The organism is Mesorhizobium sp. CO1-1-7 (genome assembly GCF_020164885.1).
Lineage (GTDB): Bacteria > Pseudomonadota > Alphaproteobacteria > Rhizobiales > Rhizobiaceae > Mesorhizobium > Mesorhizobium australicum.
Genome location: NZ_JAIUHA010000016.1, coordinates 1 through 87487, shown reverse-complemented (window position 1 = coordinate 87487; position 87487 = coordinate 1). Strand labels below are relative to the sequence as shown.

Here is an 87487-nt window from a genome sequence, read left to right as displayed (position 1 = left end):
GCCGGTCCTCCGGCGGACAAGAAAACTGTCACCCATGCTATCGGTCCATTCTGTTACCTATCTATCCGGTTCGGACACCGGCACCTTCTCCCCGTATAGTGACGGGGAGAAGGGATCTGGTCGCTACGCCGGCGCCCCTTTGCACCGTTGGCGATTGGCGAAATCGGCGATGACAGCGCCCCTCTCCCCGTCCCTATACGGGGAGAGGATGCCGGCAGGCAGGTGAGGGGCGGCGCAGACATCTCAGTATCAGCAAATTCCTGCGGTACCCAGATCCGGTGAACGCATCGCGTTTTCCTGTGGACCTCCGCCGCCGTTGAAAACGTCGCGGTTGGCGGACCTGATGTCTGCGCTTATGGTCGCCGCTCTTTTCGACGAGAGTGGGAAGACATGGCATCCGACATCAAGCGCATCGCAGGCATCATCGCGGCCGAAATCAAGGCGCGGCCGGAACAGGCGGCCGCGGCGATCGGACTGCTCGATGAGGGGGCGACGGTGCCGTTCGTGGCACGCTACCGCAAGGAAGTGACCGGCGGGCTGGATGACACGCAATTGCGCGACCTTGCCGAGCGTCTTGTGTATCTGCGCGAGCTCGACGCGCGCCGCGACACCATCCTGGGCTCGATCCGCGAGCAGGGCAAGCTGACGCAAGAGCTTGAAACCAAGATCGCGGGCGCCGCGACCAAGGCGGAGCTAGAGGACATATACCTGCCCTACAAGCCGAAGCGCCGCACCAAGGCCGAGATCGCCCGCGAGCGTGGATTGGGGCCGCTGGCCGAAGCCATTCTCAACAACCGTGCGCTGGTGCCCGCGGAAGTCGCGCTCGCCTATGTCACCGGCGAGGTGGCCGATGCGAAGGCGGCGCTCGAGGGCGCGCGCGACATCCTGTCGGAGCAATTCGCCGAAAATGCCGATCTGGTCGGCAAGCTGCGCAGCTACATGAAGGAACGCGCCTTCCTGCGCGCCAGGGTGGTCGACGGCAAGCAGGAGGCCGGCGCGAAATTCTCGGACTATTTCGACCATGTTGAACGTTGGGCGACCGTGCCAAGCCACCGCGCGCTCGCCATGCTGCGCGGCCGCAACGAGGAGGTGCTGTCGCTCGACATCGATGTGGATGCCGATGACAGCTCGCCGGTGAAGCCGGTCGAGCGGATGATCGCCAACGCCTACGCCATCGGTGCCAGCCTGCCAGGCGACCGCTGGCTGATGGAGGTCGCCGGCTGGACCTGGCGCATCAAACTGTCGCTGCACCTGACGCTCGACCTGATGCGCGACCTGCGCGAGCGGGCCGAGGAAGAAGCGATCCATGTCTTTGCCCGCAACCTCAAGGATCTGCTGCTGGCGGCTCCCGCCGGCTCGCGGCCGACGATGGGGCTCGATCCCGGCATCCGCACCGGCGTCAAGGTGGCGGTGGTCGATGGCACCGGCAAGCTGCTGGCGACGACGACGGTCTATCCGTTTCCGCCGAGGAACGATGTGCGTGGCACGCAGGCCGAACTTGCGGCGCTTATCCGCCAGCACAAGGTCGAGCTGATCTCGATCGGCAACGGCACCGGCAGCCGCGAGACGGAGAAGCTGGTCGCCGACATGCTGTCCGACATGCCTTCGGACAGCGGCCCGAAGCCGCTCAAGGTGATCGTCAGCGAGGCGGGAGCGTCGGTCTATTCGGCCTCGGCGACGGCTGCCGCCGAGTTCCCCGGCCTCGACGTGTCGCTGCGCGGCGCGGTGTCGATCGCGCGACGGCTGCAGGATCCGCTGGCCGAACTGGTCAAGATCGAGCCGAAATCCATCGGCGTCGGCCAGTATCAGCACGATGTCGACCAGTACCGGCTCGGCCGCTCGCTGGAAGCGGTGGTGGAGGACGCCGTCAACGCGGTCGGCGTCGACCTCAACACCGCCTCGGCGCCGTTGCTGGCGCGGGTTTCAGGCCTCGGCGCGTCGCTCGCCGATGCAATCGTCGCGCATCGCGATGCGACCGGCCCGTTCGCCAGCCGCAAGGATCTGCTGAAGGTGGCGCGGCTTGGACCGCGCGCGTTCGAGCAGTCCGCCGGCTTCCTGCGCATCGCCAATGGCAGCGAGCCGCTCGATGCCTCGTCGGTGCATCCGGAGGCCTATGGCGTGGCCAAGAAGATCGTCGCCGCCTGCGGCCGCGACGTGCGTTCGCTTTTGGGCGACAGTGCCGCGCTCAAGGCGCTCGACCCGCGCGTCTTCGTCGACGAGCGTTTCGGCTTGCCCACGGTGCGCGACATTCTGGCGGAGCTGGAGAAGCCCGGCCGCGATCCGCGTCCCGGCTTCAAGACGGCGACCTTCGCCGATGGCATCGACGACATCAAGGATCTGAAGCCCGGCATGCTGCTGGAAGGGACCGTAACCAATGTCGCCGCTTTCGGCGCCTTCGTCGATATAGGCGTGCACCAGGACGGGCTGGTGCATGTCTCGCAGCTCGCCGACCGCTTCATCAAGGACGCGCATGAGGTGGTCAAGGCCGGCGACGTGGTCAAGGTGCGCGTCGTCGATGTCGACATCAAGCGCAAGCGTATCGCGCTCTCCATGCGTAAAGATGCCGGCGGGGGCGGTGCATCGAAGGGCGGGCCGCGCGACAATGGCGGCGGCAGGCCGGCGCCACGCGGGCCTACGCCGCAACGCCAGCCGGAGCGGCCGGCACAGCAAGGTGCGTTCGGCGCCGCGCTGGCGGACGCGCTGAAGCGAAAGTAGCTACCACGCCAGAACAGCCGGCTCCTTCTCAAGCTGGCCGAGCAGCCAGTCCCGGAAACTGGCAACCGGCGGATAGCCGCGCTTGTCGTGAGGAATGACAAGGTAATAGGCGCTGCGGCTCTGCATCGGCTGGCCAGGCGCGGGCACAAGTTGGCCGCGCTGCAGTTCGCCCTCGATGAGGATCTGCGGCAAGAGCGCCACGCCGAGGCCCGCCATGCAAGCCTGGGCGGCGGTGGCGAACTGCTCGAATTGCATGCCAGGCCCGGTCGGCGCGCTCAGGCCCTGATGCTCGAACCATTCGCTCCAGGCGCCGGGACGCGTCGTCATGTGCAGCAGCGGCAAGCGGCCGATGTCGGCCGGCGTGGCGATGGCGCGGCCGGCGAGGAAGTCGGGCGACACCACCGGCGCCACCGTCTCGCGCACCAGAAGTGTCGAGTCGGCGTCCGGCCAGTCCGGCAGGCCGTAGTGGATGGCGGCATCCAACCGTTCGCGGGCGAAGTCGAAGCGCCCGACGCGGGTGACGAAATTGATGGTGATGTCGGGATTGTTCTCGACGAAATCGGGGATCATCGGCATCAGCCAACGCGTACCGAAAGTCGGCAGAATGGCAAGATTCAAGATCCCACTATGCCGATTGCTCATCAATCCAAGGGCTGCGTCACGCAACTGGCCAAGCGCCGAGCGTACCGCTTCGGCGTAGATTTCACCTGCCGTGGAGAGCCTTACATTGCGGCTGTCGCGTTCAAACAGCCGGCGGCCGAACTGATCTTCCAAAAGCCTGACCTGGCGGCTGACCGCGCCCTGGGTCAGGTCCAATTCCTGGGCGGCGGCGGTGAAGGAGCCAAGCCGCGCCACGGCCTCGAAGGCGGCAAGGGCGCTGATATTGGGCAAAAGGCGGCGCTGGACACTCATGATCCATTCGTAACGCTCATTGATCCGCGAAGCAATTTCGTTTGATTTTTTCAGGCCACGAGCCGATAAGCCGGGCTTCACCTGTTTCAAGGATCGAGAAGCCATGGCCGACAAGAATGCATTCGTGTGGGACGACCCGTTCCTGATCGAGGACCAGCTTTCGGAAGACGAGCGCATGGTGCGCGATGGCGCTGCCGCCTTTGCCGCCGACAAGCTCGCGCCGCGTATCGAGGAAGCCTATCTCAACGAGACCTTCGACACGGCGATCTTCCGCGAGATGGGCGAGGCCGGCCTGCTCGGCATCAACATTCCGGAGGAGTTCGGTGGCCTCGCCGCCAGCTATGTCACCTACGGGCTGGTGGCACGCGAAGTCGAACGCGTCGATTCCGGCTATCGCTCGATGATGTCGGTGCAGTCGTCGCTGGTGATGTACCCGATCCATGCCTATGGCTCGGACGAACAGCGCAGGAAATATCTGCCCAAGCTCGCCAGCGGCGAATGGATCGGCTGCTTCGGTCTGACCGAGCCGGATGCCGGCTCCGACCCCGGCGGCATGAAGACCCGCGCCGAAAAGACCGCCAGCGGCTACAAGCTCTCCGGCTCCAAGATGTGGATTTCCAACGCGCCGGTCGCCGACGTGTTCGTCGTATGGGCCAAGTTGAAGGGCGAGAACGGCAAGGACGAGATCCGCGGTTTCGTGCTGGAGAAAGGCATGAAGGGGCTATCGGCGCCGAAGATCGGCGGCAAGCTGTCGCTGCGCGCTTCGATCACCGGCGAAGTGGTGATGGAAGGCGTCGAGGTCGGCGAGGACGCGCTGCTGCCCAACGCCAAGGGCCTCGGTGGACCCTTCGGCTGCCTCAACCGGGCCCGCTACGGCATCTCCTGGGGTTCGATGGGAGCGGCGGAAGATTGCTGGCATCGCGCTCGCCAGTATGGCTTGGACCGCAAGCAGTTCGGCAAGCCGCTGGCCGGCACGCAGCTCTACCAGAAGAAGCTCGCCGACATGCAGACCGAGATCGCTCTGGGATTGCAGGCTTCGTTGCGCGTCGGGCGCCTGCTCGATGCAGGCAAGATGGCGCCGGAAATGATCTCGATCGTCAAGCGCAACAATTGCGGCAAGGCGCTCGACATCGCCCGCCAGGCCCGCGACATGCATGGCGGCAACGGCATCCAGATCGGCTATCACGTCATGCGCCACGCGCAGAACCTGGAAACCGTCAACACCTACGAAGGCACCCATGACGTGCACGCGCTGATCCTGGGACGGGCGCAAACGGGGATACAGGCCTTCTTTTGATCCTCGGCTTCGTCATCCTAGGGCGGAGCAGTCGCGAAGCGACGTCGCGGAGACCCTAGGATCCATGCCGCGACACGGAAGCGCTGCTGCGCTGAAGGATGTGTGCACGGCCGAATCGCAACAGAATGACCTCATTCTGCGCCGCTGGTATTCTTCGATCAATGTAACGGCATGGATCCTAGGGTCTGCGCCGCGTCGCTTCGCTCCTTGCTTCGCCCTAGGATGACGACGGGAGAGGCGCTTCCACCAATCATCAGTGCTGGAGACGGTAGCGAGCAACCAGTCGAACCAGATGATATTGTCCGTTCGATAGCCGTTTAATTTAGGTGCACCGCAACATCCCCTTGGAGAATGGCGGCCAGATGTGTCAGGGTTCGGCTGATGAAACGCCGATCTCCGGGGCCCCATGGCAATTCTGGCAGCCGTCTACCACCTGACCCACTATAAATACGACCGGCCGGTGGTTCTCGGGCCCCAAATCATCAGGCTGCAGCCGGCACCGCATTCCCGCACCAAGGTGTTGAGCCATTCGCTCAAGGTCGAGCCGGCGAACCACTTCGTCAATCTGCAGCAGGATCCTTACGGCAACTTCCTCGCCCGTTTCGTCTTTCCGGAGCCGGTGACGGAGCTGAAGATCGAGGTCGACCTCGTCGCCGACATGACCGTCTACAATCCGTTCGACTTCTTCGTCGAACCGTCGGCCGAGGCGTTCCCGTTCGACTATCCCGAGGAGATCCGTGACGACCTCGCCATCTACCGCACGCCGGAGCCGGCCGGGCCGCTGCTCCAGGCGTTTCTGAAAACCGTCGACCGCGGCGCGCCCAACACGGTCAATTTCCTCGTCGATCTCAATGCCCGCCTGCAGCGCGAGATCGCCTATATCGTGCGCATGGAAACCGGTGTCTTCTCGCCGGAGGAAACGCTGGCAGCGGCCAAGGGCTCCTGCCGCGATTCAAGCTGGCTCCTGGTGCAGATCCTGCGCAATCTTGGCATCGCCGCGCGCTTCGTCTCGGGCTACCTGATCCAGCTCAAGCCCGATCTTGTCGCGCTGGATGGGCCGGCCGGCACAGCGGTCGATTTCACAGACCTGCACGCCTGGTGCGAGGTCTATCTTCCTGGCGCCGGCTGGATCGGCTTCGATCCGACCTCGGGCCTGCTCACCGGCGAGAGCCATGTTCCGCTGGCCGCCACACCGCATTTCCGCAATGCGGCGCCTATTTCCGGCATGGCGAGCTTTGCCAATGTCGAGTTCGGCTTCGAGATGCGGGTCGACCGTATCGCCGAGCATCCGCGCATCACCAAGCCGTTCTCGGATGAGAGCTGGCAGGCGCTCGATGCGCTCGGCAACAAGGTCGATGCCGCGCTCGCGGCCGGCGATGTGCGGCTGACCATGGGCGGCGAGCCGACCTTCGTGTCGATCGACGATTTCGAGGCCGCCGAATGGAACACCGCCGCCGTTGGGCCAACCAAGCGCGAAAAAGCCGATGCGTTGATCCGCAGGCTGCGCGAGCGTTTCGCGCCCGGCGGTTTTCTCCACTACGGCCAAGGCAAGTGGTATCCCGGTGAAAGCCTGCCACGCTGGACGTTTTCGCTCTTTTGGCGCGCCGACGGCGAGCCGGTGTGGAGCGACCCGTCGCTGATCGCGCGGGAAGGTAGTTCGGCTGATATCGGCCCGAAACAAGCCGAAAGCCTGCTGACGGCGATCGCCGGCGAACTCGGCATCGACACGTCCATGGTCAGCGAAGCCTATGAGGATCCGGCCGAATGGCTGCTCAAGGAAGGCAAGCTGCCCGACAATGTCGACCCGTCGAATTCGAAACTCGAAGATCCGGAGGAACGCAGCCGCATGGCGCGTGTCTTCGAACGCGGGCTGACCAAGCCGTCCGGATATGTGCTGCCGGTGCAACGCTGGAACAGCCAGGCCTCCGATCCGCGCTGGCGCTCGGAGAAATGGAAGACGCGGCGCGGCCGGCTGTTCCTGGTCCCGGGCGATTCCCCGGTCGGCTATCGTCTCCCACTGGGCACGCTGCCCTATGTGCCGCCGGCGCAATTCCCCTACATCGTGCCCGTCGATCCGTCGCTGCCGCGTGGCCCTTTGCCCGTGCGCGAAGCGATCTTGCCAGCGGCCGCTCCTGCGGAACTCGAAGGCGCCGACGAAATGGCCCGTCGCCAGCAGGCAGCCTCGTTCACGGCGACGACCGGCCAGCAGGAGCGCGTCGAGCAGGAGATCACCGAGATCGGCGGCGCGGTGCGCACGGCACTGTCGGTCGAACCGCGTGACGGCAGGCTGTGCGTGTTCATGCCGCCGGTCGAGGCGCTCGAGGATTATCTCGAACTCGTCGCCGCCGCCGAGAACGCGGCAAAGGCAATTGGCCTTCCCGTGCACATCGAGGGCTACGGTCCGCCGCATGACCCGCGCCTCAACGTCATCCGCGTGGCACCCGATCCCGGCGTCATCGAGGTCAACATCCACCCTGCCTCGAACTGGCAGGACTGCGTGGCGACAACGACGGCGATCTACGACGAGGCGCGGCAGGCGCGGCTTGGCGCCGACAAGTTCATGATCGACGGCCGCCACACCGGCACCGGAGGCGGCAACCATGTCGTGGTCGGCGGCGCCACGCCCAATGACAGCCCATTCCTGCGCCGGCCCGACCTGCTGAAGAGCCTGGTGCTGCAATGGCAGCGGCATCCCTCGCTGTCCTATCTGTTCTCCGGCCTGTTCATCGGCCCGACCAGCCAGGCGCCGCGCTTCGACGAGGCGCGCCACGACTCTCTTTACGAGCTTGAAATCGCGATGGCGCAGGTGCCGCATCCCGACCAGGGTGCCGCACCCTTGCCGTGGCTGGTCGACCGGTTGTTCCGCAACCTGTTGACCGACGTCACCGGCAATACGCATCGCTCGGAAATCTGCATCGACAAGCTGTTTTCCCCGGATGGTCCGACTGGCCGGCTTGGCCTTGTCGAATTCCGCGGATTCGAGATGCCGCCCAATGCGCGCATGTCTCTGGCGCAGCAATTGCTGGTGCGGGCCATCATCGCCCGCGCGTGGAAGAACCCGCTCGACGGGCGCTTCGCGCGCTGGGGCACCTCGCTGCATGATCGCTTCATGCTGCCGCACCATGTCTGGGCGGACTTTCTCGACGTGCTCGACGACCTCAAGCTCAATGGTTTCGAATTCCGGCCCGAATGGTTCGATGCCCAGCTCGAATTCCGCTTTCCCTTCTGCGGTGAGGTGCAGCATGCCGGGATCAAGCTGGAGCTCAGGCAAGCGCTGGAACCATGGCATGTCATGGGCGAGCAGGGCGCGATCGGCGGCACCGTGCGCTTCGTCGATTCCTCGGTCGAACGGCTGCAGGTCAGGACCGAAGGCCTCAATCCGGAGCGTCATGCGATCGTCTGCAACGGCCGCATCGTGCCGATGAGGGTTACCGACAACAGAGAGGTCGCGGTGGCCGGCGTGCGCTTCAAGGCCTGGCAGCCGGCCTCGGGCCTGCATCCGGCGCTGCCGGTCAACACGCCGCTGGTGTTCGACATCTATGACCGCTGGTCCGGCCGGGCAATCGGTGGCTGCGTCTACCATGTCGCGCATCCCGGCGGGCGCAGCTACGACACTTTCCCCGTCAACGGCAACGAGGCGGAGGCACGGCGGCTCGCCCGCTTCGAACCGCGCGGCCACACACCCTCGGGCTATGTGTTGCGCGAGGAACAGCCGGCGGAAGATTTCCCGATGACCCTTGACCTCAGGCGTCCACCAAGACTGTGATCTGACATGGCAAAGGGGAATCACAAAAGGGTGCGCGGCAAGCCGCAGGCCCATAGCCTGCTGGAGCACTACCAGCCGATCGACGGCGTCGTCGACGAGATGGTCGACGCGTCAGGCAATCCCCGTCCGGTCTGGAAGCATTTTGTCGAAGCGCTCGACGACCTCGGGGCCGAAAAGCTCGGCCAGCGCTTCGCCCGCGCCGATCAGTATCTGCGCGATGCCGGTGTCTATTACCGCGTCTACGACAAGGCGGGCGCCAACGAGCGCGAATGGCCGCTGGCGCATATTCCCTTGCTCATCGAGGACAGCGAGTGGCAGGCGGTCAGCGCCGGCCTGGTGCAGCGCGCCGAACTGTTCGAGGAAATTGTTGCCGATATCCACGGGCCGAACCGGCTGGTCGAAAAAGGCATCCTGCCGGCAGGACTGATCGCGGCGAGCCCTGAATATTTGCGGCCCGTGGTCGGCACCAGGCCGGCCGGAGGGCATTTCCTGCACTTCTGCGCCTTCGAACTCGGCCGCGGTCCGGACGGCCGCTGGTGGGTGCTGGGCGACCGCACCCAGGCGCCTTCGGGCGCCGGCTTCGCGCTGGAAAACCGGGTCGCCACCACGCGCGCTTTGTCCGACATCTATGGCGAGATGCATGTGCACCGGCTCGCCGGCTTCTTCCGCCGCTTTCGCGATGCGCTGATCGGCATGGCAAAGGAGAGCGACGGCCGCGTCGCCATCCTGACGCCGGGGCCACTCAACGAGACCTATTACGAACACGCCTATATCGCCCGCTACCTCGGCATCATGCTGCTCGAAGGCGAGGACCTGACCGTTTCCGGCGGCAGGCTGATGGTGCGGACCGTGTCCGGCCTGATGCCCATCAGCGTGCTGTGGCGGCGGCTCGATGCCGCCTTCGCCGATCCGCTCGAGCTGCGCCCGGATTCGCAGATCGGTACGCCGGGGCTGGTCGAGGCGATCCGGCAAGGCACGGTGTCCACCGTCAATGCGCTGGGCTCGGGCCTGATGGAGACGCGCGCGCTGCTCGCCTTTCTGCCCAAGATCGCGCGCGAATTGTGGGGCGAGGAGCTGCTTTTGCCCAGTGTGGCGACATGGTGGTGCGGGCAGGAGACGGAGCGCGCCCATGTGCTCGCCAATATCGACCGCATGGTGGTCGGCCCGGCGCTGTCGACAAGACTTGCCTTCGAAGATGACGGACAGACGAAGCTCGGCTCGGCGCTGTCGGTCGGGGAGCGGGCGGAACTGGTGGCGCGCATCGAACGCGACGGCGAGGCCTTCGTCGGCCAGGAGGCGGTGACGCTTTCGACGACGCCGGTCTATGTCGGCGGCTGGCTGGAACCGCGGCCGGCGAGCCTGCGCGTCTATCTGGCGCGTACGCCCGAGGGCTGGACGGTGATGCCGGGCGGGTTTGCGCGCGTCGGCCTATCGCTCGACCCGACGGCGATCGCCATGCAGCGCGGCGGCCAGGCGGCTGATGTCTGGGTGGTCAGCGACAGACCCGTGGAGCGCGAGACGCTGCTGCCGCAGGAGAGCGACAGCTTCAACCGGACGAGGCCCGGTAGCCTGCCCAGCCGCGCGGCGGAAAACCTGACCTGGCTCGGCCGCTACATCGAACGCTCGGAAGACACGGTGCGTATCCTGCGCGCCTATCACGTGCGGCTCGCCGAAACGTCCGATCCGGACATGCCGCTGCTGGCCGATATCAGGGATTATCTCGAACCGTTCGGCATCGATGTCGAAACGGCGATCCCGCCAGGGCTGATCGGCACGCTCGACAGCGCGGTGTACAGCGCCGGCCAGATCCGCGATCGTTTCTCGCCGGATGGCTGGCTGGCGCTCAAGGATTTGTCAAAAACGATCCATCAGTTCGCCACCACCGTGGCGCCCGGCGACGATGCGACGCGGGCCATGACCGTGATCCTGCGCAAGCTTGCCGGATTCTCGGGCCTTTTGCATGAGAACATGTACCGCTTCGCTGGCTGGCGTTTCCTCGAGATCGGCCGGCGGCTGGAGCGCGGCATCCAGATCGCCAGCACGCTGGCCCGACTGACCAGCAGCAAGGCGCCGGACGGGGCGCTGGACATGATGCTGGAGATCGGCGACAGCGTGATGACCCATCGACGGCAATATCCGGTGCAGGCCGGCCGGCGCACGGTGATCGATCTCCTGGCGCTCGATCCGCTCAATCCACGCTCCATCCTGTTCCAGCTCGAGAGGCTGAAAGCAGAGATAGGGCTGTTGCCGGCGACCGGCGGCGAGGGGCACATGTCGGCGGCGGCCAAGGAGATCCTGCAGCTCAACACGTCCATCGCCATCAAGGAGCCGGCAGACATGACGGTGAGGGCGTTGAACGATCTCGCGGGCGAAATAGGCGGGCTCTACAGCAGCCTCGCCAAAGCCTATTTCGGCTAGAAAGAGATGGCCATGCTGTACGACATCAGGCTTCTGCTCCACTACGACTATGCTGCCGCTGCTGGCGGCGGACGCCATCAGGTGCGCGTGCTGCCGTCGACCATTGACGGTGTGCAGCGTGTCATCGCCGCTTCGCTTTCTTTTTCACCGGCACCCAACGAACGGTCGGATTTTTCCGATTTCTTCGGCAACAATGTCACTTCGATCGCGTTTCGCGACGCCCATGACACGCTCGACATCAGGATGAGCGCGCGTGTGTCGGTGGCGCGGCCCGAGCCGGGGCTCGACGTGTCGCCCGATCTCGGCCGCCTTCGACAGGAGCTGGCCGCCGTGCGGTCGCTTGCGCCTGCCTCGCCGCACCATTTCCTGGCCGCCAGCAGCCATGCGGGCATTGATGCCGCGATCACCGCATTCGCGCGAGACAGCATCGGAAACTCGGCCGCAGGGACGGCGATGAACCTGTGCAATCGCATCCATCGCGATTTCACATACGATGACGAGGCGACCACGGTGCGGACCCGGGCCAGCGACGCCTTCCAGCTGAAGCGGGGCGTCTGTCAGGATTTCTCCCACATCATGATCGCCGGCTTACGCGGGCTTGGCATTCCGGCCGGCTATGTCAGCGGCTTCCTGCGCACCATTCCGCCCAAAGGCAAGCCCCGGCTGGAAGGCGCGGATGCCATGCATGCCTGGGTCAAGGTCTGGTGCGGGCGTGATGCCGGCTGGCAGGAGTTCGATCCGACCAATGGCATGCGGGCCTCCAACGACCATATCACCGTTGGTTACGGGCGCGACTATTCGGATGTGGCGCCCATCGTCGGCGTGCTGAAGACGACTGGCGGACAGGTCGGCGACCAGGCGGTCGACGTCATCCCGGTCGTGCTCGAAAAGGCGTGAAACGGGGCGCACTAACTTGCCGGCGCCGCGAGTTCTCACAAGGATGGGGCAGACTTCTCAAACATCGATGCGGTCACTAGAGCAGCTCACCGGTTCACGGAAAAGGCGAGCCGATCCAAGTCTTTGATTTCGCGCAATTCCGGACGGAAAAGCGCCGTTTCACACTTTTCCTGTAAGTGCTTAGTCTGTATTCGCTTGGAGGGAGAATAGTCTTAGGCTGCCGCGCACAGGCATGAGGTTTGTCATTGAAAGCTGTCAGCGTCGTCATACCCGCCTACAATGCGGCGGCAACGATCGCTAAAACGCTGGCCTCGCTTGGCGGAGAGGCCGGGTTTATCGGCGAGGTCCTGCTGGTCGACGATCAATCGACCGATGGCACAGCCGATGCAGCCCGGCAGGCCGCGGCGCAATCATCCCTGCCTTTGCGTGTGCTGCCCGCCAGTTGCCGCGACGCCGGCGGCGCCCGCAACCTGGCGCTCGACGAGGCAGCCCATCCGTGGGTCTACCTGATCGACGCCGACGACCTGCACCTTCAGGGCGGCTTAAGCTCCTTGCTGTCGCAGGCGCAAACCCAGCCCAAGGCCGACATGATCGTCGGTGCCTTCCGGCGCAGGGTGAACGGCCAGGATCGGCAGATTAAGGTGCCAAACGGCTACACCGCAGCCTGCCTCACCAACGCCTCCGCCTACGTGAAGGGGGATATACGCTCGGTGGCGGTGGGCAGCGTGCTGGCTTCCCGGCGTCTCATCGGCGAGACCCGGTTCCCCGTCGGGCTCGCCTTCGACGAGGACACGCTGTTCTGGGCGCGGCTGATGAGCAAGGCGTCGCTGGTCATGGTTCAGCGCCCCGTCATGATCTACGAAGTTTCAGCGGAGCGTTCGGACGATCGCTTCACGGTCAACCCGGTGCGGCGCTTCCTGGACTGGCGCCGGGAGCTGCGTACGCTCACCGATTGCGGCATCCCGATTTCGGCACTGAAAGCCAGGGAGGGCCTCGTCGCGCTCAAGATCGCCCGTGTCCATTATGCGCGGGGCGACCTGGACATGGCCACGCGCTTTCTCGCAATAGCCTCAGTGGCGCCGAAGCGGCGCTCTGAAGCTTGGCGATGCCTGCGCTACAAATTCAAGCTCGCGGCGCGGCGCCGGCTGTCCCTTCCGCCGACACAGATGCAGCGCGCATTGTAGGCCTGACCGACGCCACCGGGATTGCCTTCTTTTCAGACGGGGTGTGGAACCAGCGGTCAGCCCGCAGCTTATCTACGGATATTTCGCGTGGAGCTTACATGCTGCAGAGAACCGGATCGTCGCGGAGCCGATTGGCCGACGGTGATAGCGTACCCAAGAATGGAGCACAGATTTCCGCCAGGGATGCCGCGCTGACCTATGTCAGCGATGCCGAGCCTGGCATCCGCCGGCTGAAGGCAGGCAAGGGATTCGCTTACAAGGCACCGGACGGGAAAGCGGTCTCCGATGCCGACAGAGCGCGCATCGCGGCGATCGTCATACCGCCGGCCTGGACCGATGTCTGGATTTCGCCCGATCCGAACGGGCATATCCAGGCGACCGGGAGGGATCAGCGGGGGCGCAAGCAGTATCGCTATCATCCGCAATGGGCCGAGGAGCGCGACGGCGCCAAATATTCGAGCCTCGTGGCTTTCGCCGAAAGCCTGCCGGACCTTCGGCGCAGGATCGACAGCGACCTGCGTCGTCACGGCCTGCCGCTCGAACGCGTCGCCGCCGCGGTGGTCTGGCTGCTCGACAACACGATGATCCGCGTCGGCAATGCAGCCTATGCTCGCGACAACAAGAGCTTCGGCCTGACGACTTTGCGGGACCGGCATGTCGATATCAAGGGATCGAGCCTGCGCTTCGCCTTCAAGGGCAAGTCCGGCAAGGAATGGAAATTGAAGCTGGTTGACCGCCGGATCGCGGGGATCGTTCGGGGCGCGCAGGACCTGCCGGGCCAGAAACTGTTCCAGTATCTCGACGAGGACGGCAACAGACGCCCTGTCCGCTCCGACGACGTGAACCACTATATCCGCGAAGCGGTCGGCGATGCGTTCAGTTCGAAGCACTTCCGCACATGGGGCGGCACCATCCACGCCGCGTCGCTGTTTGCACAGACGGAATTGCCTGAAAGCCAGGCACAGCAAAAACGGGTGATGAACAACGTCATCGACAAGGTGGCCGAACGGCTGGGCAATACGCGCGCGGTCTGCCGCCAATGCTATATCCATCCGCAGGTCTTCAAGGCTTGGAGCGAAGGACGACTGCTTGCCGAAATGGCGGAAGCCAACAAGCGCAAGCGATCCATCGAAGGCCTCGATGAGGAGGAAGCGCTCGTGTTGAGATGGTTGAAGACGCAGGAGGACCGATCGGCGGCAATCGGCGGCCGCTGAATCCGCGGCGTCTCGATTTTTTTATCGACGCCATGTCGGCATCGGCCCTACTGTTTCGTCCTTTGCTACAGAAAGGACCGTCCATGCTCTACGCCATCCTCTGCTACGCCTCCGAAGATGTCGTCTGTTCCTGGAGCAAGGAACAGGACGACAAGGTCATGGCCGACCTGCTCGGCGTTCAGGAGAAGTATGCCAACGCCGGCCGGCTTGGGCCCGTGGCGCGGCTTTTGCCGACGACGGCGGCAACGACGCTGCGGAAAGTGAAAGGTGAATCGCTGGTCATCGACGGGCCGTTCGCCGAGACCAAGGAACAGTTCCTCGGTTTCTACACGCTCGATTGCGCCGACCTCGACGAGGCCGTCGAGTTCGCCCGTGAGCTCTCCGAGGTCAACCCAAGCGGCGGTTCCTACGAAATCCGCCCGGTATCGGTGTTCCATCCGACCAGGGTTCCGGCATGACCGAACTCGCCTGGATAAGCTCCGCGATCAGCGCTGCCCGCCCACAGGCTATGGGCGCGCTGCTGCGCTATTTCCGCGATCTCGACACGGCGGAGGAAGCTTTCCAGGACGCCTGCCTCAAGGCGCTGAAGAACTGGCCGCAAAACGGGCCGCCTCGCGATCCGGCGGCCTGGTTGATCTTTGTCGGCCGCAACAGCGGCATCGACGCGGTGCGCAAGCGTGCCAAGCAGGCGCCGATGCCGGAAGAGGACCAGGTTTCCGATCTGGAGGACGCCGAAAGCGACATCGCCGAGCGGCTGGACGGAGCGCATTACCGCGACGACATATTGCGGCTGCTGTTCATCTGCTGTCACCCTGATTTGCCCGCAACGCAGCAGATCGCGGTGGCGCTGCGCGTCGTCTCCGGCCTCACCGTCAAGCAGATCGCGCGCGCCTTCCTGGTCGGCGAGAGCGCGATGGAGCAGCGCATCACCCGCGCCAAGGCGCGCATCGCGGACGCTGGCGTGCCGTTCGAGACGCCGGGCGCGGTCGAGCGCTCCGAGCGGCTCGCTGCGGTCGCGTCCATGGTCTACCTGATCTTCAACGAGGGCTATTCGACCAACAGCGGCGAGGCGCCGGCTCGCGCGCCCTTGTGCGAGGAAGCGATCCGGCTTGCCCGGCTGCTGCTGCGGCTGTTCCAGACCGAGCCGGAGATCATGGGGCTGACGGCGCTGCTTCTGCTGCAGCACGCACGCGCACCGGCACGTTTTGACGATGATGGCGAGATCGTGCTGCTCGAGGACCAGGATCGAAGCCTGTGGAGCCGCAAGATGATCGACGAAGGGCTGGCGCTCGTCGACAAGGCGCTGCGCCATCGCAAGCCAGGTCCCTATCAAGTCCAGGCGGCGATCGCAGCGCTCCACGCGCGGGCCGAGAAAGCCGAGGACACCGACTGGGTGGAGATCGACCTGCTCTATGGCCTGCTCGAGCAGATGCAGCCGTCGCCGGTCATCACGCTCAACCGTGCGGTCGCGGTCGCCAAGGTGCGCGGACCGGAAGCGGCGCTGGCGATGATCGAGCCGCTCGAGCCGAGGCTTTCGGGCTATTTCCATTTCTTCGGCCTCAAGGGCGGGCTGTTGATGCAACTCGACCGGGGCGAGGAGGCACGCATTGCCTTCGACCGCGCCATCGCGCTCGCCAATACGGCGGCGGAAGCTGCCCATATCCGCATGCATATCGACCGTCTGATCAAGGACGGCGCCGTACGCACGCCGGCGAAAAAGGCAAACTGAGCCCCTGCGCCCGGTCGGCCCGAGCATCGCCTGGCTCAATCGTGCAGCCCGGGCTTGGACCATGCCGGGGTGGCGATTTTCCCCTGAAACAGGTAATGGCACGCCATGACAGCCGCTTCCAGCCGCGACGGCGCCGGGAAGGCATGGCAGGCGTTGGCCCGCGCCCTACGAGCGGCGGGATTCTGAAAGGGACAGAAATGACGATAGCGAAGGAAACGGCCGAGCTTCTGGCGAAACTGGGCGTGGCCAAGGAGGCGCTTGACGGCGGCGACCTGATCGTGCGCAGTCCGGTGACGGGTGAGCGGATCGCGGCGCTGAAGACGATCTCGCCGGCCGACGCGGCAAAGACCATCGATGCAGCCCACAAGGCGTTCCAGTCCTGGCGGCTGGTGCCGGGTCCCAAGCGCGGCGAACTGGTGCGGCTGCTGGGCGAGGAACTGCGTACGCACAAGACCGAGCTTGGCCGGCTGGTGTCGATCGAGGTCGGCAAGATCCCGTCCGAAGGGCTCGGCGAAGTGCAGGAGATGATCGACATCTGCGATTTCGCCGTTGGTCTGTCCCGGCAATTGTACGGCCTGACCATCGCCACCGAGCGTCCGGGCCACCGCATGATGGAAACCTGGCATCCGCTTGGCGTCGTCGGTGTCATCTCCGCATTCAACTTCCCGGTCGCGGTGTGGTCGTGGAACGCAGCACTTGCGCTGGTTTGCGGCGATGCAGTGGTATGGAAGCCGTCGGAGAAAACGCCACTGACCGCGCTTGCCTGCGAGGCGATCTTCAAGCGTGCGGTCAAGCGCTTCGGCACCGACGCACCGCAAGGACTGGCACCGGTTCTGATCGGCGACCGTGCGGTCGGCGAGATCCTGGTCGACCATCCCAGGGTGCCGCTGGTTTCGGCCACCGGTTCGACTCGCATGGGCCGGGATGTCGGTCCGCGCCTGGCCAAGCGTTTCGCCCGCGCCGTGCTGGAACTGGGCGGCAACAATGCCGGCATCGTCTGCCCGACGGCCGATCTCGACATGGCGCTGCGCGCCATCGCCTTCGGCGCCATGGGCACCGCTGGCCAGCGCTGCACGACGCTGCGCCGCCTGTTCGTCCATGACAGCGTCTACGACGCCTTGGTGCCGCGGCTGAAGAAGGCTTATCAGAGCGTCTCGGTCGGCAATCCGCTGGAGACCTCGTCACTGGTCGGTCCGCTGATCGACAAGGCCGCCTTTGACGCCATGCAGAAGGCGCTGACGGAAGCGGCCGCGCATGGCGGCAAGGTGACTGGCGGCAGCCGGGTCGAGAATGGTCATCCCGATGCCTATTATGTGCACCCGGCACTGGTCGAAATGCCGAAGCAGGTTGCACCGGTGACGGAAGAGACCTTCGCGCCGATCCTCTATGTGATGAAGTATTCCGATTTCGACGCCGTGCTCGACGAGCACAATGCGGTCGGCGCCGGCCTGTCGTCGTCGATCTTCACCCGCGACTTGCAGGAATCCGAGCGCTTCCTCGGTGTCGACGGTTCGGACTGCGGCATCGCCAACGTCAATATCGGGACTTCCGGCGCGGAGATCGGGGGCGCTTTCGGTGGCGAAAAGGAAACCGGCGGCGGCCGCGAGAGCGGCTCCGATGCGTGGAAAGCGTATATGCGGCGCGCCACCAACACGGTGAATTATTCCAAGGCGCTGCCACTCGCCCAGGGCGTCTCGTTCGACATCGATTGAGAACGCCGGCCCGGTTCGGGTGTCGTTGCACACCCGAACCGTTTGCGACCGGAGGTTGATTGCCGAGTGCAGTTATGCTATCATCTTTCGCATGGTGCCGACATGCGCCGACGACCCGCCGCAAGGCGGGTTTTTTATTTCACGGTTCTTGTGTTTGGCTGGTTGTTGCCAACAGGCAGGTGACGCCGGCGACGCGGTTAAACCGCTCCAAGGCATGTCGCGGCGAATAGGATTCGCCCGACCTGCTGTAAGCCTCTGATTTATGCAGGTCGTTGTCCCGGAGCCGGGTGCCATCCATTAAGTCCCTGTTTTGACGCGATTCCGGGCGGAAACACACCCTTCCTGGAAGTGCTCTGGAAGCGGCCAAAAAGCACGCGCAGGTTGACAACCTTCCGGTTGCTGCAACATCCTGCCGATCTTTGACTCGGAGGTAGTTATGACTGTTTCGATCAACCGCCGCACCTTTTCCATGGGCACAGGAGCTTTGGCTTTGGCCGCCGCCGGCCTTTCGCCAGCGCACGCGCAGCAGGCTTTTTTCCGCATCGGCACGGGTGGAACGTCCGGCACTTACTATCCGGTGGGTGGCCTGATCGCCAACGCCATCTCGGCAACGGGGCCGGCCGGCGTCGAAGGCCTGGTCGCCACCGCCACGTCCTCCAACGGGTCGGTCGCCAACATCAGCGCCATCCAGTCGGGTGCATCCGAATCAGGGTTTACGCAATCCGATGTCGCCTACTGGGCATATTCGGGCACTGGCCTCTATGAGGGCAAGCCCAAGGCCGATGACCTGCGCCTCATCGCGACGCTCTATCCCGAAACGATCCATCTGGTCGCCCGAGCGGATGCTGGCATCAAGACGGTGGCGGACCTGAAGGGCAAGCGCGTTTCCCTCGACGAGCCGGGCTCAGGGACCATTGTCGACGCGCGCCTCGTGCTCGGCGCATACGGGCTGACGGAGAAAGATGTGCAGCCCGAATACCTCAAGCCCGGTCCGGCCGGCGAGCGGCTCCAGGATGGCGCCATGGACGCCTATTTCTTCGTCGGCGGCTATCCGACCGGCGCCATCGTCGAACTTGCCAGCACCAACAACATCACCCTGGTTCCAATCACCGGCCCCGAAGCCGACAAGCTCCTGTCCGAGCAGAAGTTCTTCTCCGCCGACACTGTGCCGGAAGGCACCTACAAGAACGTCGGCGAGACCAAGACCATATCCGTCGCCGCGCAATGGGTGACCAGCGCCAAGCAGACCGACGACCTCGTCTACAAGATCGTCAAATCGCTTTACAGCGACGCGACCCAGAAGGCGCTGCAGGCCGGCCATGCCAAGGGCAAGCTGATCACGCTCCAGAACGCGGTCACCAGCGCGGGCATTCCGTTTCATCCCGGTGCGGAGAAATTCTACAAGGAAGTCGGCGCCCTGAAGTAGGAGCTACCAGCGCGTAGGACCGATGGACGACAGCGAGGCGGGAGGCGTGCTTTCCGCCTCTTTTGCCTGGAAACTCAGGACACGGAACCGGCCATGAGCGACGATGACAAAATCACGCTTTCCGCGATGGAGTTCGATGAGGAGAAAGCTCGCGAACTGGAGGAGAAATTCGACTCCGAAATCCGATTCCGGCCATTGACCCAGGCCGCGGGCTGGCTGGTCGGCTTCCTCCTGGTGGCGTTGTCGCTGTTTCACTACTACACCGCCGGCTTCGGATTGCTGCAGGAGATGCTGCACCGAGGCATCCATCTGTCGATGGTGCTGGCGCTGATCTTCCTCGTCTTCCCGCTGGTGAAGAAGGGTTACGACCAGCCCGCGCAATCCAGCTTCCTGCGGCCGCTTGGCATACCGCTTTTCGACTGGGTGCTGGCGCTCGCCGCCGTGGTGGCCGTGCTGCACGTGCCGATGATCCCGCTCGACGATCTTGCCTTCCGCGTCGGCAACCCCACGACGCTCGATGTGGTGTTGGGCGTTATCCTGATCCTGCTCCTCCTGGAAGCGACGCGCCGCTCCGTCGGCATCCCGCTGCCGATCATCGCGTGCATCTTCATGGCCTACGCACTGTTTGGGCGGTACATGCCGAGCATTCTGGTGCACCCCGGCGCGTCCGTTTCCCAGCTTGTCGATCACCTCTATCTGACGACGCAGGGAATCTACGGCATCGCGCTCGGCGTCGTCGCCACCTACGTCTTCCATTTCGTGCTGTTCGGCGTCTTCGCAACCCGCATAGGCCTCGGCCAGCTCTTCCTCGACTGTGCCGCCTGGGTCGCCGGCCGCTACGCCGGCGGTCCCGCCAAGGTATCGATCTTCGGCTCGGCATTGTTCGGCATGATCTCCGGCTCGTCGGTCGCCAACACCGTCACCGTCGGCTCGCTGACCATCCCGGCGATGATCAAGCTCGGCTACAAGAAACATTTCGCCGCGGCGGTGGAGGCGGCGTCCTCGACCGGCGGTCAGGTCACGCCGCCGATCATGGGCGCGGCCGCCTTCCTGATGATCGAATTCCTCGAACTGCCCTACACGACCATCATTCTGGCCGCCATCGTGCCTGCCTTCATGCATTTCTTCGGCGTGTTCATGCAGGTGCATTTCGAGGCCAAGCGCACCGGCCTCCGAGGGCTCAGGCCGGACGAGATGCCCGACGTCGTCGAGGCGCTGAAGCGGGACTGGCCGACGATCATCCCGCTCGTCGTCCTCATCGGCGTCCTGCTCTCGGGCTACACGCCCTACATGGCCGCCTTCTGGGGCATCACGCTCTGCATCGCCGTCGGCTTGCTAAATCCGCGCCGTCGCATGTCGGTTGCCGACATCGTAGTATGCCTGCGCGACGGCGCCAAATATGCGCTCGCCGTCGGTGCCGCGGCCGCCACCGTCGGCATCGTCGTCGGCGTCGTCACCCTGACCGGCGTCGGCTTCAAGCTATCCTACATCGTCACCTCGACGGCGGGCCAGTTGTCGCTCCTGTTCGGCACCTTCATCCCCGAGTCGATCTTCTCGGCCCAGAGCCTGACGCTGCTGTTCACCCTGCTCATGACCGGCGTGGTCTGCATCCTGATGGGCTGCGGCATCCCGACGACGGCCAATTACATCATCATGGTGACCATCGCGGCACCCGCGCTGGTCATGCTGGGCACCGAACCGATCGTCGCCCACTTCTTCGTCTTCTATTACGGCCTGCTGGCCGACATCACGCCACCGGTGGCGCTGGCCGCCTATGCGGCGGCCGGCATGGCGGGGGCGGACCCGTTCAAGACAGGCAACACCGCCTTCCGGTTAGGGTTGGGCAAGGCGCTGGTTCCTTTCGTGTTCGTCTTCTCGCCGTCCCTGCTGCTGGTGACAAAGGACTTCACCTGGCCGAATTTCTTCCTGGCCTTTGGCGGCTGCGTGCTTGGTATCACCTGCCTCGGGGCCGCCCTGTCGCGCTATCTGCTGGTGCGAACGCGCCCATGGGAGAACGTGCTCTTGGTATTTGCCGCCCTGCTGCTGGTGGCGCCCGAGCTCTATTCCTCGCTGCTCGGCCTGGCGCTCGTCGTTCCCGTCGTGCTGCGCCATTGGAGCGCACGTCATACCGAAGAGGCGCAACCAGTCTGACCAGCGCCGCTCCCGCGCGATCGACGCTTCAAATAGGCCTGCATCAGCTTCACAAGTTGGGAGGTGGCGGGACTCGGCGGTCGGTGGAAAAACACGCTGCAAAGGCGCTGTCGACGACGGCCAGCTTGGCGGCCTGGACGATCATGTATTCCTCGTAGAATCCGTGCGACACCCACATCACCGAATTGCCGCGCTGACCAAGCCAGCCAATGCTACCGAGTTCCTCCGCCGTGCGCAGTTTACGGCTGAGATGGGTCCGCGACAGCTTGAGCCATTTGGCGAAGTCGCCGATCGAAACCACGCCGGTCGGAATTCGCTCCAGCCCGGCATGGTCGGGGTTGATGCCGGACATCAGCCAGTCCATGACGATGCCGCCATTGTTGAGCCAGATGAACAGGGAAAAGGTCTGGTTGGGTTCGCGCACCGGCTTTGAGGCAAGCAAGCCGTCAGCCACCAGGGGCTGCAGCGTGGCGAGCATGTCTGGCCGCTCGAGGAACCTGGCCAGCCGGTTGCCGCCATCGATATGGTCGAGCGTGCGCAGATGGGCTGTTACCCAGCCGGTGAATCGCTCAATCGTCGCCGCCGTCGGTTGCAGGGGATGCGTACGGCCGTCCCCACCCGCCACATACTCGGCGATGTTGTAGTGCAGCATCTCCTTGATGAAGGCGTCCGCCGTGTTGCGGCTGGCCACCGCGTTCTTGTGCACGACCTCGATGAAACGCGACACGGTCAGGTCCTTGCGGCGGTCGTCGGGGTCGCGCCTGAAGTGCATGGCAAGGCCGACATGACCCAATAGCCAGCGTTGCTGCGTGGCAAAGATGGAAGCCAGCCGCGGGCTTTCCTCATAGATGCGGATCAGGGACCGCGACTGTTCCTGAACGTAGCGGTGCAAGGCTGGATGGCCGGCTATGTCTTGCAGATTCAGCGATGATCTCCCGATGCCTTGAATCAACTCGCATGGCGAGATTGCGTTCCCCATTTTCCAGTCTTCGACATCTGTGTCCAGACGTACCAACGAAGAACAGGGCCAGCCAAGACACAGATCCGCGGCAACGGTCATGCGTCTCATTTCGCTGACTGCTTGCTGTGGCTTTAGAACCCTTCCCGTAATCGTTAGCCGAATAGCGAGATCCAGCCGCAGCGTGGCGCAACGGCCGTCAAGGGCCTCACGCCCTACGAATTCATTTGTAAAGCGTGGACCACTCAGCCGAACGTTTCACACTCAATCCGCTCCACCAGATGCCGGGACTAAACACCTAGGTGGGACCGACGCCTTTCACTCGGCCGCCTGTACCCGACCGGTTGTTATGATGGCGCGAATCTCCGACCGGCAGGAACCGCAATTGGTACCTGCCTTCAGCGTGGCGCCGATGGCTTCGACACTGTTGCAGCCGGCCGCCACGGCCGCGGTAATCTGGTTCACCCCGATGTTGAAACAGGAACAGACGGTCGCGCCGGCATCGGGCCGCTCGGCACCGGCACGGCCGGCGACGATCCTGAAGCGTTCGCGCTGGCTGGCGTGGACCTCGCCGAGCTGCTCGGCGGCCCAGCCGCGCGACACCGCGACCGGACCGGGTGCGATGAACAAGGCACCCGCCAGATGCTCGCCTTGGAAGGCGGCGATGCGGTGCTGGCCGGCCTCGCGGTCGTGATAGGCGAGCATTTCGGCATCCGCGGCATCGAAGAGAGAGCCGGCGAAGGCCGTCCAGTCGATATCGTCATTGGCAAAGGCCAGTTCGACCCGCCAGCCGCCCCGGCATCTGGCGGTCGCCCAGTAGTCGGCGGCCATCGTCACGGGCCTTTTGCGTGTCACGGCAAAGCCAAAGGCCCCAGCGGTGAATTTCTCGATGCGGGCGGCGACATGCTTTAGCGCCGGCTGCCCCGACACGGGATCGGCAAGCGACGCTGTCAGCGTGTCGAGCCGGCCCCTGGCGGCGAACTGGTCGGTCCAGTGCATCGGGGCGAACAGGCTGCCCGGGCGCTGGCGCGTTGTCACCAGCACGCGGACCAGCACTTCGCCGCGCGGAGTCGAAACGCGCGCGATGTCGGCGTCGCCAATGCCGTGGCGTTGTGCATCCTCGGGATGGATTTCGACGAAGGGCTCGGCGATGTGCTGGGACAGGCGCGGGCTTTTGCCGGTACGCGTCATGGTGTGCCAATGGTCGCGGATCCGGCCGGTGTTGAGGACGAGCGGGAAGGCGGCGGTGATGCGGGTCTCGACGGTTGGGCGCAGAGCGATGAAGCGGGCCTTGCGGTCGGGCGTGTAGAAGTTGCCGTCGGCGAAGAAACGGGTTGGTTGGCGTTCAATCGAAGTGGCCCCCTCTGGCCGAGTTCCAGCCTGAGCACCCCCTTCTGATTGAAGCTGAGCTTGAGCACCCCCCTCTGGCCTGCCGGCAGGCCAGAGGGGGGGGCCTGGGCTCGGTGCCGGCCAATGGAACGGAGCCAATCCTTCGTAGTCCTCAACATCGATCGCAGCATAAGCGCTGATGTCGAAATCCCGCTCGCCATCATTTTCGAACCCCGACAGCGCGGCGTGCTCGGCAAAGATCCCCGCCGGGCTCTTATGCGCGAACGCCTCGCCAAAGCCCATCCGCCTTGCCACTTCCGCAATGATCCACCAGTCGGGCCGCGCCTCGCCGGGGGCGGCCAAAAACGGCCGCTGGCGCGAGATGCGGCGCTCGGAATTGGTGACGGTGCCGTCCTTCTCGCCCCAGGCCGTGGCCGGCAGCCGGACATGGGCGTGGCGGACCGTGTCGGTCTCGGCCAGCACGTCCGACACCACGACGAAGGGGCAGGCCTTGATCGACGCCTCGACTGCCCCTGCATCCGGCATGGAATCGACCGGGTTGGTGGCCATGATCCACAACGCCTTGATGCGCCCATCGGCCACCGCCTTGAACATCTCGACCGCCTTGAGACCGGGCTCCCCGGCAATCGCCGGCGCCTTCCAGAAGCGCTGCACGCGTTCGCAATGCCCGGGGTTTTCGATCTCCATGTGGGCGGCGAGCATGTTGGCCATGCCGCCGACCTCGCGGCCGCCCATGGCGTTGGGCTGGCCGGTGACCGAGAAAGGGCCGGCGCCCGCTTTTCCGATGCGGCCGGTGGCGAGATGGCAGTTGATGATGGCGTTGACCTTGTCGGTGCCCTGGGACGACTGGTTGACGCCCTGGCTGTAGACGGTGACGGTCTTTTCCGTCCTGGCGAACAGGCTGTAGAAACGGCTAAGTTCGTCCTCGCTGAGGCCCGTGGCGGCAGCGACGCCGGCAAGGTCCAGCGTCGAGGCGGCGAACAGGGCTTGTCCGAATCCGGCCGTATGCGCCGTGATATAGGCACGGTCGAGCGCATTGTGCTGGCCGAGCCAGGCGAGCAGGCCGGTGAACAGGGCGACGTCGCCATCCGGCGCGATCGCCAGATGCATGTCTGCGATGTCTGATGTCATGGTACGGCGCGGATCGACCAGCACGATCTTCATCTCGGGCCGCTTTTCCCGGGCAGCCGCGATGCGCTGATAGAGCACGGGATGGCACCAGGCGAGATTGGAGCCGACCAGCACGATCAGGTCGGCCAGCTCCAGATCCTCGTAGGTTCCCGGCACAGTGTCCGAACCAAACGCGCGGCGATGGCCGGCAACCGACGAAGCCATGCAGAGCCGCGAATTGGTGTCGATGTTGGCCGAGCCAATGAACCCCTTCATCAGCTTGTTGGCGAGATAATAATCCTCGGTCAGCAACTGGCCGGAGACGTAGAAGGCGACCGCGTCGGGGCCATGTTCGGCGATGGTGTGCTGGAAGGTCGAGGCGACGACGTCGAGCGCCTCGTTCCAGCCGGCGGGGCGGTCGTGGATTTGCGGATGGAGCAGCCGGCCGTCGAGGTCGATCGTCTCGGCCAGTGCGGAGCCCTTGGAACAGAGCCGGCCGAAATTCGCGGGATGATCGGGATCGCCGCGGACAGATACCTGCCCGTCCGCGGTGATCTTCGCCAGCACGCCGCAGCCGACCCCGCAATAGGGGCAGGTGGTCCTCACCTCGCGCGCTGCGTCAATCTCCATGGTTCAGGCCGCGCGGCTGGCCAGCGCTTCCAGCGCGACGAACAGGTGCTCGCCCTCCCGCTTCACGGGAATCGTGCGCACGGCGCCTTCGTCGGCGCCAAGCGCCTTACCCGTCTCCAGCGAGATCACCCAATTGTGCAAGGGGCAGGTCACCGCCGCGCCATGGACAATGCCCTGGCTCAGCGGTCCGCCCCTGTGCGGGCAATGGTCGTCAATAGCGAAAACCTGATCCTCGGCGGTGCGAAAGACAGCGATCTTGCCTTGCGGGGTGGCGACACAGCGCGCGCCACGGCGGGGAATGTCGGAGAGGGTGCCGATCGATGTCCAGGTCATAGGTGTGCCTTTGCTTGATAGGATTGCGCCAAGGCGCCCCCCTCTGTCCTGCCGGACATCTCCCCCGCAAGGGGGGAGATTGGCAGCTTGAGCGCAGGCGCATTTTCTTCAGCGCTGGAGATTGGCGAAAGCAGATATGACATCCGATCTCCCCCCTTGCGGGGGAGATGGCCGGTAGGCCAGAGGGGGGTGCCTCGCGCAAACATCTCCATCACTCCGCCGCCTGCGCAAATCCTACCGAAGCCATCGGCCGGAATTCGTGCTTGTCCTTGCCGGACACGCGCTCGGACCATGGATCGACCTGGGCGAACTTCTGCGAAAAGATGAAGCGGTCGTAATAGGCCTTGCGCTTCTCGCCATCGTCCATGATCTGGCGCTTGATCTCGGCGATGCCGATGCGCTTGGCCCATTTGTAGATGCGTTCGAGATAGCGGCCCTGCTCGCGATACATCTGTGTCAGCGCCACGATATGCTCCAACGCCTCGTCCTCGGTCCTGACCAGGCCGAGCACTTCCGTGCCCTTGATGTCGAGCCCGGCGGCGCCGGCGAAATGGATCTCGTAACCGCTATCGACGCAGATGACGCCGACGTCCTTGCAGGTCGCCTCGGCGCAATTCCTCGGGCAGCCCGACACCGCCATCTTGACCTTGGCCGGCGTCCACGAGCCCCACATGAACTTCTCGATGCGGATGCCGAGACCTGTCGAATCCTGCGTGCCGAAGCGGCACCAGTCCGAGCCGACGCAGGTCTTCACCGTGCGCAGGCCCTTGGCATAGGCATGGCCCGAAACGAAGCCGGCCTGGCCGAGATCGGCCCACACCGCCGGCAGGTCCTCCTTGCGGATGCCCAGCATGTCGATGCGCTGGCCGCCGGTGACCTTGACCATCGGAATCTCGAATTTGTCGACGACGTCGGCGATGGCGCGCAGTTCGGCCGCATTGGTGACGCCGCCCCACATGCGCGGCACCACCGAATAGGTGCCGTCCTTCTGGATGTTGGCGTGGACGCGCTCGTTGATGAAGCGCGACTGGTAGTCGTCGGCATACTCGTCCGGCCAGTCGCAGACGAGGTAGTAGTTAAGGGCCGGCCGGCATTTGGCGCAGCCGCAGGAGGTCTTCCACTCCAGCTCCTGCATGACCGCCGGAATGGTCTTCAGTCCCTTGGCCTTGATCAGCCTGCGCACGTCGTCATGGCCGAAAACGGTGCAGGAGCACATGGGCTGCACGGCGGCCGGGTTGTAGGTGTCGCCAAGGGTCAGCACCATCAGCTTTTCGACCAGCCCGGTGCAGGAGCCGCAAGACGCCGACGCCTTGGTGTGGGCGCGCACGTCGTCGAGCGAAGTCAGGCCCTTGCCCGTGATCGCGCCCGTGATCTTGCCCTTGCAGACGCCGTTGCAGCCGCAGATTTCCGCATCATCCGGCAAGGCTGCAACGGCCGCCATAGGGTCCAGCGGGGCACCCCCCTGGTAGGACTGGCCGAAGATCAACGTATCGCGCATCTGCGATATGTCGGTCTGTTTCTTCTTCAGGTCGTTGAACCAGGCGCCGTCCGATGTCTCGCCATAGAGCACGGTGCCGATGATGCGGTCATCCCTGAGCACCAGCCGCTTGTAGACGCCGGCCGAGGCGTCGCGCAGCACGATCTCCTGGCGGTCGTCGCCATCGGCGAAGTCGCCGAGCGAGAAGAGGTCGATGCCGGTGACTTTCAGCTTGGTCGGCGTGTCCATGTGGACGAAGGCGGCGGTCTCGTCGCCGGCAAGCTGATGAGCGGCGACACGCGCCATCTCATAGAGCGGCGCCACCAGCCCGTAGACCATGCCGCCCACCTCGGCGCATTCGCCGAGTGCGTAGATATCCGGGTCGTTGCTGCGCATCCCGGCATCGACGACGATGCCTCTGTTGACGGCAATGCCTGCATCCTTGGCCAGTGCCGCGTTCGGCCGGATGCCTACCGCCATGACGACCAGCGTCGCCGGGATGATTGTGCCGTCGGCGAGTTCCACCCGCTCGACCTTGCCATTGCCGGTGATTGCCTGCGTGTTGGCCTTGGTGACGACCTTGATGCCGCGCTGCTCCACCGCGCGCTGCAGGAGGTAGCCGGCGGCCGGATCGAGCTGGCGCTCCATCAGCGTCGGCATGACGTGCAGCACGGTGACATCCATGCCTTGCGCGTTGAGGCCGGCCGCCGCCTCCAATCCGAGCAGGCCGCCGCCGATGACGACGGCCTTGGCGCGCGACTGGGCGGCGAGCATCATCGCCTGAACGTCGTCGAGATCGCGGTAGGTCAGCACGCCCGGCAGATTGTGGCCGGGCACCGGGATGATGAACGGCACCGAGCCGGTGGCGATGACAAGCTTGTCGTAAGGCTCGGTGACGCCGTGGTCGGAGGTGACGGTCTTCGCTTGCCGGTCGATGGCCATGATCTTGTGGCCCTTGTAGAGGGTGATGTCATTGGCGATGTACCAGCCGTCGCCATGGATGATGATTTCCTCATAGGCCTTCTCGCCGGAGAGCACCGGCGACAGCATGATGCGGTCGTAATTGACCCTGGGCTCGGCGTTGAAGATGGTGACCGCGTAGCGGCCTGGCGCCTGTTCCAGCAGATGCTCCAGCATGCGCCCGGGCGCCATGCCATTGCCGATGATGACGAGTTTTTCGGTCATGGCGTTACTCCGCGGCTTCGACGAAGCGGTGGCGTTCGTAGAGAAACTTCAGCACCGCCTCGCGGCAACGCAGGAATGTCCGGTCGGAGGCAAGTTCGATGCGTCGGCGCGGCCGCGCCAGCGGCACGGGCAGCACCTCGCCGACGGTCGCCGCCGGGCCGTTGGTCATCATGACGATGCGGTCGGACAGCAGCACCGCCTCGTCGACGTCATGCGTGATCATAATCGTCGTCGAACCGAGCCTGGAATGGATGTCCATCACAGCGTCCTGCAGATGGGCGCGGGTCAAGGCGTCGAGCGCGCCGAACGGCTCGTCGAGCAGCAGGATCTTGGGTTCCATGGCAAGCGCCCTGGCAATGCCGACGCGCTGTTTCATGCCGCCGGAGATTTCGGCCGGCCGCTTGTCGCTCGCATGCGCCATCTGCACGAGGTCGAGATTGCGCATGATCCAGTCATGCCGCTCGGCCTTGCTCTTCGAGCGGCCGAAGACTTTCGACACCGCCAGATTGATGTTCTCGTAGACGGTCAGCCACGGCAGCAGCGAGTGGTTCTGGAACACAACGGCGCGCTCGGGGCCGGGGCTGTCGACCTCCTTGTCCTCCAGCAACACCGCGCCGGCGGAAACCTTGGTCAAGCCGGCGATCAGGTTGAGCAAGGTCGACTTGCCGCAACCGGAATGGCCGATGATGGAGACGAATTCGCCCTTGTCGATGGTCAGCCGGATGTCCCTCAGCACATCGCTTACCTGGCTGCCACGAGCGAAGGATTTGTCGATATGGTCGAGCTTGAGATAGGCGGTCATGGCGCTCTCCTCACTTTGCCGTCGTGCCGCGGGTGACAAAGGCGCCGACCGCCGCGACCAGGCGGTCGAGGCAGAAGCCGGTGACGCCGATATAGGCGAGCGCGACGATGATGTCGGGCAGCCGTGACGAATTCCACGCGTCCCAGATGAAGAAGCCGATGCCGACGCCGCCGGTCAGCATTTCGGCCGCGACGATGGCGAGCCAGGACAGGCCGATGCCGATGCGCAGGCCGGTGAAGATGTAAGGCGCAGCGGCCGGCACCATGATCTTGACGAAGAATTCGAGCTGGTTCAGCCGCAGGATGCGGGCGACATTGCGATAGTCCTGCGGGATGTTGCGCACGCCGACGGCGGTGTTGATGATGACCGGCCAGATCGAAGTGATGAAGATCACGAACAGAGCCGACGGGTTGGAGTCGCGGAAGGCGGCGAGCGACAGCGGCAGCCAGGCGAGCGGCGGCACGGTGCGCAGGATCTGGAACACTGGATCGAGGCCGCGCATCGCCCAGATCGACTGGCCGACCAGCGCGCCGAGCGCCACACCGACGACCGCCGCCATGCCGAAGCCGATGGCGACGCGCTGCAGCGAGATCAGCACCCGCCAGGCAAGACCGATATCCTGCGGGCCGTTGTCGAAGAACGGATGCGCGATCAGGTCATAGGCCTCGTTCCACACCTGGCTCGGCGGCGGCAGGCTTGCCGTCGGTGACGAGCAGGCGACCTGCCAGACGACAAGCAGAAGGGCGATGACGATGGCGGGCGGGACGAGAACGCTGGCCACCCTGGTGGCAACCGCCACCGGATCGACACGGCGCCGCGCTTTGGCGGTGAAGGCGACCACCTCGGCTGACTTGGCCGGGAATGCTTTCACCTTGGTGTCCTCGACGGCTTGGATGGACATGTCCTGGGGATACTCCGTGGTGTGCTGGTGCGGTACTGAGCGCCAAACGGCGCTGGCGCCGTTTGCGTTGGGTACAAACGGCCTGACTAAGCCGATGCCTTGATGGTCAGGCTGTCGAGATAGGCCGAGGGGTTGGCCGGATCGAAAGTCTTGCCGTCGAAGAAGGTCTCGACGCCGCGCGAGGACGAGGCCGGGATGTCGCTCGCGGCGACACCGAGTTCCTTGGCCGCCTCGCGCCAGATATCCTCGCGGTTGACCTGGTCGACCAGCGCCTTGATGTCGGTGGTCGGCGCGAACTTGCCCCAGCGGATGTTTTCGGCGAGGAACCAGCTATCGTGGCTCTTGAACGGGTAGGAGACGCCGCCCTTCCAGAATTTCATGTAGAGGTCGGTGGCGCTGGCGACCCGGCCATTGCCGTAGTTGATGTCGCCCTTGAGGCGGCCGATAATGTCGGCGACGGGCACATTCATCCATTGCCGCTTGCCGATGATGGCGGCCATCTCGTCCTTGTTTTCCTTGGCGTCGCACCATTGCTGTGCCGCCATCACCGCCATGACGATCGCCTTGGTGGCGTTGGGATATTTTTCTATGAAGGCGGCGCGCAGGCCGAGCGCCTTTTCCGGATGGCCCTTCCAGAGTTCGCCGGTCGTGGCGGCGGTGAAGCCGACGCCCTGATGGACAAGCTGTTCGTTCCACGGCTCGCCGACGCAGAACACGTCCATATTGCCGACCTTCATGTTGGCCACCATCTGCGGTGGTGGCACGACGATGGTCGAGACGTCCTTGTCCGGGTTGATGCCGCCGGCCGCCAGCCAGTAGCGCAGCCACAGATCATGGGTGCCGCCCGGGAAGGTCATGGCGGCCTTGACCTCCTTGCCTTCGGCCTTCTTGGCGGCGAAGGCGTCCTTCAGCTTGGCGGCATCGAGGCCAACGCCGGTCGCGGCATATTCCTGTGCGACCGAAATGCCCTGGCAGTCGTAGTTGAGGCGGGCGACGATCGCCATCGGCAGCGGCTGGTTGTTCTGCGTCACCTTGCCGGTGTGCATGAGGTAAGGCATCGGCGTCAGGATGTGGGCGCCGTCGATGCCATTGGCTTCGCCGCCGAGCACCAAATTGTCCCGCGTCGCGCCCCAGGAGGCCTGCTTGAGCACCTCGACATCAGGCATGCCGGATTTCGCGAACAGGCCCTTCTCCTTGGCGATGATCAGGGGCGCGGCATCGGTCAGCGCAATGAAGCCGAGCTTGGCGCCGGTTACTTCGGGACCTTTCCCTTCGGCATGAGCGCCGGCGGGAAACAATGTCTTTGCGGCGAGGAACAGTCCTGCCGTCAGCGCGCTGCTGGCCAGAAAATCGCGGCGGGTGAAATCCTTGAGGGACGTGCCAGTTCCGATCCGTTTCGTCATCGTCGTCTCCGGTTGAGCGCGGTTGAAGCGCCGTCGATTGCGTGTTCGGCCAAAAACAAAAAAGCCGCCGGCCAGGCTTCGCGCATCCCTGGGGATTGCGCAGTGACCTGAGCGGCAGCTTTGCCTGTGGCGCCCGCCATTGGACGCCTGTTCCATTGCCCGTGAAGGCTCGTTTATTTCAAAGCAGGAACCGTGCCAGTTTACCTCTGGCCGAAAAATTCAAATGGAATCAATACGATGGGGACTTTCTGGGGCGACCCGATCCGTCGCGACTGAGGTCAAACATTGGTCAGCTCACCTTTCGAGCGCATAATTTTTATGCAATGCACAAGCATGGCGCTAAAATGATCAGGCTTCCCCGATGGCTGATTTTTGCCTCTCGATATAGGCGTCGATCTCGTCTGGATCGAAGATCTGGCCATCGAAGAAACCGTCCGGTCCGAGCATGAGACCGGCTCCCGTCGCGCCTACCGCGGTCGCGGCCTTGAGCGCGCCTTCGGCCTTGGCATTGGCGCCGGGCAGCGCCACCCCGAGTGGCTTCAGTGCCGAGCGGTAGAGATCTGGGCGGTAGCAGTCGCGGGCGATGGCGAGATTGTCGGGCGTGTGCGCGACGTGGCCCCAGCGGACCATCTGCGTGTAGAACCACAGCGAATGGCTTTTCCAGGGAAAGTTGGCGGCCTTGTCGAACGGCACGAAGAAGTCGTCGATGTCCAGCTCGGCCTCGCCGCCCAGCCGGAGATGGCCGGTCAGGATCGGCATCTGGACCGCCGGCGGCAGGCCAAGGAAGCCACGTTGCGCCATCACCGCAGCCAGTTCGTCGCGGTTCGCCGGATCCTGGCACCAGCGCGCCGAGTGATGCAATGCGCGCAAGAGGGCCGCCAACGCCTCGGGGACCTGCTCGGCCCAGGCCTTGCGCACGCCAATCACCTTCTCCGGGCTGTTGCGCCATATCCGTGCCTTGACGGTGACGATATGGCCGGTGCCGGCCGCCACCGCGGCGCTGTTCCAGGGCTCGCCGACGCAATAGCCGTCGATGCGGCCGGCGGCCAGCGCGTCGGCCATGAAGGGCGGCGGCACGATGACGATCTCGATCTCGCGCGATGGATCGACGCCGCAGGCGGCAAGCCAGTAGCGCAGTTCGTAATTGTGCCCGGAATGCGGATGCACGACGGCGAAACGCAGCGGGTCCCGGCCGGCGCCGGCCCGCTCGCGGATGAAGGCGCCAAGTGCCGCGCCGGCACGGGCCGGATCGAGATCGGGTACGGCACCGTGCGCCGCCATGCCGGCCCAGACGGCGTTGGAGATGGTGACGCAGTTGCCGCCGAGCCCCAGCGAAAAGGGCACGATGGTTTCGGAGGCGAGTGGGGTGAGGCCCAGATTGCAGGCGAGCGGCATCGGTCCGAGCATGTGCGCGAGGTCGAAATGGCCGATGGCGATGCGGTCGCGGATGTTGGCCCAGGAGGTCTCGCGGTGCAGGGTGAGATCGATGCCTTCGCGCGCGGCAAAGCCCAGTTCGGCGGCCGCGACCAGCACGGCGCTATCGAAAAGCGGCATGAAGCCGGCGGTGATCTGGTGCTCGGCGCCCATGCTCATTCGTCCTCCGCCGGTCCGAGAAGCCCGGCGGCAGTCACCAGGCTTTGGGCGATGTCGCCGATCTTGCGGTTCTGGTTCATCGCGGTCTTGCGCAGCAGCGAGTAGGCGGCCTCTTCGGTCAGGCCGCGCGACTTCATCAAGATGCCCTTGGCGCGGTCGATCACCTTGCGGCTCTCGAGTTCGCTGCGCGCCTCTTCCAGTTCACGTGCCATGCGCGAGAAAGCGTTGAAGCGGCTCACCGCCATGTCGAGGATCGGCTTGACGCGCTCCTGCCTCAACCCGTCGACGACATAGGCCGAAACGCCGGCATCGACCGCGGCCTCGATCGAGGCCTGATCCGAGCGATCGACGAACATGGCGATCGGGCGCTTTACGGCCCGCGACAGCTGGAACATGTTTTCCAGCATGTCGCGGTTGGGATTGCCAAGGTCGATCACGATGACGTCGGGTTCGATCTCGGCAATGCGGCGCGCAATGCCCGAGACGTCATGGATGATGGTGACCAGCTGATGACCCGCCTCGCGCAATCCGGCTTCGATTATCGAAGCGCGGATGCGGTTTTCGTCGATCACCAGGACGGCGAGGGAAGTTCGGACCATGCCCGCATTATGAGCAAGGCCGCAAATTTGTGCAATGCAGCATAGCCACCGACCTTGGAAGGTCGGCGGCTATGCCCGGAATGCCTGGTGGCGAAAAGTATCGGCTTGGCAGGAGACGTTGATCAGCCGCAGACGCGAACGTCTTCGACCACCCTGTGGTGGTGGCGCCAATGCACGACCGTCTCGATGTGGCAGCGGTGATGGCGGTGGTGACGCCAGCGGTAGCCGTCATTGTCATACTGGACGCTCTGGTCGCCATCATACTCGTTGTCGTAGCGGCGCTCATGATGACGGCGCACGACGATTCCCGAATCTTCGTCCGAGGAATATTCGTTGCCGTCGTCGGACTGGATAGTCACGCTGGCAGCCTGCGTGGGCGCAATCGCCGCAGCTGTCGCGGCAAACGCCAGCACCGAAGCCAAAATCAACTTTCTCATTCTGTCCTCCTGCATGTTCAACACACATAAACTCGCGGAACAACCGGGTGTTCCGCTCAAATCCACACGCTTTGCGACGCTGGCGACATCAAGCCGTTATCGGCCGCATATTACAAATGGACGAAGGCGGTCAGCGGCAGATGGTCGGAGGCCACGCGCGACAACGGTGTGTCATGCGCTTCGATGGTCCCGATCATGCCGTGCCGGTTGGCCATGATCCGGTCGAGCGCCAGCAGCGGCAGATTGGACGGGAAGGTGGGAACGGCAGGGGGCTGCGGGCCGAAGCTCGCGTGCAGCGTGTTCAGCGCGGAGCGGTTGCCGAGCCGCCATTCGTTCAGGTCGCCGAGCAGGAGCGTCGGCTTCTCGTCGGGACTGTTCATGATATCCAGTACGACCTGGGCCTGCTGCGAGCGGGAGCGGCGCAGCAGGCCCAGATGGGCCGCGATGATGCGCAAGGACTGATTTCCGTCGAGATCGATTTCCGCGACCACCGCGCCGCGCGGTTCGAGACCCGGGAGCCTGATCTGATGCACGTCGCGAACGACGCCCCTTTTGAACAGCAGGACATTGCCGTGCCAGCCATGGCCTTTGCCCGTTGCCGAAATGGGCACCGGCACGAGGCCGGTTTCGAGTTCTAGACGGTGCAGGTCGAGAAGCCCGTCACGGTCGCCGAAACGATTGTCGGCCTCCTGCAGGGCGATGACGTCGGGGGCGATCTCCCGGATGACGCGGCTGGTGCGGTCGGGATCGAACTTGCGGTCGACGCCGATGCATTTGTGGACGTTGTAGGAGGCGACCAGCGTCCCGGTGACGCCGTCCTTCTTCGCCGAGAAGGCGTTGGCCTTGCGCATCCGCCGGTCGCGAATGGACAGGAGCATATTGGCCGGCAGGCTGCGCCCGTTCATTCGCATCGCGCGCCGATCGTCCTTGCTGTTCTCACCATGCACCTAGAAATAGAGTCTTTCAGCCGATGTTCCATGGTTGGCGACACCCTATCCGGTAAACACGTCGTTTTCTTAAAGACAGGTTTTTCCCAGAGATAGTTTCTCCTAGAGATAGGGCGACCCCAGCCAGAGCATGCGATCGAACAGCCGGATGATGAACGGACGCGCCCGCAAGGAGGCCAGCGTGACTGGGACGGCCGTTTCGATCGCCGATCCGATCCGGGTCTCGATCTCGGTGGCAAAAGCCGCATCGAGGACCTCAAGGTCGATCTCGAAGTTGAGCCGCAGCGAGCGGGCATCGAGGTTGGAGGACCCGACATAGGCCCACACGCCGTCGATCGAAAGCAGCTTGGAATGGTCGAAGGGCCCTTCCGTGCGCCATATGCGGCAATAATTCTTCAGGATCTGGTCGAATTGCGCGGTCATGGCGCGATCGACAAGGAAGAGGTTGTTCACCGCCGGCACCACGACATCGATCTCGACGCCGCGCCTGGCCGCGGTGATCAAGGCACTGATCAATTCCCGGTCCGGCAGGAAATAGGGCGACATCAGCCGTATCGACTTGCGCGCGACCGAGAAGGCGCCGATCAGCAGTTTGTGGTTGGTTTCGTTGCTTGCATCCGGTCCGGATGCGACCGCACGCACCAGCATCGGTTGGCCGGCGGGTGGCGAAACCGGTGTGATCCGCCAGGCATCGCCCTTCAGCGCCTCCTTGGTGGCAAAGCGCCAGTCCTCGGCGGCGACGGAGAAGAGATCGGCGACAACGGGGCCGGTGACCTGGAAATGCGTATCCCTGGCGCTTTTCGACCCGGCGAACTCCGCCGAAAAACCCTTGCGGATGTTCATGCCGCCGGTAAAGGCAACCGTGCCGTCGACCACCAGGATCTTGCGGTGCGTCCGCAGGTTGGCATAGGGCAGGCGCAGGCCCATGACGATGTTGCCGTTGAAGACGTCCGCCGTAATGTTGGCGCGGCGCAGATGCCCCAGGATGCTGGGCACGGAGTAGCGGGCGCCGACGGCATCGATCAGCACACGGACGGTGACGCCGCGCTGGACGGCGCCGGCCAGCGCTTCGACGAAAAGCAGGCCGACGGCGTCGTTGTCGAAAATATAGGTTTCGAGCAGGACGCTGCGCTCGGCCCCGTCGATCGCCGCGCACATGGCCGGGTAGGCCTCGTCGCCGCTTTCCAGCACCTCGATTGCATTTCCCGGGTTGAGCGTTCGCCGCGCCACCCTGTCGCCCAGCGTCCTGAGGCCGGTGAACCGCTGTCCATAGCGTTCGATGATCAACGCCTCTTCGAGGGCGACGTCGCGTTCATGCTTGGCCGACACCATGCCATCGGCGAGCGGGCGCTGGGCGCTGATCGTGGCGCGGCGGATGCGGTTGATGCCGGCCACGGCATAGATCAGCACGCCGAGGATCGGCGACAGCACCATGATGCCGACCCAGCCGGTGGCGGCGCGGACGTCCTCCTTGGTCATGACAGCATGGGCAATGCCGATGGTCGCCATCACCACCGAGATGATCGCCAGTATTTGGGGCCAGTGAATCGCCAAGGTCTCGAACATTGCCCGGACTATCCAGCGAGCGCCCGCATAAGGCAATGCAGCCGGCCGTATCCACGTCTCTGCATGTGCGAGAACGGCGGCGCACGGTTATTTGAGCAGGCCAACCAGGACGCTGAAAGCAGCGTCGATATCGGCGCGGACCGCGGCGTTGACGGTCTCGCCGTCGCGAGCACGGCAGGCCGCCGCTGGTCGCGAGAGCCTCGGCCGCCAAGCGTGGCTCTCCTGCTGGTGGGAACGTTCGTTTGAGGATTGAGCAGTTGGCTCGATCAACCTGCGATAAATTCCACCTGAGAGAGCCCAGTCTCACCGCGTGGGAAAGCATAGAGCCGGTGCGATCCGGCGTCATCCCGCGCTGCTTTGGTCATCGAGGGCTTCCTGTACTTTGGTGCCGCATCCGTTGTATATCAGAGGGAATGAAATTAGCGATGTAACACTTCGGTTGATGGCGAGGGGGGCGCCGAATGATGACGTTCAACTTCGAGGGTCCACCAGTGGGCGACGGCGATGCGCCGGCCGATTGCCAGGATCAGTTGCTGCCTCTCGTCAATGAGATCGTCCAGGCTGCGGTGACGGCCGGCTGGAGCCGGGACGATGTTCTTCTGGCTTTCGTGGAACTCGCCTGGGATCTGTACGAGAACCGGCGCGGTGATCTGTAGCAGCGGACTGCCAATCACCGGCTCCGAACGGCGGCTCCCATGCTCGACCTCGCGGGCAAGCCATCAATCAGCGCAGGCTGCGCCAGGCACCTGCCGTCAGCGGTTGACGAGAACACAGAATCGCGCGACCGGGCGTGTCAGCACCGATTGGCGAACTCCTGGATGGCGAAGACCTCGCGCCGAGCGAAAATGAAACGCTCGGCAACTCCCATTCGCCGCCATTCCTTGTTTCTTTTCTCGAATAAAGATTTTTCTTTGCACGTGGGAGTTCTTCCCAAGCGAAGATGGCTGCGTTACGCTGTCTTCGGGGCCGGGAAGGGGATTTGAGGCGTCGTCGGACGGCTGAGGCAGTGCGAATGAAAAATGCGGACGAGGCACGGGAAAGCGGCATTTCCCGAGGCATCGATCGGAAGCGAGCAGATCGATACGTCCTGGACATCATTCCTGAAAGTGCAGGTCCGCGCAGGGCCACAGCGCAAGGAAGCGTGATTTATTCCGTTTGCGGGCCCGGCTCGCAGACATTCCCGGCCAAGGAGTACTCCGCAGGGATCGTGCTTGCGCCCATGCAGCCTGCGCATCATTCGCCGCCCGGACGGATCGCTCACATGAACGGACCTGACGACGACGCCGGCTCGCGTCGAGCAATCACGAATTGTTTTTCGCGGGAACGGGCAGGCGGGCCTCGGGTTGAACTCTATCTGGGACTTATCAGGAGGCCGAAGAATGCCGGGCGATGATGGTCCCCCCGGGTCAGTTTCTCGAATCAATTCGGCGCGGCAGCCGGCGCTCACTGCAAAAGGCGCGCTTTCTCCCCGGGCCGCACGCAAGGTGCAAGACTTCCTGCACGAGAACTTCACCCGCAAGCTGGCGCTTGCCGAGATGGCCGCGGTGTGCGGGCTTTCGCCCTCTCATTTCGTGCGGGCGTTTGCCAGGACGTTCGGCGTGCCGCCGCATCAATATGTTCTCGACCTGCGGCTGGACCTCGCCGAAAGGCTGCTTGCCGACAGCCGCATGACGATCGCCGACATCGCTCATTCCAGTGGATTTTCAAGCCAGAGCCATTTTACCACTGTGATGAAAAAATACCGGCAGGTGACCCCATTGCAGGCCCGGGTGGGGAAGCTTAACGCCAAGATTAGATGAGGCGTCGGCCACACCGTTGCTTGATTACTTGGTTTTAAAGCACCGGCTAAGGTAACGAGCCGTTAACCTCCGCCCACTTGCTCGGCTCTTTTCTCACAAGACAGCAATTTCATGAAATACGGCAAGCAGGAATCATGTCTTCTTGCCGTGGACTGGAATTGTCAGACGATTCCATGCCGGCCAGCGGAGAGGGCACCATGACCGACAATCAGATTTCGAGCGGCTCGCCTGTTGTGCAGCGTCGCGCGGCGCATTTTGCCGGCAACTGGATCGCGAATGCCGATCCTCGCTCTCGCTCGGTTCGCCGTCGTTTGATGGCCGTACTGCGCATGGCGCATTGCGTGCTCGGCATGCGGCGCAAGCGCCTGGGGCTGGGAACGCTGGGCGTCGGCGGGGCGCCGGCCGCGATGCTGGGCGCCTTCGCGATCGGCATGGCTGCAACGCCGGCCCTGGCGCAATATCAGGCGGGCGGCGGGTCCGCGACAGGCGGCAACGCCGTCGCCATCGGTAACGGCGCCACGGCGAATGGCAATAACAGCACGGCGTTGGGCACCTCAAACAGTGCAACGGGCGACGCTACGATCGCCATCGGCTATGCGATGAGTGTCAATGGCCTCAATTCCATAGGCATAGGCGTGTTCGCGGGCGCGACCGGCGTCAACGCCCTCGCTTTGGGCGGGAACGCCCATGCCAACGGGGACGGAGCAAGCTCGATTGGCGTCAACTCGGTTGCAGCCGCAGGCGCGGCCGCCTTTGGCCTGAACGCGCGTGCCGACGGATTGAACTCGACGGCGATCGGCTACGTTACCCGAGCGACCGGGCTGCGCGCCACCGCGCTCGGGTTTGGGGCAACAGCGTCCGGGCTGGATTCGCTTGCCCAAGGTAATAGCGCCGTCGCAAGCAATCAGAACGCCATCGCCATCGGCTTCCAGGCGACCGCGACCGCGATCAATGCCGTCAATCTTGGCAACCGAACTGTTGCGGGAGGGGGCGCCCTTCAGGAAAGCGCCATCGCCATTGGCACGGACGTACTGGCGTCTCAGGTTGACTCCACTGCGATCGGGCGCCAAAGCAAGGCAACGGGCACGTCCGCCATAGCGATGGGCGTCACAGCCGCGGCATCGGCAACTAACTCGGTCGCCGTCGGCGCCAGCACGGTTGCATCGGGAGCCTTCGGGGTCGCCATGGGTAACCAAGCGCAGGCGCTTGCAGCCGGTGGTGCTGTTGCGATAGGCTCGGGCGCAATCGTTGCCAGCACCGCGACCTCGGGCCTTGCGCTCGGCAACAATGCAAGTTCCGGTGGTATTTTATCGGTTGCCGTAGGCGCCGGTACCAACGCCAGCGGCGACAATTCCACAGCCACCGGACGCCAGGCTGTTGCGAGTGGCACAAACGCCTCCTCGTACGGGACAGGATCCAAGGCTACGGGAGACAATTCCCTCGCTGCCGGCGTCAGCTCCAACGCCAGCGGGGTTGCCAGCACCGCACTTGGCATCGGCGCCGCGGCGTCGGCTACGAGCGCCATCGCCATCGGCAACAATGCCGCGGCCAGTTCCACCAACGCGGTTGCCATGGGCACCAACGCCGTGGCGACCGGCGGCCAAGCCGTCTCCATCGGTGCGAACAACACCGCCTTTGGCGACGGCGCGGTCGCCATCGGCGATCCGAGCTTCGCCAGCGGCACCGGCGCCTTCACCGGCGGCGCCAACAACATCGCCAACAGCGACGGCACGGCGACCGCGACCGGAGCCAATATGGCCAATGGCGCCGTCGCCATCGGCAACAACAACAAGGCGATCGGGCAAGGCTCCGTCGCGCTGGGCAACGGATCCACCGCGGGCGCCGCCGGCCTCGCCGGCAATGTCGCGCTGGGCAACGGCGCCTCGGCGGCGGCAAGCTCGGGCGACGTGGCGCTGGGCTCGGGCTCGGTGACCGCCGTGGCGGTCGGCACCGCCAGTGGGGTGGTCAACGGCACGACCTATGCCTTCCAGGGCACCAACCCGACCTCGACGGTCAGCATCGGCGCGCCGGGCGCGGAACGCACCATCACCAACCTGGCTGCGGGGCGGATCAGCGCGCTCTCGACCGACGCGATCAACGGCTCGCAGCTCGCCGCCACCAACCAGGCGGTCGACGCCATCGGCGCCGTCGTCAACAACATCAATGTCGGCGGCGGCATCAAGTATTTCCACGCCAACTCGACGCTGGCGGATTCGCAGGCGCTGGGAGCCGATTCCGTCGCTGTCGGCCCGAACGCGGTGGCCAACAATGCCGGCGACGTCGCGATCGGCCTGAATTCGACGTCGGGCGCCACGACCAATGTCGGCGGCACGACGATCGGCGGCGTCAACTACACCTTCGCCGGCGGCACGCCGGCGGGCGCCTTCTCGGTCGGCTCGGCCGGCGCCGAGCGCCAGATCCAGAACGTCGCCGCCGGACAGTTGAACGGCGGTTCGACCGATGCCGTCAACGGCTCGCAGCTCTTCGCCACCAACCAGCAGGTGACGCAGAACACGACCGACATCGCCAATATCGGCGGCAACATCACCAATCTCGGCAACACGATCAACAACATCGCCGGCGACACCTCGGCGATCTACACCAACGCCAATGGCGAGGGCATCCGCTATGCCCGCACCAACGAGACCGGCCTGGCGCAGACCGATTCCTTCGCGCAAGGCGTCGGTTCCACCGCAGTCGGCTACCAGGCGACCGCGACCGGCGTCAGCGCGCTTGCGCTCGGCCGCGACAGCGCGGCCAGCATCGACGGCAGCGTGGCGCTCGGTCAAGGTTCGGTCTCTGACCGCGCGATCGCTCCGGCTTCCGGGCAGATCGCGGCCGGCCCGTCCAACTTCATCCAGTACAACACCACCGACAAGACGCTGCTCGGCGCCGTGTCGGTCGGCACCACCTCGGCCTACCGGCAGATCACCAACGTGGCCGACGGCACGCAGGACCAGGACGCCGTGACTGTGCGCCAGCTGGCGGGAGCGATCGCGGCGGTCTCCGCCACCTCGACGAAATATTTCCATGCCAATTCGACAGCCGGCGACTCGCTGGCGGTCGGAGCGGAATCGGTCGCGGTTGGCCCGACCACGGTCGTCAATGGCGACAATGGCGTCGGCATCGGCAATGGAGCCGTCGTCGACCAGACGGCACCCGGCGGCACGGCCATCGGGCAGAACGCCCATGTCATGCTGGCCGACGGCATCGCGCTCGGCACCGACTCCACTGCCGCCGGCGTGCAATCCATCGCACTGGGCGCTGGCGCCCAAAGCACCTTCGCCAACAGCGTGGCGCTGGGCGCGTCGTCCATCACCACGGTCGGCGCGCAGGCCGGCTACACAGCCTTTGCCCTCGGCGCCGCGCAGACATCGGCCGGCGAAGTGTCCTTCGGTGCCGCCGGGGCGGAGCGCAAGCTCACCAATGTCGCGGCGGGCTCGGCCGATACGGACGGCGTCAACGTCTCGCAGTTGCGCGGTGTCTCACAAAACGTTTCCAACCTGTTCGGCGGCGGCACCACGGTCAATCCCGACGGCTCGATCACCGGGCCGACCTACAATATCCAGGGCAACAACTACTCGACGGTCTATGACGGTTTCACCGCCGTCAACAATGCGCTCACCACCATCAACAATGGCGGCGGCATCAAATATTTCCATGCCAATTCGACGCTGGCCGACAGCCTTGCCGGCGGCACCGACGCGGTGGCGATCGGGCCGGAGAGCGTGGCGAGCGGCACCGACAGCCTGGCCGCGGGCCATGGTTCGACGGCCACCGGGCAGGGCGCCGTGGCGCTCGGCCAGGGCGCGCAGGCCAACAATGCCAGCGATGTGGCGCTCGGCTCCGGCTCGGTGTCGCAGACCGCCGTCGGCACGTCCAACACGGTCATCAACGGCAAGACCTATGCCTTTGCCGGCACGACCCCGGACGGCACCGTCAGCGTCGGCGATGCCGGCGCGGAGAGGACGATCACCAATGTCGCCGCCGGACGCGTTTCTTCCGACAGCACAGATGCGATCAACGGCTCGCAGCTCTACGCCACCAACACAGCGATCGAAGACCTGACCAAAACGATCGGCGGCATCGGCGGCACCGTCCAAAACACCGTGCAGTACGACACCGTCACCAATCCGGACGGATCGACGACCAAAATCAACAAGATCACGCTGCAGGGCGGCGATCCGAATGCGCCTGTCGTCATCTCCAATGTCGGCCCCGGCGTTGCCGGCACCGACGCGGTCAACGTCAACCAGCTGAACCTGAACCTGGCTCAGAGCAAGACCTATACCGACCAGGTGGCTGTCACGACGTTGCAACAAGCCAACACTTATACCGACCAGAAGTTCAGCCAGCTCAATTCCGACATCAGCGGCATCCGGGACGAAGCACGGCAGGCGGCGGCAATCGGTCTGGCGGCAGCCTCGCTCCGCTACGACGACCGTCCCGGCAAGCTGAGCGTGGCGGCGGGCGGTGGCTTCTGGCGGGATTCGAGCGCCTTTGCCTTCGGCGCGGGCTACACCAGCGAGGACGGCCGCATCCGTGGCAATGTGTCCGGCACGGCGGCGGGTGGAAATGTCGGTGTCGGCGCCGGGCTGAGCTTCACCTTGAACTGAGGCGGGGACCTGGGGCGGGAATGAACAGGCGAACCGGCCATGTCAGGCCAGACTCGAATCCGGGAAACCCGTTTGGTTTTCCCGGACTAGCCATGGCATTCCTGACCTGCCTGGCGCTTGCCGGCGGGCTAGCGCCGGCTGCCGCGCAGACGGCTTCGCCATATAGGGTCAAGCCCTCCGACGTGGTCGTGCCGCCGGACGTGAAGCTCGGACAATACCAGCGCACCATCCGCCCCTTCGAGAACTGGACGCTGATCTGCGACGAGAACCTCAAGGCGCGCAAGAAGGTCTGCAACGTCTCGCAGGTGATCGAGGACGGGGCGGGCAAGATGGCGTTCAGCTGGTCGCTCGCCGCCACCCAGGACGGCAAACCCTACATGATCCTGCGCACCGCGCCGAACGCCAGGAGCGATGGGCTGGTATCGCTGAAGTTCGAGGGGCGCGCCGAATCCATCGACGTGCATTTGAACGGCTGCAACGAAATGGTCTGTGTCGGCATGCTGCCGGTGGGACCTCTGATGCGCCAGGAGATAGCGCAGAAGGCGACGCCGGCGATTTCCTACCCGACCGTCGATGGCCAGACCGTTACCGTCACCGCAACGCTCAAGGGGCTGTCCGAGGCCCTTGCGCCAGTCAAATAACCGAGGCAGCACCGTGAGCCAGCAAGACCCGTTCATCTCCGCGACGCGCAGCAACCCGACCGTCGAGCCGGACCGCAAGAGGACCGTCGAGCCGCCGCGGCGTTGGCCGCGCGTCATCGGTTTGTGTGCGCTGGGGCTGGTCATGATGGGCATCGGCTTCGCCGCAGCGAACTATGCCGCGATCGCCGGTCTCGTCGGCACGCCGACGGCCGCTCAGGCCGGCACGGCGCCGCCCGCGCTGCCGGACTCGCCCTTCCTCCAACACGTCAAGCAATCCGGCGTGCAGGCCTGTTCAACCGTCTATCCGGTGCTCGGACAGCTCTTGACGACCGGCTCGAAATACAGCGTCAAGTCGCTGTGGAGCGACCAGGCCGCCGACAAGCACGCCGTGCAGGCGCTTGTCGGCCTGGACTATGCGACCGAGCGCTACAGCGGGCCGGCCGCCGGCATCGTTTTTGCTTCGCCCACCGCCACGGGTTGCGAAGGCACCATGGTGCGGGTGGCGCCGTTCGCCAGCCCCTGCGCCGACGTCACGTCCGCGCTTCCGCAAGGCAGCAAGATCACGGATCATCTCGGACAGGTCGAAGTCTACGAGCTTGGCGGCAACACGGGCGAAGCCCTTCTGCTGCCGACCGGCAACACGTGCGTGGTGATTTCCATCGCATCGGCGGCCAAGTGAGAATGTCAGGCGAATGGGCGAGGCGCCCTGGAAAGGATTGCGGACCATGAAATCGCGACGTTTGACAGTCTTGTGCATGGCCTTGCTGTGGAGCGGGCAGGTCGTCTCGGCCGATCTGGTGGAGCCGTCCGAGCCACCGCAGGAGGAGAAAGGCATCTGGGCGGCAATCGCCTACTCCCAGACCGATACCAAATACGGCTTCTTCTGGGGCGCCGACAAGCGGCAGGAAGCGAAGGACATAGCGCAGAAATATTGCGAGAATGCCGGTGGAAAGGCCTGCAACGTCGTTACCGTGTTCCGCAATCACCGTCATTGGACGGACGATGATAAGACCGGATTTCCCTACAAGCATTGCGGCGCGCTCGCCGTGGCAGACAAAGTGGAGCACCGGTTCACCCCGTGGGGCGTGAACTCCGCCGAGACCCGCCGGGAAGCGGAGGATCTCGCCCTGCAAGCCTGCGAGGCAGGGGGGACCCAATGCAAGATCCGTGAATGGGTCTGTACGTGACGATAAACACGGGTCCTCGAACCGCTACTTCGGGCATTTGCCCGGCACCCAAGAGAAGGCAGTATTCATTGGTTCGTAGACAGCTTTTCCTGAAGGCAGCCGTCATCTGCGCGGCTGCCTTCGCCGCTTCGGTGCCGGCCGTTTTCGCGCAACAGCAGCAGGCTTCGCTTCCCAATGGCGCATCGTCGCTCCAGGAAACCTATCAGGACTGGCAGCTGGCCTGCGGGATGCAGGACAATGCCCGGGTCTGCACGGTCACGCAGGACCAGACGCAGAAAAACGGCCAGAGGCTTCTGGCCGTTGAACTGCGCGTGGGGCAGAAGGGCGGGCTGATCGGAACCTTGCTGCTGCCCTTCGGCATCCTGTTCGAGCCCGGCGTGACGCCCCAGATCGACGACCAGCCGCCCGTCGGGCCGTTGAAGTTCAGGACCTGCCTGCCGAACGGCTGCGTGGCGCTGTTTCCGATCGACCGGGCGCTGATGCAGAAGCTCAAGGCGGGGACCGAGCTGAAACTCGACGTCACCACCGCGGCCGACACCAAGCTGAGTTTTCCGGTGTCGCTGAAAGGCCTTGGCGCCGCCCTCGATCGCATGGTCGCGCTGAGCGCACGTTGACGAGTAGATGCCAAGCGGCCATCACCAACGAGGGTGCCCTACGCGACTGCCGGCGGATGCCAAGGTCTTCGTCCCCTGCGGGCGCTCAGCGTCATACCGGAGCCTGACCCGGTCGGGTCATTTCAAAAGGCCCATTGCAGCGCGAGGCCGATAACCGACAATCCCATCGCAGTCGTCGCGAGCCAGCCGAGAAAGCGCAGCCAGCCCTCGACGGGGAATTCGCCCATGATCTCGGAACGCCCGGTCATCAGCATCATGACGACCATTACGGGGACCGCGCATATGCCGTTGATGACGGCGCTCCAGTAAAGCGCCTTGATGGGATCGATCGGCGTCAGCATGATTCCCATTCCCAGCAGCACGGCGACGGCCAAGGTCGCATAGAACGCCATCGCTTGCTTCGGCTTGCGCTCCAGCCCCACTGGCCAGCGGCGCGCCTCGCCCACGGCGAAAGCGGCCGAGCCGGCGAGAACCGGCACGGCGAGAAGGCCAGTGCCGATAATCCCCATCGCAAAAATCACAAAGGCGAATTTGCCCGCGACCGGCTCCAGTGCCTTGGCTGCGTCGGTGGAGGAATTGATGTCGGTCACCCCCGCCTTGTGCAGGGTGGCGGCCGTGGTGACAATGATTGCAATGGCGATCAGGTTCGAAAAAGCCATGCCCACCAAGGTGTCGGCGCGAATGCGCTGGAACGCGCGCGGCGCCTGCCACGGTGCCCATTTCAGCGGCTTGGCCTTCGGGTCGATCTTCTCCTCTTCGACCTCTTGCGATGCTTGCCAGAAGAACAGGTAGGGAGAAATCGTGGTGCCGAGTATGGCCAGAAGCGTCGTGAAGAACGCCCGGCTCCATTCGACATGCGGAACAACGATTCCCTTGAGCGCCTCGCCCCATGGGATATCAGTCAGAAACGCGGCCACCACGTAGGCAAAGAGGCTCAGCGTTGTCCATTTCAGGACCGTGACGTAGCGGCTGTAGTCGAGGAAGACGATCGCCAAAACGCATGCCACGCCGAACGCAACGACGTAAAGCGAGCTTGGGCCGCCCACCAGCAACCACAATGCATCAGCCATCGCGCTCAGGTCCGCCCCGATGTTGATCACGTTGGCGGCGAACAAAAGCAAGGCTACAAAATACATCAGCGGAGACGGGTAGTGCCGTGCGAGGTTGCCGGAAATACCTCGACCTGTCGTCCGGCCTATTCGCGCTGCTATCTCCTGGATCGCGACCATGAGCGGAAAGGTGAAGACCATCGTCCAGCCGACATTGAACCCCAACTGGGCGCCCGCCTGGCTGTAGGTGCCGATGCCCGAAGGATCGTCGTCCGAAGCGCCTGTGATGAAACCAGGCCCGATTGTGCGCAGCAGCCGCTGGAATGGCCCTTTTGCCCGAAGATTGCTCTGTTTCTCAGAGACTTCGGCGCTTATGTTGCTCATGCAGGTGCTCCAAATACGGGGTCCCTTCCGTAATCCGCCTGAAGCAAAATTCGGCGATAGCCATTCGGTTCCGTTAGCTAGCGCTGAAACGCCGTTGGTGCCGTGTCGCCAGGTCGTGCTTGCTTTGCCGGCGATATGCTATTTCTCAGGCGCGAGATCGAGCGAAGGTCTCGGCGATCGCGAGAACCGCGGCGTGTATAGGTCCCGCGGTTAGACTGGGCATGATCGACGCGTCGACGACAAAAAGATTGTCGAGCGCCTTCAGCCGCAGATCCGCATCGACGACGGCGTCCGGATCCTTGCCCATCCTGCAAGTGCCACAGGGATGATGGTGCGTGATGACCGACTGCGCGATGAAGTCGTCCATGTCAGCCGCGCTGTTCAGGCTGCCTGGCAGGAGTTCGCGCTCGCGCCAGCCGGCGAGTTCATCCCGATGTCCGATCGTCCGGGCTGCCTCGAGCGCCTGGCGAAACAGCGCACGGTCCCGGCCGCTTTGCAAATATGCGGGGTCGATGATCAACCGATCATCGAGCTCCGGCCCGCTTATGCGCACGCTGCCGCGGCTCGCTGGATGGGTGATCCCGAACAGCAGCGAATATGCCGTGCCGGCGGCAGGCGCCTGAAAGCGTTCCGACACGATCGGCGCGATGCCGCAACCAACGACGATTTCGGGCTGACCGGTACCGGTGAACCCGTCGGCGCGCATATACGCCATCGATTCCGAGTGCTGGAGGCGCGATGGAGGAACGTGCCTGCGAGCCGCATAAAGGTTGCCGGCGCCAAGCAGGTGATCCTGAAGGTTTCGACCGACTTCCGGCATATCGATCAGGCAGCCAACGCCGGCGGTATCGAGCATGTCGTGCGGACCGATGCCCGAGCGCATCAGCAAAGCCGGACTTTCCAGCGCGCCGGCGCAAAGGACAATTTGATCCGCGAGGATTTCGACCGGACCCTGTCGCCCTGCGATTTCGAGGCCGCGGACCCGATTGCTCGCCAGGTTAAGCCGCCGCACTCGCGATCCCGTGAGGATGGTCAGGTTCTCGCGGCCTCGAACAGCCGGCATGAGCCAGGCGTCCGCCACCGTAACCCGCCGCCCATCGCGAATGTTCAAGGAGTTCGGGGTGACGCCGATCATCTCCCCGCTGTTGTGCCCTTCAAGACGCGGCAGGCCGAGCGAAGCGCCGGCTTCGATAAACGCGCGCGCGACCGGACTGACCTCGTCGGCCGGCAAATGGACGGGCATCGGCCCGCCCTTGCCGTAAAGGCCGTTGCCGCCGAGCGGGTGATCCTCGATAGCCCGAAACGCGGGCAGCAATTCATCCCAGCTCCATCTGTTATCGCCGGTCGCGTCGACCCATGCCTGGAAGTCCCGGGGATGACCACGCATGTAACCCATCGCGTGCAGGCAACTCGAGCCGCCGACCACCCGCCCGCGCGCCCAGCGATGCACCCGGCCAGCGGTCCCGGCTTGCGGCTCCGTGCGATAGTCCCAATCGTAGCCACGGCCCTGAAGTGCCGGCCATGCGGCGGGGTTCCAGATGTCGGGATCCACCGCTTCTTCGCCTGCCTCGATCAGCAGAACGCGGCTGTCCGGCTTTTCACTCAGTCGCGCCGCAAGCAATGCGCCAGCCGACCCGCCGCCGACGATGACGATATCGGCATCCCGTTCGCGCTCAAAATTCGCCCAGCTCATCATCACTCCATCTGACGCTTGCGTATTTGGATGGTCGGCAAGTTTGGCGCCGGCACGAGGTGGCCTACGCATCGACCGTTCGCGGACAGTCGATCCGCGACATCGTCAAAGGCTTCGGGTTTCAGGCGGAGCAACTGTCTTTCGAAAAACTCAAATCGCGCTGTCCATGGACATCTTCGCTGCCGCTTTGGCCTTCAACAGGTGATTTTTGGAGGCCTTGCGGGCGGCCTTCTCGTCGCCGGCGGCGATGGATTCGTATATCTCCTTCATCTCCGCCAGGCTGCTCTGTGCCCTGCCATCCAAGGACATCGATCGTCCGCGAAAGAAGCTGATCCTGGCCACAAGGCCACGATGGACCTCCTCAAGGATCGGGTTGCCGCAATTGGCCAGTATGATCGAATAGAAGTCTGCGGCGGTCATGACCTGTGCCAGGCTGTCATTGCTGGACGCCGCCGCTTCGAACGCGGAAAGAGATTTCTCGAGTTCAAGCAACTGCTCCGGGGAAATTCTCGACGCGCAGCGTCCCGCGGCCTCGACTTCCAGCAGCTCTCGAACCTCGTAGATGGCGGTTGCCACCTCCCACGTAAGCGACGGTATCGACGGCCCGCGGTTGGGGACGATCTCGATCAGGCGCTCGGCCTCGAGACTGCGCAAAGCCTCCCTTAGCGAAGGGCGGCTGATGCCGAGTTGTGTGCACAGCTGACTTTCGATGAGCCGGCTTCCCGGCTGGAACAATCCGGAGAAGATGGCGAGCCGTAACTTGTCGACGGTCTCGCGTTGAACTGTTCGTGGGGAAATTCGCAAATTCAAATCTGGAGGCATCTCTAACGTCTCATCGGTTTGAGTCGCAATCTCCTAACCAGCATACGTCACGCCGTGGAAAATAGCCAGATTGTCAAATCTGAAGATTGCAAGAATGTCAGACAATCTGCTTGACGTCCTTCTGGCTGTATGATCCTTTTGACCGAGACGGGCAGTGACGGTGAGGATCATGAACATTGCGGCAGGGATAGCTTCCGACCAATTTGGCTCGCGACGCATCGACACCGGCCGCATCACCTTGAATGCGCGCGAGGCGGGCAACGGCCCGTTGATGCTGTTTTTCCATGGCATTACCTCCAATTCCGCGGTCTTCACGCCGTTGATGGCTCGGCTCTCGGATCGCTTCACGGCCGTGGCCGTCGACCAGAGAGGGCACGGCCACAGCGACAAGCCGGAAGGCGGTTACGAGGCGCATGACTATGCCGACGACATTGCCGGCTTGATCCGTACCCTCCACCGGGGTCCTGCCATCCTCGTCGGACATTCGCTTGGCGCGAGAAACTCCGTCACGGCAGCCGTGCGACATCCAGATCTGGTGCGGTCGGTCATCGCAATCGACTTCACGCCCTATATCGAGACCGAAGCGTTGGATGCGCTGGAAGCCCGGGTGAACGCGGGAAGCCAGCTTTTCGAGGATATCAAGGCCGTCGAAGCCTATCTTGCTGGCCGCTATCCGAACATTCCCGCCGACGCCATCAGGATCCGGGCCGAGAGCGGCTATCAGCGGGTCGACGGCGGGCTGCGACCATTGGCGTCGCCCGCGGCCATGGCCCAGACGGCCAAGGGCCTGCGATCGGACCTGGTGCCCGCCTATCGGGATGTGGCGAAGCCCGTCCTTATCGTTCGGGGCGAGGCGAGCAAATTGGTTTCGGCGGCGGCGCTGGCAAAAACAAGCCGGCTGCGGCCCGATCTGCCCGTGGTCGTCGTTCCGGGCGCCGACCACTACGTCAACGAGGTATCTCCCGAGATCACGCTGAAAGCGATCACGAATTTCATCGACGCCTGACGGCCCAGCACGCCGTCTTCTTGTACGCAGCATCAGGATAGAAAATGGCCAATGTAAACAAAACCCAGGGTAAGGCGCGCCATGCCGAGGTCGCTGGCGGCGGCTTTGCCGGTCTGACCGCCGCCATCGCTCTGAGGCAGAACGGTTGGGATGTCAGGCTGCACGAAAAGAGCTCGGAGCTGCGGGCATTCGGCGCGGGCATCTATCTCTGGCACAATGGCCTTCGCGTGCTCGAAGGACTGGGTGCCCTGGATGATGTTCTCCAAGGTTCGCATACGCCCCCGACCTACGAGACCTGGATGCATAACAAGTCGGTTTCCAAGGAGACGTTCAACGGCCTTCCGTGGCGCATCATGACCCGGAGCCACCTGCATGACGCCCTGGTCAACCGCGCCCGCGCGCTGGGTGTCGACGTATCGGTCAACTCCGAAGCGGTCGCCGCCGATCCGGAAGGCCGCCTGACGCTTCAGACGGGAGAGGTTCTCGAAGCCGACCTGATCGTCGGCGCCGACGGCGTTGGCTCCAAGGTCAGGGACTCCATTGGCTTCAAGCAGGACCGATGGGTCTCCAAGGACGGTCTCATCCGGCTGATCGTGCCTCGCAAGAAGAAGGAACTCGGTCACGGCGAGTGGGACAACACCATAGACATGTGGAACTTCTGGCCGCGCGTTCAGCGGATCCTCTACTCGCCCTGCAACGAGAATGAGCTTTATCTCGGCCTCATGGCTCCAGCCGCCGATCCGCGGGGGTCGCAGGTGCCGATCGATCTCGAGGTCTGGGTCGAGATGTTCCCTTTCCTGGAGCCGTGCCTGATCGAGGCGGCGAAGCTGAAAACAGCCAGGTACGACAAGTACGAAACGACCAAGCTTGACAGCTGGACAAGAGGCAAGGTCGCCCTGGTGGGAGATGCCGCGCATGCGATGTGTCCGGCTCTTGCCCAGGGCGCCGGTTGCGCGATGGTCAATGCCTTCAGCCTGTCGCAAGATTTGCAGACTGGCTCTTCGGTCGAGGACGCGCTCGTCGCGTGGGAAAAGCGCATTCGCCCGATCACCGATCGCTGCCAGGCGCTGTCCGGCGACTATGCGGCGAACCGCTCGCTCTCGAAGGGAAACATGTTCACGCCGGCGGCATTGGAAGCAGCCCGCTACGACCCGCTGCGCGGCGTCTTCTCATGGCCGCAGTAGCATCGGACGAGCCGCTCAACGCATTAATCGGCGCGCGCGCAAGCTGCGCTCCCTTCAGGAGATAAAGATGAACTATTCCAGTGAAGTCGAACGGGATTACGATGTCAGGGGGTGGTACGCCTCGGTCCAGGAAAGCCGGCATGATGGCGGCCAGCCTGGCGAGACCCTCGTCAAAGTCGCGACTGGCGTGGTCATCCGCAATCCGTTCGCCGGAAAGTTCGTCGCCGAACTGTCCGACCTGACCAATCCCAGTTCAGCCATCGGTCATGCGCTCGGCGAGCGGGCGGTGGCGCTGCTCGGCAACAGGCCGGTCGAAAGCTATGGCAAAGGCGGTATCGCGGGCACATCCGGCGAGCAGGAACATGTCGTCGCCTGCATCACCACGGTGTTCGGAGATCCGCTGCGCCAGCAAGTGGGCGGCGGCAAGGCCTGGATCTCGTCGGTCAGCAAGGTCGCCGCAGCCGGCACATCCATCGATATCCCGCTTGCCCACAAGGACGAGCTCTACATCCGTTCCCACTATGATGCCGTCACATTTTCGGTGCCGGATGGCCCGCGCCCCGATGAGCTTTTGATCTGCGTGGCCGTCGCATCGGGTCCGCGCGTTCATCAGCGCGTCGGGGGCAAATCCGTCGCCGACCTCAAGGCCGGTGTCTAGTTCGATCGAAATTGGCGAAGGACGAATTCCATGCCCCTGAACATCAAGGACCTCAAGATTACGTCGGCGGATTTCAAGCCGCTCGGGAAGTTGCGCGACGAGCATGCCGGCGACAAAGGCAATGTGTTGCCCAGGCTTACGGTCAGCGGCGTCCCCGCGGGCACGAAGGAACTCGCGGTCATCTGCCATGATCCCGACGCGCCCTTGCCCAACGGCTTCACCCATTGGGTCGTCTACGGCATCGATCCGTCGACCACCGATCTTTCGGACGCGCAGGAAAAGTTTCGCGTCGGGCCAAACGGCGCCGGCGGCAAGCAGTATTACGGGCCCCAGCCGCCCGCAGGCCATGGAGAACATCACTATTACTTCTGGGTCTATGCCCTGGACACCAAGGTCGAAGGGACGCCTACCAGGGAGGAGTTCCTGCAGAAATATGCCGGGAACATCATCGAGCAAAACCGGATCGTTGGCCTCTACGAAAACAAGTGAAATCCGCGACGCCGGCGACCGATAACTAAGAATAAAAATGGTCGCCAGCGCCGCGCAATGGGAGAATTTGGAAATGAAAGACAACAGCCCAGCACACCAGACCGTCTTCGAAGAGCTGGTCACGGCGACGAAGATCCTTCTGAACGAAGGCATCATGGATACGTTCGGGCACATCAGTGCCCGTGACCCCCAGGATCCCCAAAGCTTCTTCCTGGCCCAGAAGCTTGCTCCGAGCCTGATAACCGTCGACGACATCCAGCGTTTCAATCTCGACGGCGAGACGTCGGACAATCGCCCGTCCTATCTTGAGCGCTACATCCACAGCGAGATCTACAAGGCGCGGCCCGACGTCCAGTGTGTGCTCCACACTCATTCTCCGGCTGTCCTGCCGTACTGCTTCGTCGATACGCCGCTTCGGCCGGTCACCCACATGGGAGCTTTCATCGGCGAGAAAGTCCCGGTCTACGAGATTCGCGACAAGAATGGCGACGAGACGGATCTCTTCGGCGGCAGCCCCGGGATCTGCGCTGATATCGCCGAAAGTCTCGGCAACCAGACAGTGGTGCTCATGGCGCGGCATGGCGTCGTCAATGTCGGCAACTCCGTGCGTGAGGTCGTCTTCCGGGCGTTCTATCTCGAGCAGGAAGCGGCAGCGCTCACGGCCGGCCTGCGGATCGGCAACATCAAATATCTGTCGCCGGGCGAGATAAAGACGGCAGGAAAACTCGTCGGCGCCCAGATCGATCGAGGATGGAATCACTGGTCGCAGCGTCTGAGAGAGGCCGGCCTGGCCTAGTGCCGGCCGCCTTGAGGAATACCTAGTCCATCCGGCCCTGGCCGGGATGGTCCAGGCTCGGGTTTCAATAGTTCCCTGGCGCAGGAGCGCCGGACCAAGGCAATGAAACGCACCATGCCGCACGCGGAAAGTTACGACTACATCATCGTTGGGGCCGGATCGGCCGGTTGCGTGCTCGCCAACCGGCTGAGCGCCGATCCCGGATGTTCGGTGCTGCTGCTCGAGGCCGGCGGCTGGGATCGCGACCCCATGATCCACATCCCGCTTGGCTGGGGCAAGATCCTGACCGAGCGACGTCACGACTGGATGTATTTCTGCGAACCGGAAGACAATGTCGGCGGACGCAGGGTCGAGTGCGCCCGCGGCAAGGTGATCGGCGGGTCGTCGTCGACCAACGCCATGGCCTATGTGCGGGGAAATCGCGGCGATTACGACCGTTGGGCGGCCAGCGGGCTCCATGACTGGTCGTACGACAAGGTGCTGCCCTATTTCCGCAAGCAGGAGAGCTGGGAAGGAGGCGCGAGCCACTTTCGCGGCGGCAATGGTCCGGTCAGCACCCAGTTCTGCCGTTACAAGGACCCGCTGATCGACGCGTTTGCGCAGGCCAGCGTGGAGGCAGGATATCCACAGACGGACGACTACAATGGTGAGCGGCAGGAAGGTTTCGGCCGCCTCCAGATGACAATCTCGAAAGGTCGGCGCAGCTCGACCGCGTCCGCCTATCTGCGGCCAGCCCTGAAGCGGCCCAATTTGACCGTGCTGACCGGAGCGACGGCGACGAAGATCACGCTGGAGGGCACACGCGCCACCGGGGTGGTTGTGAACCATGGCGGCGGCCAACGGTCGGTCGTCGCCCGCAGGGAAGTCCTGCTCTCGGGCGGCGTCATCAACACGCCGCAACTTCTGATGCTGTCCGGCATAGGGGCGCCAGAGGAACTCGCGACGCACGGTATCCAGACGCGGGTCAACCTGCCGGCGGTCGGCAAGAACCTGCAGGATCACGTCTCGGTCATTCTCATGTACCGGCGCCGGGGGCCGGGCGGCCCTTTCCTTCGCAACATGCGTGCCGACCGGATCGGGTTCGATTTCGCCAAGACCTACTTCACGGGACGAGGTTTCTCGGGAGATGTGCCCGGTGGGGTCGTCGCGTTCCTGAAAAGCGGCCCGGAGCGTCCGTTGCCGGATGTGCAACTGCTGTTCACGGCCGCCCCGCTCGCCGCGTGGCCGTATTTCGAGCCGTTCAAGGCGCCGTTTCCGGACGGGTTCGCCACACGGATCGTGGCGACGCAGCCTGAAAGCCGGGGCGCGGTGAAATTGGCCTCGGCCGATCCTCTCGCGGCGCCACTGATCCACCAGAATTTCCTCGCCTCGCCGAAGGACTGGGCCTCGCTTCGGGCCGGCTTCCGAGTGGCGAGGGACCTCGCGTCGCAACCCTCCATGCAGCCCTTCATCGAGGCGGAGTTTTTCCCTGGCCCGAAGTGCCAGAGCGACGACGAGATCGATGAACATATCCGCAAGACGTCCATCACCGTGCATCACCCGGCGGGAACCTGCCGGATGGGCGCCGACGCGGCCTCGGTCGTCGACCCGCAATTGCGGCTTCGTGGCGTCGACGGCCTGAGGGTGGTGGACGCTTCCGTCATGCCCGACCTGGTCTGCGGAAACATCAACGCGGCGGTGATCATGATTGCCGAGAAAGCCGCCGATCTCCTCGCGGCATCAAAAGCGGCAACGCAAAGCAGGGCAGCATAATGATCCAGCGTATCGCCATCATCGGTCTGGGTACGATGGGGCCTGGCATGGCCGCCCGGCTCGCCAGGGGCGGCCTGCAGGTCGTCGCCTACGACGTTGCCCCGGCTGCGATCGAGCGCGCGGGGTCCATGCTGGGCGTGGCCGAGAGCGTTCTCGACGCCCTGGGTATCGCGGCGCCACCGGCCGGCGCCGGAACGGTCCGCTTCACGGATGACATCGCAGACGCGGTATCGGGCGCCGACCTCGTCATCGAGAACGTTCCTGAAAACATTTCGATCAAGGCCGATGTCTATCGCACGATCGACAGCCTGATCGCATCGGACACGATCGTCGCGTCCGACACGTCGGGCATCCCGATCACCAAGCTGCAGGCGCACATCTCCCATCCCGAGCGGATGGTGGGCATGCACTGGTCGAACCCGCCGCACATCATCCCGATGATCGAGGTGATCGCAGGCGAAAAGACCGCGCCGCATATCGTGACGACGATTCGCGACCTGATCCGCTCGATCGGCCTCTTGCCGGTGGTGGTGAAGAAGGATGTTCCGGGCTTCGTCGAAAACCGCGTGCTCTATGCGTTGCTGCGCGAGGCGGTCGACCTTGTCGAGCGCGGTGTCATCGAGCCGGAAGATCTCGATACCTGCGTGTCCTGGGGCATCGGCTACAAGATCGCGGTGATCGGGCCGATGGCGCTGCTCGATATGGCGGGCCTCGATATCTACAAGTCCGTCTCGTCCTTCCTCAACGCCGATCTCTCCAATCGCGACGATGTCGCGCCGATGGTGCTGGAAAAGACGAACGCGTCGAAGCTCGGCATCAAGTCGGGGGAGGGCATGTTCTCCTACACGCCCGAGCAGACAAAGGCGCTGCAAGGCGAACGGGCGCGCAAGCTCGTCGCGGTGCGGCGCATCCTGGAGGGCCGGGAGTAGCCATGGCACATCGTGCTCACAAGCCCGGTCGGGTTGGGGTACCGCATGGAGGGCCAAGCCATGCGTGTTGAAACCATCCGGGCAGCCGGTGGCCGGCCGGCCCATATACGTCACGACGACCTGATCTCCGCCAAGGGCGTTTCGGTGGTCATGGCCAGGCAATTGGTTCTGCAGAACATCGATCTTTCGGTACCGAAGGGATCGTTTGTTTCTCTCATTGGTCCTTCCGGTTGCGGCAAGAGCACCTTGCTCAAGGTTCTGGCCGGACTTGTAAATCCGACAAGCGGCAGCGTTTCGATCGCCGGGCTTTCGCCGGTCGAGGCGGCGCGCAAGCGCATGATCGGCCTCGTCTTCCAGGACGCCAACCTTTTGCCGTGGAAGAACGCCGTCGACAACGCTTCCATGCTGCTCGGAATCGCCGACAAGTCGCTTTCGCGCGCACAACTACGGACGCGCGGACAGGAGATGCTTGAGCTGGTGGGCCTGGGCGACAGCGCCCACAAGCGTCCGAACGAATTGTCGGGCGGCATGCGCCAGCGCGTCGCCATCGCGCGGGCGTTGGCGCTCGATCCGGCGGTGCTGCTGATGGACGAGCCGTTCGGCGCGCTCGACGCCATTACCCGCGACCAGATGGGTCAGTCGCTGCTGGAGATCTGGCAGCGCACCGGCAAGACCATCGTTCTTGTCACCCACTCCATCGACGAAGCCATTCATTTGTCTCGCCATGTTCATGTGTTGGGGATCAAGCCCGGCCGGATCACCGAAAGCCTCGATATTGGCCTGCCCTACCCGCGCGATCTGTCGGTGACGGAAGATCCGGAGTTCGTCAGGCTGGTGGTTCAACTGCGCACGATGCTGCGCGCCAGCCACCAACCGGGAGGCGCGTCATGAGCGATCAGCCCATCACCAATCCCTCCGACTCGCGGCTTGCCTCGAGTTGGGTGGCCGCGACCGGGAGCTGGCTGCCGGCGGTCATACTTTTGCTGGCGACGATCGTCGTATGGGAAGCCGTGGTGCGGATTTTCGCTATCTCCGCCTTCATCATTCCCGCTCCGTCCGAAATCGCGCAATCGCTGGTCGCGCAATGGGCAACGCTGATGCAGGCGACGCTGGTGACGGCAGGCGAGATCCTGTTCGGGTTCCTTGTCTCCGTCGTGGTCGGCGTCGCCATTGCGCTGGTCATCGTGCGCTTCGACTGGCTGGGGCGAGCGCTTTATCCGCTGGTGGTGTTGTTCCAGAACGTGCCGAAGGTGGCGCTGGCGCCGATCTTCATTCTCTGGTTCGGCTATGGGCTCGCGCCCAAGATCGGCCTGATCCTGGTCATCGCCTTCTTCCCGGTGACATTGTCGATGCTGGCCGGCATGCAGTCGGTCGATCGCTCGCTGCTGTCGCTGATGAACTCGGTCGGCGCCAGCCCGACGCAGATCCTGTTCAGGATCCGCGTTCCGCATTCGCTGCCGAACCTGATGGCGGGAACCAAGATCGCGGCCACGCTGAGCGTGATCGGCGCCATCGTCGGCGAATTCGCCGGTGCCTCGGACGGCTTGGGCTACGTCATCCAGTTCGCCTCGACCCAGCTCGACACCGCGCTGGTCTTCGCGGCGCTGCTGCTCGTCTCCGTGCTCGGCATCGCCTTCTACTACGCCGCCGAAATCCTCGAACGCATCGTGGTGCCATGGGCACCGAAATTCAGCCAGGCCTAGGCCTCTCGATCAACCACCGTCAATAAAAGGGAACAAAAATGCTGAGACGCTCACTAATCAAGGTAGCCACGCTTGCGGCCTTTGCCGGCGCGCTTGGCTTCTCGAACGCAGCGCTGGCGGCTGACAAGATCACCGTCCAACTCGATTGGGTGGTGCGCGGCAACCACGCCATGTTCTTCGTCGGCAAGGAAAAAGGCTTCTTCGCCAAGAACGACATCGACGTTGCCGAAATCCGCAAGGGTTCGGGTTCGCCGGATGCCATGCGGCTGGTGGGCAACGGGAACGCGGATTTCGGTTTCGGCGATCTTCCCACGCTCGCCGTCGCCCGCTCGCAGAGCGTTCCGGTGGTGGCGGTGGCCGCCGTCAACCAGCACTCGCCGCTGGCAATCATGTCGCTCGCCAAGACGGTGAAGCTCACCAAGCCGGCCGATCTCAAGGGCCTGACCATCGGCATTCATCCAGCGGGCTCGACCTACATCTTCTTCAAGGGCTTCCTGGCGGCCAACGGCCTGACCGAAAAGGACATGACGCTGAACAGCGTCTCGCCGCCCTATGAAAGCTATCTGCTTCTCGGCCGGGTCCAGACGGTGGTCGGCTATGTCGACGCCGAGGTTCCCGAACTGGAAGCCAAGGCGGGCGGTCCCGGTTCGCTCAGCATCATGATGGGCGCCGACCATGGCTGGAAGGCTTATGGCTCCGGCCTGTTCACCTCGGAGACAATGATCAAGGACAAGCCGGACGTCGTCGCCCGTTTCGTCAAGGCCTACAGGGAAGCCTTCGACTATGTTGTCGCCCATCCGGAAGAAGCCGCCGAGATCACTGCCAAGGCTGCTCCAGGCTATGCCGACAAGAAGGATGTGCTGCTGGCGCAGATCAACGCCGACATCGCCTCCACCTTCACCAGCCCCGACACCAAGGATCACGGCCTCGGCTGGATGACGAAGACGCAGTGGGAGGAAACGCTGAAGACGCTCACCGACCAGGGCGTGCTTAAAGCCGCGCTATCGGCCGACGACGTCTTCACCGACAAGTTCCTGGCGAAGGAATAGGGCACGATGGCCCGGACGGACCGATCAATGAGCGCCTACCGGCATGCCAGGCTGTCCTGCTCCATGCCGCAGGACACCTCGCGCTCGCCTTTGGCGGCATCGGTTCGGTCGAGCGCGATCTGCCCGCGCGTGGCATATGCGCGACCCGCGAGGCCACACCACAGGCGCTCGACCGGCAGGTTTTCGCGCTTGTCGTTGAGGATGGTGAAGGTGCCGGTCTTGGGATCGAACCAGAGTTCGACGCGAGCGCTCATGCCCGGCTCTATCGTCGCTATCCCTTCTGAATACCAGTGGGCGAAGTCGGCGTTGCAGGACACGCCTTCCTTGCCGGCATTCGAAATCGTCAACGGCACCATATCGAGCCCGTCGGTGCCTTTGCGGACGATCACGTGGTGCAACTCAACGGCGTTGGCAAGCGATGTGAACGCCAACATCACGGGGAGGACATAACGGATTTTCACTTTGCCTGAGCTCCATGGGTAGCTTTCTCAGGCAGTCTATCTCGCTTGTGCGCAATAACAATAAAAATATTGATTGGAAATCAAACAGAGAGGGTAACATGTTAAAGATCCTGAAGGGTAGCGTAAGTGCATTAATACTGTCTGGTATCTTGATGGGCGGCGCGCTTGCCGGCGAAGTCAAGTCGATCGCCATCCTCACGCCTGAAGAAGGCACGGACTATGGCTGGAACCAGCAAGGCATCGACGCCGCCAAGGCAGCCGGCAAGGCAGCCGGCGTCGAGGTGGTCGTGGCCCAGGGCCTCGGCTATGGCGATGTCCGTCCGACGCTGCGCGAGCTCGCGTCCGACGGCGCCAGCCTGCTGATCGCGCATGCCAGCGGCTACAACACCTCGGCACCCGAGATCGCCAAGGAACTGAAGGTTCCGGTAGCGATCGTCGATACGCCGAACGGGCTGGAGAAAGGCCTCGTCGCCGACTACACGCTGAGCGGCCACCAGGGCGCCTATCTGGCCGGCCGTCTCGCCGCCAAGATGTCGCGCTCGAAGTCGGTCGGCATCGTCGTCTCCGGTGAACCGCCATCGTGGAACTCGCAATCGGCGGCGTTCGCGCAAGGGGTGAAGGCGGAGAACCCGGACGTCAAGATCACCTATGCGGTGATCGGGCCGGCCGCCTACAGTGACGCTGCCGGCGGCAAGCGCGTCACCGAAAGTGTCATCGCCTCGGGCGCCGACATCATTTTCGGCCAGGGCAACGGCTCCAGCTTCGGCATGCTGCAGGCGGTCGAGACGACCAAGGCCGCCGATGGCGGCAAGGTCTATTTCATCGACGTCATCGGCGACAAGTCGCCAATCGACAAGGGCTTCCTGCTGTCGTCGGTGGTGTGGAACATCGAACCGGTCTACGCGGCGATGATCGCCGACCTGAAAGCCGACACGTTCGGTACCAAGCATTATTCGATCGGCCTCAAGGACGATTCCGTGCAGTTGCTGAAGACCGCCGCCATCCCCGACAAGGTCTGGAGCGAAATCCAGGCGCTGCGCGAGGACGTCATTTCCGGCAAGATCAAGGTCGAGCCAGTCTATGACGCGGCCGCCGTCAGGGCACTGATGACAAGCGTCGCCCAGTAAGGCGATCAGAAGTCGGCTGCCGGAGGGGCGATCGGTTCGCCCCTCCGGATATTTCCCGTTTTCCAGTGCTGGGCTTTCATGAGCAGTCTTTCTTCATCGCCCGTCGACAGCCGCGACATCGTCGCGCTCGAAGCCGTGACCAAACGCTTTCCCGGCATCGTCGCCAACGACAGCGTCGACCTGTCGATCCATCCTGGCGAGGTGCATGTACTGCTCGGCGAGAACGGCGCGGGAAAATCCACCTTGATCGGCATGCTGTCGGGCCTGCAGCAGCCGGACGAGGGGCGCATACTTGTCGACGGCAAGCCGACGCCGATCACCTCGCCACGCCATGCGCTGGCGCTTGGCATCGGAACGGTGTTCCAGCACATGATGCTGGTGCCCACCCTGACGGTCGCCGAGAACCTGCTTCTTGGCGGGCCCTGGTGGCAGCGTCCCAGGACCGAAGAGCTTGCGGCCCGCGTGGCCGAGATCACCAGCAGCCTCGGCATCACGGTAAAACTGCATGCCAAGGTTTCGGAACTTTCGCTCGGTGAGCAGCAGCAAGTCGAAATCCTGCGCGCCATGGTGCGCAACAGCCGGCTGCTGATCCTCGACGAATCCACCTCGATGCTGACGCCGAAGGGCATTGAGGAACTTGGCGCGCTGATGCGCCGCCTCGTCGAACAGGGATTGGCGATCGTCTTCATCACCCACAAGCTCAAGGAGGCGGCCGCCTTCGGCGACCGCATCTCGGTTCTCAAGCTCGGCCGCAAGGTGGGTGAGATCCCGCCCGAGCGGTTTCGCGCACTCGGCGAGCAGGAGATTATTTCCGAGATCGTGGAGTTGATGTTCGGCAAGCAGAAGGACGATCCCGAAGCGGTCGAACGTCCGGCCCGCGCGGTCGATGCCAGTGCCGCGCCTCTGCTTCAGGTCGCGGATCTCACGGTCGCGCCGACCGACAATGCGCCCGGCCTGTCGTCGATCTCCTTCGACATCCGTCCGGGCGAGATCCTCGGCATCGCGGGCATTGATGGCAACGGCCAGAAACAATTGGCGGAGGCCCTGGCCGGTCAACGGGTGGCGACCAGCGGTTCGGTCCGGCTGGAGGGCACCGCCATCGAAGCGCTGAGTGTCGGCGAACGCCGCCACCGCGGTCTTCGCTATTTGACCGACGACCGACTGGGCGAGGGCACCGTCGGCACGTTCCCGGTCTCCATCAACTTCTTCCTCAAGCAGGTCGGGGCGGCGCCCTTCTGGCGCAGCGGCGTCGAGCAGCGCGCCGAGATCGACAAACGCGCCGCCGAACTGGTGCGCGAATACGATGTGCGCACGCCAAGCTTGAAGACGCCGGTGGCGCGGCTTTCTGGCGGGAACATCCAGAAGGTGCTGCTGGCGCGGGAACTGGCCGAAGGCGCCAAGGTGGTGATCTTCAACAAGCCGACCTATGGACTCGATCTCGCCAACACGCTGGCCTCGCGCCAGCGCATCCGCGACACGGCTGCACGGGGTCTTGCCGTACTCTTGATCTCCACTGACCTCGAGGAACTGCTCAGCATGTGCGACCGCATCGCCGTCATTGCCAATGGCGCGCTGGTCGGCACCGTGGCGAATGCCGACGACGTCCGTACCAGGGTCGGCCGCCTGATGATCGGACTTGCCGCATGAGCATCGACACCGCACCCACCGCTGGCGCCACCGCACTCGATGCCACGAGCGCCGCCGCCACGCGGCGAGACATGTTGCACCGGCTGCTGATGACACTAGGGCCGATCCTTGCCGCCCTCGTCATCGCTGGCTGCATCCTGCTTGCCGTCGGCGTCGACCCGCTCGCTTATTATGGCTATGTGCTGGAGAAGGGCCTCTTCTCGCCGCTCGGCATCCAGCAGACGCTGACGCGCATGGCGCCACTGCTGTTTCTCGCCGCCGGCCTGATCGTTGCCTTTCGCGCCGGCATGTGGAATCTGGGCGGCGACGGCCAGTTCCTGCTCGGCGCCGTCACGGCGGCGGCCAGCGCTCCCGTGCTGGTGCAGGTCATGCCAGCCTGGCTGGCGTTGTTCTGCGCGTTCCTGATTGCCATGCTGGTGGCCATGATCTGGTCGCTGGTGCCGGCGCTGCTGCGCGCCTATCAGGGTGTCAACGAGATCATCACCACGCTGATGATGACGTTCCTCGGCACGTCGCTCGCCAACGTGCTGGTCAAGCTGGTGTTTCGCGATCCCGGCACGACCGTGCCGCAGACCCGCACGCTGCCGGTGGAAGACCGGCTGCCGCGCCTGTTCGAAACCACCATCACCAGTGGCCTGCTGCTCGGCCTGGCGGTAATCATCATCGTGCATCTGGTGATGACGCGTACGGCATTCGGGCTGAAACTGAGGATCGTCGGCGCCAATCCGCGCGCCGCGGTTCATGCGGGGCTGGGCGTGCCCGGCCTGACGATTGCCGTCTTTGCCATTTCCGCCGGGCTCGCCGGCCTTGCCGGCGCTGTCGACATCATCGGCGTGCAAGGCAATGTTCGCGCCGACTGGAATCCAGCCTATGGGCTGGCGGTCATTCCGGCCGTGTTTCTCGCCCGCATGAACGGCTTTGCCGCGATCGGCTTCGTGTTCCTGCTCTCCGTATTGTCGATCGGCGGCGAGAGCGCGGCGCGGCGGCTTGGCGTGCCCAATCACTTCACGCTGGTGCTGGTCTCCATCGTGCTGATCGTGCTCGCCTTGGCCGAATATGTCGACCACCGTTATCATCAGTCGAGAAAGGCGTAGGGCATGACCGGGCTCTTCAGCGAAGTCTTTCTCAGCGCATTGCTGTTTGGCGCCGTCACCGCCGCCATTCCGCTGCTGCTTGCCGGGCTCGGCGAGCAGATGTCGGAAAAGGCCGGCGTGCTCAACATCGGCATCGAGGGCATGATGCTGGCCGGCGCTTATCTCGGCTTCGTCGGCGCGTTCTATTCGGGATCGCTGTGGCTAGGCTTTCTCACCGGCGCTGCGGGCGGCATCGCGGTGGCGCTGATCATGGCGCTGCTTTGCGTGCGCATCGGGCTGAACCAGATCGTCATCGGCATCGCGCTGACGCTTGGCCTCGAAGGCCTGACCGCGCTGCTCCATCATTTCCAGTTCTCGCGCAGCTATCCTCGCCTGCCGGCGGCGGACGCAACCGTCATTCCGCTGCTGTCCGACATTCCGGTGATTGGCCCGGCCTTCTTCAGCCATCACTTGATCGTCTATCTGGCGGTCGCCCTGGTGTTCGCCATGAGCTATCTCTACCGCCGCACGCAGCTCGGTCTCAATCTGCAGGCAGCGGGCGACAAGCCGGCCGCGCTCGATGTCGCCGGCATCGACGTCATCAGGACCCGCACCATCGCGGTGCTGACGACCGGCGCGCTGGCGGGGCTTGGCGGCGCCTATCTCGCCAATGTCGGAGCGGGCCTGTTCATTCCGTTCATCACCAATGGCGCCGGCTTTCTCGGCATCGTGCTGGCCATGCTGGCGCGGGGACGGCCGATCTGGGTGCTGTTCGGCGCTCTTCTGTTCGGCGTCTGTCTTTCGCTGACGACGGCCATGCAGGTGGCGGGCATCAACATACCGACCGATGTCATCCAGATGCTGCCCTTCCTGGCGGTGATGATCATGCTGGTGCTGTTCGGGCGGCGGGCCAGCCTGCCGGCGGCACTGGGCATTCCATACGAGCGCGGGGCGCGCTGAGAAAAACCAGACGCGCGGATGGAACCCGCGCCGGAAAAGGAGGCAACAATGTCGGATACCAAGGTCTACCTGCTCGACGGCGGCTCACTTGTCCTCGACGGCTATCATGTGTTCTGGAACCGTGGCCCAGGCGGCGAAGTGCGCTTCCCCGTCTATTCGATCCTGATCGAGCATGCCGAGGGCCGCTTCCTCATCGATACCGGCTATGACTACGACCACGTCATGACGGTGCTGCCCTTCGAGAAGCCGATCCAGGAAAAGCACCAGACCATTCCCGGCGCGCTGGCGCTGCTCGGGCTGGAGCCGAAGGACATCGACGTCGTCGTCAACTCGCACTTCCATTTCGACCATTGCGGCGGCAACAAGTATTTTCCGCATGCCAAGAAGATCTGCCACCGTTCGGAGGTGCCGCAAGCCTGCAATCCGCAGCCCTTCGAACATCTCGGTTATTCGGACCTGAGCTTCTCGGCGGAAGCGGCGGAGGCACGTGGCGCGACCGCGCAACTGCTGGCAGGCACGACACGGGCCAACTCGACTTTCGAGGGCATCGAAGGTGACATCGAACTGGCAAAAGGCGTGAAACTGATCTCCACCCCCGGCCACTCGATCGGCCATTACAGCCTTCTGGTCGAGTTTCCCAAGCGCAAGCCGATCATGTTCACGATCGACGCCGCCTACACGCAGAAGAGCCTGGAAACGCTTTGCCAGGCCGCCTTCCATATCGACCCGGTCGCGGGCGTCAATTCGATGCGCAGGGTGAAGAAACTTGCCGAGGATCACGGCGCCGAGCTGATGTACTCGCACGACATGGACAACTTCAAGACCTACAAAACCGGCACACAGTTCTACGGCTGATCGCCGCCAATCCGGAGACCAAGACCATGCGCTATCCCGATCACGCGGATCCGGTCCTCACGCTGACGGCGGGGCCAGTCAATGCCTATGCCGAGGTGCTGCGAGGCCTCGGCCGCACGGTGCTCTACGACTATGACCCGGCCTTCCAGCTCTTCTACGAGAAGGTCGTCGACAAGGCTCAAAAAGCGATGCGGCTTTCCAACAAGCCAGTCATCCTGCACGGAGAGCCGGTGCTGGGTCTCGAGGCGGCGGCGGCGTCGTTGATCACATCGGACGACGTCGTGCTCAACCTTGCCTCGGGCGTCTACGGCAAGGGGTTCGGCTATTGGGCGAAGCGCTATACACCGCATCTCCTCGAAATCGAAGTGCCCTACAATGAGGCGATCGACCCGCAGGCGGTTGCCGCCATGCTGAAGGCGCATCCGGAAATCACTGTCGTCTCCGTCTGCCATCACGACACGCCGTCGGGCACGATCAACCCGATCGATGCCATCGGCGCGCTGGTGTCGGCGCATGGCGGTTACCTGATCGTCGATGCCGTCTCGTCTTTCGGTGGCATGAAGACGCATCCGGACGACTGCAAGGCCGACATCTATGTGACCGGCCCGGGCAAATGTCTTGGCGCGCCGCCAGCGCTGACGATCATGGGGGTCAGCGACCGCGCCTGGGCCAAGATGAAGGCCAACAAGGCGGCGCCCCGGGCCTCGATGCTGAGCATCGTCGACTGGGAGAACGCCTGGTCGCGCGACAAGCCATTCCCCTTCACGCCCTCGGTGGCCGAAGTGAACGGCCTCGATGTGGCGCTCGATCTCTATCTCAACGAGGGACCGGAAGCGGTTTGGGCGCGCCATGCACTGACGGCCAAGGCCATGCGGGCCGGCGTCGTCGCCATGGGCCTGTCGATCTGGGCCGCCAGCGATGCAATCGCCTCGCCGAGCACCACGGCTGTTCGCACACCCGACGGTGTCGACGAGAAAGCACTTCGCCAGGCAGCACGCGCCCGCTACGGCGTGGTGTTTTCGTCGGGTCGCGGCGAAACTTTGGGGAAGCTTACACGCATCGGCCATATGGGCCCGACGGCACAGCCGATCTATGCGATCGCGGCGCTGACGGCGCTTGGCGGCGCCATGAACGCGGCTGGCCAGAAGCTTGTGGTCGGCAAGGGCATCGACGCGGCGCTGGCGGTGATCGACGCCGACGCCTGAACAGACATCAACAGACCACGCATCGAGGGAGAAATTTCATGACGGAACGGCTTGCGGGAAAGACGGCGCTGGTGACGGGGGCGGCACAAGGCATCGGCAAGGCGATCGTGGTGCGGCTGGCGGCCGACGGCGCGACCGTCATCGTCAGCGACATCAATGCCGAGGGCGCCAAGGCCGCGGCCGCCGAAATCGGCGGCAAGGCGAAGGCGATTGCAGCCGATATTGCCGATCCGGCTTCGGTGAAAGCGCTGTTTGGCGAGATACAGGCACTCACCGGCGGCGTCGACATCCTGGTCAACAATGCCAGCATCGTGCCGTTCGTCGCCTGGGACGACGTCGACCTCGACCATTGGCGCAAGATCATCGACGTCAACCTGACAGGGACCTTCATCGTCACCCGCGCGGCGACCGACCAGATGCGGGCGGCGGGCAAGGCCGGACGCGTGATCAGCATCGCCTCCAACACCTTCTTTGCCGGCACGCCGAACATGGCGGCCTATGTCGCGGCCAAGGGCGGCGTCATTGGCTTCACCCGGGCGCTGGCCACCGAGCTTGGCAAGTACAACATCACGGCCAATGCGGTGACGCCCGGCCTGATCGAGAGCGATGGCGTCAAGGCAAGCCCGCACAACGAGGCGTTCGGCTTCGTCGAGATGCTCCAGGCGATGAAGGGCAAGGGCCAGCCCGAACATATCGCCGATGTCGTGTCGTTCCTGGCCAGCGACGACGCCCGCTGGATCACCGGCCAGACGCTGAATGTCGACGCCGGGATGATCAGGCACTAAGGGCAATCGTCAAGTCCGGCGCCCTGCCGGCCCGATCGCCGGCCATCGAAACGTCTGGCTTTTCGCTGGCCTCCAGCCTCCCGGCTAGGTCAGCGTGTTCGCAAAGCCTGGCGTCTACCGGCGGCATTATCGGGTGCACCTCGATAACGCCGCCGGGACTTATTAGCGGCTCGCGGTTGCGAGCGACGCATCCGGCCGCTATGCCGGGCCGGGATTTCTTGACGAGAAGGCAGAGCTGATGAAAGTCGTTTCCACGTCCAAGTCGCATGGCGGCGTGCAAGGTGTTTATTCACACGCTTCCGAAGCCTGCGCCTGCGACATGACCTTTGCCGTCTTCGTGCCGCCGCAGGCCAAGGATGGGCCACTGCCGGTGCTCTGGTATCTGTCGGGCCTCACCTGCACTCATGCCAATGTCATGGACAAGGGCGAATACCGGCGTCTGGCGGCCGAGCTCGGCCTGATCGTGGTCTGCCCCGACACAAGCCCACGCGGCGAGGGTGTGGCCGACGAAAAGGATAATTGGCAGTTCGGCTCGGGCGCCGGCTTCTATCTCGACGCGACGCAGCAGCCCTTCGCCAGGAACTACCGGATGCACTCCTATATCGTCGACGAGCTGCCGGCCCTGGTCGCCAGCCAGTTCCCCGCCGATATGGAGCGCCAGTCGATTTTTGGCCACTCCATGGGCGGGCATGGCGCGCTGACCATCGCGCTGAAGAACTCCGAGCACTTCAGAAGTTGCTCGGCGTTCGCACCGATCGTTCAGCCGATGACGGCAGACTGGTCGCGGCCGGCTCTGGAAAAATATCTCGGCAAGGACGAGAAATCCTGGCGCGCCTACGATACAACAGCGCTGATCGAAGACGGGCACCGCTTCGGCGAATTCCTGGTCGATCAGGGCACCGCCGATGGCTTCCTCAAGGACGGCCTGCGGCCATGGCTTCTCGAAGACGCCTGCAAGAAGTCCGGCATCGCGCTCACCTTGCGCATGCAGGAAGGCTACGATCACTCCTATAATTTCATCTCGACCTTCATGGACGACCATTTGAAGTGGCACGCCGCGCGGCTGGCCAAGTAGGAGCACGCCAGGGGCTACTCACTCCGTGAGGATCGGGTTCGGGTCCGGCAAGGCCATCCCATAGGCGGTGTCGGCCGCGCCTTCGGCTATGTCACTGGCGCAGGATCCGCAGGGCAAGAGCCTGAGCACGCTGATGCTGACGCGGCGGCGCGGAAATCAGCCGCGAACTCGACCGTTACGCGCTCAAACGGGTATGGCTGCCTGGATAGCAAACCGAGCCAAGGTTCTCGGGCGCCGGAGCCCATTAGTATCTGAAATTATTCTAGAAATTGGTAGCGGGAGAGGGACTTGAACCCCCGACCCCAGGATTATGATTCCCGTGCTCTAACCAACTGAGCTACCCCGCCAGGGCGGCGACAGGCCCGAATCCGCCTTAAATCGAAAGGCATTTCGAGGCGTTCGCCAAGGTCGCGCGGATATAAGGTTGGGAGGGCGAGCCTGTCAAGCTTCGATGCATTCGATATCAGGGCTATTCTCGATGGGGAAAAGCTTTGCCGCACGAACAGCTGGTTGGTGCCACCGGGGTTGAGTTCGACGGGGCACGTCGCTATGTCTCGGCCACGAGTTTTTAGAGTTTGAAACAGATGAAGCCGCGCATTGCAGTCCTCGGTTGCGGATACTGGGGCTCCAACCACATCCGCACCCTCAAGGCGCTCGGCGCATTGCACGCGGTTTCCGACACCAATCGGGCTCGCGCCGAAGGTTTCGCCAGCGAACAGGACTGCCTGGCGATCGAGCCGGACCAACTGTTCGTCCGCGATGACATCGACGCCATCATCATGGCCTTGCCGCCGCAGTTCCATGCCGATCTTGCCGTGCGCGCCGTCGAGAACGGCAAGGACGTGCTGGTGGAAAAGCCGATCGCGCTGACGGTGGCCGATGCCGAGCGCTCGGTGCAGGCGGCCAAGGACAATAGCCGCGTGTTCATGGTCGGCCATGTCCTGCGTTTCCATCCCGCCTTCGAGACGTTGAAAGGGCTGATCGACAAGGGCGAGCTCGGCGAGGTCCGCTACATCCATTCGCACCGGCTGGGGCTCGGCAAGTTCCATACCGAGAACGATGCGCTATGGGACCTGGCGCCGCACGATCTGTCGATGATCCTGGCCATCACCGGCACCGAGCCGATCGAGGTGCGCGGCGAGGGAGCGGCACTCCTCGACAATCTCAGCGATTTCGCGCATCTGCACATGCGCTTTCCCAACGGACTGCGCAGCCATCTTTTCACATCGCGGCTCAACCCCTATCGCGAGCGGCGGCTGACCGTGGTCGGCACCAAGGCGATGGCGGTGTTCGACGATGTCGAGCCATGGGAGCGCAAGCTTGCGGTCTACCGCCACGCCGTGTGGCAGGACAGCGGCCAGTGGGCATTCACCACCAATGAGCCGTCCTATGTCGCGGTTGCCCAGGGCATGCCGCTGACGCGCGAACTGGAGCACTTCATCCACTGCATCGAAACGCGCGCCGAACCGCGCACCAGCGGCGAGGAAGCGATCAGGGTGCTGCGCATCCTGACGGCCGGCACCGTCACCCACACCAAATCCACGGCCTGAGGGAAGGCTACGCCGCACTCCTGGTACGATTGGCAGGGGAGAGCTACTCGGCGGGAACTTGCGCCGGCTTCGCGGCCAGCCGGCTCAGCATCGCTTCGGCTTCGGCGCCGCGCTCGGAGCGCACGATGAAGCCGCCGCCGAAGACACGGGCCTCGTTGCCGTCGTCGGAATAGAGCACGCAGGCCTGTCCAGGCGCGATGCCGGATTCACCGTCGGCCAGTTCGACCGAGGCCACACCTGCCTCGTGACGCAGCACGGCCGGCCGTGGCGGCCTGGTCGAGCGCACCTTGGCGAACAGCTCGATGCCGCCGGCGGGCACATCGGCGAGGCCTCCGTCTCCCAGCCAGTTCATGTTGCGCAGATAGATCTTGTGCGTCTCCAGCGCCTCGCGCGGGCCGACCACGACACGGGCGCGCTCGGCGTCGAGATGGACGACATAGAGCGGCTCGCCGGACGCGATGCCGATGCCACGGCGCTGGCCGATCGTGTAGCGCAGAATGCCCTCGTGGCGACCGAGCACACGGCCGTCGATATGAACGATGTCGCCTGGGTTGGCGGCAGTCGGCTTCAGCTTGGCGATGATGTCGGAATATTTGCCTTGCGGCACGAAGCAGATGTCCTGGCTGTCCTGCTTGGCGGCCACCGTCAGCCCCATCTCCTCGGCGATGGCGCGAACCTGGGGCTTCGACAGGCCGCCGAGCGGAAAGCGCAGGTAGTCGATCTGCGCCTGCGTGGTGGCGAACAGGAAGTAGCTCTGGTCGCGGTCGGCATCGACCGGCCGGTAAAGCGCCCGGTGGGCGCCATTGGCGCCGGAGCGGATGTAGTGGCCGGTGGCCAGCGCGTCGGCGCCGAGATCCTTGGCCGTGGCCAGGAGATCGGCGAACTTGACCGTCTGGTTGCAGGAAACGCAAGGAATGGGGGTTTCGCCGGCGACGTAGCTCTCGGCGAACGGATCGATGACCGCCTTGCGGAACCGCTCCTCGTAATCGAGCACATAATGGGGAATACCCAGCGTCTCGGAAACGCGACGGGCATCGTCGATGTCCTGGCCGGCGCAGCATGAGCCGGCCCGATGCGTTGCCGCACCATGATCATAGAGCTGCAAGGTGACGCCGACGACATCGTAGCCCTCGCGCTTCAACAAGCCGGCGACCACTGATGAATCGACGCCGCCCGACATGGCGACGACGACGCGGGTCTCTTCGGGGCGTCTGGGGAGGTCGAGACTGTTCATGGTGCTTTCATTTCGCGGCAGCTCAAATGCCAATGTCGAGAATATAGGTCAAGCTTTCATGCGGCGCCAGCTTGCAGGACGACCCCGGGGTGGCGGACGCTGCGAACGGGCACATTTCTCCCAGCTAAAACGGGGCTTCCGGCCGTATATTTCAAATGCCCGCTAAAAGACTAACGCGGCGTTCACGATCCTTACCTAGTCATTAGGGTCTGCTTAGGCAATTTTTAAAGCTGTGGCGGTAACGTGGCGGGGATTGGGTCTTTGAGTTTTTTGTAGAGAGTACGATGACCGATCTGGTTAGACCTAGAGTCAAATATGTTATCGGGCCTGACGGCAGCCCTCTCACGATTGCCGATCTGCCGCCGACGAACACGCGTCGCTGGGTTATCCGGCGCAAGGCGGAGGTGGTTGCAGCAGTGCGCGGCGGGCTTCTGAGCCTTGAAGAGGCATGCCAGCGCTACAAGCTGACCACGGAGGAATTCCTGTCCTGGCAAGCGTCGATCGACGAATATGGCCTTGCCGGGCTGCGCACCACGCGTATCCAGCAATACCGGCACTAGGCCGGTCTCACCACAAGCAAAGGGCGCGGCATGCCGCGCCCTTTGCTTTCAGTGTCGCCGCTCAGACCGTCAGCGCTACCTTGCCGATCGGCTTGGTTGTGAGAAAGGCGTCGGCGGCTCCCGCCTGGTCGAGTGGAAAAGTCCTGGCGACATGGACGGCAGGCTTTTGCGCGTCGATCAACCCGGCAAGCCCTCGCGGTCGGGCACCACCGACATGCGCTCGACCCTGATATCGCGCGAACTGGCGTCGGCGCGCTGCGCAAAGGCTGGCTGCGCAATGGCGCGCTTGCCACGCGTCGAACATGAACTGACCGAACTCGGCCATAACCTGGCCGGACTGCTTGCCCAGATCAGATCACGGGCGGAGCAGCTGCGCCTGATATTAGGGATGCCCGGGCGAGGGCCAGCGCCAGAAAGGAGGATTGGGCGGCGTAGGTCTTGCGTGCCAGCAGCGCTTCCGCGGCGGCTTGCTGTTGCCGGTTCGAGCTGTCGCCTGACAGGGCGCGCGCTTGTGCACCAAATAGCGCCGATGTCGGCCGACTCAGCCGATCATGGCGCTGCGGCCGCCAGTTTCGGTCTCGCGAACCTTGGTATCGCGCGATTCCAGCATCTCAGCCTTGGAAAGCTCCGCTTCAGCTTCGCCGAGTAATGATTCGGCGGCGCTTCGCTGCTGGGCGAGGTCGCCTTGTGAGTTCCTGAGATTGTCGCGGCGCAGGCGCGCCGCCTTGGCGAAGGTCGGATAGGCGAAATGATTGATATCTGTGATGCCGGCTTTCTTTTCCTCGGCGGTGATCTGAAGCTCCAATTCGACGGCCATGCGCTCGAACTCGGCGATCATCGTGTCGAGCTGCAGCAGCTGGCGCCGCTTCTCATTCACCTGAAATTGCTTCAGCCGAACGAGGTTTTCACGTGACTTCATGATTCGGTACTCCCGGAAACGCACACCCGCACATATCGTCCAAACCACCTGGAAAGGTCCAAGCGCTGCCCGTATCCACCGGCTTTCCCCGCACTATGGGAAACAAAACCCTAAAGTTTTTTGCCGACGGTAACCATTCGTTTACGGGCATTGTTAATCATACGGGTCAGGGCTTAAGGCCGGGTAAAAATTCCGGCCGCCGAAGCGAAGCCGCGTCGATGAGTCCCTGGAGTCACTTAGTCCGGGTTATTAATGTGCTGCATTAGGAATTTTGGTCTGTGATTCGTTATTAGATTCAAGAGGGTGTAGAAAGGGGTTAAAAAATCTGATACCGTATTGGACGGGAAATTAGGTTTTGTTAACCATTCGATGGCAGCCTCTGCACAAGGCAACCACTGCTCCGGGACAGGACGGGTCGTGAAATGGTCCGGCGGCAGAAAAGGGGAATGAAATGCGTGTTCTGCTGATAGAAGATGACAGTGCAACCGCACAAAGCATCGAGCTGATGCTGAAATCGGAAAGTTTCAACGTCTATACGACAGACCTCGGCGAAGAGGGTGTCGATCTGGGCAAGCTCTACGACTACGACATCATCCTTCTCGATCTCAACCTGCCGGACATGTCCGGCTACGAGGTCTTGAGAACGCTTCGCCTCTCCAAGGTAAAGACGCCCATCCTCATCCTCTCCGGCATGGCCGGCATCGAGGACAAGGTACGCGGCCTCGGCTTCGGCGCCGACGACTACATGACCAAGCCGTTCCACAAGGACGAGCTGGTGGCGCGCATCCACGCCATCGTGCGCCGCTCGAAGGGACACGCCCAGTCGGTCATCACCACCGGTGACCTGGTGGTCAACCTCGACGCCAAGACCGTCGAAGTCGGCGGCCAGCGCGTGCACCTCACCGGCAAGGAATACCAGATGCTGGAGCTGCTCTCGCTGCGCAAGGGCACCACGCTCACCAAGGAAATGTTCCTCAACCACCTCTATGGCGGCATGGACGAGCCGGAATTGAAGATCATCGACGTCTTCATCTGCAAGCTGCGCAAGAAGCTCGACGCCGCGTCCGGGGGCCAGAACTACATCGAGACTGTCTGGGGCCGCGGCTATGTGCTGCGCGAACCGGAAGATATCCGCGTCAGCGCCTGAGCGCAGTCGGCAACGCACTTCTAAAAAACCCGGCTTGGCCGGGTTTTTTAGAAGTGCGGAGCAATTATTTGTTTTTGTGCGACACGACAGACCACCGCGCGGTTTGCCTGGAACAGCTTCCGTTCAGGCAGCGATTTTCAAGGCGCGAAAACGTTCGAGCAGTTGCGGGCGATTGAAGGGCTTCAACAGATAGCCCTGGGCGCCGGCGCGCTTGGCTCGCATGATCGACGCGATATCGAGTTCGACCAGCGAGATCAGGATCTGCGGCCGGATCGGGCTTTCCATGGCGCGCACGCGCCGGATGAGGTCGACCGCCTGCATATCCGGCAAGGCGCCGTCGATGACGATGATGTCGGGCATGTCGGCGGCGCACATCTCCAGTGCGTCAAGCCCGCTGGCCGCCTCGATGACCATCATGTCGGAACCGCCCAGGATGCGTTTTGCAACCTTCCTGATGACGCTTGAATCGTCGACGAACATGCAGCGTTTCATTTCCGCGTCCTCTTTGCCCTTGGGCGATCCGGTCGTGCGGGGCATCTACGGCGCAGCCTAGACCGATCTGGTAAAGAAGCCGAAAAGCCGTTAGGTAAAATTTTTGCAAAGAAACCGTTCGGCGGGTTTTTCCTTGCGGATGCTTCGGTGTCGACGAGCGGGCAAAGATCATCGCGCCGCGATTGTGGCGTCAATGAAATATTTCAGACTGAAATACTTCGTTTGGTCGCGCTGCCGGCGCCGACTTTCAGGCCACTGAGAGGACGATTTCTTCAGGCGTCGCGTGAATCGAAATCGTCATGTTGGCCTCGCGGGCCAACAGCAGCGTGTAATAAGGTTGCACCGAATGCGCGTCGATCGGCTCTTCCGGCTTGTGGCCGGAATGCAGTTCGAGGAATTTCGGCGGCACACGCAGCATCGGCCCGCTTGCCGAAAGCGAAAAACGCGGCTCGGTTTCGAGATTCTCGAGCGTCACGACCAGCTTGCCGCCGCGCGGAATGGCGGCGTTGGCGACCAGCAGCAGGTTGAGCAGCAGCTTGACCTTGTTCTTGGGCAGCAGCGCACGGGTTCCATTCCAGACCAATTCCGGCTTTTCGTTCTTGAGGAAGGCGATGGCGACGGCCTCGGCATCTCCGGTGTCGATCATCATGCCCGCCGAGCCGGCCGCGCCAAAGGCGATGCGGGCGAACTGCAAACGCGCCGAAGCGTTTTTTGCACTCTGACGGATGAGCCGCATGGCGTCTTCGTCGGCGCCGCCCTCGTCGAGCAGTTCAAGCCCGTTGTTGATCGCGCCGACCGGCGAGATGATGTCGTGGCAGACGCGGCTGCATAAAAGTGCCGCCAGGTCGGGAGCGGTAAGGGTGAACAGATCGGCCATCGGCGAAATCCCTGCAAAATCTTCCATTTGACGGCCGAGCGATCGATCTTCGCGCCTGCCCACACGAATCACGCTTCAACCCAAGGCTTTCTGAATACACAGCGCCCGTGCGTGCAGCAACAAATCCAAAATTGCCGTCATGGCATATGGCGCGTTCACGCAGGCTGCGTGTCCGCTCGAGCGGCCAAGAGCCTTCGAACCGCCATCTTCATGTGGGAGTTTAATGGTTGAAAAAGGATTACGGCATAGTTTGCCCCTAACAGTCATCCTTAACGGCCGCCTAAAGAGCCGTACGGATGCGAGGCGTCGGCGAAAGTGCTTCATGACGGAGATTGGAAGCATGTTTTCCCGAATCTATGACCGGAGTTTTCTCCGTGTCCTCTCAATGGCGATCGCGCTCATGGGCGTTCTCGTCTTCTCGACATCGCCCCTGCGGGCGCAGGAGTACACCGCTCAGGAGATTGTCGATTCCGGCCACAAGTTCTTCGGCGCGACGTCGGGCGGGTTGGCCACCGTCGTGGAGAAGATTTTCGCCTCCTACGGTCTGCCCAATGGCTACCTGCTTGGGGAGGAGGGATCCGGTGCGCTGATCGGCGGCCTGACCTATGGCGAAGGCACGCTCTACACCAAGAATGCCGGCGATCACAAAGTGTTCTGGCAAGGCCCGTCGCTGGGCTGGGATTTCGGCGGCGAGGGGTCACGCGTGATGATGCTGGTCTACAATCTCGACGATGTCGGCAACCTCTACAATCGCTATGGCGGCGTCGCCGGTTCGGCCTATGTGGTGGCGGGTGTCGGCTTCAACGTGCTGAAGAACAACAATGTGCTGCTGGTGCCGATCCGTACCGGCGTCGGCGCCCGGCTCGGCGTCAATCTGGGCTACCTGAAACTGACCGAGCGGGCGACCTGGAATCCGTTCTGATCCGGCCGATATGAGCGAATCACGGACGGTTCGACCGGATTCCTCAACCGACGACCCGAATGGGCCGCGGCAAGCCCTTGCCGCGGTGCCGGATTTCCGCCATGCCAAGATGGCACGGTCCAGCCTTCCAAGTTGTCGTCGATAACGGGTAGTCCTTTGGTTCAGTCGGTCCTGTTCTTTGCCCTCGGCTTTCTCTGTGCCGGCTTTCTGGCGCTGATGGTGGCTCCCGCCGTCTGGCGGCGTGCCGTCGCACTGACCCGCAGGCGCATCGAGGCCTCCATTCCGCTGACGCAAGCCGAGATCCAGGCCGACAAGGACCGGATCCGGGCCGAATACGCCATGACGACGCGGCGCCTCGAAATTAACGTCAAGACGCTGCGCGAGAAGGCGGCCGAACAACTCGTCGAGATCAATCGCGGCCGCGAGGCGCTGAAGGCGCTGGCGGTCGAGCGCACGGACAAGGACCACGCGCTCGCCGAACTCGGCGCCAAGAACGAAGCGCTTCGACAGCGCGAAGAGGAACTGCATCAGCTTTCGGAGCGGCTCAAGGAAACCGAACGAAAGCTGGAAAGGCGGGCGCTCGATCTCGAGAAGCTGGAGCACATGTATGACGACGCCAGTTTTGCCTCCAGCAGCCGCCAGATCGAACTCGTGGCCCGCGAATCCGAATTGCAGAAGCTTGCCAGCGATATCGTGCTGCTGCGCGGCCAGCGCAAGGAAGCGGATCGGCGCAGCCAGGAGATCGTGGCCGAAAGCAAGGCCGCGCGCGATGCCCTGAAGGCCGAGAAGAAAAGGGCCGCTGAACTCGACAAGAAGGTCCAGCGGCTGCTCGCAACGCTCGCCGACCGTGAGGACAAGCTTGATCGGCGGGAAAAGGAATTGGCGCGGTTGCGGGAAAAATCGAAAACCGAGGACGGCGCACCGGCCCTGCGGCTGGTCGGCAAGCCAGATGAGCCGGCCCGGCACGAGGAGGCCGGCAAGCGCGACGATTTGGACCGGGCGATTGCCAAGCTTGACGGCGACCGCGAACGGCTGGAGGCCAGGCTGACGGCGCTGGCGCGCGAGAACAAGCGCCTCAAGGCGGATCTCGGCGCCGCGGCATCGTCGGGTTTGACGAACGGCAATGGTGCCGCGCTGCGCGAGCAGATGAATGAGCTGGCGGCGGAGGTGGTCCACCTGACGGCCAAGCTCGAAGGCCCCGATTCACCAATCGCCAAGGCGCTCGCCGCGCCGCAGGACAATCGCTCTGCCGGCAACGACCGCAGCCTCGCCGATCGCGTGCGCGCCTTGCAGAAAGCAGAAGCCAACTGACGCCGTGCAGGCTGACGCTTTCGCCGTGTCCTGGCTCACATGATCGTCAGCGCGAGAAATGATGCAGGGCAATGGCCGAGGCGGCAGCGACGTTCAAGCTGTCGAAGCCCTTCGACATGGTGATCCGCACGGTTTGCAGGCGAGCAAGCAGGCTTTCAGGCAGGCCTTCGCCCTCGGTGCCGAGATAGAGTGCCAGCCGCTCGCCGCGCCGTGCATCGCGTATGTCGATCCGGCCGCGCGGTGACAATGCGAACTGGTCATAGCCCCGGCGGTCTAGCTCCGCGGTGAAGCCCGCGGTGTCGGTGAAGGACGCAAAAGGGATCTTGAGCGCGGCGCCGACCGAAACCCGGATCGCCTTGCGGTACAGCGGATCACAGCATGTCCCGTCCATCAGCACCGCATTGGCGCCGAAAGCGGCGGCGTTGCGGAAGATCGAACCCATATTGTCGTGGTTGGCGATGCCGACAGGCACGACGATCAGGGCTTGAGCGGGCAAGGCATCCAGCAATGACCCGGCCGGATGCGGCGTCTCCTTGCGGCCGATGGCCAGGATGCCGCGGTGCATGTGGAATCCGGCAATCGCGTCCATCACCCCGCTGGCGACGACGTAGACCGGCAGGTCCGCTTGCGCCTTGCGCAGCACCTCCTCCAGGCCGCCAAGCCGGTTTTCCAGGATCAGGATGGATTCGGCGGTGAAGCGGCTCGACGACAAAAGCAGGTCGAGCACCACTTTGCCCTCGGCGACGAAGCGGCCTTGCCGGCCCGCCAGATCGCGCTCGCGAATATCGAGATAGGCTGCGACGCGCGGATCGCGTGGATCGTCGATGCGAATTGGGTCCATGTCCCGCTCAACAATCGAAAGCGCGGTCCGTGCGCCGGGAAAGACACACCAACCACGCTCCGGAAATCGTCAGCGAGGTAAACGACCGCGGCAGCGTCCGGTCAAGTCCCGGCGCGGCGCAACCTCTGCGCCATTTGGGACAGATCCTCCTTGCCGCCGCCGAAAATGCCTTCCAGCATGGCGAGCAGTTCGCGCACGGCATCGGATTTGCAGGAATAGTAGATCATCTGGCGATCGCGGCGGGTGTCCACGAGGTCCAGCGCCCGCAACTTGGCCAAATGCTGCGAGAGGGCGGATTGGCTAAGCATCACCTTTTCGGCGATGGCGCCGACCGACATTTCGCCGTCGATCAGATAGCTCATGATCAACAGCCGTTTTTCGTTGCCCATCAGCATCAGAAATTCGGCAGCTGATTCGGCGTTGGCGATTAGCTTTGTCGAGACCATTGATGCCCCATGCTGTTTGCTCATCGAGGCGCCATGGGGGCAATGGCGCCTGAATCCATAAATTCACGTGTGAAGGTGCCGACGAGTCAGCACCACACCTAAAGCCTAGAACATTTCTTTCAAATCTCAAGCGTTGCTTTTGATCAAATGCAATTTAATCTCGCTTTGCGCCTAGGATGCCGCCTTGGCGGCCCTCGCCATTTCAACCAGAACGGGACGCAATTCCTGCGCAGTCGCCAGTGGTTGTGGGAAGAATACCCGGCAAACATCGTCCCCGGACACCAGATCCATGCCATCGGCGTCCAGCCCGGCGATGCTCCAGCCAGCACCTGGCGCCTTGGCAAAATGATGGGCGTAGTTGGCGATCGCGTCGAGATGGTCCGCATTCATGTGCTCGACGGCTGACTGTTCGCTCGCCGCGAGCTCTTCGACAATCGGCCCGGCGGTGACCAGATCGGCCCGGTCGAGCAGATAGGCCTTGCCGAAGCCGCCGTTGAGACTGGCGCGCTGCGGCTCGAGGCGAAAGATTGAGAAGTCGCCGAGCCCGGCATAGAGGCTCGCCTTGGGATTGCGGTTGAGATAGCGGCGCGCGGCGCGAGCTTGGGCCTGCGAGCCGCGCTCCAGCCGCGAGGCCTGGCAGGCCAGCGTCAGCCGCGGATGCGCCAGCGGATCGCCTTTGCCAGGCTCCCCGAGCAGAAGGGAACAGCGGGGATCGGCAAGCAGGGCCGACGTGTGCGCCGCGAGCATCGACACCAGGATGAGCGGTGCGCCGTCAATGTCGGTGGCGACGCCGACCCGGCTCGCCAGCGGCGCCCCGGTCCCCGGTTCCAGCACCGCCAGGGCGCCGAAACGGGCACTGCGCAGAAGCGTTTTCGCCAGGCGGATCGCCTCGGCGTCGGTCTCGCGGATGACATCCTTCTTTCGATCGTCCAAGGTTTCTCGCCCTGCCAAGTTGATTTCCTATTCCACTTGTCAGCCGATGATGCCGGACTTGGCAAGGGGAGGTGCCCGCGCAAACCGCTTCGCAGCTTGGGGCGACACGCCTTACTTCGGCGCCATGCGGATGGCGCCGTCGAGGCGGATGGTCTCGCCGTTCAGCATCTGGTTTTCGACGATGTGCAGGGCAAGCGCGGCATATTCGGATGGTTCGCCGAGGCGCGACGGGAAAGGCACGGCGGCGCCCAGCGAATCCTGCACCTCCTGCGGCATGCCGGCCATCATCGGCGTCTTGAAGATGCCGGGCGCGATGGTGCAGACCCGAATGCCGGATCGGGCGAGATCGCGCGCCACCGGCAGCGTCATGCCGACGACGCCGCCCTTCGAAGCCGAATAGGCCGCCTGGCCGATCTGGCCGTCATAGGCGGCGACCGAAGCGGTGTTGACGATGACGCCGCGCTCGCCGCCCCGCAGCGGCTCGAGTTTCGCGGCGCGGTCGGCGACCAGGCGGATCATGTTGAACGTGCCGATCAGATTGACCTCGATCACCCTGCGGTACTGGTCGAGCGGATGCGGTCCATCCTTGCCGATCGTCTTCACGCCGATGGCGATGCCGGCGCAATTGACCAGGATGCGCGGCTCGCCCAGCTTGGCGGCAGCCTCGGCCAGGGCGGCGACGGCACTGTCGGCACTCGCGACGTCGCACTGGACGGCGATGCCGCCGATCTCGGCCGCGACCTTGGCCGCGCGCTCGATGCCGACATCGAAGATGGCAACGTTGGCTCCCTTGGCGGCAAGCGCACGAGCGGTTGCCTCGCCAAGGCCGGAGCCGCCGCCGGTCACGATTGCTATATGGCCGCTGGGATTCATGGCGTCATCCTTCCCGTGAGAATGGGCTTGCTATCAAACAGGGACGGATCAGGCCCGGATTGAAGGGCCGGGTCAAGCCATCGCCTAGACGTGCTCGGCGGCCCTGGCCTGGCTGGCGTGACCGACCTCGCCGGAAAGCCTGGCAACCGCGCCGGGCGTGATCTCGTGCGACAAAAGGCGGTCGAGGTCGACAGGCCTAGGCATCGAAATCTGACCACGGGGGATGCGCTTAAAGCCGAGCGGCCCGTAATAAGGTTCGTCGCCAACCAGGATGACGGCCGGCGCGCCAGCCTTGGCGGCCGCCTCCAGCGCGATCGCTACCAGCCGGCGGCCGATGCCGAGGTTCTTGAAGGCCGGCCGTACCGCGAGTGGCCCAAGCATCAGCGCCCGGCCGGCCCCCGCCGCTATGCGGGTCATGCGCACCGAGGCGACGACGAGGTCGCCGTCGACCGCGACAAAGGACAGGGCGCGCTCGTGGCCGCCGGCCTCCCGGATCTTGTAGGCGGCCAGCACGAAACGGCCGGGGCCGAAGGCCTCGTCGTTAATGGCTTCGATTTGAGGGTCATGCGCCGGAGTTTCCGGCAGGTATTTCACGTCGGCAAGGCTCATGGTCTTTGCGTTCCGGTAGAGGAGGAAAGGTTGCTGCAAACGGCAGCATTCGCCAGTCAGCGCTTCATCAAGCGCGGGCGCCCTTTCGTCGTCGGTCAAACCGGATCAAAGCAAAGTCGAACATGCGGAGTGTCCGCTAGCATCAATTTTGCGCCGCCGCAATCGACCCGTTCGCTGGCACTACCGATTGACGATCTGTTCAGCCCTGGATGCTTTCCGCCTTGCCGCATCGCGCCCTACATGACGGGAAACGCGAAAGGACAATTCATGGGATTGCTCGTCGACGGCAAATGGCAGGACCGCTGGTACGACACGAAGAACAGTGGCGGCAAGTTCGTGCGGGCGCAGTCGCAATGGCGCGACTGGATCACGCACGACGGCAAACCCGCCGAAGGCCGCAGCCGCGGCTTCAAGTCGGAGCCCGGCCGCTATCACCTTTACATCTCACTCGCCTGTCCCTGGGCGCACCGGACGCTGATTTTTCGCACGCTGAAGAGGCTGGAAGGCATCATCTCCGTCTCGGTGGTTCACCATTTCATGGGCGCGAACGGTTGGACGTTTCTCGCCGAGGACGGCGCCACCGGCGACACGCTCTATGGTCTCGACTTCCTGCACCAGATCTACACCAAGGCCGATCCTGCCTATTCAGGCCGGGTGACGGTGCCGGTGCTGTGGGACAAGAAGGAACAGACGATCGTCTCCAACGAATCCTCCGAGATCATCCGGATGCTCAATTCGGCCTTCGACGAATGGGGCGACGCCAGCTTGGACTTCTACCCCGAGGCCTTGCGCGGCGAGATCGACGCGATCAACGGGCTGGTCTATCCCGCCGTCAACAATGGCGTCTATCGAGCCGGTTTCGCCACCACGCAAGCGGCCTATGAGGAGGCGTTCGGCGCGCTGTTTTCGGCGCTCGATACTCTGGAACATCGCCTCTCCAGGCAGCGCTACCTAGTGGGTGATCGCATCACCGAGGCCGACTGGCGGCTGTTCACCACCCTGGTGCGCTTTGACCCGGTCTATGTCGGACACTTCAAGTGCAACCTGCGCCGCATCGCCGACTATTCGAACCTGTCGAACTATCTGCGCGACCTCTATAGCGTGCCTGGCGTCGCCGGGACCGTGAACCTGCGCCACATCAAGGCGCATTATTACGGCAGCCACGAGACCATCAACCCGACCCGGATCGTGCCGGTCGGGCCGGCGCTCGACTATAGCGCGCCGCATGATCGGGCGCGGTTTGGAAGGGCTGCTGCCTGACTACCAATAGGGCGATGCTGGGACGTTGGCGAAAATTTCGGCGATCCGCCGCAGCGTTGCCGGCGTCGTGCCCTCCGGCAGGCGATCGAGCGGGAAAAAGCCGGCCTCGGCGATTTCATGGTCTGGCAGTTTCGGTGCGGTGTGGCTGAAATGCTCGACGAGGTAGAAGCCGACATGGTCGCGCCGGCTGGCGCGGCGGTTGAAATGCATCGATTTGAGAATCGGCGCGTCCGTGATCTGGATGTTGCCTTCCTCGTAAAGTTCGCGCGCCAGCGCTTCGGCCATCGTCTCGCCGACCTCGACGCCGCCGCCGGGAAGCTGCCAACCGGGCACATAGGTATGGCGGATGAGGAAGACGGAATTGGTGGCGGCATCGTGGATCAGGCCGCGCACACCGAGCGTCATTGGCCGCCGCAGCACGAAATAGAGATGGAACAGCCGGGCCCTCAAACCCGCCCAGCCGGTCTGGCGGAACGGAGCCTCCTCGTCGCTCGCCATCAGTAGCGAAACCGTGGGTGGAAAGGGGCGCGCACGTCGCCTATGAAGGAGGGATGTTCAGGCTCGCGCATATTTCCGATGTCCATCTGGGGCCGCTGCCCGATGTATCCTATCGCGATCTCGCCTCCAAGCGCGTGCTCGGTTATGTCAACTGGCAGCGCAACCGCCGCCGCCACATGCACGACGCCGTCATCGACGCCATCGTCGCCGATATCAAGGCGCAAAATCCGGACCATCTCGCCGTCACCGGCGACCTCGTCAACCTGGCCCTCGACGGTGAGATCGAGATGGCCAAACACTGGCTGGAGACGTTGGGGCCACCGCATGACGTTTCGGTGGTGCCGGGAAACCATGATGCCTATGTGCCCGGCGCCTTCGACAAGGTCTGCCGGTCGTGGGCGGCATGGATGAGCGGCGACGGTGTCAACACGCCGGTCGACCGCAATGCCTTCCCGTATCTGCGCGTGCGCGGCAATGTCGCGCTGATCGGGGTCTCGACGGCGCGCGCCACGGCGCCCTTCATGGCCAATGGTTTCTTCATGGAGGGGCAGGCGGCTCGACTCGGCAAGATACTCGAGAGCACGGCGAAGCAAGGGCTGTTCCGCGCGATCATGATCCATCATCCGCCCCTGCGGGGCGCCGTCTCCCAGCACAAGCGGCTGTTCGGCATCGCCCGCTTCCACAAAATCGTCCGCCGCCATGGCGCGGAGCTTGTGCTGCACGGCCATTCGCATCTGCCGTCGCTGTTCCAGATTGGGCTTCGCGGTGCAAAGATCCCGGTCGTCGGCGTCGCCGCCGCCGGCCAGGCGCCGGGCGGCAATCACCCGGCAGCACAGTACAATCTGTTCGACATCGACGGCGAAAAGGGTAACTGGCGTATCCACCTGACGCGGCGCGGTCTGACCGGACCGTCAATACCGCCTTCCGATCTGCAGAGCCTGGAACTCGGGGTCGAGCCCGGCGAGGCTATGGCCGCCAGTTGAGAACCATGGCCGAGATGCGGTCCCACAGCAGCGCGGCCGACACCGCCAGACCAACCAGCGCGCCGGCGGCGACCAGCCCAAGCCCGGACAGGAAGGCCGACCAGCCCTTGCCTTGCGTCGATGCTCGCAGCGGTGGCTCGGCTTCCGCGACCTCGGCGCGTTTCATGCCGGCGACCGCCGGCTCGACGCCACCTTCCATCATCCTCTGGCGCTCGACGATGCGCTCGGCCACATAACGCGTCACGGAATCGGCGACCAGCTTCATCTCGGTCGACTCGGCAAGCACGACCCGGCCAATGCGTGTATCCTTGAGGAAGCGGTAGGTGCGACGGTCGCGTCCCATCGCGACATGGCTGACGGCGTCGATCCACAGGCGCGGCTGCAGCCCCGAGGAGACGACAAAGTCGAAATTGTCCATGTCGGCTGGAACGTCGGCGAAGATGGGCGCGAGGTCCGCGGCCAACAGGTCCAGGCGCATGCGGTGTGCCTCGCGCATGTCGACGACGACATCGTCGCGGTCAGCGAAGGCATTCTTCACATCACGGATGGCATCGGACAGTTTCTTTGACGGATCGATCTTCTCGCCTGCGTCCTTCATCGGCGTGGCCTCGCGGGTTTGGTTAACAGGCAGTTAACACAGCCGAAGGCAAAATGCACTCGCGAGATCAAGACGGCAAGGCGCCCGCTCGGTGCCGCGCGGGACGTCTCAGCCGGTCGCAGCGAGTTTCGGGCGCAAGGGTCTGGCGCGGCGGTTCATGTTGCGCTGGATGATCGTGGCGACCAGATCGGGCGCCTCCTCGATCAGCATATGGCCAGCCTCCAGCACGTGGTGCACGTGAAATCGCGCGGGCAGACCATCCATTTGGGTAACGGGTAGCATCGGGTCATTGCTCCCCCATACCACCATCACCGGCATGGTCAGTGTGTCCAACCGGTCGTGCGGGATGACGCCCTGCCGGTCGTCGCTGGTCATGGCGGCAGCAATCTCGATGAGTTTCTCCACCTGGCCGGGTCGCTCGCGCATGTCGCGAAGGGTATCCACGGTGCGGTCGACGGCGCGCGTCAGCGGTCCCGACATCGCGCTTAGGCACGCCCGGATGTCGGAGGGATCCCATGAGGCGGCAAAGCGGCGCAACAGCGGGCCGTTGATCTCGGGGCCGAAGCCGCCCGGCGCCAGAAGTGTCAGCGAGGCCACCCTCTCGGGTTCGGCCAGTGCCATCAGCGTCGCCACCGCGCCGCCCATCGAGTGGCCCACCAGATGAACGCGCTTCACCGATCGCGCGGCAAGATCGGTCAGGACGGCCCTTGCCGCCACCTTGGCCGGGCCGGCGCCGGGGAAATCGAGCGACAGCCCGTGCCCCGGCAAGTCATAAGCGAGTGTGCGCACCGCAGGCGACAGCGACGGGATCACTTCGTGCCAGACACCGTGGCAGCCGCCAAAACCATGCAGCAGGGCGATGGCCTTCGAGCCAGCACCCTGTTCGGTGGCGTGAAGCGATGCGATCATTGAAATGTGAAAGCTTATTACGGGACGGGAAGATTACGGGACGGGAAGATGAGAATGCGGCTGGATTGCTCCTTGTCCAGCACGATGGCCAGTAAAATTTTCGCGACGACTGGCGTTTGCGCTCTCTCGACCTTGCGAAGTCGCCTGACAAAGCCGACAAATCCGTCGTATTGGGGGTTTGCCACCTACTTTCGGCGCCAACAATTCGGTTGGTCCAAACAACCCGTTGGTGGGACGTCAGCTCGCGTTGCCGAGGCCCGCCGCGCGCAGGGCCCCAACCAGCCGCTCGGTCAGATCGGGCGGATATTTCCGGTCGATGAAGGTCGCGCGCGGATCGGCGGTGAATTTCGGAAATTTGGCGGTTAGCTCGTCGAGCAGCTTGCGCGCCAGATTGTCCTGGCCGGCGATCTTGGCACCGATCAGCCGGGCTGCAAGATAGTGCGATTTGGTTGCGGTTGTTCTCAAAGAGGAACTGGCGATGGCGGCCTTGTTCGTGTCGCCAAGCATGAGTTCGCCGGCGAAAAGTCCGAAATCCCACCATGTCGGATGACCGCTGGAGGCGTCCACCGCCTGGGCCAGGATCGGCGTCCCCTCGGCATACCTGCCAGCGAAAATCAACCCATAGCCGTAAGCTGCGGCCATGGCGAGATCGTAGGGATTGAGGTCATAGGCCTTGCGCATCCAGCGCAGCGCCTCGTCAGCGTTGCCAAGACGCGAATTGATGTAGCCGTAGGAGCGATGCGCATAAGGACTGGTCGGTCCCATCTGCACGGCGCGGTGGGCAAATGTCATCGCCTTCTCGATCGTGGCATCCGGCGGATAGGCGTAGTGGTCGTTCACGGCCTCCAGGTGCAGCGAAGCGAGTTCCGAGTAGACCAGCGGTGACTTGGCGCCGCGTTCGGCGAGGGTTTCGAGGCAGCGATAGGCGGCCTCGTGGGTCCGGGCGTTCTGGTCGAGATAATATTTGTCGTTGAGCGTCAGGCATTGCGTGAGGACGGTCTGAATGCCGCTCTGTTCGATATAGCTGTAGATGGTGCCGGAAGCGGGAAGAGCGGACGTCAAGATGCCGGCTATACGGTTCTCGACGGCGGTCGGTGCGCTATCGGCGGCGGTCAGGTTGCGCGACAAAAGCACCCGTCCGGTCGCCACGCTCTGCAGTTCAATCGTGATTTCGCCCGTATCCGGCCCAGGCAGAATATCGAAGATGAAGCTTGTGGCATTGGTGGCCGGATCGGTCGTGGCGACCGCGTCGCGACCGATGAAGTCGATCGTATCGAAACCGCTCAGGCCGGCGCGCAGCGATGCGGCGACGCGGCTGGCATCCGTGCCACTGGCCTTGACGGCGATGTAGACGAGCGGCAAGGCCTCGCTGGCGGGAGACGGCTCGATGCTGCCGGTGAGGCCTGCGGTCTCGAGCGTGGCCGCAAGGTCGCCGCCTGCCAGCAGCGCACCGCTGCCCTGACGCAGGATCAGAACACCAAGCATGGCGATGACGACGGCGATCGCCATCCAGAAGAATCTGAGGTGACGTGCCACCGACGGCGCCGGCGCAACCATCGGTGCCAGTAAGGCAGGGGCCGCAATGGCACTCTCGGCAGTGCCGCGTTGCGCCGATGGAGCCGCCGCCGCTCCCGTCTGGATGGCGAGTTCGGCCGTCTCAGGCAAGCGGATCGCATTGAGCTCGTAGGCCGGGACATAGCCGCCCCGCGGAATGGCTATGCGGACAGGCTCGGCAACACCTTCATTGGCGAAATATTGCTGCAGCAAGTCGCGCAGCCGGCCGGCCTGAACCCGCACCACCGCATCGGTCGAAGGATCGAAATCGCCGTCCTTGCCGAAGACATCCATGGCGATGGAAAAGCCCTTGAGCCTGTCGGCTTCGCCTGCCTGTTCGCGCTCGACAAGATAACGCAACAGCTTGCGTGCCCGTTCGGATCTTCCGAACGTTTCGCTGGCAAGCAGTCGCTCCAATGTTTCGCGCACTGCGGGGGCGGCAGGCGTGGCATGCTGCAAGTGTCGATCCTCTCGAAGTCGGCACAGGTTAAGGCACGGATCATATAATGCCCGCACCGCCATACAAGTATACACCCATTATGCGATCGCGTACCCCACCGGATATTTTCCCGGTGGTTAATGAGCCGCGCGCGACAGGATGGCCAGATGCCGGAGCAATCCTTATTGAATCCCATGGATGCCAAGACCTTGTCCAGGCCCGAAGGATGGCGGGGGGAGAGCCAATCCCGGCTCTCGCGCC

At 63.8% G+C, this 87487-nt stretch carries 74 protein-coding genes, 1 tRNA gene and 1 pseudogene; 45 read left to right on the top strand and 31 right to left on the bottom strand.

The window, feature by feature from the left end:
* Positions 1 to 390 precede the first annotated feature (390 nt).
* Positions 391 to 2715: a Tex family protein gene (locus LB516_RS28050; RefSeq protein WP_224720767.1), complete on the top strand. Its 2325-nt coding sequence runs from the start codon at positions 391 to 393 to the stop codon at positions 2713 to 2715.
* On the opposite strand, the gene LB516_RS28045 is transcribed toward LB516_RS28050, so the two are convergent.
* Positions 2716 to 3627 (bottom strand): LysR family transcriptional regulator, encoded by a 912-nt coding sequence (locus tag LB516_RS28045; protein WP_224720766.1) that lies wholly within the window; start codon positions 3625 to 3627, stop codon positions 2716 to 2718.
* A 103-nt stretch (positions 3628 to 3730) separates the two neighbouring features.
* Here LB516_RS28045 and LB516_RS28040 point away from each other — a divergent pair, with 103 nt between their 5' ends.
* The 11 genes from LB516_RS28040 to LB516_RS27990 all read left to right on the top strand — a co-directional run bounded on the left by LB516_RS28040 (position 3731) and on the right by LB516_RS27990 (position 21421).
* Entirely contained in the window at positions 3731 to 4924 is a 1194-nt protein-coding gene (locus LB516_RS28040) for an acyl-CoA dehydrogenase (protein ID WP_224720765.1), read from the top strand.
* Between the two features lie 406 nt (positions 4925 to 5330).
* Entirely contained in the window at positions 5331 to 8690 is a 3360-nt protein-coding gene (locus LB516_RS28035; RefSeq protein ID WP_224720764.1) for a DUF2126 domain-containing protein, read from the top strand.
* A 6-nt stretch (positions 8691 to 8696) separates the two neighbouring features.
* Positions 8697 to 11108, top strand: a complete 2412-nt coding sequence (locus tag LB516_RS28030; protein ID WP_224720763.1) for a circularly permuted type 2 ATP-grasp protein — start codon at positions 8697 to 8699, stop codon at positions 11106 to 11108.
* 12 nt (positions 11109 to 11120) lie between these two features.
* The gene (locus tag LB516_RS28025; RefSeq protein WP_140721496.1) at positions 11121 to 12005 is read left to right on the top strand and encodes a transglutaminase domain-containing protein; all 885 of its coding nucleotides are present in this window, start codon (positions 11121 to 11123) and stop codon (positions 12003 to 12005) included.
* Positions 12006 to 12250: 245 nt separating this feature from the next.
* Positions 12251 to 13189, top strand: a complete 939-nt coding sequence (locus tag LB516_RS28020; RefSeq protein WP_224720762.1) for a glycosyltransferase family 2 protein — start codon at positions 12251 to 12253, stop codon at positions 13187 to 13189.
* Positions 13190 to 13287: 98 nt separating this feature from the next.
* Positions 13288 to 14403, top strand: coding sequence for a DNA topoisomerase IB (locus LB516_RS28015; protein WP_140661836.1), 1116 nt, complete (start codon positions 13288 to 13290; stop codon positions 14401 to 14403).
* Between the two features lie 83 nt (positions 14404 to 14486).
* Entirely contained in the window at positions 14487 to 14861 is a 375-nt protein-coding gene (locus LB516_RS28010) for a YciI family protein (RefSeq protein ID WP_015315946.1), read from the top strand.
* On the top strand, positions 14858 to 16132 hold the full coding sequence (locus LB516_RS28005) for an RNA polymerase sigma factor (RefSeq protein ID WP_015315947.1): 1275 nt from the start codon (positions 14858 to 14860) through the stop codon (positions 16130 to 16132). The genes LB516_RS28010 and LB516_RS28005 overlap by 4 nt, the downstream gene beginning before the upstream one ends.
* 197 nt (positions 16133 to 16329) lie before the next feature.
* The gene (locus LB516_RS28000; RefSeq protein WP_140619496.1) at positions 16330 to 17844 is read left to right on the top strand and encodes an aldehyde dehydrogenase family protein; all 1515 of its coding nucleotides are present in this window, start codon (positions 16330 to 16332) and stop codon (positions 17842 to 17844) included.
* Between the two features lie 436 nt (positions 17845 to 18280).
* Positions 18281 to 19270: a TAXI family TRAP transporter solute-binding subunit gene (locus tag LB516_RS27995; protein WP_140721502.1), complete on the top strand. Its 990-nt coding sequence runs from the start codon at positions 18281 to 18283 to the stop codon at positions 19268 to 19270.
* A 93-nt stretch (positions 19271 to 19363) separates the two neighbouring features.
* Entirely contained in the window at positions 19364 to 21421 is a 2058-nt protein-coding gene (locus LB516_RS27990) for a TRAP transporter permease (RefSeq protein WP_224720761.1), read from the top strand.
* 49 nt (positions 21422 to 21470) lie between these two features.
* Here the strand turns inward: LB516_RS27990 and LB516_RS27985 are convergent, their stop codons facing one another.
* The gene (locus tag LB516_RS27985) at positions 21471 to 22400 is read right to left on the bottom strand and encodes a hypothetical protein (RefSeq protein WP_224720760.1); all 930 of its coding nucleotides are present in this window, start codon (positions 22398 to 22400) and stop codon (positions 21471 to 21473) included.
* Positions 22401 to 22577: 177 nt separating this feature from the next.
* Between LB516_RS27985 and LB516_RS27980 the strand changes: the two are divergent.
* Positions 22578 to 22681 (top strand): annotated as a pseudogene (locus tag LB516_RS27980) (IS481 family transposase); the annotation flags it as partial.
* 16 nt (positions 22682 to 22697) lie between these two features.
* Here the strand turns inward: LB516_RS27980 and LB516_RS27975 are convergent.
* The 11 genes from LB516_RS27975 to LB516_RS27925 form a co-directional block, all read right to left on the bottom strand.
* Positions 22698 to 25469: a nitrate reductase gene (locus tag LB516_RS27975; protein ID WP_224720759.1), complete on the bottom strand. Its 2772-nt coding sequence runs from the start codon at positions 25467 to 25469 to the stop codon at positions 22698 to 22700.
* Positions 25470 to 25472: 3 nt separating this feature from the next.
* The gene (gene nirD / locus LB516_RS27970; RefSeq protein WP_140661842.1) at positions 25473 to 25802 is read right to left on the bottom strand and encodes a nitrite reductase small subunit NirD; all 330 of its coding nucleotides are present in this window, start codon (positions 25800 to 25802) and stop codon (positions 25473 to 25475) included.
* A 211-nt stretch (positions 25803 to 26013) separates the two neighbouring features.
* Positions 26014 to 28464 (bottom strand): nitrite reductase large subunit NirB, encoded by a 2451-nt coding sequence (nirB, locus tag LB516_RS27965; protein ID WP_140661843.1) that lies wholly within the window; start codon positions 28462 to 28464, stop codon positions 26014 to 26016.
* A 4-nt stretch (positions 28465 to 28468) separates the two neighbouring features.
* A complete protein-coding gene (locus LB516_RS27960) occupies positions 28469 to 29266 on the bottom strand; it encodes an ABC transporter ATP-binding protein (protein ID WP_015315955.1) in 798 nt (265 codons plus the stop codon).
* 10 nt (positions 29267 to 29276) lie between these two features.
* Positions 29277 to 30167, bottom strand: a complete 891-nt coding sequence (ntrB, locus tag LB516_RS27955) for a nitrate ABC transporter permease (RefSeq protein ID WP_140823165.1) — start codon at positions 30165 to 30167, stop codon at positions 29277 to 29279.
* 86 nt (positions 30168 to 30253) lie between these two features.
* Positions 30254 to 31570: a CmpA/NrtA family ABC transporter substrate-binding protein gene (locus LB516_RS27950; protein WP_224720758.1), complete on the bottom strand. Its 1317-nt coding sequence runs from the start codon at positions 31568 to 31570 to the stop codon at positions 30254 to 30256.
* 348 nt (positions 31571 to 31918) lie between these two features.
* Complete coding sequence (locus tag LB516_RS27945; protein ID WP_224720768.1) at positions 31919 to 33157, bottom strand: CmpA/NrtA family ABC transporter substrate-binding protein; 1239 nt, start codon at positions 33155 to 33157, stop codon at positions 31919 to 31921.
* 2 nt (positions 33158 to 33159) lie between these two features.
* Complete coding sequence (locus LB516_RS27940) at positions 33160 to 33762, bottom strand: ANTAR domain-containing response regulator (protein ID WP_224720757.1); 603 nt, start codon at positions 33760 to 33762, stop codon at positions 33160 to 33162.
* A 122-nt stretch (positions 33763 to 33884) separates the two neighbouring features.
* Positions 33885 to 34199: a hypothetical protein gene (locus tag LB516_RS27935; protein WP_224720756.1), complete on the bottom strand. Its 315-nt coding sequence runs from the start codon at positions 34197 to 34199 to the stop codon at positions 33885 to 33887.
* Positions 34200 to 34309: 110 nt separating this feature from the next.
* The gene (locus LB516_RS27930) at positions 34310 to 35110 is read right to left on the bottom strand and encodes an endonuclease/exonuclease/phosphatase family protein (RefSeq protein WP_140619516.1); all 801 of its coding nucleotides are present in this window, start codon (positions 35108 to 35110) and stop codon (positions 34310 to 34312) included.
* Positions 35111 to 35248: 138 nt separating this feature from the next.
* Entirely contained in the window at positions 35249 to 36712 is a 1464-nt protein-coding gene (locus tag LB516_RS27925; protein ID WP_224720755.1) for a phospholipase D-like domain-containing protein, read from the bottom strand.
* Positions 36713 to 37173: 461 nt separating this feature from the next.
* On the opposite strand from LB516_RS27925, the gene LB516_RS27920 reads away from it, so the two are divergent.
* From LB516_RS27920 to LB516_RS27890, 7 genes are all read left to right on the top strand, one after another.
* On the top strand, positions 37174 to 37368 hold the full coding sequence (locus LB516_RS27920; RefSeq protein WP_224720754.1) for a hypothetical protein: 195 nt from the start codon (positions 37174 to 37176) through the stop codon (positions 37366 to 37368).
* 723 nt (positions 37369 to 38091) lie between these two features.
* Positions 38092 to 38511, top strand: coding sequence for an AraC family transcriptional regulator (locus LB516_RS27915; RefSeq protein ID WP_224720753.1), 420 nt, complete (start codon positions 38092 to 38094; stop codon positions 38509 to 38511).
* 197 nt (positions 38512 to 38708) lie between these two features.
* Positions 38709 to 43127, top strand: a complete 4419-nt coding sequence (locus LB516_RS27910) for a YadA-like family protein (RefSeq protein WP_224720752.1) — start codon at positions 38709 to 38711, stop codon at positions 43125 to 43127.
* A gap of 92 nt (positions 43128 to 43219) precedes the next feature.
* The gene (locus LB516_RS27905; protein ID WP_140617616.1) at positions 43220 to 43768 is read left to right on the top strand and encodes an invasion associated locus B family protein; all 549 of its coding nucleotides are present in this window, start codon (positions 43220 to 43222) and stop codon (positions 43766 to 43768) included.
* A 13-nt stretch (positions 43769 to 43781) separates the two neighbouring features.
* Complete coding sequence (locus tag LB516_RS27900) at positions 43782 to 44447, top strand: hypothetical protein (RefSeq protein WP_015315967.1); 666 nt, start codon at positions 43782 to 43784, stop codon at positions 44445 to 44447.
* Positions 44448 to 44493: 46 nt separating this feature from the next.
* Positions 44494 to 44955, top strand: a complete 462-nt coding sequence (locus LB516_RS27895) for a DUF4189 domain-containing protein (RefSeq protein ID WP_015315968.1) — start codon at positions 44494 to 44496, stop codon at positions 44953 to 44955.
* Between the two features lie 68 nt (positions 44956 to 45023).
* A complete protein-coding gene (locus LB516_RS27890; protein WP_224583397.1) occupies positions 45024 to 45569 on the top strand; it encodes an invasion associated locus B family protein in 546 nt (181 codons plus the stop codon).
* A gap of 122 nt (positions 45570 to 45691) precedes the next feature.
* Here the strand turns inward: LB516_RS27890 and LB516_RS27885 are convergent, their stop codons facing one another.
* The 3 genes from LB516_RS27885 to LB516_RS27875 form a co-directional block, all read right to left on the bottom strand.
* The gene (locus LB516_RS27885) at positions 45692 to 47002 is read right to left on the bottom strand and encodes an NRAMP family divalent metal transporter (protein ID WP_140823169.1); all 1311 of its coding nucleotides are present in this window, start codon (positions 47000 to 47002) and stop codon (positions 45692 to 45694) included.
* 145 nt (positions 47003 to 47147) lie between these two features.
* On the bottom strand, positions 47148 to 48695 hold the full coding sequence (locus LB516_RS27880) for a GMC family oxidoreductase (RefSeq protein WP_224720751.1): 1548 nt from the start codon (positions 48693 to 48695) through the stop codon (positions 47148 to 47150).
* Positions 48696 to 48845: 150 nt separating this feature from the next.
* Entirely contained in the window at positions 48846 to 49517 is a 672-nt protein-coding gene (locus tag LB516_RS27875; protein ID WP_140617621.1) for a GntR family transcriptional regulator, read from the bottom strand.
* A gap of 169 nt (positions 49518 to 49686) precedes the next feature.
* On the opposite strand from LB516_RS27875, the gene LB516_RS27870 reads away from it, so the two are divergent.
* The 10 genes from LB516_RS27870 to LB516_RS27825 all read left to right on the top strand — a co-directional run bounded on the left by LB516_RS27870 (position 49687) and on the right by LB516_RS27825 (position 59083).
* On the top strand, positions 49687 to 50523 hold the full coding sequence (locus tag LB516_RS27870; protein ID WP_224720750.1) for an alpha/beta fold hydrolase: 837 nt from the start codon (positions 49687 to 49689) through the stop codon (positions 50521 to 50523).
* Positions 50524 to 50567: 44 nt separating this feature from the next.
* A complete protein-coding gene (locus tag LB516_RS27865; protein ID WP_224720749.1) occupies positions 50568 to 51707 on the top strand; it encodes an FAD-dependent oxidoreductase in 1140 nt (379 codons plus the stop codon).
* Positions 51708 to 51774: 67 nt separating this feature from the next.
* A complete protein-coding gene (locus tag LB516_RS27860; RefSeq protein WP_041163678.1) occupies positions 51775 to 52365 on the top strand; it encodes an amino acid synthesis family protein in 591 nt (196 codons plus the stop codon).
* Positions 52366 to 52395: 30 nt separating this feature from the next.
* The gene (locus LB516_RS27855; protein WP_015315976.1) at positions 52396 to 52854 is read left to right on the top strand and encodes a YbhB/YbcL family Raf kinase inhibitor-like protein; all 459 of its coding nucleotides are present in this window, start codon (positions 52396 to 52398) and stop codon (positions 52852 to 52854) included.
* Positions 52855 to 52927: 73 nt separating this feature from the next.
* The gene (locus tag LB516_RS27850; protein WP_140617623.1) at positions 52928 to 53650 is read left to right on the top strand and encodes a class II aldolase/adducin family protein; all 723 of its coding nucleotides are present in this window, start codon (positions 52928 to 52930) and stop codon (positions 53648 to 53650) included.
* Between the two features lie 114 nt (positions 53651 to 53764).
* Positions 53765 to 55402, top strand: a complete 1638-nt coding sequence (locus LB516_RS27845; RefSeq protein WP_224684167.1) for a GMC family oxidoreductase — start codon at positions 53765 to 53767, stop codon at positions 55400 to 55402.
* A complete protein-coding gene (gene fhmpcd1 / locus LB516_RS27840) occupies positions 55402 to 56331 on the top strand; it encodes a 5-formyl-3-hydroxy-2-methylpyridine 4-carboxylate 5-dehydrogenase (RefSeq protein WP_140721551.1) in 930 nt (309 codons plus the stop codon). Before LB516_RS27845 ends, fhmpcd1 begins: the two co-directional genes overlap by 1 nt.
* A 60-nt stretch (positions 56332 to 56391) precedes the next feature.
* Positions 56392 to 57222, top strand: coding sequence for an ABC transporter ATP-binding protein (locus LB516_RS27835; protein WP_140713531.1), 831 nt, complete (start codon positions 56392 to 56394; stop codon positions 57220 to 57222).
* Positions 57219 to 58034, top strand: coding sequence for an ABC transporter permease (locus LB516_RS27830; RefSeq protein WP_140823173.1), 816 nt, complete (start codon positions 57219 to 57221; stop codon positions 58032 to 58034). Before LB516_RS27835 ends, LB516_RS27830 begins: the two co-directional genes overlap by 4 nt.
* A gap of 38 nt (positions 58035 to 58072) precedes the next feature.
* A complete protein-coding gene (locus LB516_RS27825) occupies positions 58073 to 59083 on the top strand; it encodes an ABC transporter substrate-binding protein (protein ID WP_224720748.1) in 1011 nt (336 codons plus the stop codon).
* Between the two features lie 35 nt (positions 59084 to 59118).
* Here LB516_RS27825 and LB516_RS27820 read toward each other — a convergent pair whose 3' ends face one another.
* Positions 59119 to 59472 (bottom strand): hypothetical protein, encoded by a 354-nt coding sequence (locus LB516_RS27820; protein ID WP_224720747.1) that lies wholly within the window; start codon positions 59470 to 59472, stop codon positions 59119 to 59121.
* 170 nt (positions 59473 to 59642) lie between these two features.
* On the opposite strand from LB516_RS27820, the gene LB516_RS27815 reads away from it, so the two are divergent.
* From LB516_RS27815 to fghA, 8 genes are all read left to right on the top strand, one after another.
* Positions 59643 to 60671 (top strand): putative B6 ABC transporter substrate-binding protein, encoded by a 1029-nt coding sequence (locus LB516_RS27815; RefSeq protein WP_140617628.1) that lies wholly within the window; start codon positions 59643 to 59645, stop codon positions 60669 to 60671.
* Positions 60672 to 60749: 78 nt separating this feature from the next.
* Entirely contained in the window at positions 60750 to 62318 is a 1569-nt protein-coding gene (locus LB516_RS27810) for a putative B6 ABC transporter ATP-binding protein (protein WP_224720746.1), read from the top strand.
* Entirely contained in the window at positions 62315 to 63412 is a 1098-nt protein-coding gene (locus LB516_RS27805) for a putative B6 ABC transporter permease subunit 2 (RefSeq protein ID WP_224720745.1), read from the top strand. The genes LB516_RS27810 and LB516_RS27805 overlap by 4 nt, the downstream gene beginning before the upstream one ends.
* 3 nt (positions 63413 to 63415) lie before the next feature.
* Positions 63416 to 64351, top strand: a complete 936-nt coding sequence (locus LB516_RS27800; RefSeq protein WP_224720744.1) for a putative B6 ABC transporter permease subunit 1 — start codon at positions 63416 to 63418, stop codon at positions 64349 to 64351.
* A gap of 48 nt (positions 64352 to 64399) precedes the next feature.
* On the top strand, positions 64400 to 65206 hold the full coding sequence (pldA, locus tag LB516_RS27795) for a 4-pyridoxolactonase (protein ID WP_224720743.1): 807 nt from the start codon (positions 64400 to 64402) through the stop codon (positions 65204 to 65206).
* A gap of 26 nt (positions 65207 to 65232) precedes the next feature.
* Positions 65233 to 66411 carry a pyridoxamine--pyruvate transaminase gene (ppaT, locus tag LB516_RS27790; RefSeq protein ID WP_224720742.1) on the top strand — a complete coding sequence of 393 codons (1179 nt, stop codon included), beginning with the start codon at positions 65233 to 65235 and terminating at the stop codon, positions 66409 to 66411.
* Between the two features lie 38 nt (positions 66412 to 66449).
* Complete coding sequence (gene pldH / locus LB516_RS27785) at positions 66450 to 67196, top strand: pyridoxal 4-dehydrogenase, SDR-type (protein ID WP_224720741.1); 747 nt, start codon at positions 66450 to 66452, stop codon at positions 67194 to 67196.
* A gap of 238 nt (positions 67197 to 67434) precedes the next feature.
* Positions 67435 to 68271, top strand: coding sequence for an S-formylglutathione hydrolase (gene fghA / locus LB516_RS27780; protein WP_224720740.1), 837 nt, complete (start codon positions 67435 to 67437; stop codon positions 68269 to 68271).
* Between the two features lie 270 nt (positions 68272 to 68541).
* Here fghA and LB516_RS27775 read toward each other — a convergent pair.
* A tRNA-Met gene (locus LB516_RS27775) sits at positions 68542 to 68618 on the bottom strand.
* A 237-nt stretch (positions 68619 to 68855) separates the two neighbouring features.
* Here LB516_RS27775 and LB516_RS27770 point away from each other — a divergent pair.
* Positions 68856 to 69821, top strand: a complete 966-nt coding sequence (locus LB516_RS27770; protein ID WP_015315992.1) for a Gfo/Idh/MocA family protein — start codon at positions 68856 to 68858, stop codon at positions 69819 to 69821.
* Positions 69822 to 69864: 43 nt separating this feature from the next.
* On the opposite strand, the gene mnmA is transcribed toward LB516_RS27770, so the two are convergent.
* Positions 69865 to 71055 carry a tRNA 2-thiouridine(34) synthase MnmA gene (mnmA, locus tag LB516_RS27765; RefSeq protein ID WP_140713547.1) on the bottom strand — a complete coding sequence of 397 codons (1191 nt, stop codon included), beginning with the start codon at positions 71053 to 71055 and terminating at the stop codon, positions 69865 to 69867.
* Between the two features lie 284 nt (positions 71056 to 71339).
* Between mnmA and LB516_RS27760 the strand changes: the two genes are divergently transcribed.
* A complete protein-coding gene (locus LB516_RS27760) occupies positions 71340 to 71615 on the top strand; it encodes a DUF1153 domain-containing protein (RefSeq protein ID WP_006203587.1) in 276 nt (91 codons plus the stop codon).
* Between the two features lie 541 nt (positions 71616 to 72156).
* Here the strand turns inward: LB516_RS27760 and LB516_RS27755 are convergent.
* Complete coding sequence (locus LB516_RS27755) at positions 72157 to 72534, bottom strand: flagellar export protein FliJ (RefSeq protein WP_015315994.1); 378 nt, start codon at positions 72532 to 72534, stop codon at positions 72157 to 72159.
* Between the two features lie 451 nt (positions 72535 to 72985).
* Here LB516_RS27755 and ctrA point away from each other — a divergent pair, with 451 nt between their 5' ends.
* Positions 72986 to 73681, top strand: a complete 696-nt coding sequence (gene ctrA, locus LB516_RS27750) for a response regulator transcription factor CtrA (RefSeq protein ID WP_006203583.1) — start codon at positions 72986 to 72988, stop codon at positions 73679 to 73681.
* 123 nt (positions 73682 to 73804) lie between these two features.
* Here the strand turns inward: ctrA and LB516_RS27745 are convergent, their stop codons facing one another.
* Entirely contained in the window at positions 73805 to 74173 is a 369-nt protein-coding gene (locus LB516_RS27745; protein ID WP_015315995.1) for a PleD family two-component system response regulator, read from the bottom strand.
* Positions 74174 to 74420: 247 nt separating this feature from the next.
* Positions 74421 to 75050: a histidine phosphotransferase ChpT gene (gene chpT / locus LB516_RS27740; RefSeq protein WP_015315996.1), complete on the bottom strand. Its 630-nt coding sequence runs from the start codon at positions 75048 to 75050 to the stop codon at positions 74421 to 74423.
* Positions 75051 to 75435: 385 nt separating this feature from the next.
* Between chpT and LB516_RS27735 the strand changes: the two genes are divergently transcribed.
* Positions 75436 to 75972 (top strand): DUF1134 domain-containing protein, encoded by a 537-nt coding sequence (locus tag LB516_RS27735; protein ID WP_224530344.1) that lies wholly within the window; start codon positions 75436 to 75438, stop codon positions 75970 to 75972.
* Positions 75973 to 76128: 156 nt separating this feature from the next.
* On the top strand, positions 76129 to 77283 hold the full coding sequence (locus LB516_RS27730; protein WP_141906214.1) for a hypothetical protein: 1155 nt from the start codon (positions 76129 to 76131) through the stop codon (positions 77281 to 77283).
* Between the two features lie 46 nt (positions 77284 to 77329).
* Here the strand turns inward: LB516_RS27730 and LB516_RS27725 are convergent, their stop codons facing one another.
* From LB516_RS27725 to LB516_RS27705, 5 genes are all read right to left on the bottom strand, one after another.
* A complete protein-coding gene (locus LB516_RS27725; protein WP_140665203.1) occupies positions 77330 to 78124 on the bottom strand; it encodes a TrmH family RNA methyltransferase in 795 nt (264 codons plus the stop codon).
* 101 nt (positions 78125 to 78225) lie between these two features.
* Complete coding sequence (locus LB516_RS27720; RefSeq protein ID WP_015316000.1) at positions 78226 to 78570, bottom strand: ArsR/SmtB family transcription factor; 345 nt, start codon at positions 78568 to 78570, stop codon at positions 78226 to 78228.
* Between the two features lie 171 nt (positions 78571 to 78741).
* Positions 78742 to 79503: a HugZ family protein gene (locus tag LB516_RS27715; RefSeq protein ID WP_140721584.1), complete on the bottom strand. Its 762-nt coding sequence runs from the start codon at positions 79501 to 79503 to the stop codon at positions 78742 to 78744.
* Positions 79504 to 79614: 111 nt separating this feature from the next.
* Positions 79615 to 80376 carry a 3-hydroxyacyl-CoA dehydrogenase gene (locus LB516_RS27710; RefSeq protein ID WP_224720739.1) on the bottom strand — a complete coding sequence of 254 codons (762 nt, stop codon included), beginning with the start codon at positions 80374 to 80376 and terminating at the stop codon, positions 79615 to 79617.
* Positions 80377 to 80460: 84 nt separating this feature from the next.
* Positions 80461 to 80985, bottom strand: coding sequence for a GNAT family N-acetyltransferase (locus tag LB516_RS27705; RefSeq protein WP_015316003.1), 525 nt, complete (start codon positions 80983 to 80985; stop codon positions 80461 to 80463).
* Positions 80986 to 81252: 267 nt separating this feature from the next.
* Between LB516_RS27705 and LB516_RS27700 the strand changes: the two genes are divergently transcribed.
* Entirely contained in the window at positions 81253 to 82245 is a 993-nt protein-coding gene (locus tag LB516_RS27700; protein WP_224720738.1) for a glutathione S-transferase family protein, read from the top strand.
* Here LB516_RS27700 and LB516_RS27695 read toward each other — a convergent pair whose 3' ends face one another.
* Entirely contained in the window at positions 82246 to 82743 is a 498-nt protein-coding gene (locus tag LB516_RS27695) for an NUDIX domain-containing protein (protein ID WP_224720737.1), read from the bottom strand.
* A 53-nt stretch (positions 82744 to 82796) separates the two neighbouring features.
* On the opposite strand from LB516_RS27695, the gene LB516_RS27690 reads away from it, so the two are divergent.
* A complete protein-coding gene (locus LB516_RS27690; protein ID WP_140713562.1) occupies positions 82797 to 83726 on the top strand; it encodes a metallophosphoesterase family protein in 930 nt (309 codons plus the stop codon).
* Here LB516_RS27690 and LB516_RS27685 read toward each other — a convergent pair.
* The 3 genes from LB516_RS27685 to LB516_RS27675 form a co-directional block, all read right to left on the bottom strand.
* On the bottom strand, positions 83710 to 84324 hold the full coding sequence (locus LB516_RS27685; protein ID WP_015316007.1) for a hypothetical protein: 615 nt from the start codon (positions 84322 to 84324) through the stop codon (positions 83710 to 83712). The two genes, LB516_RS27690 and LB516_RS27685, sit on opposite strands and share 17 nt — an antisense overlap.
* A gap of 108 nt (positions 84325 to 84432) precedes the next feature.
* Positions 84433 to 85233 carry an alpha/beta fold hydrolase gene (locus tag LB516_RS27680; protein WP_140721595.1) on the bottom strand — a complete coding sequence of 267 codons (801 nt, stop codon included), beginning with the start codon at positions 85231 to 85233 and terminating at the stop codon, positions 84433 to 84435.
* Positions 85234 to 85470: 237 nt separating this feature from the next.
* The gene (locus tag LB516_RS27675; protein ID WP_140617646.1) at positions 85471 to 87246 is read right to left on the bottom strand and encodes a hypothetical protein; all 1776 of its coding nucleotides are present in this window, start codon (positions 87244 to 87246) and stop codon (positions 85471 to 85473) included.
* Positions 87247 to 87487 lie beyond the last annotated feature (241 nt).

Excerpts from the sequence above, each read along its gene's own strand:
- LB516_RS27760 (WP_006203587.1), top strand. The coding sequence starts at position 71,340 with ATGACCGATCTGGTTAGACCTAGAGTCAAATATGTTATCGGGCCTGAC.
- LB516_RS27815 (WP_140617628.1), top strand. The coding sequence starts at position 59,643 with ATGTTAAAGATCCTGAAGGGTAGCGTAAGTGCATTAATACTGTCTGGT.
- LB516_RS27810 (WP_224720746.1), top strand. The coding sequence starts at position 60,750 with ATGAGCAGTCTTTCTTCATCGCCCGTCGACAGCCGCGACATCGTCGCG.
- LB516_RS28000 (WP_140619496.1), top strand. The coding sequence starts at position 16,330 with ATGACGATAGCGAAGGAAACGGCCGAGCTTCTGGCGAAACTGGGCGTG.
- LB516_RS27945 (WP_224720768.1), bottom strand. The coding sequence starts at position 33,157 with ATGGGCGCCGAGCACCAGATCACCGCCGGCTTCATGCCGCTTTTCGAT.
- LB516_RS27695 (WP_224720737.1), bottom strand. The coding sequence starts at position 82,743 with ATGGCGAGCGACGAGGAGGCTCCGTTCCGCCAGACCGGCTGGGCGGGT.
- LB516_RS27770 (WP_015315992.1), top strand. The coding sequence starts at position 68,856 with ATGAAGCCGCGCATTGCAGTCCTCGGTTGCGGATACTGGGGCTCCAAC.
- LB516_RS27990 (WP_224720761.1), top strand. The coding sequence starts at position 19,364 with ATGAGCGACGATGACAAAATCACGCTTTCCGCGATGGAGTTCGATGAG.
- LB516_RS27865 (WP_224720749.1), top strand. The coding sequence starts at position 50,568 with ATGGCCAATGTAAACAAAACCCAGGGTAAGGCGCGCCATGCCGAGGTC.
- nirD (WP_140661842.1), bottom strand. The coding sequence starts at position 25,802 with ATGACCTGGACATCGATCGGCACCCTCTCCGACATTCCCCGCCGTGGC.
- LB516_RS27825 (WP_224720748.1), top strand. The coding sequence starts at position 58,073 with ATGCTGAGACGCTCACTAATCAAGGTAGCCACGCTTGCGGCCTTTGCC.
- mnmA (WP_140713547.1), bottom strand. The coding sequence starts at position 71,055 with ATGAACAGTCTCGACCTCCCCAGACGCCCCGAAGAGACCCGCGTCGTC.
- LB516_RS27755 (WP_015315994.1), bottom strand. The coding sequence starts at position 72,534 with ATGAAGTCACGTGAAAACCTCGTTCGGCTGAAGCAATTTCAGGTGAAT.
- LB516_RS27845 (WP_224684167.1), top strand. The coding sequence starts at position 53,765 with ATGCCGCACGCGGAAAGTTACGACTACATCATCGTTGGGGCCGGATCG.
- LB516_RS28025 (WP_140721496.1), top strand. The coding sequence starts at position 11,121 with ATGCTGTACGACATCAGGCTTCTGCTCCACTACGACTATGCTGCCGCT.
- LB516_RS27875 (WP_140617621.1), bottom strand. The coding sequence starts at position 49,517 with ATGCCTCCAGATTTGAATTTGCGAATTTCCCCACGAACAGTTCAACGC.
- LB516_RS28045 (WP_224720766.1), bottom strand. The coding sequence starts at position 3,627 with ATGAGTGTCCAGCGCCGCCTTTTGCCCAATATCAGCGCCCTTGCCGCC.
- LB516_RS27910 (WP_224720752.1), top strand. The coding sequence starts at position 38,709 with ATGACCGACAATCAGATTTCGAGCGGCTCGCCTGTTGTGCAGCGTCGC.
- LB516_RS27800 (WP_224720744.1), top strand. The coding sequence starts at position 63,416 with ATGACCGGGCTCTTCAGCGAAGTCTTTCTCAGCGCATTGCTGTTTGGC.
- LB516_RS27805 (WP_224720745.1), top strand. The coding sequence starts at position 62,315 with ATGAGCATCGACACCGCACCCACCGCTGGCGCCACCGCACTCGATGCC.
- LB516_RS27705 (WP_015316003.1), bottom strand. The coding sequence starts at position 80,985 with ATGAGCCTTGCCGACGTGAAATACCTGCCGGAAACTCCGGCGCATGAC.
- LB516_RS27690 (WP_140713562.1), top strand. The coding sequence starts at position 82,797 with ATGTTCAGGCTCGCGCATATTTCCGATGTCCATCTGGGGCCGCTGCCC.
- LB516_RS27935 (WP_224720756.1), bottom strand. The coding sequence starts at position 34,199 with ATGAGAAAGTTGATTTTGGCTTCGGTGCTGGCGTTTGCCGCGACAGCT.
- LB516_RS27950 (WP_224720758.1), bottom strand. The coding sequence starts at position 31,570 with ATGACGAAACGGATCGGAACTGGCACGTCCCTCAAGGATTTCACCCGC.
- LB516_RS27830 (WP_140823173.1), top strand. The coding sequence starts at position 57,219 with ATGAGCGATCAGCCCATCACCAATCCCTCCGACTCGCGGCTTGCCTCG.
- LB516_RS27925 (WP_224720755.1), bottom strand. The coding sequence starts at position 36,712 with ATGTTCGAGACCTTGGCGATTCACTGGCCCCAAATACTGGCGATCATC.
- LB516_RS27930 (WP_140619516.1), bottom strand. The coding sequence starts at position 35,110 with ATGCGAATGAACGGGCGCAGCCTGCCGGCCAATATGCTCCTGTCCATT.
- LB516_RS27920 (WP_224720754.1), top strand. The coding sequence starts at position 37,174 with ATGATGACGTTCAACTTCGAGGGTCCACCAGTGGGCGACGGCGATGCG.
- LB516_RS28030 (WP_224720763.1), top strand. The coding sequence starts at position 8,697 with ATGGCAAAGGGGAATCACAAAAGGGTGCGCGGCAAGCCGCAGGCCCAT.
- ntrB (WP_140823165.1), bottom strand. The coding sequence starts at position 30,167 with ATGTCCATCCAAGCCGTCGAGGACACCAAGGTGAAAGCATTCCCGGCC.
- fhmpcd1 (WP_140721551.1), top strand. The coding sequence starts at position 55,402 with ATGATCCAGCGTATCGCCATCATCGGTCTGGGTACGATGGGGCCTGGC.
- LB516_RS27905 (WP_140617616.1), top strand. The coding sequence starts at position 43,220 with ATGGCATTCCTGACCTGCCTGGCGCTTGCCGGCGGGCTAGCGCCGGCT.
- LB516_RS27710 (WP_224720739.1), bottom strand. The coding sequence starts at position 80,376 with ATGAATCCCAGCGGCCATATAGCAATCGTGACCGGCGGCGGCTCCGGC.
- LB516_RS27915 (WP_224720753.1), top strand. The coding sequence starts at position 38,092 with ATGCCGGGCGATGATGGTCCCCCCGGGTCAGTTTCTCGAATCAATTCG.
- LB516_RS28005 (WP_015315947.1), top strand. The coding sequence starts at position 14,858 with ATGACCGAACTCGCCTGGATAAGCTCCGCGATCAGCGCTGCCCGCCCA.
- LB516_RS27960 (WP_015315955.1), bottom strand. The coding sequence starts at position 29,266 with ATGACCGCCTATCTCAAGCTCGACCATATCGACAAATCCTTCGCTCGT.
- LB516_RS27850 (WP_140617623.1), top strand. The coding sequence starts at position 52,928 with ATGAAAGACAACAGCCCAGCACACCAGACCGTCTTCGAAGAGCTGGTC.
- ctrA (WP_006203583.1), top strand. The coding sequence starts at position 72,986 with ATGCGTGTTCTGCTGATAGAAGATGACAGTGCAACCGCACAAAGCATC.
- pldH (WP_224720741.1), top strand. The coding sequence starts at position 66,450 with ATGACGGAACGGCTTGCGGGAAAGACGGCGCTGGTGACGGGGGCGGCA.
- LB516_RS28010 (WP_015315946.1), top strand. The coding sequence starts at position 14,487 with ATGCTCTACGCCATCCTCTGCTACGCCTCCGAAGATGTCGTCTGTTCC.
- LB516_RS27720 (WP_015316000.1), bottom strand. The coding sequence starts at position 78,570 with ATGGTCTCGACAAAGCTAATCGCCAACGCCGAATCAGCTGCCGAATTT.
- LB516_RS27995 (WP_140721502.1), top strand. The coding sequence starts at position 18,281 with ATGACTGTTTCGATCAACCGCCGCACCTTTTCCATGGGCACAGGAGCT.
- fghA (WP_224720740.1), top strand. The coding sequence starts at position 67,435 with ATGAAAGTCGTTTCCACGTCCAAGTCGCATGGCGGCGTGCAAGGTGTT.
- LB516_RS27685 (WP_015316007.1), bottom strand. The coding sequence starts at position 84,324 with ATGAAGGACGCAGGCGAGAAGATCGATCCGTCAAAGAAACTGTCCGAT.
- LB516_RS27895 (WP_015315968.1), top strand. The coding sequence starts at position 44,494 with ATGAAATCGCGACGTTTGACAGTCTTGTGCATGGCCTTGCTGTGGAGC.
- chpT (WP_015315996.1), bottom strand. The coding sequence starts at position 75,050 with ATGGCCGATCTGTTCACCCTTACCGCTCCCGACCTGGCGGCACTTTTA.
- LB516_RS28035 (WP_224720764.1), top strand. The coding sequence starts at position 5,331 with ATGGCAATTCTGGCAGCCGTCTACCACCTGACCCACTATAAATACGAC.
- nirB (WP_140661843.1), bottom strand. The coding sequence starts at position 28,464 with ATGACCGAAAAACTCGTCATCATCGGCAATGGCATGGCGCCCGGGCGC.
- LB516_RS27885 (WP_140823169.1), bottom strand. The coding sequence starts at position 47,002 with ATGAGCAACATAAGCGCCGAAGTCTCTGAGAAACAGAGCAATCTTCGG.
- LB516_RS27680 (WP_140721595.1), bottom strand. The coding sequence starts at position 85,233 with ATGATCGCATCGCTTCACGCCACCGAACAGGGTGCTGGCTCGAAGGCC.
- LB516_RS28050 (WP_224720767.1), top strand. The coding sequence starts at position 391 with ATGGCATCCGACATCAAGCGCATCGCAGGCATCATCGCGGCCGAAATC.
- LB516_RS28040 (WP_224720765.1), top strand. The coding sequence starts at position 3,731 with ATGGCCGACAAGAATGCATTCGTGTGGGACGACCCGTTCCTGATCGAG.
- LB516_RS27835 (WP_140713531.1), top strand. The coding sequence starts at position 56,392 with ATGCGTGTTGAAACCATCCGGGCAGCCGGTGGCCGGCCGGCCCATATA.
- ppaT (WP_224720742.1), top strand. The coding sequence starts at position 65,233 with ATGCGCTATCCCGATCACGCGGATCCGGTCCTCACGCTGACGGCGGGG.
- LB516_RS28015 (WP_140661836.1), top strand. The coding sequence starts at position 13,288 with ATGCTGCAGAGAACCGGATCGTCGCGGAGCCGATTGGCCGACGGTGAT.
- LB516_RS27700 (WP_224720738.1), top strand. The coding sequence starts at position 81,253 with ATGGGATTGCTCGTCGACGGCAAATGGCAGGACCGCTGGTACGACACG.
- LB516_RS27725 (WP_140665203.1), bottom strand. The coding sequence starts at position 78,124 with ATGGACCCAATTCGCATCGACGATCCACGCGATCCGCGCGTCGCAGCC.
- LB516_RS27880 (WP_224720751.1), bottom strand. The coding sequence starts at position 48,695 with ATGAGCTGGGCGAATTTTGAGCGCGAACGGGATGCCGATATCGTCATC.
- LB516_RS27735 (WP_224530344.1), top strand. The coding sequence starts at position 75,436 with ATGGCGATCGCGCTCATGGGCGTTCTCGTCTTCTCGACATCGCCCCTG.
- LB516_RS27745 (WP_015315995.1), bottom strand. The coding sequence starts at position 74,173 with ATGAAACGCTGCATGTTCGTCGACGATTCAAGCGTCATCAGGAAGGTT.
- LB516_RS27860 (WP_041163678.1), top strand. The coding sequence starts at position 51,775 with ATGAACTATTCCAGTGAAGTCGAACGGGATTACGATGTCAGGGGGTGG.
- LB516_RS27940 (WP_224720757.1), bottom strand. The coding sequence starts at position 33,762 with ATGGTCCGAACTTCCCTCGCCGTCCTGGTGATCGACGAAAACCGCATC.
- LB516_RS27855 (WP_015315976.1), top strand. The coding sequence starts at position 52,396 with ATGCCCCTGAACATCAAGGACCTCAAGATTACGTCGGCGGATTTCAAG.
- pldA (WP_224720743.1), top strand. The coding sequence starts at position 64,400 with ATGTCGGATACCAAGGTCTACCTGCTCGACGGCGGCTCACTTGTCCTC.
- LB516_RS27870 (WP_224720750.1), top strand. The coding sequence starts at position 49,687 with ATGAACATTGCGGCAGGGATAGCTTCCGACCAATTTGGCTCGCGACGC.
- LB516_RS27985 (WP_224720760.1), bottom strand. The coding sequence starts at position 22,400 with ATGGGGAACGCAATCTCGCCATGCGAGTTGATTCAAGGCATCGGGAGA.
- LB516_RS27975 (WP_224720759.1), bottom strand. The coding sequence starts at position 25,469 with ATGGAGATTGACGCAGCGCGCGAGGTGAGGACCACCTGCCCCTATTGC.